The organism is Pseudomonas sp. MWU12-2029 (assembly GCF_023242425.1).
GTDB classification, from domain to species: domain Bacteria; phylum Pseudomonadota; class Gammaproteobacteria; order Pseudomonadales; family Pseudomonadaceae; genus Aquipseudomonas; species Aquipseudomonas kribbensis.
The window spans coordinates 343,758-454,379 of sequence record NZ_JALJDY010000001.1; the positions used below are offsets into that span (position 1 = coordinate 343,758).

Genomic DNA, 110,622 nt, shown 5'->3' on the forward strand with positions numbered 1-110,622 from the left:
GAACTACCCATTTCAACACCACCCCCTTATGATGTGCCCCAGTCTATTTACCCTGCGATGACCCATGGCCGATTCTGCTTTTTTCTGCACCCTGTCTCATGAAGGCGTTCTCGCGGTTCGCGGCGCGGATGCCGGCAAATTCCTGCAAGGCCAGTTGACCTGCAATATCAATTACCTGAGTGACGACCGGGCCAGCCTCGGCGCCCGCTGCACGCAGAAAGGCCGGATGCAGTCGAGTTTCCGCATCGTGCTTGAAGGCGACGGCGTGCTGCTGGCCATGGCCGGCGAACTGCTGGAGCCACAACTGGCGGATCTGAAAAAATACGCAGTGTTTTCCAAATCGAAACTGACCGACGAAAGTGCCTCATGGGTGCGCTTCGGTCTGGAGCATGGGGACGCAGCCCTGAGCAACCTGGGTCTGGAACTGCCGGCGGACACCGACAGCGTGGTTCGCCACGAAGGGCTGATCGCGATTCGCGTCTCCCCCGACCGTGCCGAACTCTGGACGCCGGCCGATCAGGCCGACGCCATCAAAGGCAAGCTGTCTGCGCAATTGACCGAAGCCGAACTCAATCAATGGCTGCTGGGCCAGATCCGTGCCGGTATCGGCCAGGTCATGCCGAGCACCCGCGAACTGTTCATCCCGCAGATGCTCAATCTGCAAGCGGTCGGCGGCGTGAGCTTCAAGAAAGGCTGCTACACCGGCCAGGAAATCGTTGCGCGCATGCAGTACCTGGGCAAGCTCAAGCGTCGCCTGTACCGCGTGCAACTGGACGCCAGTGAATTGCCGGAGCCGGGCACCCCGCTGTTCGCCCCGAGCCACGGCAGTTCCATCGGCGAAGTGGTGCTGGCCGCCCGCGCCGAGAAAAATATTGAACTGCTGGCGGTGTTGCAGGCCGAAGCTGCCGACGCAGGCGATTTGCATCTGGGCACGGCCGAAGGTCCGGCGCTGCACTTGCTCGACCTGCCTTACGAACTGGATCGCGACCGCGAAATCCAGCGTTGATCGCAGCATTTGTTGCAACACCCTAGAGAAATGACATGAGTGATCTGGCGGATAAGGTCCAACAGGATTTGGTTGAGGCCATCGATAACGATGACCTGGTTCTGCCAACGTTACCGGAAGTGGCCCTGCAGATTCGCAAGGCCGCCGAAGACCCGGATATCAGCGTCAGCGACCTGAGCAAAGTGATCGGCCGTGACACGGCGCTGTCGGCGCGCCTGATCAAAGTGGTCAACAGCCCGCTGCTGCGCGCCACCCAGGAAGTCACCGACCTGCACACCGCGATCACCCGGCTGGGCGTCAACTACAGCAGTAACCTGGCGATCGGTCTGGTGATGGAACAGATCTTCCACGCCCGCTCCGAGGTGGTGGAACAGAAAATGCGCGAAGTCTGGCGCAAGAGTCTGGAAATCGCCGGGGTCAGCTACGCCCTGTGCCGCCGCTACACCCAGCTCAAGCCCGATCAGGCGGCACTGGGTGGACTGGTGCATCAGATCGGCGTGCTGCCGATCCTGACCTATGCCGAAGACCATTACGAACTGCTGTCCGACCCCGTCAGCCTCAATCATGTGATCGACCACATTCATCCGCTGATCGGCGACAAGTTGCTGCGGGTCTGGGAATTCCCGGAGCGCCTCGTGGAGTTGCCGGGGCTGTATCAGGACCTGAAACGCGAATCGCCCCAGGTCGATTACGTGGATCTGGTGCAAGTGGCCAGCCTGTATTGCCACAAGGACAGCGATCATCCCCTCGCCCGGATCGACCCGCTCAGCGTTCCGGCCTTTCGCAAGCTCGGGATCGACATCGACAACAAGGTGTTGTGCGCGGATCTGGAAGAATCGCGGTCGATGTTTTACTGAGTCTCAACCCGCAATAAAACTCACCCGCACCTTCAACCCCGCCTGCTCGCCATCATGCAGTGTGATCTGCGCCAGATGCGCGCGGCAGATTTCCCCGACAATTGCCAGACCCAGCCCGGAACCGGCGACCTGCTGATTGCGCCGGTAGAAGCGCTCGAACACCCGGTCACGCTCATCCTGGGGAATGCCCGGGCCGTCGTCTTCAACCTCCAGCACCGCCGGTGACTTCACTCGCAGAATCACGTTGCCCCCCGACGGCGTGTGGGCCAGCGCGTTGTCTACCAGATTGCTCAGCAGTTCGTTGAGCAACGTCGGCTCGCCGCGCAGCCAGACCGGTTCGTCCGCTTCCAGTGCCAACGCCACGCCGCGCGCATGAGCCAGCGGCGCCATGGCCATGCCCAGTTCCCGGGCCAATTGACTCAGATCCAGCAACTGCGCACCGCCCTCGGCAATCGCCCGGGCGCCGTTTTCCACCCGTGCCAGCGACAGCAACTGGTTGGCCAGATGGGTCAGGCGATCGGTGCTTTGCGCCGATGATTCCAGCGTGTCGCGCCAGGTCTGCGGCTCACTTGAGCGCAAGCCCAACTCAAGACGCGCCTTGAGCGCCGCCAGCGGCGTACGCAGTTCGTGGGCCGCATCGGCGATGAATTGCGCCTGCCGTTCGAACTGCCCGCGCAGACGTTCGGTGAAGTGATTGAGCGCCCGCACCAGCGGCCACAATTCGTGCTGCACTTCCACCAGCGGCAAGGGCCGCAGATCGTCGGGCTGACGCTCCTCGACCGCCGTGCGCAGACGCTCGATCGGCCGCAATGCCGCGCTGACGGCGAACCACACCAGCAGCAATGCGCCGATTGCCAACATGCCCAGCCGCAACAAAGTGTCGGCCGCCAGACTGCGGGCCATGCTGACGCGTGCTTCGTCGGTTTCGGCGACGCGAATTTCCGCCATGCCGTTCATGTTCGGTTCGGTCACCGCTTTCAACAGACTGACGACGCGCACGTTCTGCCCCTGATACGTGGCGTTGTAAAAGCGCGCGAGTGCCGGATAGCTGTCGGTTCTCGGCGTTCCCGGCGGCGGGCCCGGCAGGTTTTCGTAGCCGGAAATCAGCTTCTGGTGAATGTCGTTGACCTGGTAATAGATGCGGCCGGCGCTGTCGTAGGCGAAGGTATCGAGGGCCACGTAAGGCACGTCGGCACTGAGGCTGCCGTCCCGCTGCGAAAGGCCGGCAGCGATGGTTCGCGCCGACGCCAGCAAGGTGCGGTCATAAGCGGTGTCGGCGGCTTCGCGACCGTTCCAGTAAGCGCTCAGGCCGCTGGCCAGCATCAACACTACCAGCAGCAGCGCGAGGTTCCACAGTAACCGCCAGCGCAGACTGCTGGGCCTATGCATCGCGGCTTTCCAGCAGATAACCCAGGCCACGGAAGGTCACAATGGCCACTGCATGACCGTCGAGTTTCTTGCGCAGGCGATGCACGTAGATTTCGATGGCGTCGGGGCTGGCCTCCTCGTCGAGGCCGAATACTTGCGACGCCAGTTGCTCCTTGCTCATCACCCGGCCCGGTCGGGCAATCAGAGCTTCAAGCACCGCTTGCTCACGGGACGTCAGTGTCAGGAGTTCTTCGCCGAGGGTGAAGCGCCGGGTCTCCAGGTCATAGGCCAATACGCCACAGCGCTGGATGCGTTCGCCGCCGAGCACGCTGCGACGCAACAGGGCTTTGACCCGAGCCTCCAGCTCCGTCAATTCAAAAGGCTTGGCCAGATAATCGTCGGCGCCGAGGTTGAGCCCGTGGACCCGATCCTTGACGTCACTGCGAGCGGTCAACATCAGTACCGGCAGGTTCTTGCCCCGGGCTCGCAGACGCGCCAGCACTTCGAATCCGTCCATGCGCGGCAGGCCGACATCGAGGATCGCCATCGCGTATTCCTCGCTGCCCAGCGCCAGGTCGGCGGCCACGCCGTCGTGCAGCACGTCCACGGTCAGACCGGTGCTCTTGAGCGCTTGGGCGACGCTTTCGGCCAGTTGCAGATGGTCTTCGACGAGCAGAACACGCATGGATCTCTACCTCATTCAGGAATGGCCGGCGCCATTCTTTGCCGCGGAGTTTACAGCCGCAACCGCCGCTGTGAAGCCCGAAAACGCGTTAAAACCCGCTGAAAGGTTAGCGAAAGGTTTGGCCGATAGAGTCGGGTTACGGAATGTTTCGGCTTCCGTCGCTGCTGCCACACAGCGATACGAAAAACGCCTCGAAGCGTTTTCGACCAATAAGAACAATAAACGGAGTACACCCCGCATGCCGTCCTTGCAGACCAAGGCTCCTACGCCTGTCCGTCCTTCCCGTTTCAGCCACACCGCCCTTGCCAGTGCCGCCGCCCTCGCCGGTTTTGCACCGATGAGCTACGCCGACTTCATCGAAGACAGCTCCGCCACCTTCGAAACCCGCAACATGTATTTCAACCGCGACTTCCGCGACGGCACCAGTGCCCAGCAGTCCAAGCGCGACGAGTGGGCCCAGGGTTTCATGCTCAATCTGCAATCGGGTTATACCGACGGCACCGTGGGGTTCGGTGTCGATGCGCTGGGGATGTTGGGGGTCAAGCTTGATTCGAGCCCGGACCGCACCGGCACCGGCCTGCTGCCGACCCACGATGACGGGCGCGCGGCAAACGAATACTCCAAGGTCGGCCTGACAGGCAAAGTGAAGATCTCCGCCACCGAACTGAAAATCGGTAGCCTGATTCCGGAACTGCCGATCCTCAAGCCGAACGACGGGCGCATCCTGCCGCAGACTTTCGAAGGCGGCTTGCTGACCTCCAAAGAGATCAAGAACCTGACCTTCACCGGCGGGCGCCTGGACAAGGCCAAGGACCGCGACAGCACCGATTTCGAGGACATCGCCCTCAACAACAAGAACGGCCGTTTCGCCGGCACCGTCGCCGGCAAGCACTTCGACTTTGCCGGCGTGGACTACAAGTTCACCGACAAGATCACCGGCAGCTACCACTTCGCCCAACTCGACGACGTCTACAACCAGCACTTCTTCGGACTGGTCGCGTCGCGGCCGATGGGCCCGGGCACTTTCGCCACCGACCTGCGCTTCGCCGTCAGTGACGATCAGGGCGCAGCCCGTGGCGGCAAGATCGACAACCGCTCGCTCAACGGTCTGGTCAGTTACGCCCTGAGCGGTCACAAGTTCACTGCCGGTTATCAGCACATGTCCGGCGACAGCGCGTTCCCGTATGTCGATGGCAGCGACCCGTACCTGGTCAACTTCGTGCAGATCAACGACTTCGCCGGCGCCGAAGAACGCTCCTGGCAGGCACGCTACGACTTCGACTTCGCCAGACTCGGCATCCCCGGCCTGAGCTTCATGAGCCGCTACTTGAGCGGTGACAACATCAAGCTCAAGAACGGTGACGAAGGCAAAGAGTGGGAGCGCAACACCGAGATCAAATATGTAGTACAAAGCGGCGCCCTGAAGGACGTTGCCGTGCGTTTGCGTAATGCCACTTACCGTTCCAACTACTCCGCTCGCGATGCCGATGAAGTGCGTCTGCTGGTGAGCTATAGCGTTGCCCTTTGGTAATTCAGTACGTCCATAACAACAACTCCCAAGGAGACATAGATGAACTTATCACTGCGTAAAGTCGCTCTGGCCGCTGGCGTCATGCTGTTCGCCGGTCAACTGATGGCTGAACCGAAACGTCCGGAATGCATCGCTCCGGCCTCCCCCGGCGGCGGTTTCGACCTGACCTGCAAACTGGCGCAAAGCGCGCTGGTCAACGAAAAACTGCTGACCAAACCGATGCGCGTGACCTACATGCCTGGCGGCGTCGGCGCTGTTGCATACAACGCCGTTGTAGCCCAGCGTCCGGCGGACGCCGGTACGCTGGTGGCGTGGTCCAGCGGTTCGCTGCTGAACCTGGCGCAAGGCAAGTTCGGACGTTTCGATGAAACCAATGTGCGCTGGCTGGCGGCGGTCGGCACCAGCTATGGTGCCATCGCAGTGAAAAGCGATTCGCCCTACAAAACTCTTGATGATCTCGTTCAGGCACTGAAGAAAGATCCGAGCGCCGTGGTCATCGGCTCCGGCGGCACCGTCGGCAGCCAGGACTGGATGCAGACCGCACTGATCGCCAAGGCCGCCGGGATCAACCCGCGCGACCTGCGTTACGTTGCCCTCGAAGGTGGCGGCGAGATCGCCACCGCCCTGCTCGGCGGCCACATTCAGGTCGGCAGCACCGACATCTCCGACTCCATGCCGCACATCCAGAGCGGTGACATGCGTCTGCTGGCCGTGTTCGCTGAAAACCGTCTGGACGAGCCGGAAATGAAAGGCATCCCGACCGCTCGCGAGCAAGGCTACGACATCGTCTGGCCGGTGGTTCGCGGTTTCTACCTCGGGCCGAAAGTCAGCGATGAAGACTACGCCTGGTGGAAAGGTGCCTTCGACAAACTGCTGGCCTCCGACGAGTTCGCCAAGCTGCGCGATCAGCGTGAACTGTTCCCGTTCGCCATGACCGGCCCGGAGCTGGACACCTACGTGAAGAAGCAAGTCGCGGATTACAAAGTGCTGGCCAAAGAGTTCGGCCTGATCCAGTGATCGTCTCTGTCTAACGGCCATGGCCTCGCGCATCGAGGCCGTGGCCCAGGAGTTCCTCATGCTGATTCAACGCATTTTTGCCTCGGTGTTGCTGCTGGCCTGTGCCGGCCTGGCACTGATGGCGTGGCCCTATCAGGCTGCGTTTTCCTACGAGCCGGTCGGCCCGCGGGCATTTCCCCTGCTGATGCTCGGCCTGATGAGCCTGGCGCTGCTGTACATGGTGTTACGCCCGGCACCGATCAAACACAGTGAAGACGAGCCGCCGCTGGACCGCGAAACCCTGACCAAGATCAGCATCTGCGTGCTGTTGCTGCTGGTGTTCGCCGGTCTGTTCGAGCCGCTGGGTTTCATCCTCAGCAGTTGCCTGATCGGCATCCCGATGGCGCGCCTGTACGGCGGCCGCTGGTTGCCCAGCGTCGTGGTGACCACGCTGATGGCCATCGGTCTGTACCTGCTGTTCGACCGTCTGATGGACGTACCGCTGCCCCTCGGCCTGCTCGACGTTCTGGAGAACTGATATGGATACGCTCGGATATTTGGGACAGGGCTTCGGCGTCGCGCTGAGCCCGTACAACCTGGTCACGGCGCTGACCGGTACGCTGATCGGCACCGTGGTTGGCCTGTTGCCGGGCCTGGGCCCGATCAATGGTGTGGCACTGCTGATTCCGATCGCCTTCGCCCTTGGCCTGCCGCCGGAGTCGGCGCTGATCCTGCTCGCGGCGGTGTACCTGGGCTGCGAATACGGCGGCCGGATCAGTTCGATCCTGCTGAACATTCCCGGCGAAGCCTCCACCGTGATGACCACTCTCGACGGCTACCCGATGGCCCGCCAGGGTCTGGCCGGGGTTGCGTTGTCGCTGTCGGCATGGAGCTCGTTCATCGGTGCGTTCATCGCCACCTGCGGTATGGTGCTGTTCGCCCCACTGCTGGCGAAATGGGCGATTGCCTTCGGGCCCGCGGAATATTTCGTACTGATGGTGTTCGCGATTGTCTGCCTCGGCGGCATGGCCGGTGACCGACCGCTGAAGACGTTCATTGCGGCGCTGATCGGCTTGTTCCTGTCCAGCGTCGGCATCGACGCCAACAGCGGCGTGTACCGTTTTACCGGCGACAACATTCACCTGACCGACGGCATTCAGTTCGTGGTGCTGGTGCTGGGCCTGTTCTCGATCAGCGAAATCCTTCTGTTGCTGGAGAAAACCCATCGCGGCCAGGAAGCGGTGAAAGCCACCGGGCGGATGATGTTCAACTTCAAGGAAGCGGCGTCGGTGTTCGTGGTGAACATCCGTTGTGGCCTGCTCGGTTTCATCATGGGCGTATTGCCGGGTGCCGGCGCGACCCTGGCCAGTGCCGTGGCCTACATGACCGAGAAACGCATCGCCGGTGCCGACGGCAAATTCGGTGAAGGTGACAAACGCGGCCTCGCCGCCCCGGAAACCGCCATCGGCGCATCCGCCTGCGGCGCGCTGGTGCCGATGCTGACCCTCGGCGTACCGGGCTCGGGTACCACGGCGGTTATGATCGGCGCGCTGTCGCTGTACAACATCACCCCGGGCCCGCTGCTGTTCCAGCAACAACCGGACATCGTCTGGGGCCTGATCGCCTCGCTGTTCATCGCCAACATCATGCTGGTGATCCTGAACATCCCGATGATCCGTATCTTCACCCGCATCCTCGCCGTGCCGAACTGGGCACTGGTGCCGGTGATCGCGATCATTACCGGGATCGGCGTGTACGCCGTGCATGCCACCACGTTCGACCTGTTCCTGATGGTCGGCATCGGCATCTTCGGTTACATCCTGCGCAAACTGGACTTCCCGCTGTCGCCGGTCCTGCTGGGGTTCATCCTCGGTGGTCTGATGGAGCAGAACCTGCGACGTGCACTGTCGATCTCCAACGGTGCGCTGGAAATCCTCTGGTCGAGCCCGATCACTTTCGGCGTCTGGGTGCTGACCGCGATCATGTTGCTGATGCCGCTGCTGCGGATCTGGCGCAAACGTTCGGTCGCCCGACGCGCCATCGCCGATGTTTGATCGATCCTCCCTCAAAACCTGGTGGGGAACCCCGCTGGTCGGTCTGCTTGGCGGTTTCATCGCCAGCCAGATCGGCTGGCCGCTGCCGTGGATGGTCGGCTCGTTGCTGGCGATCATCCTGGTGCGCTGCCTGACCCCGTGGCAACTCACCGAAATCCCTGGCGGCCGCAAGTGCGGCCAGTGGATCGTCGGGATCGGCATCGGCCTGCACTTCACCCCTCTGGTGATGGAGCAGGTGCTGAGCCACTTCGGCCTGATCTTCTTCGGAGCGCTGGTCACCAGCCTGTCGGCCGTAGTCGGCGTGTGGTTGATGCGCCGTACCGGGGAGGATCGCGCCACCGCATTTTTCTCCAGCATGCCCGGCGGCTCCGGCGAGATGGTCAACCTCGGCGCACGCAACGGCGCGATGCTCAGCCATGTCGCGGCCGGGCAGAGTCTGCGGGTGCTGGTGGTGGTGTTGTGTGTGCCGGCGGCATTCAAATATCTGCTGGGCGATGGCGCCCCGATGTCTCACGCCGGCAGCGTCGACTGGCGCTGGCTGGCGATTCTTTTTCCGGCGGGCGGCTTGCTCGCGTGGCTCTGGCAACGTCTGCGTCAGCCCAATCCGTGGCTGTTCGGGCCGTTGCTGGTCAGCGCGGCGGTAAGCATCGGCTGGGATCTGCATATCGGTCTGCCCAACGGCGGCAGCCAGATTGGTCAGTGGCTGATCGGCAGCGGACTGGGCTGTCACTTCAACCGGCAGTTCTTCCGCCGCGCGCCGTCATTCATGGGGCGTACGTTGATCGGCACGGCGCTGACCATGCTGATCGCGACACTCGCCGCGCTGGGACTGAGCGCAATGACCCATCTGGACCTGCGATCGCTGACCCTGGGCATGATGCCCGGCGGGATCGCAGAGATGAGCCTGACGGCGGAAACCCTGCAACTGTCGGTGCCGCTGGTGACGGCGATGCAGGTGATGCGGCTGTTGTTCGTGTTGTTTCTGGCGGAACCGTTGTTCAAATACTGGAACCGTAATCCCGAAGCCTGATCCGGTTACTGATCGTTCCCACGCGGAGCGTGGGAACGAGATTAGCTGCCAGCCCTGAGTTTCAGACCACCGACGGCAGGCGCCACTCGATCGGCGCTTCGCCGTTCTGCTCCAGGAACTTGTTGGTGCGGCTGAAGTGCCCGCAGCCGAGGAAGCCGCGATAGGCCGACAGCGGCGACGGATGCACCGAGGTCAGTACCAGATGCTTGGTGGCGTCGATCAGCTTCTGCTTGCTCTGAGCATGGGAGCCCCAGAGCATGAACACCAGATGCGGCTGCCGCTGGCTGACCACTTCGATGATCCGGTCAGTGAAAAACTGCCAGCCCTTGTCCTTGTGCGCGTTGGCATTGGCGCGTTCGACGGTCATGGTGGTGTTGAGCATCAGCACGCCCTGATCGGCCCAGCTCTGCAGATAGCCATGGTTGGGAATATCGATGTTCAGGTCGCGCTTCAACTCTTTGTAGATGTTGACCAGCGACGGCGGCGCCGGCACGCCAGGTTGCACCGAGAAGCACAAGCCGTGGGCCTGGCCCGGGCCGTGGTACGGGTCCTGGCCGAGAATGACCACTTTTATCTTGTCCAGCGGCGTCGAGTTCAGTGCATTGAAAATCAGCGGTCCCGGCGGATAGATTTCCTTGCCGGCCGCCCGCTCCTGCTGCAGAAAATTGCGCAACTCTGCCATGTAAGGCTGGTCGAATTCGGCACGCAGTGCCTCCTTCCAGCTCGGTTCGAGTTTGATACGGTCGTCAGCAGTCATGGTCATACCCGGCAAAAACAATGGGGCGAACCCTAGGAAAGCCGACCACGCTTGTCAATTGATCTGACGTAGATCCGGCACTTTCCCACACAGCGATCATACTGATCGTTCAAATTCCCGATCGAGGTCACGATGAATCTGCACTTCGAAGAACTGACCGGCACCGACGGCGCGCGTATCGGCGTGGCCACTCTGGATGCCGAAAAGTCGCTCAATGCGCTGTCCCTGCCGATGATTCACGCCCTGAGCGACAAACTGAACGCCTGGGCCAAGGATCCGCAAATCGTCTGCGTGTTGCTGCGCGGCAACGGCGCCAAGGCCTTCTGTGCCGGTGGAGAGGTGCGCAGCCTGGTGGAAGCCTGCCGCGCCCATCCCGGCGAGGTGCCGCCGCTGGCCGCGCAGTTTTTCAGCGCGGAATACCGTCTCGACTACAGCCTGCACACCTACCCGAAACCGTTGATCTGCTGGGGTCATGGTTATGTGCTCGGCGGCGGCATGGGTCTCTTGCAAGGTGCGCACATCCGGATCGTCACGCCGAGCAGTCGACTGGCGATGCCGGAAATCAGCATCGGCCTGTACCCGGATGTCGGTGCCAGTTGGTTCCTGTCGCGCCTGCCGGGCAAGCTCGGTTTGTTCCTGGGCCTGACCGGCGCGCACATGAACGGTCGTGACGCGCTGGACCTGGATCTGGCCGACCGCTTCCTGCTCGACGAACAGCAACAGGAACTGATCGATGGCCTGTTGCAATTGAACTGGCAGGAACAGACCGCCATGCAGCTCAACAGCCTGCTGAAGGCGTTGCAGCAGGAAGCCGTGGCGCAAATGCCTGAGGCGCAATGGCTGCCGCGTCGTCAGGCAATCGATGATCTGCTGGATGTCAGCGACGTGACCTGTGCCTGGAAAGCCATCAGCCTGCAACGGGACAGCAACGACCTGTTGATTGCCCGGGCGGCGAAAACCATGAGCGAAGGTTCACCACTGACCGCGCATCTGGTCTGGGAACAGATCGTCCGCGCCCGCCACTTGTCACTGGCCGAAGTCTTTCAGATGGAATACACCCTGAGCCTCAATTGCTGCCGGCATCCGGAGTTCAGCGAAGGTGTTCGGGCGCGATTGATCGACAAGGATCACAAACCGCACTGGCATTGGCCGGACATCACCCGGGTGCCGGACGCGGTGGTCGAGGCGCACTTTCACAAGGTCTGGGAGGGAAGGCATCCGTTGGCGGATCTCTCCAGTTACTGAAATCCGGGCATAAAAAAAGCGGCGCTCAATGCGCCGCTTTTTTGCGAAGGGTTACCAGCGGTTACCGCGCCAGTGATCGCCACGGTCATGGTTACCACGACCGCGGTGGTCGTCCCAGCCACCACGACGATGGCCATCCCAGCGTCCGCGATCATCGCCGTGCCAGCGGCGGCTCTCGTAGTAGCGCGGTGCCGGTTGGTAGTACCGGGGCGCCGAGTAATAACGTGGGGCCGGTTGGTAGTAGCGTGGTGCTGGCTGGTAATAACGCGGGGCCGAGTAATAGGTGCTGCCACCGCTGTAATAAGTGCCGCCACCTGTGTAGTAAGCCGGCGCGGGGGATGTGTAGACCTCTGACCTGTAATAGCTGTCTCCGTAGGAATAAGGGACGCAACCGGCAACGGAAAAAAGCAACGCGGCAAGCAGAAGAATTCGGCGATACATGGCGGCCTCCTGGACCGCGGGTAGCCACACCAGCGACGCTGGCAGGCGTCAGTCTTTCATTCGGCGACTGACGAAATATCTGACAGCGTTTTCTGAATCTGGTGCGTTTCAGTAACAACTTGAAACAAGTGATTCATGAAATCTTGTTCATCCGCAAACGCCGCCATTCAGCCGCTGATTAGTGATGACCACCATGGTATCCACCGCCGTGATAACCCCTTCCGTAGCCGCGATAGCCATAGCCGCCGTAGTAATAGCGGCCGCCACCGTAGTAGCGCGGGCCGTAATATCCACCGTAGTAATAGGGCGAGTAGTAGCCGGGATAGTAGTAAGGCGGGGAGTAAACATCGTAGCCGCCACCATAGTAGTAACAACCGGACAGCCCAAGCCCGAGCACTGCTCCCAGCAGCACCCGACGCAGCAATTTTGCAGTACTCATGACGGCCTCCTGGAAGACCTGTGACAGCAGTCGGCACAGACCGGCTGACAACAGATTTGACTGGCTAACCGCTACCGAGTGCCAACTTCCAGCGCCAGTCGGATCAGCGGCGCAACAGGCTGCTCATTTCAGGCAAATATGCCGCAACCTTTTCCCCGTCACTGCCACTAGAATGCTGCCATCGGGCCACCGTCAACGGAATTGCCAATGCCGCTCAGATCTGCGTTTTACTCCCAACGTTCGCTGGTATTGACGCTGGTCGCCCTCCTCGGCGCAGGCTTCCTCGCCACCTCGCTGCTCAGCTACTACGCCTCGCGGGCCTCGATCCGCGACAACATCGTCAACACCGAACTGCCGCTGACCTCCGACACGGTGTACTCGGAAATCCAGAAGGATCTCGTCAGACCGATCCTGATTTCCTCGATGATGTCTCGCGACACCTTCATGCGCGACTGGGTGGTGAACGGCGAGAAAGACAGTGACCAGATGACCCGCTACCTCGACGAGGTCATGACCCATTACGGTGCCTACACGGCGTTCTTCGTCTCCAACAGCAGTCACACCTACTACCACGCCAAGGGTGTGCTCAAGCAGGTGAAGATCGACGAGCCGCGCGATGCCTGGTACTTCCGTGTGCGCGACATGAAAGATCCCTACGAGATCAACGTCGACCCGGATCTGGCCAACAAAGACAACATGACCTTCTTCATCAACTACAAGGTCTACGACTACAGCGATCGCTTCATCGGCGCCGCTGGCGTGGGACTGACCGTGGACGCGGTGATTAAGCTGATCGACAAGTATCAGCAGCGTTATCAACGCAGCGTTTATTTCGTCGACACTTTCGGCCGACTGGTACTGACCGGCGCCGAAGGCGGGCCGGAAGGTGCGAGGGTCGGGAAAAGCCTGACGGATCTCGACAGCATGAAAGGTCTGGTCAGCCAGTTACCCAAGCCCCACAGCGGCAGCTACGAATATTCCGCCCACGGCCAGGGACATTTCCTCAACGTACGGTTTATTCCGGAACTGAACTGGTACCTGTTCGTCGACAAACGCGAAGACGGTGCACTGAGCGAGATTCGCCAGTCGCTGTACCTCAACCTGCTGATCTGCCTGCTGGTGACGTTGATCGTGCTGGCGCTGGTCAATCGTTTGATCAAACGCTATCAGGACAAGATCCACGCCCAGGCCACCCTCGACAGCCTCACCGAACTGCCCAACCGCCGGGGCTTCGATCTGCTTGCCGGGCAGGCCTTGCAGGAAGCCCATCGCGAGCCTAAACCGCTGACGGCGCTGTTGCTGGATCTGGACCACTTCAAAGTGTTGAACGACACCTACGGGCACATGGCCGGCGATCAGGTTTTGATCGGTTTTGCCCGGGACCTGCAAAGCTGCCTGCGCCATTCCGACATCGTCTGTCGTTGGGGCGGTGAGGAATTTATCGTTCTGCTGAAGGACACCGACGGCGAGACCGGTCAGAAGATTGCCGAGAAGATCCGCCAGCATGTCGAACAGCATGAATATGCCTACAACGGTCACACCCTGAATCTGACGGTCAGCATCGGCGCTACCACCCTGCAACGGGATGACACCTTGCACAGCCTGCTGTCCCGGGCCGATCATGCGATGTACCGGGCGAAACAGACCGGCCGCAATCGCATCTGCGTGGAAATGCATCAATCGACCTATGCCTGAGCCCCATGAAGAAACCTGACCTCTGCCCGGCCTGCGGTGCCCGCAACGACTGCACCCTGGCCGACCCGCGCACCGCCGCCCGCGCCTGCTGGTGCTACGGCGTGTCCATCGACCCGGCAGTGCTCGAAGCCCTGCCGCCGGAACTGCGCGACAAGTCCTGTCTGTGCCCGCGTTGCGCCCGGGTCGAGGCGCAACTGCAAGCGGCAAAGCCATCGATCCCGTAAGATGCGCGCCCCGCTCCCTGCCGATTCCTGATCATGCGTGTCGACCGTTTCCTCAGTAACCTGCCCCACTACAACCGTAAGCAGGTTCGCCTGTTGCTGGTGGAAAAACGCGTGCGTATTGACGGAAAAGTCGTCAGCGATCCCCACAGCGAAGTCCTGGAATTCAGCCGCGTCGAAGTCGACGACGAAGTGCTGCAAACGGGGAAACCGGCGCGCTACTTCATGCTGCACAAACCCCAGGGCTGCGTCAGCGCGACGCGCGATCCCGAGCATCCGACCGTACTCGACCTGATCCATGAGCCGGACAAGGACGACCTGCACATCGCCGGACGTCTGGACTTCAACACCACCGGGCTGATGCTGATCACCAACGATGGCAGCTGGTCGCGACGCCTGACCCAGCCGCAGACCAAACTGCCAAAGGTCTATTACATCGAGACCGAGCAGGACATCGGCCCGGAATATGCGATCAAGTTCGCCGAGGGGATGTACTTCGCCTTCGAGGACCTGACCACGCAACCGGCGCAGCTGGAAGTGCTTGGGCCGCGAACGGCACGGCTGAGCATCGTCGAGGGTCGCTACCATCAGGTGAAGCGCATGTTCGGTCACTTCAACAACAAAGTGCTGCGCCTGCACCGCGAATCCATGGGCCTGCTGCACCTGGATAACGCGCTAAAACCGGGCGAATACCGCGCCCTGCGCACCGAAGAGATCCATTTGTTCTAAGCCGCCGACCGCTCAGCAGAAGTTGTCGAACAATTTACCAACGGCACTTGCGCGATCCGGATCCCCCTGCTTGAATCAGGACGTCGGCCAAATTGTGACCGATGAGTCACACATAACTTCTAAGAAACCTTTTGCCGGTAGAGAGCCCTCAGGGCTCCGCCTCAGCCGGCAGATTGCCCGCCAATAACAATACCCGTCGACCTGCCGTTCCGGATCGACATGGGCTCCAAAATTCCAGGCGTATGCCTACCTGTCACAAAGCTCGTGCAATCTCTATTTGCGCGCATACCCGCTTGCCAGGAGTCTTATGACATGAGGCCAGAAATCGCTGTGCTGGATATACAGGGTCAGTATCGGGTTTACACGGAGTTCTATCGCGCAGACGCCGCGGAAAAGACCATTATTCTGGTCAACGGCTCGATGGCCACGACTGCGTCGTTTGCACAGACCGTGAAAAATCTGCACCCGCAATTCAACGTGGTTTGCTACGACCAGCCCTACGCGGGCAGGTCGAAAATCCACAATCGTCACGAGAAACATCTGACGAAAGAAGTCGAAGGTCTGATCCTGCTGGAACTGATCGACCACTTCGCCGCCGAACATGTGCTGTCGTTTTCCTGGGGTGGCGCCGCGACCATGGTCGCTCTCGCGCACCAGCCCCGGCGCATCGAAAAAGCCGTGATCAGCTCGTTCTCTCCGGTGGTCAACGCGCACATGCTCGACTACCTGGAGCGCGGCGTCGAATGCCTCGGCAAACGCGACGGCGACCGGGTCGGCCATCTGGTCAACAACACCATCGGCAAGCACCTGCCGTCACTGTTCAAGCGCTTCAACTATCGCCACGTCAGCAGCCTCGCCGAGCACGAATACGGGCAGATGCACTTTCACATCAGCAACGTGCTGAACAGTGATCGCCAGTGCTATCTGAACGCGGCGAAAAAGATCAACGTGCCGGTGCTGTTCATGAACGGCGAATGGGACGAATACACCGCCGCCGAAGATGCCCGGCTGTTCGGCAACCACGTGGCGCAAAGCACCTTCACCACCCTGCAGGCCACCGGGCACTTCCTCGACATGGAACACAAGTCCGCTTGCCGGGACAGCCAGAACGCCCTGCTCGGCTTCCTGAAACCTGCACAGCAGCCTATCAGCCGAACGCGTCACCCGTTTACTCAGGATCACCATGCATTGGCCGTTTGAAACAGCGTCGTCGCGAGCAAGCCTGCGGGTCTGAGATAAAGCAGTCCTCCAGCCCGCAGCGCTTGCCCGCGATTGACCGATCCGGCTCTGATTCAGGCTTTTCCACTCGCCACACGCAAAGAAAACTTCAAATCCGTGGCCGAGTCTGGTACAAAGTCAGCCGCTCTGAGCGGGTGTCGTATAATGGCATTACTCCAGCTTCCCAAGCTGATAACGAGGGTTCGATTCCCTTCACCCGCTCCAATCGAATTCATGTCCTGCGTCGAGGTTTGACGGGGGATGCGCAAACAGAAAAAACCGGCCTTGATGGCCGGTTTTTTTGTGTCTGGGGTTTGAGTTTTCATCGGTAAATCCAAAGATCGTTACCGTCGGCGCCATCGTGATCAGCTTATCGCTGCAAATTCCGCATACGTATGATCCTTCTCCGACGGCGAAGTCAGGTTTAAACCCTCATAAGCAACGCTCCGTATTCAGGCCAAAGAAGCTGGTAACCAACCGGCACAGGGATTGACCATGAACGACACTGCTATTCCCGAGGGCTTCACTCCGCTGACCCGCAGCAGCCCGCTGCTCGACTTGCTTGGCCCGATCTATACCAGAGGCAGCGGCTTGCAACTTGAAATAGGTCTGCGCACAGACTCACGACATGCCAATGGACGGGGCACGTTGCATGGCGGGGTCCTGGCGACATTGGCGGACGTCGGCATGGGTTACGCCATGGCATTCTCCAGCGACCCTCCCCTGCCATTGATCACGGCGAGCATGACCCTGGACTATCTCAGCGCGGTGCAGATCAATGAGTGGCTCGAGGTACGCGTTGAGCACTCCAAGAAAGGACGGCAACTTGCGTTTGCCACTGTCGGGTTGCATGTCGGTGATCGAATGGTTGCCCGTGCCAGCGCAGTGTTCGCTGTGCCGCAGTAGTACCCCACCCGAATCCAACCGGTCTTGATGACCGGTTTTTTGTTTCTGGGATTTGGAGTCAGCCGAATGAATCAGAACACACTCAACAACGGTGCACGCGTAACCTCAACTGCAGCTAACTCCATTTAATTGTGAGTTATCACGACTAAACCGAGATAAGACCCAAACTGTTGGAGTTAGAAGCAGCCAGCGGTTTCCACTTTCACGCGGGATCAGTCGCGCGTTCTGGCCTCAGTCTCGCGTCTGAGACCGGTTCATCCTTGTCGACGCATATATTCCGCAAAAAGTGGGACGGTGAAATTCAAGTAGCCGTGATCTGTGCTGTAGATCATTCCTTTAGAGATTATGTTGGCCCGAGTCGGACCAAGCGATGACTGTGTACGCCCCATCGCTTTCGCAATATCGGCCATTGCATAGGGCCCATCACCGAGCTCCGACATCGTCTTCACGAACTGCACTTCCGACTTTGTCAGTCGATCGATACGCACCCTGAAAAAGCCCGCATCAAGAGAAGCCAACGTCTCCGCGTATGAATGGTCCACATCTTCGACTGTTATTTCAGGCCCTTCAGCGTTGTTCCAAGCAGTGGATGCCCACTCCTGGAGGAAGAAAGGATATCCTCTCGTCCGATCAACAATATTGCCAAGTGCTGCGAGTTCGATCGAAGCCTCCTCATCCGAGATAGGCTTCTGAACTGCTTGAATTGCAGATACTTGATCAAGCGCATCAACCGCAGGGTATAGAAAAAGCCGTTCTGCATAGGATTTTGCTTCACCTGCCAAACGAGCAACTTGAGGAAGGCCAGCGCCGACAAGAAGTACGGGCAGCCCTTCTTGCGACATGTGGTGAATCGACACTATAAGCGCGGATAAATCTGCTTCGGAAAGGTACTGAACTTCATCAATCAGAAGAATCCAGCCTTTACCTGCAGCTTGTGCAGCTTGACCTATCACGGCAAAAAGGTCTGGAAGATCGTATTGAAGATCCCCGCTGTCAGCGAATCCTGGCTCAGGCTCGACTCCAATCTCCACGCCTGCGATATCGATCTTGAAAATAGAGGCGAAACCGCGCAAACCATTCAGTCCACGAGCCGCAATTTGCTTGGCAGCTTCCACAGCAGAAAGTGAGCGCATGACTTTCCGCATTTCAGGAAAGAGAAGGCGTGCAAGGCTTTCACGCTCCGGAGCCTCTACCTTTGAAACGAGAAGCCCCTCTTCCCTCGCAATTTTTCCAATCTCGTTCAGCAGTACCGTCTTACCTGTACCCCTCAATCCAAGAAGCATGAGGGATCGGGTGCTTCGTCCGTTGATGGCTCGCCCACATGAAATCCTGGCTGCCTCAAGAATTGTGTCGCGTCCTGCCAACTCAGGCGGCCTGCTTCCTGCACCTGGAGCGAATGGGTTACGGTATGGATCCATGAAAGCCTCACAAATGCTTGTCTCTACACGAATATATCGATGTATAGCAGATATCCCTATACACCCTTAGAATTCACTATATTTTGCTATTTATTGGGCTGAACTCTGCCACTTACACAAGCATTGCGTCTGAAACACTGACTCGAAGCTTCGACAACACTCAACGCTTTGCAGCCAGGTTGAAATGAAACTAAAAACCGGTCGCTATGACCGGCTTTTTATGTCTGCCAGAACAGCTGCAATTCAGCCCTTCACCTCAATATGATCCAGCGCCTGATTCACCGCCAATTCCCCCAGCATCACGACCTGCGCAATCCCCAGCGCTGTCCTGCGATGGGACGGCTCGAGCACGGCGGCAAAGTTGCTGAGCATTTCGCTGGCCGAGCCCAGGGATTCGCAGGCGTTGGCGAGCAGGGATTCGGTGTTGTAGGCCGAGTTGGCGAGGAACATCGGTTCAGGCTGGTTGGTCGTGCCCATGACATGGGCGCCGGGGCAGAGGTAGTGATCAAGGGCGCGGTTGGCGGCGTCGTTGAGTTTTCTGGAGTCGATTGAGGTGTAGGGGGACGTTGGGTCGGTTTCGACTTCAGGTGGGTTCGGAGTTGGTTTGAACATGATTTCATCTCTCAAAGTACAAGTTTGAGCTGACCCATTCGGTTCCACGCGAAAGGAGGCAGCTGTACGCAGGTTGGAACCCGGGGAGAGACAACCCGGCAGACCCGAAGGTCTCCCGCGCACAGCCGCCATAACAGAGTGCACACATTCAAGGTGCGCAGCATACGTCATGAATAACGATTGTACGTTCCAACTCTCCGCGGGGTTCCAATCCCGATCGCCGATTCATCAGCGACCCTCACAGGCTAGAGCCCGCACTTCCGACGGACAACCTGAAAAACTTGTGGGAAGGATCAGTAAACAGGCCCCACTCTTTAAACATCCCGAATCGAAAAACCGCACTTACAGATCCCCAACACTCGTTCGGTTCTCACGCTTGCTCCGACCCGCTAGCATTTCCCCATCACCCACCACCCTCCCCCTGCGCGGCCATCGACGAATACGCGCCATCACGTTTCGAGGGACTTCAAATCGTGGCCGTTGAGCCACCCGAATCAAATTCAGATGAGCACCAAACCATGACCCAGAACATCTACGACGACCCCGAATTTTTCCAGGGCTACAGCCAGATGAACCGCTCCATCGGCGGCCTCGATGCCGCGCCGGAATGGCCGGCGCTGAAAGCCTTGTTGCCTTCCCTGCACGGTTTGCAGGTGGTGGATCTGGGCTGCGGCTACGGCTGGTTCTGCCGCTGGGCCAGCGAACAGGGTGCAGCCGACGTGCTGGGGCTGGATGTCTCGGAGAAAATGCTCGAACGGGCGAAGGACACCACCTCGGCCGCGAACATCCGCTACGAACGTGCCGACCTGGAACAGCTCGACTTGCCTGCGTGTACTTTCGAACTGGCCTACAGCTCGCTGGCCCTGCACTACATCAAGGATCTCTCGGGGCTGTTCGCCAAGCTGCATGCCGCGTTGAAACCCGGTGCGCATTTCGTGTTCTCCATCGAACACCCGATCTTCATGGCGCCGCGCAATCCGGGCTGGCTGGTCGACAGCGAGGGCCACAAGCGCTGGCCGCTGGACAGCTATCAGATGGAAGGCGAGCGGGTCACGAACTGGCTGGCGGACGGCGTGATCAAGCAACATCGCACGGTCGGGACACTGCTCAACGCGTTGATTGGCGCCGGATTCACGATTCAACACGTCAACGAATGGGGCCCGAGCGATGCAGAAGTGGCCGCACAACCGGCGCTCGCCGAGGAACGCGAACGGCCGATGATGATGCTGGTCGCCGTACAGCGCTGACCGCAAAAAGAAAGGGCCGATCCAATCGGCCCTTTTTCGTATCAGCGTGTGGCGACGATGAACAACCGCGGAAACGGCAACAACACCGAACCATCCGCCAGCGCCGGATAAGCCTTCGCAACCTCCGCCAGATAGTGCGCCAGATACTCCGCCCGCTCCGCTTCCGTCAGCGGGCTGAGGAACGGAATCAAACCACTGCCCTTGAACCACTCGACAACACCTGAAGCGCCGCCCGCCAACTGATGGTGATAGGTGGTGCGCCACACATCGACCCGCGAGCAATACGGACGCAGCATCGAGAAATAGGCACTGGCATCCGCCATCTCGGTCCGCTGCCCCGCCGCGCCTGCCAGTTTGCTGGCCCAGGGCCCGTTGGCAGCAACCTCGCGCATCAACCGATGGGACGGCTCGTTGAGATTGTCCGGCATCTGAATCGCCAGACTGCCACCCTGCGCCAACTTGCCCGCCAGCGCCGGCAACAACGTCCCGTGATCCGGCACCCACTGCAACACCGCGTTGGCGAAGATCACATCGAATGGCCCTGCATCCGCCCATTTATCAATGTCCGCCACCTCGAACTGCAACTGCGGCAGACGCTTGCGCGCGGCATCGATCATGTCCGGCGAACTGTCGAGCCCCTGCACTTTCGCCCCCGGAAAACGCTCCACCAGCAGCTCGGTCGAGTTGCCGGGGCCACAACCGATATCGACCACGGAGCGCGCCTCCTCCGTGGGAATCGCCGCCAGCAGGTCACGGGCCGGGCGGGTGCGTTCATCTTCAAAAGCGACGTATTGCTTGGCGGACCAGGTCATTGCGTTCTCCTGTCAGGACTTTTGCAGTGGTTCGCTACGATACATCGACTCCCTGTGCATTCCCTATCCGACTTAAGACGTGGCGGCATTGAGTATTTATTTTCGAGGACCTCGCTTCCATAAAAAAACCGGCCGATGGCCGGTTTTTTGAAAGACTCCGCACTAGTCGTAATAGCCAACTGTCTTCTTCAACTGCTCCGAATACTCGTAGATATCGTCTACCGAGCTAATGGGATGGCGAGTTTCGTTTTTCTCTTCGTCGAAAATGCCAATGTACTTTTGCGAACGATTGAAGTGCAGGCGACAAATCGGTTTCCGATTGTTGTCATCGAGCAAGATTCCGAAATAGCTCTGTGTGTCACGTTGTACGATTCGTTTGGCATCGACAATCGATCGAACGACGGCCCGAACGATGTGATACCCCTCAAGCTCTTCCAGAGTAGTCATGATCTTATCGTCTGACTCATCACGAGGCTCGACCGGATCCGTTCCACTGGTTACCGTCGGAATAGATGCCAACGCCGGCTGGATCGCCCCACTCATGGCGGACTTGAGACGATCATTGATCTGATCATTCAGGAACTGTACGACTGCCTTTCTCGTCAGCTCATGAAATTGATCTCGCACCTTCTGCGTAATAACCCCGTCGTAGACTCGGGAAGCAAAGACTTTAACGAAGTCGTCATCCGGTTTGCTGACCTGCGAGGCGATGACCTTCTTGATCTGGCTGACGTACTTCAACTCACCTGCGGCATTGATGATCGACTCGACGTCGAATGCGGACTTGGTGAGCTTGATGAGTTCTGGCACCGAATACTCATCGATATCCAGAAGATCCAGTTCAAGAAAGGGCTTCTCATCCATCTTGTTAGGCGCATCCAAATCAGTGAAGAACTTGTAGACTTGGCCGTTGGTGAGGATGGAAATCCTGGCACTGGTGACGTGGAAATAACGGAACAGCTGCGAGGCGTGATTGATGTGCAGGGGCTCGCCGATCTTCTTGCACTCAATGAGGATCTGTACTTCTCCCTCTTTCATGATCGCGTAATCGATTTTTTCGCCTTTCTTCGTGCCGATATCGCAGACAAACTCCGGCGTCACCTCTGTCGGGTCGAATACGTCGTAACCCAGAACCGTGCTGATGAAGGGCATGACAAACGCATTTTTTGTCGCCTCTTCAGTCTGGATTGCAGCGCTCTGCAACCGGACTTTGGCGGCAAGACTGGCTAACTTTTCGAAGAATTCCATGAGCGGCCTCTGACTGGGTTTCTATCCGTGCACTCGAATGCTGGCAAATTGATTGCCATTTGATCGTAGACGCAAACCCAGACAATGAAAGTCTTCCCGCTAAAACCCTGATGCAGGGCAATCATTTCCCATCGACCTCAAACATCGGCAAGCAGAATTTTCCTCCCTCCCCCGCTGTCTGAATTTCAAGCTCCCCCCACAAGGAACACCGCCATGAAATTCGCAAAGATCTCCCAGACGCTCGCACTCTGGGCCGGCAGTCCGAAGACGTTCATGGGGGCTTTGATTCTGATCGGGTTGTGGGGGTTGAGTGGGCCGATTTTTCATTTCAATGACACCTGGCAGCTGATCATCAACACCTCGACCACGATCATCACGTTCCTGATGGTGTTCCTGATCCAGAACACCCAGAACCGCGATACCGACATCCTGCATTTGAAGATCGACGAGTTGTTGCTGGTAACCAAAGAAGCGCAGAACGCGATGCTGGGGCTTGAAGCGCTGGATCTCAAACAACTTGAAGCGTTGCGCAAACACTACCGGGCATTGGGTGAAGGCGAGGTTTTCAATCTTGACGGGTTGGGTGAAAAGAGCAAACCGAAGCAGGACCTGAATGACTGCTGAGCAAAAAAACGGCGCCTTGAGCGCCGTTTTTGTTTGACCCGGTTTCAGCGACTGGCTTGCAGCGCCCGCGCCATTTCCAGGTGGCTTTGCAGCTTCGGCAGGGTCTCGTCGGCGAAAGCCTTGATCTCCGGCACGTCGGTTGTCTGGGCTTCCTGCTGGATCTGTTCGATGGCTTCTTCCGTGGCTTTGACCTGGCTCGCGGCATATGCCTGATCGAAAGATGCACCGTCTTTCACTTCCGGAATCAGCGTCTTGGCCTTGTCGGCGAGTTCTTCGCGCGGTGCCACAGGAAGATCCAGCTTCTTGGCGATTTTCGCCAGATGCTGGTTGGCCGTGGTGCGATCGTTGATGACCACGATGGTGTAATCCTTGACCTCTTTGGATTCGGCCTTGCTGTGGGCCTGGCGGCTGGCCTCGATGTCGGCCATGCCTTTGGCCGAGGCTTCGTTGATGAAGTCGGCGGGCGACTGGGCAAATGCGCTGCCGGCACTCAGGCCCAGCAGGGTGACAAAACTGATGTTGCGTACTCGGGTGGCCATCCGGCTCATGGTCGCGCCCTCCTTCTCGGCAAATTCAAGCGGGAGCTTGCGCCCCCGCCTCTCAATCAAAACAACCTTCGCCGACTACTTCGATTTCTGAGCGGGCTTGCGGCCCATTTCAGTTTTAGGCTCTTTGTCGACAGTCGTGGTGGTGGTTTTCCCACCCTTGCGACCGGCTTCAGAAGCCTTCGTTCGATCGTTGGCAAAGTTTCCCGAGTTCGAGTTTCTTGAGTTAGGCATGATTCTCTTCCTCTTGGTATTGATCGTCAGCGAGCAGATGCCCGCCTGGATTGAGAATTCGCCAGCCCCCAAAGGTTTAGAAAAGTTGCCGCTGCTGCGACGAACGGCGGCCGCCAGTCAGATATCCCGCGCCCGATGATTTTCCCGTTTGGCGGCGTACATGGCCTGATCGGCGTGGCGAAACAGTTGCTGCTCGTGATGGCCATGCTCGGGAAAACGCGCGACACCGATGCTCGGTTCGATGTGCAGGTTGTGCCCGTCCAGACGCATGGGTTGCACCAGCACCTGTCGGATTTTTTCCGCCACGCTGTCGGCATCGTCGGGGGCGTGGACGCTGTGCAGCAGCACCACGAACTCGTCGCCACCGATCCGCGCCACGGTGTCGGTTTCACGCACGCAGCCCTTGAGGCGGTTGGCCACGGTCTGCAGCAGCATGTCGCCGACGCCGTGACCGAAGGTGTCGTTGACCTGTTTGAAGCGGTCCAGATCGACATACAGCAGCGCCATGTGCCCTGATGTTTCCCGAGCGCTGGCCAGCGCCGCCTTCAGTCGATCACGCAACAATTCGCGATTGGGCAATTGGGTCAATTGATCGTATTGCGCCATGCGTCGCAGGCGAGCGTGCAACTGCTGGCGTTCGATGGCGGTGGCGACCTGGGCGCAGACGTATTGCAGCAGTTCCTTGTCGCGCTCGGTGTAGCGTTCGCCGCCGGGCAGGCTTTTGACGATCAGGGCGCCGATGGTGCCGTTCTTCGAGTTCAACGGCACGCCGAGCCAGCACGGTGATTGCTGCCCTGCCACCAGCGCTTCGAAGCCTGCCGGGGCCTGAGGACAATCCGGAGTCAGCAGGATCGGCTGGCCGCTGCGTATCACTTCGGCGCACAGGCGTCCGGTCACGGTGCCGGGTTGCTCCGGTTGCAACTCGTCATCGTCGACGTGATAGGGGAAATTCAGTTTTGCACAGTGTTCGTCATACAGCGCCACGGAGAAATTCAGCGCCGGTAGCCACTCGCCGATGATCGTGTGAATGCGCTTGAACAGCGCCAGCAGATCCTCCGCCGCATGAGCCGCCTCGGAGATCGCATACAACGCGGCCTGACGGGACTCGGCCAGTTTGCGCTCGGTGATGTCCCTGGCCACGGCGATGCGCAGTTGATCGACTTCCGACCAGCGTGCCGACCAGAGGATATGCACAAGGCTGCCGTCCTTGCGCACGTAGCGGTTTTCGAAATTGTGCTTGGGCTCGCCGCCCATGATGTCGCTGGCGGCGGCCAGGGTGCGTTCACGGTCGGCGGGATAGACGTAGTCGATCATCGACTGGCCGATCAACTCGTCAGGGGTGTAGCCGAGAATCCGCTCGCAGGCTGCGCTGACAAAAACGAAGCGACCTTGTTTGTCGACCGCACAAACGGCGTCCAGCAACAGATCGATGTAACTCGCCAAGGGCGCAGAATTTCGGCTTTCCATGGTTCAGCGTGGGTGTCCGGGCAATGCAGCACTGATCAACCGTCCCTGACCTCGACCTCGCGTCCCAGCGATTTTTTTCAAGTCTTGTTCGGCATCAACCCCGGCAACGCGTGCACCAGAGCATTGATGGCGAAACCGATGAACATTACCCCGCACAACCGGGTGATGGCCAGTTCATGGCGCTGATACAGCGTGCGCACCTGACGGGCGCCGACAACGCCAATGAGAATAGCGTATGCGAGCAATCCGCCGAGGAAGCTCAAGGCGATCAGCATCGGCAGCATCGACCAGTTGAGCAGTTCGGCACGGCTCGACAGCAGCGCGGTGAACGTCGCCACCGCCACCGGGTAGGCCTTGGGGTTGGTCAGGCCGAACAGGATGCCGTGCCAGAACGGCTGACGCGCCGCGCCTTGGGGCTGGTCGCCGTTGCTGCGTTTGGCCCGCACCGCGCGCCAGCCGAGCCAGAACAGGTACAGACCGCTGAGTACACCGAGCACATCGAACGCGGTGCTGCCGATTTCCCGGGCACCGACAATCGCGATCAGCGCGGTGCTGCACCAGATCACATCGCCCAGCAGATGCCCGCACAGGAAACCCGCCCCGGCCCGACGCCCCCGCGCGGCGCCAATGCCGAACACCGCCAGCACACCCGGCCCCGGCGTGATGCCGTAGATGAAACCCGAGGCCAGCACGGCCATAAGCAACGATGGAGTCATGGAATACCTGCAAGCGCCGGAAAACGTGGCCGCCAGTCTATCCCAGCGGTTTGTGAATATTCACGACTCGTTGAAAAAACGCATCCCCGCGTAGGGCTTTTGCCGACACGCGGCCAGTCGCGAGGCCAGATCGCCGACATGGGCTTCGAGCTTGTGACCGTCCGGATCGAGGAAGTAGAACGACGCACCTTCGCTGCGGTTGTCGCGCCATTCCTGCACGTTCGCAGCGCGAAGCTGCTGCACGAACAGCGGGAAATCCGCAGCGCCGAGGCTGAAGGCGTAGTGGGTGTAGTCGGCGGCAGGCTCGGGTTGGCGTTGCGCATCGAGGGACAGGCACAACCACAGGCCCGGGAGCGAGAGATAGGCACCGGCGTCCCACGTGGCCTCGACTCGCAGCTTGAGGACGTCGCGGTAAAACACGAGGCTGTGATCCAGGTCGCTGACGGCGAGAGTCAGGTGGTTGAGGCCGGTGAGCATTGGTCAGTAACCTCGCAGGTCTTCGGGGATGGTGTATTGCTTGCCGTCGTAGGTCAGGGTGATTTGGGTTTTCTTCAGTGGGGAATCCTGGGAAACGCATTCCTTGCCGGATTTGAAGGTTTTCATCGCCGTGCCGTTTGAGGTGACGATCAGGTCGGCCAAGCCATTGTGGCTGGTCGGGCCTACTTCGATGGTTCTGCGTACTTGCTGCCCTTCACCTTCGCAATCATCCATCCACTCACCATGATTTTTGTAGACCACCAAACCTTCCAATACCGGGCGCAGTTTGCCGCCTTCACGCACATACAGCGCCAGATCGGTTTTTTCGTATGGATTGGCGTGGGAGCTGTGCTCGAACTTCGACCGCAGACCAAAGGCACGGACATCCGGAGCCAGCCTGTATCGGGCCGTGTCGATCACCAGATCGTCGAACCGGATGGCATCGGAGTTGTAAGCGCCGGGTTTGGTGTAAGTGGCAATCGGCTTGGCGTTGGTGCTGTTCAGCACCGCCAGATCCAGATCAAACACACCCGCATCGTCACTACCGGCGTCCGGTACATACGTGGACTTGAGAGCAATCACCTGCTCCTTGAACGCCGGCCATGGCTTGCAGCGAGAGAGCGATTGGTCATCGTGATTCTTTGTCACGCAGGCCGGTTGCGCCTGGGCGGTGATCGCAAAAAAGCTGAGGGCAATGAAAAGTCGGGTCGGGGTGAGCATTGTTCTTCCTTGATAAGAGTCGCGTTGGTTCTGTATCACTCGATCGCCTGAAAACCTTTAGGCAAGACGTATGATTTTCCGTCGTAGCGAAGGGTTGTCAGCACAGGTTTAGCGGTTGTGGTTTTCTCATCACAAGTGCCTGGATCACCTTTGCCAACAATTCCCGTCGTTACCGATTTGACGATCAGATCGGCGTAACCATGAGAACTGGTCTTTCCAATTTCGATAGTGCGCAGGGTACTGGCGCGTTCGCCCGCACAATTTCCATCCCACTCTCCGTTGTAGCGATACATCACAAGCCGATCCAGAACAGGCCGTAACGTGTCGCCCTCTTTCACGTAAAGGGACAGCGAAGTCTCATCCATGGGATTGACGCGGGAAGAGCCTTTGAAAACGACCCGTACACCAAAAGCCCGAATTTCAGGGGTCAATTTGTAGCGCGCGGTATCGAACTCCACACTTTCCAGCGCGAAGGCATCGGACAAGAATGCAGAAGGCTTGTAATAGGTGGCCAGAGGTTCTGAAACTTCGGCCGAAACGACAGAAAGAGCAAGGTCGTAACTACCGACATCACCGGTTTTGCCATACACCGGATCCGGCTCAAACTTCGAAACCGCATTCAGCGTTAGTCCGGGATACGCCGGCCACTCCTTGCAAACGGAAAAATCCCGCGGGTTCGTCACTGGCGCAGGCACACAATCAGCCAAAACCTGCCCCGCCATCAACGCCCCGCAAAGCGCCAGACACCCCATCACCCCAGACTTCACTGTCACGCCCCACTCCTTGATGTTTTTCAGCCGCGCACTATCCCCTCCCCGATCCGCCGATTCAACCAGTTCAACGCCTGATCCCCGCCCCGCCGCTTGTGCCATGCCGAGACAAAGGTAAATGGTGCGATCTCGAACGGCGGCGGCACGATGATCAACGAGTCGTCATCCACATCATTCAACGCTCGCGAAGCTACGGTCAGGATCAGATCCGTGCCGCTGATGAACTGCGGCGCAACGCTCCAGTGCGGCAGGCTGACGGCGACGCGGCGGCGCTCGCGCAGGGCGGTCAGGGTACGTTCGATTTCCGGCGTGCCGCTGCCGCGCATTTCCAGCAGAACGTGGGGTCGGGAAAGGTAGGTTGGCATGTCGAGAACACCTTCGGCGGGAAGGCTTTGACGATCCAGCAGGCAGACATAGCGCTCCTCGAAAAGCGGCGTGCTGCACAATTCACCGGGGAGTTCCGGGAGCACACCGGCAGCAAGATCGATATCGCCGTTGAGCAAACCTTCAACCATCCCTTCGCGACTGGCGTGGCTGATTTGCAGATCAATGCCCGGAGCTTCCGCGCGCAACGTACGAATCAAACCAGGCAGGATGATCGCCGCGCCGTAATCCGACATCGCAAGCCGAAAGGTCCGGCGGGCGCTGGCCGGGTCGAAGGTGTTCGGCGCCAGCAGCGATTGCACCTGAGCCAGGGCCTCGGCCAGCGGCGCAACCAGCTCCAGCGCCCGGGCGGTGGGTACCAGACCCGCACCGGCGCGCACCAGCAGTGGGTCACCCAGCAAGTCGCGCAGTCGGGCCAAAGCATGGCTGACCGCCGGTTGACTCAAGTGCAGACGCTCCGCAGCGCGGGTGACGTGCTGCTCGCCGAGCAAGGCGTCGAGGATTACCAGCAGGTTGAGATCGATGCGCCGAAGATCATTCATCTGATGCATGTTCCGCATGACAAAACAGAATTTAAATCTGCGCGACGAATACCCTAGAGTCCAGCAAAACCTTGCTGGAGAACGATCATGAGTACGTTGCATTGGGCCGGTCTGTTGCTACTGGCGGCAGTGGCCGGGGCTGTCGTCCCGTTTCAAAGTGCAATCAATACCAATCTGGCCCGAGGGTTGGGCCATCCCTTGTGGGCGACGTTGGCGTCATTGCTGGTCAGCGTGCTGGTGTTGTTGCCGGTGATTGCCGCGCTGCGTTTGCCGTTGCCATCGCTGGTTTTCATCGGCAAGGCGCCGCTGTGGATGTGGGCCGGTGGCGCGTTCGGGGTGTGTTTTGTGGCACTGGCGGTGGTGCTGGTGCCGAAACTCGGGGCATCGGGTTTTGTCGCGCTGGCACTGGCCGGACAGGTGCTGGCTTCGATGGTGCTGGATCACTTCGGGTTATTCGGACTGCTGGAGAAGCAACTCACATTGCCCCGGGTATTCGGCGCGGTGTTGCTGATGGCGGGCGTGGTGCTGATCCAGTTTTCCCCGGCGCTGGAAAAGAGCGCCACCACCGTTGGATAACAGGGCAAAGGTAAGCCCTTCACTACCAGGGTTGTCGGGCATTTCACCGCCTTACAACCCAGCGAGGTATCGCCCTACAAGCAAAACTCCAACAGCCCTCAGCGCTATCGGATATGGCCGATTCTGACCCCGCATCGCTCTCTGTAAAGTCTGGCAACACACACAAATTGAAACACCCCATGGATTGCCATGCTCAAGGAGAGCTGCCTTTGAATCATCTGACGGATTCCCTCAACACTTTCTCCAACTACCGCAAAGTCATCGCGCTGGCCGACCACGACTGGGAGGCCGCCGAAGCCGGAAAAATCGCCGCCCTCAACGTTGAAGTCAAAGGTTGCAACCATTTACTCGATCAGCACGGGCGCCGGTTCCATCATTTCTGTACCACGTCCTATCTGGGTCTCGATCACCACCCCGCCCTGCTGGAAGGCGCCATCGCGGCGTTACGTGAAACCGGCACACTGCGCGTAGCCAACTCGAAAAACCGCTGCAAACTGGCGCTGCTCGACCGATACGAAAGCGAGCTGTCGCAATTGTTTGGCTCGGTGTGTCTGAGCACTCTGTCCTGCAGCGCCGCGAGTGCCGGGATACTGCCGCTGTTGGCCAGTGGCGTGTTTACCCAGGGCCGTCCACCGGTGATGGTGTTCGATCGTCTGGCTCACTATTCGATGAATCACCTGAAGGCCAGTTGCGCCGATGAAACCCGCGTGCTGACCTGTCCCCACAACGACATGGATTTTCTTGAATCGGTGTGCCAGCGCCACACAACGGTCGCCTATATCGCCGACGGTGCCTACAGCATGGGTGGCGTGGCCAATCTGGACGGTCTGCTGTACCTGAAAGAACGTTACGGTCTGTTTCTATATCTCGATGATTCTCACGCGTTGTCGGCGGTCGGCAGCAACGGCGCCGGTCTTGTACGGCCAAGAATGCCGGCGCTGGAAGAGGATTGCCTGATCGTCGCGTCGCTGGCCAAATCGTTCGGAGCCAGCGGCGGTCTGGTGATGCTCGGCAATGAGCGGCAGCGGAAATTGATCCAGCGTTACGGCGGGCCGAGCAACTGGTCACAAAGCCTCAATTGCGCGGCCATCGGTGCGGGCCTTGCCTCGATCCAGCTGCATCGCAGTGCAGAACTGCGTGCATTGCAGATTCGGCTCCAGGCCAATATTCGCCTGTTCGACAGCCTGTTGAGCAGCGAACAGCACGGCAGCCCCATGGCCATCCGTTTGATCAACTGCGGCGAGGCCGCCCTGGCCACTCGAATTGCCATTGAACTGGCCGAACACGGCTTTTTCACCAGCGCGGTGTTCTTCCCGGTGGTGGCTCAAGGTAAAGCCGCGATCCGCGTGACCCTGCGCGCCGACATGGAATCGACACTGATCCACCAATTCTGTGATTTGATCACCGGACTGTTACTGACTCACGGCGGCCATCGCGACCGCTGAACCTTCACGGACGACTCATGAACCCCGGCCTCATCCTGCTCATCACCTGCTCCACTGTGTTCCTCGCCCAGTTGGGCATGAGTATTTACCTGCCGGCGTTGCCGCAGATCGCCGGGCACTTGCAGGTCGATGCAACGCAGGTGGCCTGGGGTTTGTCGCTGTACCTGATCGGCATGGCATTGCCGATGTTGCTCTGGGGCAGCCTTGCACAACGCGTCGGACGCAAACCGGTGCTGCTGGCGGCGCTGGGGATTTACGGGCTGGCGAATCTGGCGCTGCCGCTGGGTTCGACGCTGGAGTCGTTCCTGCTGCTGCGACTGCTTCAAGGGATCGGCGCCAGCGGCATTTCAGTGATGGCGCGGGTGCTGATCCGTGACAGTTTCCAGGGCGATCTGCTGGCGAAGGCGTTGTCGTGGATTTCGATTTCGTTCGTTGTCGCGCTCGGGATCGGCCAATACGCCGGCTCGCTGATTCAGGTGACGCTGGGCTGGCAGGCGATCTTCTATCTGCTGGGTGCGGTCAGCCTGTTGATGGCCGCGATTGTCTCGCGCCTGAGTTTTCCGAAACTCGTCGAGACGCCCGCAACCGCTTCACCCTGGGCGGTATACGGAAGGATTCTGAGCCATCGGGCGTTTCTTCTCCCTGCGCTCGCGGGCGGTCTGGGTTATGGCGTGATCATCGCGTTCAACAGCGCTGCGCCGTTGATTCTGCAGGGCCCGTTCGGTTGGTCGACGACCGACTACGGGCTGCTGGGCTGGCCGATCAGTGCGGCGTATTTTCTGGGGGCGCTGGCGGTCAATCGCTTTGTCCTGCGTACCGGTCAGCATCGGTTGATGGCGTTGGGTGTGGGCCTGGTAATGGCCGGAAGCGGGGTGATGCTGGCTGGCAGCCTGTTGGCCAGTTCCGTTGCCTGGCTGCTTTGGCTGCCTTACTGCGTCGCCGTGTTCGGCCAGTCGCTGAACTATCCGATCAGCCTGTCACGGGCCAACGATGGAGCGCCGATTGCCGGCGCTTACGCGATGGCCCTGAGCGGTTTCATTCATCAATTGATGGCCGCGTTGATCGGCGCGGTGGCCAGCCTGCTGGCCGGTCCCCACGCGTGGCCGCTGTCGCTGCTGTGTTGCTTTCTGGCGGCGGGCGCGGTGCTCTGCACGAGGTTCACGCCCGATCGTCAGTCCGCTTAAAACGCGCTGCGGAAAATCTCCTCGATCTGCCGCTGATCCGCCGCCCGCGGGTTGGTGAAACCGCAGGCATCTTTCAGGGCATTGGCGGCAAGAATAGGGATGTCGGTGCATTTGGCGCCGAGGTCACGCAAGCCGCCGGGGATGTCGACGTCTTTGGCCAGACAGCGGATTGCGTCAATCGCGGCTTTTGCGCCTTCCTCCGGACTGAAGCCACGAATGTCGGCGCCCATGGCGTGGGCCACATCAGTAAGGCGATCAGCGCAGACCAGCGCGTTGAACGTCTGCACATGGGGCAACAACACCGCGTTGCACACCCCGTGAGGCAGGTCGTAGAAACCGCCCAACTGGTGCGCCATCGCATGCACGTAGCCAAGGGAGGCATTGTTGAACGCCATGCCGGCGAGGAACTGCGCGTACGCCATGTTTTCCCGCGCCGCCAGATCGCTGCCGTCGCGTACCGCCAGTCGCAGGTTGTTGCTGATCAGGGTCATCGCCTTCAGCGCACAGGCGTCGGTGATCGGGTTGGCGGCGGTGGACACGTAGGCTTCGATGGCATGGGTCAGCGCATCCATGCCGGTGGCGGCGGTCAGGCTTTTCGGCATGGCGACCATCAGCGCCGGGTCGTTGACCGACAGCAGCGGCGTGACATTACGGTCGACGATGGCCATTTTCACGTGGCGGGTTTCGTCGGTGATGATGCAGAAGCGGGTCATCTCGCTGGCGGTGCCGGCCGTGGTGTTGATGGCGATCAATGGCAATTGCGGCCTGGCCGATTGATCGACGCCTTCGTAATCACGGATCTGTCCGCCGTTGGTCGCGCACAGGGCGATGCCCTTGGCACAGTCGTGGGGCGAGCCGCCGCCGAGTGACACGACGAAATCACAGCGGCTGTCCTTGAGCAGCGCCAGCCCGGCCTCGACATTGGCGATGCTCGGATTGGGTTTGGCGCCGTCGAAGATCACCGAGTCGATGTCCTGCATCGCCAGTTTTTCGGCAATCATAGTCGCCACGCCGGCCTTGGCCAGGCCCGCGTCGGTAACGATCAGCGCCTTGCGAAAACCGTAGTTGCGGATGGCATTCATGGCGTCGTCGAGGCAGCCGCTGCCCATGATGTTTACGGCGGGAATGAAAAAGGTGCTGCTCATGGCGCGTCTCCTGACAGGGGCCGGATCGACTCCTGCGATTCGGCGGATGCATACAGGATCGACCGATCGGTCACGGCGGATGTTGATCTGGCTCAATGCCCGCTCGTGATAAAGTCGCCGCCCATCTGCCCCTTGTTTTGAGACGTGCCCTGCAATGACCGATTTTCTGGATGTCGACGCCACCCTCGAAGACTGGAACGCGTTACGCGCCACCACCGACTTCAGCGGCTTGCTGGTGGGCAACGGCGCCAGCCGTGCGGTGTGGGACGATTTCGGCTACGACTCGCTGTTCGAAAACGCCCGCACGGTGGAAGAAAAGCCGCTGAGCCCGTCGGAACTGAGCGTGTTCGATGCGATGCAGACGCGCAGTTTCGAGCAGGTGCTTGGCGCGCTGAAAACCACCAGTCGGGTCAACAAGGCACTGGCCGTCAGCTCGGCCGCACCGCGCAATCGCTACTATGCGATCAAGGAGGCGCTGATCAACGCCGTCCACGATTTGCACATTCCGTGGCGACTGGTCGAAGCGTCGACCCTGACGATCCTGAACCGCGAACTGGCCAGTTATCGCACGGTGTTCACCACCAATTACGACCTGCTCAACTACTGGGCCCTGCAACACCGGGGCGAGGCCATCGACGACCTGTTCAACGGCCCCGACGCCAGCTTCGATCTGTGCGAAAGCAGCACTGACAAACCGCGTCTGCTGTACCTGCACGGCGGCCTGCATCTGGTACGCAACCAGGACGGCAGCGCCCGCAAACTGACCGCCACCGAAGGCACGCTGCTCGGCAGTTTCGCGATCAACAACACGCTCAAGACCCTCGACGACGTGCCGCTGTTCGTCAACGAAGGGCCGAGCGCGGACAAGCTCAAGACCATCCGCAGCTCCGACTATCTGTCGTTCTGCTACGACCAGTTACTCGCGCACGGCGACAGCCTGTGCATCTTCGGCCACGCCCTGGGCGAGCAGGACAGCCACATCGTGCGTGCCCTCCGGCTGGCGAAACCGAAAACCGTGGCGATCTCGATCTACCCGCGCAGCGCGGCGTTCATCCAGCACCAGAAGCGGCATTACGCGAAGGTGTTCGAGGGCACGGGCGCCGAGTTGCGGTTCTTTGATTCCAAGAGCCATGCGCTGGGGAATCCGAAGCTGTCGGTCCCCGTCGAAGTCTGATCACTCTTCGCTACTGTGCACGACCACCAGCAGTTGTGCCTGCTCCTCGCCCACCGAGCGGATCCGGTGCGGTTTCTGCGCATTGAAGTGCAGCGCGTCACCCCGCTCCAGCAGTACCCGTTCGTTCATGAAGTCCACTTCGACCCGGCCTTCATGGACGAACAGAAACTCCTCGCCCAGATGTTCCTTGAAGGTCTTGTCGGTGAATTCAGTCGGCGGATAGATGATGAACGGCAGCAGGCTGCGCTCGCTGACCTGATGGGCCAGCACCGCGTAACCGGGGCTGTGATCGTTGGCCGCCAGTGACTGGCGTTCGTGGCTGCGCACCAGGCTGTAGCTGTCGAGGCTGACGTTGTCTTCGGAGAACAATTCCTCGACCTTCACGTTCAGCGCTTTCGCCAGTTTCAACGCAGCGGCAATCGACGGCGTATTCAATCCACGCTCGACTTTCGACAGATAACTCTTGGTCATGCCGGATTTCTCGGCCAGCGCCTCAAGGGTTACGCCAAGTTTTTTTCTCAATAATTTCAAACGGATAGACATGCGAAGCGATTATTCCAGCAAAGGAAAGACGATTTGTCCTTGCCAATGACACAAAGTGTCATATAGCCTCTTAAGTGTCATCCATGGCAACCACCACAGGACACGGATATGGCGAAGACATTAGCACTACCCAAAGACGAACTGGTCAAGCAAGCGCTGACCCAGATGCAAAAAAGCCTGGCGGATAATACGTGGACGGACCGGCAAAAGCTGGCCCTGACCTGCCGGATCCTCTTCGAAAACGGCCACGATTCGGGCCTTGCCGGGCAGATTACCGCCCGTGGCCCGCAGCCGGGCACTTACTACACGCAGCAACTGGGGCTGGGGTTCGATGAAATCACCGCGAGCAATCTGCTGCTGGTCAACGAAGACCTGGAAGTGCTCGAAGGTCACGGCATGGCCAACCCGGCCAACCGTTTCCACAGTTGGGTGTACCGCGCCCGCCCGGACGTGAACTGCATCATCCACACTCACCCGACGCACATTGCCGCGCTGTCGATGCTGGAAGTACCGTTGCAGATTTCCCACATGGACCTGTGCCCGCTGTACGACGACTGCGCGTTCCTTGAAGGCTGGCCGGGCGTTCCGGTGGGTAACGAAGAAGGCGAACTGATTGCCGGGGCGTTGGGCGATAAACGGGCGATCCTGCTTTCCCACCACGGTCAGCTGTCCACCGGCACGACCATCGAGGAAGCCTGTGTCATCGCGCAACTGATCGAGCGCGCCGCCAAACTGCAATTGCTGGCGATGGCCGCCGGGACGATCAAACCGATCATTCCCGAACTGGGTCGCGAGGCCCATGACTGGGTGTCGAAACCCAAACGCCACGCCGCCGCATTCAACTACTACGCCCGGCAGAACCTGCGCCAGCACGCCGATTGCCTGAACTGAATATCTCATCCTTGCGGAGCACTCTCATGTCCAACATTCACGGCATCATCGGCTACACCATCACCCCGTTCGGCGCCAACGGCGAAGGTCTTGATCTGCCGGCCCTCGGCCGTTCGATCGACCGCCTGATCGCCGGCGGCGTCCATGCCATCGCGCCACTGGGCAGCACCGGCGAAGGCGCCTACCTGAGCGACGCGGAGTGGGACCAGGTCGCCGAATTCAGCATCAAGCACGTGGCCAAACGGGTGCCGACCGTGGTCAGCGTATCCGACCTGACCACCGCCAACGCCGTGCGCCGCGCACGTTTCGCCGAAGCACACGGCGCCGACGTGGTGATGGTGCTGCCGGCGTCCTACTGGAAGCTCACCGAAGCAGAAATCCTCGCCCATTACCGCGCCATCGGCGACAGCATCGGCGTACCGATCATGCTCTACAACAACCCGGCCACCAGCGGCACCGACATGTCGGTGGAACTGATTCTGCGCATCGTCGACGGCGTGGAAAACGTGACCATGGTCAAGGAGAGCACCGGCGACATCCAGCGCATGCACAAGCTGCAACTGCTCGGCGAAGGCCGGGTGCCGTTCTACAACGGCTGCAACCCGCTGGCGCTGGAAGCCTTCGCGGCCGGCGCCAAAGGCTGGTGCACGGCGGCGCCGAACCTGATTCCGCAGCTCAACCTGGATCTGTACGAAGCCACGCTGGCGGGGGATCTGGGCAAGGCGCGGGAACTGTTCTATCGCCAGTTGCCGCTGCTGGACTTCATCCTCAAGGGCGGTTTGCCGGCGACGATCAAGGCCGGGTTGCGTGACACCGGGCTGGAAGTCGGCGATCCACGCTTGCCGGTGTTCCCGTTGAGCGAGGCGGGTCGCACTCAGTTGCAGGCCATTCTCAAAACCCTGCGCTGATTTCACGCAGCACAAAAAAAACCTGTGGGACCAAACTCGCTCCCACAGGTTTTTGTGCTGGATTCAAAGTACCGGCAGGGTTTTGTCCTTGATCACCTTCGTCGGCCCGTTGCTCTTCACGGCAGCGATGCCTTTGGCACACGCCGCTTCCGAAGAATAGGATTCGCTGCTGCCAATGATCTGGTGATTGGCAGCTTTCAGGTTGAAGTAAGGATGGCCGTCCTTCGTCGTTTTCTTCTCGTAGCGCTCATCCAGCGGACTGTTGCCCTGCACCGCCGCGATACCGTTTTCGGCGGCACTGTGAGAGGTGTACAACTCGCTGGTCAGAATGGTTTCGGCATTCGCCGCTTTCAGCACGAACCTGAACTGGCCATTGCTGCTTTTGCTCAACTCATACCATCCGGACATGCTGCGTCTCCTTATCAATGGGTCACAGGGTGATTTTAGTCCCGAGCAACCCCAGGAACCCGGCCAGCCATTTCGGATGCGCCGGCCAGGCAGGCGCGGTGGCCAGATTGCCCTGGACATGACCGTCCGTGACCGGGATATCGATGTAAGTGCCGCCGGCCAGCCGCACTTCCGGGGCGCAGGCCGGATAGGCGCTGCACTCGCGCCCCTCGAGAATCCCCGCCGCCGCCAGCAGTTGCGCACCGTGACAGACGGCAGCAATCGGCTTGCCGGCCTTGTCGAAGGCTCGCACCAGTTCCAGGACTTTTTCGTTCAGCCGCAGGTATTCCGGCGCACGACCGCCGGGCACCAGCAGTGCGTCGTAATCCTTGGCATCGACCTTGGCGAAATCGAAGTTCAGGGCGAACTGGTGACCGGGCTTTTCGCTGTAAGTCTGATCGCCTTCAAAATCATGGATCGCGGTGCGCACGGTCTTGCCGGCGGCCTTATCGGGACACACGGCGTGCACGGTGTGCCCGACCATTTGCAGGGCCTGGAACGGCACCATCACTTCGTAGTCTTCGACGTAATCGCCGACCAGCATCAGAATCTTTTTCGCGGCCATGGACAGGACTCCTCTGGTGAATGCACAGGAGTATTCAAAGTAGTCCAAGGACCGCGATGGCGTTCGCAAACTGTATGGATAACTCTGCGCCCAGCTGTAACAGCCCGGTTGCCGTGGTTTGTGGCTAGATGAATGCACCTCCCTGCCACCTTCGAATCTGGTTGCCATCATGTCTTCGCGCGAAAACACCGGCATGGCCCTCGGCCTGCTCGGCGTGGTGATTTTCAGCCTTACCTTGCCCTTCACCCGCATCGTGGTGCAGGAACTGCATCCGCTGCTCAATGGCCTGGGCCGGGCGTTGTTCGCGGCAATTCCGGCGGCATTGCTGCTGTTGTGGCGACGGGAAAAGTGGCCGACCTGGAAACAGATCAAAGGCCTGAGCCTGGTAATCGCCGGGGTGATTCTCGGTTTCCCGGTGCTGTCGGCGTGGGCCATGCAGACCTTGCCGGCGTCCCACGGCGCGCTGGTCAACGGTTTGCAGCCGCTGTGCGTGGCGCTGTACGCCGCGTGGCTGTCCCATGAACGGCCGTCGAAAGCCTTCTGGGCCTGCGCCGCGTTGGGCAGTGCGCTTGTTCTGGGTTACGCGTTGTACACCGGCGCCGGCAGCATTCAGGCCGGTGATTTGCTGATGCTGGGTGCGATTGCGGTGGGTGGTCTGGGTTATGCCGAGGGCGGACGCCTGGCACGGGAAATGGGCGGTTGGCAGGTGATCTGCTGGGCGCTGGTGCTGTCGACGCCGTTGCTGATCGGCCCGGTGCTGTATCTGGCGTTCCAGCATCAGGGCACGGTGTCGACGAAAACCTGGTGGGCCTTTGGTTACGTCGCGCTGTTTTCGCAGTTTCTGGGATTTTTCGCCTGGTACGCCGGGCTGGCCATGGGCGGCATTGCCCGGGTCAGTCAGATCCAGCTGTTGCAGATCTTCTTCACCATCGCGTTTTCCGCACTGTTCTTCGGCGAACACGTGGAACCGATCACCTGGCTGTTCGCCTGCGGGGTGATCGCGACGGTGATGCTCGGACGCAAGACCGCGGTGCGCCCGGCTCAACCGGGCACGTTACCGGCAGGGGTTCAGCTCAAGCCTTGAGCGGCAGCAGGCCATCGGCGAGCAGCAGCGTTTCGAGGCAGTGTTCGCTGATCTGGTAGAACGCTTTCAACTCCTGAATCTTCACCAGCAACTGGGCCGGGTCCACCGGCTCGGCGCGCTTCACGGCGAGGATCATCTTGTTCTTGTTGGTGTGTTCCAGCGAGATGAACTCGAACACTTTGGTCTCGTAACCGCAGGCTTCGAGGAACAGCGCACGCAGGCTGTCGGTGACCATTTCCGCCTGCTGGCCCAGATGCAGACCGTATTGCAGCATCGGCTTGAGCAGCGCCGGGCTCTGGATCTGCAGGCGAATCTGTTTGTGGCAGCACGGCGAGCACATGATGATCGCTGCGCCAGAACGGATGCCGGTGTGGATCGCGTAGTCGGTGGCGATATCGCAGGCATGCAGGGCGATCATCACTTCCAGCTCGCTAGGCGCCACGCTGCGCACATCACCGCATTTGAACACCAGCCCCGGGTGTTCGAGTTTCTGCGCGGCGGTGTTGCACAGGTTGACCATCTCTTCGCGCAGTTCGACGCCGGTGACTTCGCCCTCAGCCTTCAGGGTGTTGCGCAAGTAGTCATGGATGGCGAACGTCAGGTAACCCTTGCCCGAACCGAAATCCGCCACCCGTACCGGTTTGTCCAGAGCCAGCGGCGACGACGTCAGGGCATGGCTGAAGACTTCGATGAACTTGTTGATCTGCTTCCACTTGCGCGACATCGCCGGGATCAGCTCGTGTTGCGCATTGGTCACGCCCAGATCCTTGAGGAACGGGCGGCTCAACTCGAGGAAGCGGTTTTTCTCTCGGTTATGCTCGGCGGACGGCACTTCACGCAATTGCTGGGGTTTGCTCATGAACAGCGAGCTCTTGCCCTTTTTGCTGTATTCGAGCTGGGCTTCGTCGGTCAACGTGAGCAAATGCGCATTTTTGAACGCTGCCGGAAGCAGCCCGGCGATCGTCGCTACAGCTTCATCCAACGGCAGGTTCTTGGTGATGTCACGGGTCTTGTAGCGATAAACGAACGACAGGTTCGGCTGCGCCTTGACCGTCACCGGTTTGATGATGACACGTTGCAAGTCCGCTTCTTCGCCAACGTACTTGGCCAGCACCAGTTTGATGAAACCGTTCTGCTCGAGGCTGGTTTGCAGCAGCTCGATGAACCGGGCGTGGTGATCGGGGGTGGAAACGGCGGTGGCAGACATGCAGGAAACGGCCTCGGACGGGCAAATCGGGAATGGCCGCTAGTTTAGGGGGGATGGCGTTCGAGGGCACGGCTAATTTCCCGAACGGCTTATCCCAGCACCACCAGGCGATTGGGCAACTCATTCCTCACCTGCGTCACCGGCACATGCACCTTGAGCAACTCGCCGCACGCCTCGATGCAGGTCACGAACCCCTGTAACGTCTGGCCCTGGCGCACCTGCTCGGTAAACGCCGCGACAATCGCGTCCCAGCTCTTGTCGTCCAGCCGTCTGGAAATCCCTTCGTCCACCAGAATCTCCACATAGCGCTCGGCCTCGCAGACAAAAATCAGCATGCCGGTGCTACCGACCGTGTGGTGCAGGTTCTGTTCGAGAAACTGCCGCCGCGCCAGGTTCGAAGCGCGCCAGTGGCGGACATGGCGCGGAATAAGATGAGTGGTGACCCTGGGCAGACGAAACACCAGGCACAGCACGACAAAACTGATCCATTGCACCAGCAACAGGCTGTGCATGGTCAGCCAGCCGGTCAGGTAGTGCAGGACTCCCGGCACCACCAGCGCCAGCAGGCTGGCCCACAGCAACGGAATGTACGCGTAGTCATCGGCGCGGGCCGCGAGCACCGTCACCAGTTCGGCGTCGGTGTCGCGCTCGACCCGGGCGATGGCCTCGGCGACCTTGCGTTGTTCGTGTTCAGTCAGTAATGCCATGTCGTGAAGTGCCTGCTCATTATTGTTATCACCAGCCGCCGGAGGAACCGCCCCCGCCGAAACTGCCACCGCCGCCGCTGAAGCCCCCGCCTCCACCGCCGCCGCCAAAACCACCGCCACCGAAGCCGCCACCTCCTCCGGAGCCGCCCCGGCCGACGGGAAGGATACCGAGCATCTGGCAGACAAAAACAGTCAGGATGAACAACATCACCAGAAATACGAAAATTCCCGGATGCCGCGAGACAAAGTCGTCCGAAGGATCGCCGGACGATTCGTACACCGTGGACGGCTCGTCCAGCGGATTGCCGCCCAGTACCACCAGCATCGCCGCCACGCCGTCACTGATGCCCTTGCTGTAATTGCCGGCCTTGAACGCCGGCGTGATCACCTGATGGATGATCACTGAACTCTGGGCGTCGGTCAGGCGATCCTCCAGCCCATAGCCGACTTCAATGCGCAACTTGCGCTCGTCACGGGCGACGATCAGCAAGGCACCATTGTTCTTGTCCTTCTGGCCGATGCCCCAGTGCCGGCCGAGTTCAACGCCGTAGTCCTCGATGGTGGCGCCTTGCAGATTCGGCAAGGTCACGACCACCAGCTGCTCGCCAGTCGCCTGCTCATGGGCCTGCAGCTGCTGGCTCAATTGCGCGCGCACCGCCGGCTCAATCATCTGCGCATCGTCCACCACCCGCCCGGTCAGTGCAGGGAAGGTCAACTCGGCCCGGGCGCTGACGGCGAACAGCCACAGCATCAGCACCAGGCCCATCTTCAACACGCGCATGGGCATCCCCGGCTCAGAACTTCACTTCCGGCGCCTTGTCCGCGCCGGGGCTGGTGGCTTCGAAGGTCTCGCGGATCGGCAGGTCGCTGTACATCACGCTGTGCCACAGGCGACCGGGGAAGGTGCGGATTTCGGTGTTGTACTTCTGCACCGCCAGAATGAAATCCCGGCGGGCCACGGCGATACGGTTTTCGGTGCCCTCAAGTTGCGATTGCAAGGCGAGGAAGTTCTGGTTGGCCTTGAGGTCCGGATATCGTTCGGACACCACCATCAACCGACTCAAGGCACCGGTCAGCTGATCCTGGGCCTGCTGGAACTGCTTGAGTTTTTCCGGGTTGTCGAGGGTGCTGGCATCGACCTGGATCGACGTCGCCTTGGCCCGGGCCTCGACCACCGCCGTCAGCGTGGCCTCTTCATGCTTGGCATAGCCCTTCACGGTTTCCACCAGGTTGGGGATCAGGTCGGCGCGGCGCTGGTACTGGTTCTGCACCTGGCCCCAGGCGGCCTTGGCCTGCTCATCCAGGGTGGGAATGTTGTTGATGCCGCAGGCGGTCAACAACGCAGCCAGCACCAGCAAAGTGGCGACCTGCAAACGCGAGCGGTAGACGGGACTGACATTCATCGGACGGGTGCTCCCTTGCACATGACATGAAAGATCAAGCGTGAAACCTTCTGGACCGGCTCTTGGGGCATAATCGCCCGCGCTACTGGATTGCAGCGGGCCGATGGGCTAAAAAGAGGCCCTGCGCGATCACGTCGCCGAAACTGTCGACGTACATTCGGCTGTCGTTTTTGAATCAGCACCCGAACAACAATAGTCGCTCCCTAAATTTTGGCTGGCCGGCGTTGTAACGCCGTTTAGGCCCTTGAGAAAACTATTCATGAAGAAGCTGTGTTTGCTGGGCCTGTTCGTCAGCCTGGCCAGTCATCAGGTACTGGCCGCCACGACCCCGGTACCCCTGGAAAACAAGGACGCGTTCATCAGTAACCTGATGAAACAAATGACCCTCGACGAGAAGATCGGCCAGTTGCGCCTGATCAGCATCGGCCCGGAAATGCCCCGCGAGCTGATCCGCAAAGAGATCGCCGCCGGCAACATCGGTGGCACGTTCAACTCGATCACCCGCCCGGAAAACCGTCCGATGCAGGACGCTGCCATGCGCAGCCGCCTGAAGATCCCGATGTTTTTCGCGTACGACGTGATCCACGGTCACCGTACGATTTTCCCGATTCCATTGGCCCTCGCATCGAGCTGGGACATGGACGCCATCGGCCAGTCCGGGCGCATCGCCGCCAAAGAGGCGGCGTCCGACAGCCTCGACATCACCTTCGCGCCGATGGTCGACATCTCCCGCGACCCGCGCTGGGGCCGCAGCTCCGAAGGTTTCGGTGAAGACACCTACCTGACCTCGCGCATCGCCAAAGTCATGGTCAAGGCCTATCAGGGCGACACGCCGAGCGCGGCCGACAGCATCATGGCCAGCGTCAAGCACTTCGCCCTGTACGGCGCGGTCGAGGGTGGTCGCGACTACAACACCGTGGACATGAGCCCGGTGAAGATGTACCAGGATTACCTGCCGCCGTACCGTGCCGCCATCGATGCCGGCGCCGGCGGCGTGATGGTCGCGCTGAACTCGATCAACGGCATCCCGGCCACCGCCAACACCTGGCTGATGAACGACCTGTTGCGCAAGGAATGGGGCTTCAAGGGCCTGGCGGTCAGCGACCACGGCGCGATCTTCGAACTGATCAAGCACGGCGTCGCCGCCGACGGTCGCGAAGCGGCGAAGCTGGCGATCAAGGCCGGCATCGACATGAGCATGAACGACACCCTGTACGGCAAAGAGCTGCCGGGGCTGCTCAAGTCCGGCGAAATCGAACAGAAAGACATCGACAACGCCGTACGTGAAGTCCTCGCCGCCAAGTACGACATGGGCCTGTTCAAGGATCCGTACCTGCGCATCGGCAAGGCTGAAGACGATCCGGCGGACACCTACGCCGACAGCCGACTGCACCGCGCCGACGCCCGCGAAGTGGCGCGTCGCAGCCTGGTGCTGCTGAAGAATCAGAACGAAACCCTGCCGCTGAAGAAAACCGCGAAAGTCGCGCTGGTCGGCCCGCTGGCCAAGGCCCCGATCGACATGATGGGCAGCTGGGCCGCTGCCGGCCGTCCGGCGCAATCGGTGACCCTGTTCGACGGCATGAGCAACGTGATCGGCGACAAGGCGAACCTGATCTACGCCCGTGGTGCCAACATCACCAGCGACAAGAAAGTCCTCGACTACCTGAACTTCCTCAACTTCGATGCGCCGGAAGTGGTCGATGACCCGCGTCCGGCCAACGTGTTGATCGACGAAGCGGTGAAAGCCGCCAAGGATGCAGACGTAGTGGTCGCAGCCGTGGGCGAATCCCGTGGCATGTCCCACGAATCGTCGAGCCGTACCGACCTGAACATCCCGGAAAACCAGCGTGAGCTGATCCGCGCCCTGAAAGCCACCGGCAAGCCGCTGGTGCTGGTGCTGATGAACGGCCGTCCGCTGACGATCCTTCAGGAGAAAGAACAGGCTGACGCGATCCTGGAAACCTGGTTCAGCGGCACCGAAGGCGGCAACGCCATCGCTGATGTGCTGTTCGGCGACTACAACCCGTCGGGCAAACTGCCGGTGACCTTCCCGCGTTCCGTGGGCCAGATCCCGACCTACTACAATCACCTGAGCATTGGCCGGCCGTTCACGCCAGGCAAACCAGGCAACTACACCTCGCAGTATTTCGATGACACCACCGGGCCGCTGTTCCCGTTCGGTTTCGGTCTGAGCTACACCGATTTCGCCCTGAGCGACATGGCGCTGTCGTCGACCACCCTGAACGCCACCGGCAAGCTCGACGCCAGTGTCACGGTGAAAAACACCGGCAAGCGTGACGGCGAAACCGTGGTGCAGCTGTATATCCAGGACGTCACCGGTTCGATGATCCGTCCGGTCAAGGAACTGAAGAACTTCCAGAAAATCATGCTCAAGGCCGGCGAGCAGAAAGTCGTGCACTTCACCATCAGCGAAGATGACCTGAAGTTCTACAACGCCCAGCTCAAGTACGCGGCCGAGCCTGGCAAGTTCAACGTGCAGATCGGCCTGGACTCCCAGGACGTGACGCAGCAGAGTTTTGAGTTGCTGTAACTATCAGGCAACGCACATACCCTTTGTGGGAGCGAGCCTGCTCGCGAATGCTGTTCATCAGTCACATCAACGCTGACTGGTACACCGCTTTCGCGAGCAGGCTCGCTCCCACATTGTTTTTTGGGGACGGCTGCTAACCGCGTCTATCCAGGATATTGACCACCACCCGATCCACCCAGCCCCAGATCCGCTGCTTCACCCGCCGCCACAACGGCCGGCGCTGCCATTCCTCCAGACTCACCTGCTGACTCAGGCCGAAGTCCTTCTCGAAACTCGCCACCACCGCTGCCGTCAGTGACGGATCCAGTGCCTCCAGATTCGCCTCAAGATTGAAGCGCAAATTCCAGTGGTCGAAGTTGCACGAACCGATGCTCACCCAATCGTCCACCAGCACCATTTTCAGGTGCAGGAAACACGGCTGGTATTCGAAGATCTTCACCCCGGCCTTGAGCAGGCGCGGGTAGTAGCGATGCCCGGCGTAACGCACCGACGGGTGATCGGTGCGCGGCCCGGTCAGCAGCAGCCGCACGTCGAGGCCACGGGCGGCGGCCTTGCGCAGGGAGCGGCGGATTTTCCAGGTTGGCAGAAAGTACGGCGTGGCCAGCCAGATGCGCTTCTGGCCACTGTTCAGAGCACGGAACAGTGATTGCAGAATGTCGCGATGCTGGCGCGCATCGGCATAGGCCACGCGGCCCATGCCCTCGCCCGTGTCGGGTACGCGCGGCAGTCGTGGCAGGCCGAAATTCGCATGGGGTTTCCAGGCCCGGCGATGGCGGTTGGCAATCCATTGGCGGTCAAACAGCAACTGCCAGTCGAGCACCAGGGGGCCGGTGATGTGCACCATCACTTCGTGCCATTCGCTGGTGTCGTGGCCCGGCTGCCAGAATTCGTCGGTGAGCCCGGTGCCGCCGACCACCGCCAGACGCTGGTCGACCAGCAACAGTTTGCGGTGATCGCGATAGAAATTGCCGACCCAGCGCCGCCAGCTCAAGCGATTGTAGAAACGCAGCTCGACCCCGGCGAGGGTCAGGCGCTGACGCAGGGTCAGAGTGAGCGCGAGACTGCCGTAATCATCGAACAGGCAACGCACCCGCACGCCCCGCTCGGCAGCCAGCACCAGCGCCTGAATCACGGTTTCGGCGCAGGCGCCGGCCTCCACCAGATACAGCTCAAGTTCGATCTGCTCACGAGCGCTGGCGATTTCCTCCAATATGCGCGGGAAGAATTGCGGACCGTCGATCAACAGTTCGAAGCGATTGCCATCCCGCCACGGGAACACTGCGCCGCGCATGTCAGCGCGCCGTGAAGATCAGCACCGCACCCACCGGCACCGACAGACTGATGGCCGACAAGCCGGCCATTTTGCGCAGGTTTTCCAGGCCCGGCAGCAGATCGAAATCCTCGGCGCTGATCACCAGCGGCTCCAGGGTCACCACTTGAAAGCGTCGGTCATCGAGGCGCGTGGCGAGCAGTTCGGCGGGGTATTCGTGCTGTTTGCCGTGCAGGTTGACGGTCAGCGGCAGGCGCAATTCAAGCTGCGCGCCGGGGGCCAGATCGTTGATCGGGCGCAGGTCGATTTGCGTGGTGATGGTCGCTTCGGGGAATTGCTCGATCTGGAACAGTTCCTTGCGCATGCGCTCGTCGCGCAGCGGGATGCCGCTGTTGATCGAATCCAGCTCGACCTCGACTTCGGCGCGGCCATCGGGATCGACCTTGCCGTGCAGCACCAGAAAGCGCTGCACTTCAGAAATATTGGCGTTTTTCGTGCTGACGAACGACAGCCGCGATGACTCACCGTCCAGATACCAGTTGGCCTGGGCCGGCAGCGCAGCGGCGCCCAGCAGCAGGCCGGCGAAGGCGTTGCACAGAGAACGGTTGAACATTGAAGACTCGTGGGGCCGATAAACCTGCACGAACCTTAACTGCCTGAAGCCGGGATGCAAACCGGTAGTTGATTTTGCGGATCAGGGCTTGAGGCGACAGCCCTGACGCTCGCCCTGCCATTGGGCGCTGTTGGTACGGCCCATGCCACTGGCGCTGACGAGTTTTTGTGCGCTGTCATCGGTCAGTTCACCGGGCAACCACTGCTTCACGTAGCCTCGGCAATACTCCGCGTCATTGTTCATCACGTAGCGGCACGAACAGTATTCCTTGGCGGTGTAGGCACTGATGATGTCGGGGAAGGCCCACAGGTTCTCGCGCTCGTGCCAGCACCAGCCCAGCAGCACGACCAGCAACACCAACAGGATGCGTCTGAACAGTTTCATGGCCGCACCGCCGCGAGCACGCGCTTGAGCAATTCGTTGTGGCGATAGCTGCCGTCGCGATCATCGCCGTAGCGCACGATCACCAGTTTTTCACTCGGGATCACGTACAACGCCTGGCCCCAATGGCCGAGGGCGGCGAAGGTGTCGGGCGGTGCGTCGGGCCACGGCGAGGCGGCGCCATCCGCCGGGCGATTGAGCCACCAGTGGCCGCCGGGCACGGCTTCGTCCTGGTGAGCCTTGTAGCCGGTGAAGGACTGGCGGTTGAACGCGACCCAGTCCTTGGGCAACAACTGCCGGTCGTTCCAGCGTCCGTCCCGTTCCATCAGCAGGCCGATTCGCGCCAGATCCCGGGCCGTCAGATAGGCATAGGAAGACGCGACGAAAGTGCCCGTGGCATCGGTTTCCCAGGTGGCGTGGCGGATGCCCAACGGATCGAAAAGCGCTGTCCACGGATAGTCCGGATAGCGCTGCGGGCCGACGATGGTTTTCAGCGCGGCGGCCAACAGATTGCTGTCGCCGCTGGAATAGCGGAACGCCTGCCCCGCTGGCGCGTAGCTGTCGTGATAGGCGGTGAAAGCGGCCATGTCACGGTGGCCACGGGTGTAGAGCATCGCCACCACCGAAGATTTCAGTGGGGCGTATTCGTAGTCTTCCTGCCAGTCGATGCCCGAGGCCCAGTGCAGCAGATCCTTGATCGTGATGGCCGGGTGTTTTTCCAGCACCGGATAATATTTTGCGGCCGGGTCATCGAGTTTGAACAAGCCTTCGCCATAGGCCACGCCGAACACCGTGGCCATCAGGCTTTTGCTGATCGACCAGGTCAGGTGTGGGGTGTCGGCGGTGGTCGAGGCGGCGTAGCGTTCGTAGATGAGCTGACCGTCGCGGATCACCAGCAAGGCATCGGTGCGGATGCCTTTACGGGTGTTGTCATCGCGGGTCGGGAAGGCATAGGCCTCCAATGCCTCGACGGCCGGGCCGGTGAGTTTCGGGCCGGTCGGCCACTGCTCGCCCGGCCATTGTTCGGCCTGAACCGTGAAGCTGATCAGCAGCAGAAACAGGGACAGGCCTTTGAACATGGTGAGGGCTCTGGGGATGAACCTGCCAAGACTAGCCGGCGTTCATGACAGATGTGTTTTGGCTTGCTGCCAGCGCCTTGGCCAGCCGTTTGGCCCGTGCGCCCGCTGCCAGTTGCATCAGTGCCTGGTCGCGCTGCCACATCGCCGCCCACTCCGGATGACTGTCGCGCAATGCCTGATCGACCTCCGGTTTAAGTCCGTCGAACTGGGCAAACAAGCCACCGAGCAACACATGCCCCGCCGGATTGTTCGGCGGCTGGCGACTGACTTCCGCGCACCCGGCCAACAGCGCCAGCAAGCGCAATTGCAGCGGCTGCGGCCAGCCGCTGTCCTGACCGACGCCGTACAGCCATGCGGTCATTGCGCTCAACACGTAAACGTCTTCAAGGGTGCGGAACGGTTTGACGTAAGCGTCCCAACCGTCCCCGGCGAGAAGTTCGCACAGAGCGTCGTCGAGGTACAAGCGGCCATGGCTGATGTCCGGCATCAACGGCAGCGCCGGGAGTTTTTCCACGCGCACGCCGGATTCGCCGGGGTACACCACCGCCAGGCTCAGGCGCGGTGATTCACCGGGTTGCTCACTGCGGGCGGCGATCAGCAGCCAGTCCGCCGCGTCGCCGGCGGTGACGAAATCCTTTTGCCCGTTGAGGCGCAAATCCGTGAGCCGGGTCTGCATGTCCGCCGGTCGCAGACTGCGCTGTTCGGTCGCGCACAACGCGCCGAGGCTCGGCGGCGCGCTCGGCCAGAGCATGCGCAACGCCGCCTGATACCCCACCAGAAACGCCAGCCCCGGCGTCGCCATCCGCCGCCCTCCCGCCACCGCCAGTTCGAACGGCGTAACGCTGCCCAGTTGATGCAGCAGCGTGGCGAAACCCTCCGCCAGATCGGCAACGGCGGGCAGGCGTTCGCGACATTCAAGCAGGGTCGACCAGGTCATCAGAGGCTCCTCGTGGGCTGTCATATAAGCATCACCAAACATTCATGGCGATGACACCGGGGCTACATAGCCTGACTTTGCACAACACAGCTGCATAAAGAAAGTCGATCGGCTGTAACCCACGACGGGTTAAAGGCCCGTACGGAGATTCAAATGACTCAGATCGCCCGCATCAGCGACACCGGCAATGAACGCCGCCTGCAAGCCGAACGCCTGATCGGCGCCGAGGCCTTGCAGCAAGCCCAGGCCTTGCGTTTCAACGTGTTCAGCGGCGAGTTCAACGCCAAGCTGAAAGGCGCGGAACTGGGTCTGGACATGGATGACTATGATGTTCACTGCAGCCACATCGGCGTGCGTGACCTGAACACCGGCCGCCTGGTGGCGACCACCCGCTTGCTCGATCACACCGCCGCCAGCAGCCTGGGCAAGTTCTACAGTGAAGAAGAATTCAGCCTGCACGGCCTCGCCGGTCTGCAAGGCCCGATCCTGGAAATCGGTCGCACCTGCGTCGACCCGGCCTACCGCAACGGCGGCACCATCGCCGTGCTTTGGGGTGAACTGGCCGAAGTCCTCAATCAGGGCGGCTATAGCTATCTGATGGGTTGCGCGAGCATTCCGATGCAGGACGGCGGCGTGCAGGCCCACGCGATCATGCAGCGCCTGCGCGAACGTTACCTGTGCACCGAACACCTGCGCGCCGAGCCGAAGAATCCGCTGCCAACGCTGGATCTTCCTTCGAACGTGATCGCCGAAATGCCACCGCTGCTCAAGGCCTACATGCGCCTGGGCGCAAAGATCTGCGGCGAGCCGTGCTGGGACGAAGACTTCCAGGTCGCCGACGTGTTCATCCTGCTCAAGCGCGACGAACTCTGCCCGCGCTACGCCAAGCACTTCAAGGCGGCCGTGTGATGTGCCGGCTGCGGGTGTACGCGCGGATTGCGCGGGTGCTGCTGGTGGTGACGCTGGGCTTGAGCATGGCCAGTGTCTTCGGGGTTTTCGAACGTCTGGGGCTGGCCCACTCGATGCAACGCCGGCAGCGCTGGTCGCGGTTTTTCATGGCGCGCCTGAGCAATGCCCTGCCCTTTCGCGTGACCGTCCACGGTGAGCTGCCGAAGCAGCCGATGCTATGGGTGAGCAACCATGTGTCGTGGACTGACATTCCGCTGCTCGGCATGCTCACGCCGCTGTCGTTTCTGTCCAAGGCCGAAGTGCGCACCTGGCCGGTGGCCGGCTGGCTGGCGGCGAAGGCCGGCAGCCTGTTCATCCGTCGCGGTTCGGGCGACAGCCAGTTGATCCGCAAGCAGATGACCCGTCACCTGCAAACCGATCATCCGCTGCTGATGTTCCCGGAAGGCACCACCACCGACGGTCGCTCGCTGCGTACCTTTCATGGTCGTCTGCTGTCGGCGGCGATTGATTCCGAAGTGATGCTGCAACCGGTGGCGATCCGTTATCTGCGCGATGGCGAGATCGATTCGCTGGCACCGTTCATTGGTGACGATGATCTGCTGTCGCACCTGATGCGTCTGTTCAGCAACGATTGCGGCGATGTGGAAGTTCACCTGCTCAAGCCGATTGCCTGTCAGGGTCGGGAGCGCGCTGCACTGGCGTACGAAGCCCAGCAGGCGGTGCAGAAAGCGTTGTTCGGCGAGGTGGCCAAACCGGCCGAACCGCGTCGTGCAGGCGAGCTGATCGCTGCCTGATCGTCATCCTCTGCCTACAACTGCCGGCCTGCGAAGTCCTGCAGTTGTGGGTAGAACAAGCGAAAGTCGTCACTGAGCGGTTCATACAACCGCCGCAATTCCTGCATCGCTCCCGCCAGTTCTTCAGGTTTGCTCAGGCGCCGGGAAATCCCGCGCAGCACCTGTTCCAGCACTTCGAATTCCTGATACGAACCCAACCAGTCATTGGCCACCATGTGCGGGGCGATCTTCGCCAGGCGCTCGGGCAATTGCCGCTCGCTGGAGAGCACGCGGTAAACGTCGGTGGTGAATTGCCCCAGCGGCCGGTCGGCATAGAGCGTCCAGTCTCGGGCCAGGCAATGGTCAAAAAACACGTCGAGAACGATGCCGGCGTAACGGCGGCGGGTCGTGGAAAAACGCGCCAGTGAAGCGTCCACCAACGGGTGGCGATCGGTGAACACGTCAATCTGACGATGCAGGGCAATCGCCGCTTCGATCTCCGGATCGAACTGCCCTTGCAGCCGTCCCTTGACGAAATCGCCATACAGACTGCCGAGCAGTTGACCGGGGCGCTGGCCACCGAGGTGCAAATGTGCGAGATAGTTCATGGGCGCAGCTTAGCACCGCGCCCGCGTTTGTTTACACCTCACATATCGTTATAACCCGATATACCGATTTATGCGGTCGTCAGATCGAATTCATATTGGTATATCGCGAAATACCGATTTAAAGTTCGCCTCATCGCGATATAGCGCTACACACATCACGAGCAACCAGCCATGAACATTGACCTCGACGAAATAATAAAAGCCCTGGCACACCCAGTACGGCGAGACATCCTCAACTGGCTGAAAGACCCGAAAGCCCAGTTTCCGGAACAGATCCACAACCACGAGTACGGCATCTGCGCCGGGCAGATCGACCAACGCTGCGGCCTGTCGCAATCGACCGTTTCCGCCCACCTGGCCACCCTGCAACGGGCAGGACTGATCAGTAGCCAGAAAGCCGGCCAGTGGCATTTTTTCAAACGCAACGAGGACGTGATCCAGGCGTTCCTCAGCACCCTCAGTAAAGAGCTCTGACCCTTAACGTCAGCCAGCCGAAAAGGACTAAATGATGCCCCTCTCGCTCCTCATACTCGCCCTGAGCGCCTTCGCCATCGGCACCACGGAATTCGTCATCATGGGCCTGTTGCCCGATGTGGCGGCGGATCTCGGCGTGTCGATCCCCGGCGCCGGCTGGCTGGTGACCGGTTACGCTCTGGGCGTGGCCATCGGTGCACCGTTCATGGCGATGGCCACCGCCAAACTGCCGCGCAAGGCTGCATTGGTGGCGTTGATGGGCATCTTCATTATCGGCAACCTGCTCTGCGCCATCGCCACTGACTATGAGGTGCTGATGTTCGCCCGAGTGGTCACCGCCCTGTGCCACGGTGCGTTCTTCGGCATCGGTTCGGTGGTCGCGGCCAACCTGGTGGCACCGAACAAACGTGCTTCGGCCGTGGCCCTGATGTTCACCGGCCTGACCCTGGCCAACGTGTTGGGCGTACCGCTGGGCACCGCGCTCGGTCAGGAAGCCGGCTGGCGCTCGACCTTCTGGGCAGTGACCGTGATCGGTGTGATCGCGCTGATCGGCCTGATCCGCTTCCTGCCGGCCAAGCGCGACGAAGAGAAACTCGACATGCGCGCCGAACTGGCCGCACTCAAGGGCGCCGGGATCTGGCTGTCCTTGAGCATGACTGCACTGTTCGCCGCCTCGGTGTTCACCCTGTTCACTTACGTCGCGCCGCTGCTGGGCGATGTCACCGGCGTCTCGCCCCGTGGCGTGACCTGGACCCTGATGCTGATCGGCCTGGGCCTGACCGTCGGCAACATCATCGGCGGCAAGATGGCCGACAAAGGCCTGGCCGCGACGCTGATCGGCGTGTTTATCGCCATGGCCGTGACCTCCACCGTCCTGACCTGGACCAGCATTGCGCTGATCCCGACCGAAATCACCCTGTTCCTCTGGGCCACCGCATGTTTCGCCGCCGTGCCTGCCCTGCAAGTGAACGTCGTGACCTACGGCCAGGCCGCACCGAACCTGGTGTCGACCTTGAACATCGGCGCCTTCAACGTCGGCAACGCTCTGGGCGCCTGGGTCGGCGGCAGCGTCATCGCCCACGGCTACGGCCTGACCAGCGTGCCTCTGGCTGCCGCAGTACTCGCGATCCTGGCCCTGCTGGTCACCCTGATCACATTCCGCCGGAACGGTAATCCCGAACTGGCCACCGCTAACTGATTCACTCACTTACTTCACGAGGGTTGTATCTCATGGCAACAATTTTCGATCCGATCAAACTGGGCGACCTCGAGCTGTCCAACCGCATCATCATGGCGCCGCTGACCCGCTGCCGCGCCGACGAAGGCCGCGTACCGAACGCGCTGATGGCCGAGTACTACGTACAACGCGCCTCGGCCGGCCTGATCCTCAGCGAAGCCACTTCGGTGACCCCGATGGGCGTCGGCTACCCGGACACCCCGGGCATCTGGTCCAACGATCAGGTGCGTGGCTGGACCAACGTGACCAAGGCTGTCCACGCCGCCGGTGGCAAGATCGTCCTGCAACTGTGGCACGTCGGGCGGATTTCCCACCCGTCGTACCTGAACGGCGAAACCCCGGTCGCCCCGAGCGCCATCCAGCCTAAAGGCCATGTCAGCCTGGTTCGCCCTCTGGCCGACTTCCCGACGCCACGCGCGCTGGAAACCGCTGAAATCGCCGACATTGTCGACGCCTACCGCGTCGGTGCGGAAAACGCCAAGGCCGCCGGTTTCGACGGCGTGGAAATCCACGGCGCCAACGGCTACCTGCTCGACCAGTTCCTGCAAAGCAGCACCAACCAGCGCACCGACAACTACGGCGGTTCCCTGGAAAACCGTGCCCGCCTGCTGCTGGAAGTGACCGACGCGGCCATCGAAGTCTGGGGCGCCGGCCGTGTCGGCGTACACCTGGCTCCGCGTGCCGACTCCCATGACATGGGCGACGACAACCTGGCCGAAACCTTCACCTACGTCGCTCGCGAACTGGGCAAGCGTGGCATCGCCTTCATCTGCTCCCGCGAAAAAGAAGGTGCCGACAGCCTCGGCCCGCAACTGAAAGAAGCCTTCGGCGGCGCGTACATCGCCAACGAGCGCTTCACCAAGGACAGCGCCAACGCGTGGCTGGCCGAAGGCAAGGCTGACGCCGTGGCGTTCGGCATCCCGTTCATCGCCAACCCGGACCTGCCGGCCCGTCTGAAGTCCGACGCGCCGCTGAACCAGCCGCACCCGGAAACCTTCTACGGCAAAGGCGCAGTCGGTTACCTCGACTACCCGACGCTGTAAATCGCACCGCAGAAACGCAAAAAGCCCCCGACTCGTGAGAATCGGGGGCTTTTTATTGGGCGCGGGGTTCGCGAATCGCTCACAGGTTTGACACAAAATCCCTACAAAATACGTAGTTCGCTACGTATCAACTCGATGGGTTGAGGTATATAAAAGCAATCCACTGCGGCGAGGCGAACGAACAGGGATCTTCATCCGCCTCCTTCATTGACACAACCAGATCCAATTACGCATTTTGTTTCATTTGCGCAGGCTTGGGCTCAGGCGCAGCATATCCAGCCCTGTATCGACCCAGCGCTCGGCTTCGGCGTACAGCTCGAAGCTGTCCGGGGCCAGCAGCCACTGATACAGGATGCCATCGATAAAGGCGTGAATGCTGATGGCAGCGCGGGCGGTGTCGAGGTCCGCCGGCAGTTGCCCACGATTGACCGCATTACTCAATGTCAGCGCGATCCGCACATTGCAATCGAGGCTGGCGGTCCGGCGCTGTTGGCGCAGGTCGCACATTTCATCGGTGAACTCGCACTTATGAAACAGAATTTCGTTGATACGCCGGGTCTTCGGGTCCAGCGCAACTTGATGAAACAAATGAATCAGCAGCTTGCGCATGCAGCCCAGCGGGTGGGGTTCGTCCTCGCTTTCGCTGGCCTTGGCCAGTTCATCCAGCGGCTCGTGCAGCGTATCGAGCATCGCCTGCAGCAAATCGGCCTTGTTGCTGAAGTGCCAGTAGATGGCACCCCGCGTCACGCCGGCCAGGCTCGCGATATCGGAGAGCGTGGTGCGGGCCACTCCCCTCTCGAAGAAAGCTTTTTCGGCGGCTTCCAGAATCTGGCTTCGCGTTTCCTGAGCTTCCTCTTTGGTACGACGAACCATGGCAGTAAAACCTCAAACAGGATGTTTCAGGGATGGCTGAATATCCGCTGAATAAAAAGGGGTGGATCTCTCGCGGATCGACTCCCCCGGCCTACAATTTCAGACCTTGCCACGACCTTTGTAACCGGTTGGGTACGCAGCCAAGGTGTTTACAAACAACCATGAACGTAAGTATATTCCTTAGCAAGCTACTTATCCACCCGGTAACCTTTTTTTACCCTTCCACACTTCTTGTGCGCTTTTCGCGCGCCTGACCCGAGGATCTTCATGCAATTCAAGCCAGCTGTTACCGCTCTGGTCACTGCCGTCGCCCTGGCATCGCTGCTCAGCGGATGTAAAAAGGAAGAGGCGGCTCCCGCCGCACCACCTCCTCAGGTCGGCGTCGTCACCCTGCAACCACAAGCCTTTACCCTGACATCGGAACTTCCGGGCCGCACCAGTGCGTTCCGCATCGCTGAAGTCCGTCCGCAGGTCAACGGCATCATTCTCAAGCGTCTCTTCAAGGAAGGCGGCGATGTCAAAGCCGGCCAGCAGCTGTATCAGATCGATCCGTCGGTCTATGAAGCGACCCTGAAAAGCGCCGAAGCCAACCTGCGTTCGACCAAGTCGATCTCCGATCGCTACAAGCAGCTGGTCGACGAGCAGGCCGTGAGCCGTCAGGAATACGACACGGCCGTGTCCAACCGCCTGCAATCGGAAGCTTCGCTGCAGAGCGCGCAGATCAACGTGCGTTACACCAAGGTCTACGCGCCGATCTCCGGTCGTATCGGCCGTTCTTCGGTCACCGAAGGCGCGCTGGTCAGCAGCGGTCAGGCCGATGCGATGGCGACCATCCAGCAACTGGACCCGATCTATGTCGACGTGACGCAGTCCTCGGTCGAACTGCTGGAGCTGCGCCGTGAACTGGAAAGCGGTCGCCTGCAGAAGGCTGGTGACAACGCCGCTGCGGTCAAGCTGACCCTGGAAGACGGCAGCCAGTACAAGCTCGACGGTAAGCTGGAATTCTCCGAAGTGTCGGTCGACCCGACCACCGGCTCCGTGACCCTGCGCGCCGTGTTCCCGAACCCGGATCACACCCTGTTGCCCGGCATGTTCGTCCGCGCCCAACTGCAGGCCGGTGTCAACGCCGCCGCTATCCTGGCGCCGCAACAAGGCGTGACCCGTGACCTCAAGGGCACCCCGACCGCTCTGGTCGTCGGTGCGGACAACAAGGTCGAACTGCGTCAACTCAAGGCCAGCCGCACCGTCGGCAGCCAGTGGCTGATCGAAGACGGCCTGAAAGCCGGCGATCGCCTGATCACCGAAGGGCTGCAGTTCGTGCGTCCGGGTGTTCAGGTCAATCCGACCGAAGCGACCAACGTAGCCAAGAACCCGGCACCCGCCAAGGCAGCTGACAAGGCCTACGGCGGCAAAGGGGAGTAACTCATGTCGAAATTTTTTATCGACCGTCCGATTTTCGCCTGGGTAATTGCCCTGGTGATCATGCTGGTCGGGGCTCTATCGATCCTCAAGTTGCCGATCAACCAGTACCCGAGCATTGCGCCTCCGGCCATTGCGATTTCCGTGACCTACCCGGGTGCTTCGGCACAGACGGTCCAGGACACCGTGGTGCAGGTGATCGAGCAACAGCTCAACGGTATCGACAACCTGCGTTATGTGTCTTCGGAAAGTAACTCCGACGGCAGCATGACCATCACCGCGACCTTCGAGCAAGGCACCAACTCCGACACCGCGCAGGTCCAGGTGCAGAACAAGCTGAACCTGGCCACCCCGCTGTTGCCGCAGGAAGTGCAGCAACAGGGTATCCGCGTGACCAAGGCAGTGAAGAACTTCCTGCTGGTGATCGGCGTGGTATCGCGTGACGGCAGCATGTCCAAGGACGACCTGTCCAACTACATCGTGTCGAACATGCAGGACCCGATCTCGCGGACCGCCGGTGTCGGTGACTTCCAGGTCTTCGGTGCCCAGTACGCGATGCGCATCTGGCTCGACCCGGCCAAGCTGAACAAGTACAACCTGACCCCGGCCGATGTCAGCGCCGCGATCTCGGCGCAGAACGTGCAGATTTCCTCCGGTCAGCTCGGCGGTCTGCCGGCGCTGCCAGGCCAGCAACTGAACGCCACGATCATCGGCAAGACCCGTCTGCAGACCGCCGAGCAGTTCAAGGCGATTCTGCTGAAGGTCAACCAGGATGGCTCGCAAGTACGTGTCGGCGATGTCGCCGACGTCGGTCTGGGCGGTGAAAACTCCAGCATCGCGGCGCAGTTCAACGGCAAGCCGGCTTCCGGTCTGGCGGTGAAACTGGCCAACGGCGCCAACGCCCTCGACACCGCAAAAGCCCTGCGCAAGACGATTGACGACCTCAAGCCGTTCTTCCCGCAAGGCATGGAAGTAGTGTTCCCGTACGACACCACGCCGGTGGTGACCGAGTCGATCAAGGGTGTGGTTGAAACCCTGGTCGAAGCGATCGCGCTGGTGTTCCTGGTGATGTTCCTGTTCCTGCAGAACTTCCGCGCCACCGTCATCACCACGATGACCGTGCCGGTGGTACTGCTCGGTACGTTCGGCATCCTCGCGGCCGCCGGTTTCAGCATCAACACCCTGACCATGTTCGGTATGGTATTGGCCATCGGCTTGCTGGTGGACGATGCCATCGTCGTGGTGGAAAACGTCGAGCGGGTGATGGCCGAAGAAGGCCTGTCACCGAAGGAAGCGACCAAGAAGTCCATGGGCCAGATCCAGGGCGCCCTGGTCGGTATCGCCCTCGTACTGTCGGCGGTACTGCTGCCGATGGCGTTCTTCAGCGGCTCCACTGGTGTGATCTACCGTCAGTTCTCGATCACCATCGTCTCGGCCATGGCCCTGTCGGTAATGGTTGCGCTGATCTTCACCCCGGCGCTTTGCGCCACCATGCTCAAGGCGATTCCGAAAGGCGAGCACGGCACGCCGAAAAAAGGTTTCTTCGGCTGGTTCAACCGCAACTTCGACCGCAGCGTGCGCAGCTACGAGCGCGGTGTCGGCAACATTCTGCAGCGCAAGGCGCCGTACCTGTTGGCCTACATCCTGATCGTGGTCGGCATGATCTGGCTGTTCACCCGCATTCCGACGGCGTTCCTGCCGGAAGAAGACCAGGGCGTACTGTTCGCCCAGGTGCAGACTCCGGCCGGCTCCAGTGCCGAGCGTACCCAGGTGGTGATCGATGAAATGCGTACCTACCTGCTGGATAAAGAATCCAGCTCGGTAGCCTCGGTGTTCACCGTGAACGGCTTCAACTTCGCCGGTCGCGGCCAGAGTTCCGGTCTGGCGTTCATCATGCTCAAGCCTTGGCACGAGCGTGACGCGAGCAACAGCGTGTTCGCCCTGGCCCAGCGTGCCCAGCAGCACTTCTTCAGCTTCCGCGATGCGATGGTGTTTGCTTTCGCCCCGCCAGCCGTACTGGAGTTGGGTAACGCCACCGGTTTCGACGTGTTCCTGCAGGACCGCGCCGGTATCGGTCACGACAAGCTGATGGAAGCCCGTAACCAGTTCCTCGGCATGGCCGCGCAGAGCAAGGTGCTCTACCAGGTGCGTCCGAACGGTCTGAACGACGAGCCGCAATACCACCTGGAAATCGACGACGAGAAGGCCCGTGCCCTGGGCTTGAGCCTGTCCGACATCAACAGCACCCTGTCGATCTCCTTCGGTAGTAGCTACGTCAACGACTTCATCGACCGTGGTCGTGTGAAGAAGGTTTACGTGCAAGGCCAGGCCGGCGCTCGCATGAGCCCTGAAGACCTGAAGAAGTGGTACGTGCGCAACAGCGCCGGCACCATGGTTCCGTTCTCCGCGTTCGCCAAGGGCGAGTGGATCTACGGTTCGCCGAAACTGGCACGTTACAACGGTGTAGAAGCGATGGAGATCCTCGGTTCTCCGGCGCCGGGTTACTCCACCGGTGAAGCGATGGCCGAAGTCGAAGCGATTGCTGCCAAGCTGCCGCCGGGTGTCGGTATTTCCTGGACCGGTCTGTCCTACGAGGAACGTCTGTCCGGCTCGCAAGCGCCAGCGCTGTACGCCCTGTCGCTGCTGATGGTGTTCCTGTGTCTGGCGGCGCTGTATGAAAGCTGGTCGATTCCGATCGCGGTCATGCTCGTGGTGCCGCTGGGGATCATCGGTGCGCTGATGGCTACCAGCCTGCGCGGTCTGTCGAACGACGTGTACTTCCAGGTGGGTCTGTTGACGACCATCGGTCTGGCGGCTAAAAACGCCATTCTGATCGTCGAATTCGCCAAGGAGCTGCACGAGCAAGGGCGCAGTCTGCGCGATGCGGCGATCGAAGCCTGCCGCATGCGTCTGCGACCGATCATCATGACCTCGCTGGCGTTTGTCCTCGGTGTAGTACCGTTGGCCATCTCCACCGGCGCCGGCTCGGGCAGTCAACACGCGATCGGTACGGGCGTGATTGGCGGTATGCTCACGGCCACGATCCTGGCGATCTTCTGGGTCCCACTGTTCTTCGTCACTGTGTCGTCCATGGGTCAGCGCAAAATCGCTGGCGAGGATGACACCAAAGAAACTCCTAAAGAGGCTGGCCAATGAGCAAGTCGCTACTCTCCATCGCAGTCGCCGCCTTCGTGCTGAGCGGTTGCTCGCTGATACCGGATTATCAGCAGCCTGAAGCACCGGTGGCCGCGCAATTCCCGCAGGGGCCTGCGTACTCGCCGGCCCAGGCACCGGCGCAGGCCGCTGCCGAACAGGGCTGGAAGCAGTTTTTCCATGACCCTGCCCTGCAACAGCTGATCCAGGTTGCCCTGGAAAACAACCGCGACCTGCGTGTCGCGGCGCTGAACATCGACGCCTACGCGGCTCAATACCGCATCCAGCGTGCCGACCTGTTCCCGGCGGTTTCGGCCAATGCCAGCGGCAGCCGTCAGCGGGTTCCGGCCCGTGCGTCGCAGACCGGTGAAGCGAACATCACCAGTTCGTACACCGCCACCGTCGGCATCAGCGCCTACGAGCTCGACCTGTTTGGTCGGGTTCGCAGCCTGAGCGAGCAAGCGCTGCAACAATACTTCGCCACCGAAGAAGCGCGCCGCAGCACCCAGATCAGCCTGGTGGCCAGCGTGGCCAACGCCTACCTGACCTGGCAGGCCGACAAGGAACTGCTGAAGCTGACTCAAGACACCCTCGGTGCCTTCGAGGAAAGCTACAAGCTGACCAGCCGCAGCAACGAAGTCGGTGTGGCCTCGGCGCTGGATCTGGCGCAGTCGCGTACCTCGGTCGAGAACGCCCGTGCACAACTGGCGCGCTACACCCGCCAGGTGGCCCAGGACGAAAACAGCCTGACCCTGCTGCTCGGCACCGGCGTGCCGGCCAACCTGCAAGCGGCCAAACCGCTGTCGGATGACCTGCTCAGCGATGTGCCGGCCGGTCTGCCGTCGGATCTGTTGCAACGCCGTCCGGACATCCTTCAGGCCGAGTACAACCTGAAGGCCGCCAACGCCAACATCGGCGCTGCCCGCGCAGCGTTCTTCCCGAGCATCAGCCTGACCGCCAATGCGGGCAGCCTGAGCCCGGACCTGTCCGGCCTGTTCAAGGGCGGTTCGGGCACGTGGCTGTTCCAGCCGCAGATCAACCTGCCGATCTTCAACGCCGGCAGCCTGCGCGCCAGTCTCGACTACGCCAAGATCCAGAAGGACATCGGCGTGGCGAACTACGAGAAGTCCATTCAAACGGCCTTCCAGGAAGTCGCCGATGGCCTGGCCGCGCGCCAGACCTACACCGAGCAGCTGCAGGCCCAGCGTGATTTCGTCGCCGCGAACCAGGACTACTACCGTCTGGCCGAGCGTCGCTACCGCATCGGCGTCGACAGCAACCTGACCTTCCTCGATGCCCAGCGTCAGCTGTTCAGCGCCCAACAGGCCCTGATCACCGACCGCCTCGCGCAGCTGACCAGTGCGGTCAACCTGTACAAGGCACTGGGTGGCGGCTGGAATGCGCAAACCGCGCAGAACGAGCCGTTGAAAGAAGAAGCGCCGAAGATGAAGTTGTTCTGATCGTCTCGCGATAAACAAAAAGCCCACCATCCGGTGGGCTTTTTGTTGCCCGCTCATCTTGCGTTCGATAATCGCCCGGAACCCGCTTTCAGCGATTGAACCGCGCCACTCACGCCCCGCACCATTCGAGCCACAAAACCAATAACAACAGGTTCGACACCATGTATCCGCGCCCTGCCCCGTCCGGCTGACACCAGCCGAAATCTCCCGATGTTGCAACCTCGTGTCAGCCCCTGAAACGGCTGCAACGGATCCCGTTCGTCTTCAAAAAAATAAAAAAGAGACCCTGCGATGACCCATCCCACTGCGCCCTACGCACTCCCCGGCCTGTTTGCCCTGGCTCTGGTCGGCACCGCCCTGCCCGCGGCCGCCGAAGAGACGGGCTTTATCGACGGTGCCAAGGCCGACCTCAACCTGCGCAACTTCTACATCAACCGCAACTTCACCAACCCGACCAAAACCCAGGGCATGGCGCAGGAATGGACGCAGAGTTTCATCCTCGACGCCAGATCCGGTTTCACCCAGGGCACCGTCGGTTTCGGCATGGACGTATTGGGGTTGTACTCGGTGAAGCTCGATGGCGGCAAAGGCACGGGGGGCACGCAACTGTTACCGTTGGATCATGACGGTCGCCCGGCGGACAATTTCGGCCGCACCAACGTGGCCTTCAAGGCCAAACTGTCGCAGACCGAAATCAAGGTCGGCGAGTGGATGCCGGTGCTGCCGATCCTGCGCTCGGACGACGGTCGCTCGCTGCCGCAGACCTTTCGCGGCGGGCAGATCACCTCGAAGGAAATCGACGGCCTGACCCTCTACGGCGGCCAGTTCCGCGCCAACAGCCCGCGCGACGACAGCAGCATGAGCGACATGTCGATGTTCGGCAAACCGGCGTTCACCTCGGATCGCTTCAACTTCCAGGGCGGTGAATACGCGTTCAACGGCAAGCGCACGCAGATCGGCCTGTGGAACGCCGAACTCAAGGACATCTACAGCCAGCAATACGTCAACCTGATCCACAGCCAGCCGCTCGGCGACTGGACCCTGGGCGCCAACCTCGGTTTCTTCTACGGCAAGGACGACGGCAGCGCCCGGGCCGGCAAGCTCGACAACAAGACCTGGTCGGGGCTGTTCTCCGCGCGCTACGGCGGCAACACCTTTTACGTCGGCCTGCAAAAACTCACCGGCGACAGCAACTGGATGCGGGTCAATGGCACCAGCGGCGGGACCCTGGCCAACGACAGCTACAACTCAAGCTATGACAACGCTCAGGAACGCTCCTGGCAAATCCGCCACGACTACAATTTCGCTGCCCTCGGCGTCCCCGGCCTGACCCTGATGAACCGCTACCTCAGCGGCGACAACGTGCACACCGGCACCATCACCGACGGCAAGGAATGGGGCCGCGAATCGGAACTGGGCTACACCGTGCAGAGCGGCACGCTGAAGAACCTGAACGTCAGATGGCGCAACTCGACCATGCGCCGTGACTACAGCAATAACGAGTTCGACGAAAACCGGGTGATCGTCAGCTACCCGATCAATCTGCTATAGGTCGCTGTGCCATCCGTCAGGATTCATGGATCGTCACGAATCGTTGAGTAGAGTGGATGCACCTGAAGGACTCAGGCGCTCCACCCTTCCCGCTTCCGTTATCTGTTGATGTTGGTCCCCCGGGACTTGAGCCAGGCTGTCACCGGAAGACACTGCCGATCATCGGAGGACCACCTCATGATCACTCGAGTCAAACCGGCTCCCGATTGGGATGCCAGGGCGTATCAGCAGTTTTCCCGTCTCAGACAACAACCGGTCGATGAATTGCTCGGCCGCGTCGATCTGCACAATCCTCAACGCATTTATGACCTCGGTTGCGGCACCGGGATCGCCACGAAGGTTCTGGCCGATCGCTGGCCCCGGGCAGATCTCAAGGGCATCGACAGTTCGCAAGACATGCTGCAGGTCGCCCGCTGTCTGCCGATCAAGGCGCGCTGGCAACACGCCGAGCTGCAACACTGGAAACCCCGCAAACCAGCTGACCTGCTGTTCGCCGCTGCCGTGCTGCATTTCATCGATGACCATCAAACGCTGTTGCCGGGATTGCTCCGCCACCTCAACCCCGGCGGCTGCCTGGCCGCGCATATGCCGGACTGGCGCGATGCGCTGTGGTATCGCCTGATGCTCGATACCCTCGAGGATGCCGGCCCCGGTGGCCAACCGCTGGGCAGCCCGCAACTGCGCCAGCGCATGGCGGCGCGGCCGTTGTTGTCACTGGAGGATTACTATCGTTTGCTCGCGCCGCTGACCCGGTCGCTGGATATCTGGGAAACCGAGCAATTGCAGGTGGTCGATGGCAACTCACCGGTTTATGACTGGGTGAAGGTGTCGGCGCTGCGGCCGGTGATGCAGGGGCTGACGCCGGAGGAACAGGCGCGCTTCATCTATCACTACCTTATGCGGGTGCATGCGCATTATCCGCAGGAGGACGACGGGCATACGTTGTTTCCGTTCAAGCGGATTTTCATTGTGGCCAAGGTGTGAAACTCACAGGATCGCAGCCTTCCACAGGCTGCGATCCCTCGAATTCAACGATTACTCGCGTGATTCGGTACCCAGTTCGTCCCACACCGATTCGGCCAGATGGAAGGTCGCATTCGCCGCCGGAATCCCGCAGTAGATCGCGCTCTGCATGATCACTTCCTTGATCTCGCCACGGCTCACGCCATTGTTGGCCGCTGCGCGCAGGTGCAACTTGAGTTCACCCTCGCGGTTCATGCCGATCAGCATGGCGATGGTGATCAGGCTGCGCGTGTGGCGCGGCAGGCCCGGACGGGTCCAGATGTCGCCCCAGGCGTGCCGGGTGATCATCTCCTGGAACTCCGAGTTGAACTCGGTCAGCGTGGTCAGGCTGCGATCGACGTGGGCATCGCCGAGTACCGCACGGCGCACTTGCATGCCGTCGTCATAACGTTGTTTCTCGTCCACAAAAGTCCCCTCAAGCGGCCAGCAGGAATGTCAGCACGCGGTCGCTGAACGCGTTGCCGGCCTGAACGTTGGAAAGGTGCGCCGCATGGAACTCGGCGTACTCGGCGCCGCGCACATGCTCCTGAATGAAGTGCCCGCCGGACGGTGGCGTCACCGCATCTTCGGTACCGGCGATCACCAGCAACGGAGCCGTGATCGACGCCAGTTGATCGCGGAAATCCGCATCGCGCACCGCCGCGCAGTTGGCGGCGTAACCTTCAGGATTAGTGGCCGCGAGCATGTCGGTGATCTGCTTGGCCGCTGCCGGATTGGCCGCCGAAAAATCGGGCGTAAACCAGCGGGCAATCGACGCATCGCGCAACGCGACCATCGCCGCCGGGCCGTCGCGCAGCACGGTTTCGATGCGCGGATTCCATATCGACGGATCGCCGATTTTCGCCGCCGTGTTGCAGACGATCAGTTTGTTCAGACGCTGGCCGGCATTGATCCCCAGCCACTGCCCGATCAGGCCGCCCATGGACAGACCGCAGAAATGCGCACGTTCGATGTGCAGCGCATCCAGCAGCGCCAGCACGTCGCGGCCCAGTTGCTCGATGCTGTAGGGGCCCGATGTCACCAGCGACTGGCCGTGACCGCGAGTATCGAAACGCAGCACCCGAAAGTGCTCGGTGAACGCCGGCATCTGGACGTCCCACATATGCAGGTCGGTGCCCAGCGAATTGGACAGCACCAGCACCGGCGCATCGACCGGGCCTTCCAATGAGTAATGCAGTTCGCCATCGGCGAGTTGAACGAAAGCCACAGCCCTCTCCTTTCAATCAGACAATGCGTTGTGTTCGGCCAGCGCCCGCTCGACCCAGACCTGCGCCTGACCGAGGTAACGGGCGGGATCGAGCAGGTGATCCAGTTCGGTTGCGCTGAGCTCGGCGGTCACTTGCGGCTCGTCGCCGAGCACCGCACGCAGATGGCGTTGTTCGGCCACTGCCCGTTTGCAGCATTGTTCGAGCAGATGATGCGCGGTGTCGCGTCCGACCCGTTGCGCGAGCACGATGCTCACCGCTTCGGCCAGCACCAGACCTTGGGTCAGTTCCAGGTTGCGGCCCATGCGCGCGGCATCGACTTCCAGACCATCAGCCAGCAATCGCGCCTGTTGCAGCGCGCCCGACACCAGGCAGCAGATTTCCGGCAAGGTTTCCCACTCGGCGTGCCACAGACCGAGGCTGCGTTCGTGTTCCTGAGGCATGGCGCTGAACAGCGTCGAGACCAGACCCGGCACACGGGTCGCCGCACCAATCAGCACGGCCGCGCCCACCGGATTGCGCTTGTGCGGCATGGTCGAGGAACCGCCCTTGCCCGGCGCCGAAGGCTCGAACACTTCCGCCGCTTCGGTCTGCATCAACAGGCTGATGTCGCGGCCGAGTTTGCCGAGGCTGCCGGCGATCAGACCGAGCACCGCGCCGAACTCGACAATGCGATCGCGCTGGGTGTGCCAGGGTTGTTCCGGCAGGGTCAGATTCAGTTCTTCGGCCAGCGCACGGGCAATCGGCAACGCCTGTTCACCCAGCGCCGCGAGGGTGCCGGACGCACCGCCGAATTGCAGCACCAGCAGCCGTGGTTTGAGTTCGCGCAGACGCTGACGGCTGCGGGTCACGGCGCCGAGCCAGCCGGCGATCTTCATGCCGAGGGTCACCGGCGTTGCGTGTTGCAGCCAGGTGCGCCCGGCCAGCGGCGTCGCGGCGTGGCGCTGAGCCTGAGTGGCGAGGGAGCCGGCCAGTTGCGCCAGCTCCCCTTCAATCAATTCCAGCGCCTGACGCAATTGCAGCACCAGCCCGGAATCCATCACGTCCTGGCTGGTGGCGCCCAGATGCACATAACGTTCGGCTTCAGCATCGGATGCCGCGATCCGTTTGCCCAACGCCTTGACCAGCGGGATCGCCGAGTTGCCCGCCGTGGCGATGGCTTCGCCCAACGCTGCGAAATCAAACGACTCGGCGCGGCAGGCGTTTTCGATGGCTGCCACAGCACTGGCCGGAATCACCCCGACCCGTGCTTCGGCCCGGGCCAGCGCCGCTTCGAAGTCGAGCATCGCCTGCACCCGGCCCTGATCGCAGAACACCTCGCGCATTTCGCGGGCAGTGAAGTAGGCATCGAACAATTGATTGCCCGGTCGCTGAGTCATAAACAGTCCTTGCCGGCGCGGGCCATCGCGGCCCGCGCACTTCGGTTTAGAGATCGTGGTGCAAATACGCGGCCTGTTTCGGCAGGCGCAGGCTGAACAGGAACGCCACCGCCATCATCACCGTGACGTACCAGTAGAAGGCGTTTTCCATGCCTCCGGCCTTGAGGCTCAGAGCCACATATTCCGCCGAACCGCCGAAGATCGCGTTGGCCACCGCATAGGCCAGGCCGACGCCAAGGGCGCGCACTTCCGGCGGGAACATTTCGGCTTTCACCAGGCCGCTGATCGAGGTGTAGAAACTGACGATCGCCAGCGCCACGGTGATCAGCACAAAAGCCAGGAACGGGCTGCTGACGCTTTTCAGGCTCAGCAGGATCGGCACGGTGAACAGCGTACCGAGAGCGCCGAACCAGAGCATCGAATTACGCCGGCCGATCTTGTCGGCGAGCATGCCGAACAGCGGCTGCATGCACATATATAAGAAGAGCGCGCCGGTCATGATGAAACTGGCGGTCTTGGCGTGCATGCCGGCGGTGTTCACCAGGTACTTCTGCATGTACGTGGTGAAGGTGTAGAAAATCAGCGAGCCACCGGCGGTGTAACCCAGCACGGTGATAAACGCGGCTTTATGATCGCGGAACAGCGCAGCGATGCTGCCGGCGTCCTTGTGCTCACGGGTTTCCTTGTTGGTGGTTTCTTTCAGGGTGCGACGCAGGAACAACGAAATCAGCGCCGCCACCGCCCCGACCACGAATGGAATCCGCCAGCCGTAGGCCCGCAGTTCGTCTTCAGAAAGAAACTGTTGCAGGATCACCACCACCAGCACCGCCAGCAGTTGCCCGCCGATCAGCGTCACGTACTGGAACGAGGCAAAGAATCCGCGCTGGCCCTTGAGCGCGACTTCGCTCATGTACGTCGCCGTGGCGCCGTATTCGCCGCCCACCGACAAGCCTTGCAGCAGACGCGCGAACAGCAACAGCACCGGCGCCCAGACGCCGATGCTGTTGTAGGTCGGCAGACAGGCGATGAGCAACGAGCCGAAGCACATCATCAGGATCGAGATCAGCATCGAATTCTTGCGCCCGTGCTTGTCCGCCACCCGGCCGAAGATCCAGCCGCCGATCGGTCGCATCAGGAACCCGGCCGCGAACACGCCAGCGGTGTTGACCAGCTGCACCGTGGGGTTGTCGGAGGGGAAGAACGCCGGGGCGAAATAGATCGCGCAGAAGGCGTAGACATAGAAGTCGAACCATTCGACGAGGTTGCCGGACGAGGCGCCGACAATCGCGAAGATGCGCTTGCTGCGCTCTTCGCCGGTGTAATGGGTGGTGGTGGTTGTCATTGTTTTTCACTCGATAGGGACAGTGAGAGTCTAGACACACTTCGCAACAGTCCCGTTCCACAGATACTCAAGCGCTGCAAATCCCTGTGGGAGCGGGCTTGCCCGCGATGCGGTGTATCATTCAGCACATAGGTCACTGATCTACCGCCATCGCGAGCAAGCTCGCTCCCACAGGGTTAAGTGGTGTTCTAGTAATCGAAGAACACGGTTTCCGCGTCAGTGCCCTGCAGGATCACATTCCACTGATAGACACCCTCTGCATCCGGCTTCGCCAGCAACGTGCTACGGCGCTCGGCCGGTACGCATTCGAGCAGCGGATCATTGACGTTCGCCGGATCGCCCTCGAAATAAATCCGCGTCAGCAAGTGCTTCACCAGACCGCGCGCAAACACCAGCACCACCAGGTGCGGCGCCTGCGTCGAGCCCTTCAGGCCTTCGACCGTGCCCGGTTTGATCGTGGTGAAACGGAAGCGCCCTTCGGCATCCACCGGCACCCGGCCGAAACCTTCGAAATTCGGGTCCAGCGGTTTGGCCTGCTCGTCTTCCGGGTGATCGTATTTGCCGGCGGCGTTGGCCTGCCAGACTTCAAGCATGGCGTCGTTGACGACATCGCCGTTGCCGTCCACCACTTGCCCGCTGATCGCCACGCGCTGGCCGAGGGTCAGTTCATTGGCGAGGTTTTCGCGGTTCAGCCAGGTCAGGCCGATGTGGTAATACGGCCCGACGGTGTGGGACGTGGTCGCAGTCAGGGTCATCTCATTTCTCCATCGGCGTGGCTTCGCGGCCGCGCAGCACGATGTCCCAGCGATAAGCGAGGGCGTAGGACGGAATGGTTTTTTCCAGATCGAAAGCGGCGATCAGGCGTTCCTTGGCCGAGGTGTCCGGCACGCAGTTGTAGATCGGGTCGTAGGGCAGCAGCGGGTCGCCCGGGAAATACATCTGCGTGACCAGACGCGTCAGGATGCTCGGCCCGAACAGCGAAAAATGCACGTGGGCCGGGCGCCAGGCGTTGTGGTGGTTGCCCCATGGATAGGCGCCGGGCTTGATGGTCTGGAACTGATACCAGCCGTCGGTGTCGGTCACGGTGCGGCCGGTGCCGGTGAAATTCGGGTCCAGCGGCGCGTCGTGCAGGTCGCGGGCGTGGTTGTAGCGGCCGGCGGCGTTGGCCTGCCAAATCTCCACCAGAATTCCCGGCACCGGCAGACCGTCTTCATCGAGCACACGCCCGTGAATGATGATCCGCTCGCCGAGCGGCTCACCCTGATGCTGGGCGGTCAGATCGTTATCGGTGTCGGCCACTCGTTCGGCGCCGATGGTCGGGCCGGTGATTTCCGACAGCGAGTGAGGCAGAAACACCAACGGCTTGGACGGTGAGCGCAGATTGGTGGATTGATAATTCGGGTGCAGGTACGGCGGCTGGGTGCCTTCCTGTGGGCGGCGGTAACCAGGCTTGTCAGTCATTTCGCTTTCCTCTGTTCTTGTTCGTCACGGCTTGCGTCAGACGCGTTCGATGGCCAATGCCAGACCCTGGCCGACACCGACGCACATGGTCGCCAGACCTTTCTTGCCACCGGTCTTTTCCAGTTGATGCAGGGCAGTCAGCACCAGACGTGCGCCGCTCATGCCCAACGGATGGCCGAGGGCAATCGCGCCGCCGTTCGGGTTGACCTGGGCCGCGTCATCCGCCAGCCCCAGTTCGCGCAGCACCGCCAGACCCTGGCTGGCAAACGCTTCGTTGAGTTCGATCACATCGAAATCGCTGACCGCCACGCCGAGGCGCTCGGTGAGTTTGCGCACCGCCGGCACCGGGCCGATGCCCATCACCCGTGGCGCCACCCCGGCGCTGGCCATACCCAGCACTTTGGCGCGGGCGGTCAGACCGTGTTTTTTCACCGCGTCGGCCGAGGCCAGAATCAGCGCCGCCGCACCGTCATTCACACCCGACGCGTTGCCGGCGGTGACAGTCTTGTCCGGGCCATTGACCGGTTTCAGTCTGGTCAGGGCTTCAAGGGTGGTGTCGGCCCGAGGATGTTCGTCCTGGCTGACCACGGTTTCGCCTTTCTTGTGGGCGATCCGCACTTCGACGATTTCTTCGGCGAAGTAGCCGGCAGCCTGGGCGGCGGCCGTCCGTTGCTGACTGCGCAGGGCGAAAGCGTCCTGATCCTCGCGGGAAATTTCGTAATCGTCGGCGACGTTGTCGGCGGTCTGTGGCATTGCGTCGACGCCGTACTGCGCCTTCATCAACGGGTTGATGAAACGCCAGCCGATGGTGGTGTCTTCCAGTTTCATGTTGCGCGAAAACGCCGCATCGGCCTTGCCCATCACGAACGGCGCGCGGGACATCGACTCGACGCCGCCGGCAATCGCCAGCTCCATTTCGCCGCTGGCAATGGCGCGGAACGCCGTGCCGATGGCATCCATGCCCGACGCGCAAAGGCGATTGAGGGTGACGCCAGGAACGCTCTCCGGCAGACCGGCCAGCAACAGCGCCATGCGCGCCACGTTGCGGTTGTCTTCGCCGGCCTGGTTGGCGCAGCCGAGGAACACTTCGTCGATCGCGCTCCAGTCCACCGAGGGGTTGCGCTCCATCAGGGCCTTGATCGGCACGGCGGCCAGGTCGTCGGCGCGAACCGCCGCCAGACCACCACCGAATCGGCCGATGGGGGTACGAATCGCATCGCAGATATAAACGTCGCGCATCATGCTTCTCCCGGTGCCTGGCCGTGGGCCGCTGCGGTACGGGCTTCGAGATCGCGCAAAGCGCTCAGCTCGACCTCGGTCGGTTCGGCGGTGGTGGCTACACTGTCGGCAAAACGGATGGCCCAGCCGGTGGCGGCGATCACTTGCTCGCGGGTCACGCCCGGGTGCAGTGCGGTGACCACGAACTCATTGGTGTCCTCTTCCGGTTCCATGATGCACAGGTCAGTGATGATGCCGACGGGACCTGCGCCCGGCAGGCCCAGACGTTTGCGCGAATCGCCGCCCTCGCCATGGCCGACCGAGGTGATGAAATCGAGCTTGTCGACAAACGAACGCGCCGACTGTTTAAGGATGATCAGCACGCTTTTGGCGGAGCCGGCGATCTCCGGCGCGCCACCGGCACCCGGCAGACGGACTTTCGGCTGGTGATAGTCGCCGACCACGGTGGTGTTGATGTTGCCGAAACGGTCGACCTGGGCTGCGCCGAGGAAACCGACGTCGATACGCCCGCCCTGCAGCCAGTAGCGAAAAATCTCACCGGTCGGGACGACGGTGTCGGCGGTTTCCGCCAGTTCGCCGTCACCGATGGACAGTGGCAATACGCTGGGTTTGGCGCCGATCGGGCCCGACTCGTAGATCAGCACGACGTCCGGCGAAGAGGTCAGCCGCGCCAGGTTGGCGGCTTTCGACGGCAGGCCGATGCCGACGAAGCACACCGAGCCGTTTTTCAGGCGACGAGCCGCAGCGACGGTCATCATTTCATTGGTGGTGTAAGTCATTACTTGGCCTCCGAAGCAGCGGCCAATTTGGCCTGAAACTCGCTGAAGTCAGCGCAGCCATGGATGTATTCGTTGATCCACGCGGTAAACGTCTCACGGTCGCGGGCGATCGGGTCCCACGCCTGATAGAAGCGGTTGTCACGCTCAGTGTAACCATGGGCGTAGGACGGATGCGCGCCACCGGGTACATGGCAGACCGCGCTCAGGGCCCAGGTCGGCAGCACGCAGGCGTTCATCGGGGCGTTGAGGTTGTCGACGATTTCTTCGACGGTGACGATGCAACGCTTGGCGGCCAGCGCGGCTTCTTTCTGCACACCGAGAATGCCCCACAGCAACACGTTGCCCTGACGGTCGGCTTTCTGGGCGTGGATCACGGTCACGTCCGGGCGCACCGACGGCACCGCCGCCAGCACTTCACCGGTGAACGGGCACGTCACGGATTTGATCAGCGGGTTGACCTTCGGCAGGTCGGAACCGGCGTAGGCCCGCAGCACCGCGAACGGCAGGCCGGAGGCGCCGGCGACGTAGGCATTGGCCAGGTCGGCGTGGCTGTGTTCTTCGATTTCCAGCGCATGCGGCCATTGCTTCTCGACCGCATCGCGCAGACGGTGCAGCGAACCCACGCCAGGGTTGCCGCCCCAGGAGAAGATCAGCTTGCGTGCACAGCCGGCGCCGATCAGTTGGTCGTAGATCAGGTCAGGCGTCATCCGCACCAGGGTCAGATCTTTCTTGCCCTGACGAATGATTTCATGACCCGCCGCCGTAGGGATCAGGTGAGTGAAGCCTTCGAGCGCGACGGTGTCGCCGTCATTGACGAATTGCTTCACCGCGTCGTGCAGCGAAAGGATCTCAGCCATGGAGCGGGCTCCCGTTTTTGTAGTGGATCGCCAGTGATAAAAAGGCGCGAGGTTGTGCGCCGGAGTCACTGAAGATTAAGCCGCTGATTTTCGCCAAACAATCCGATAATCGACTGAGTGTTCGTTTATCGAACAGATTGTTACCAACCTAATGATCGCCCCGAGTGCGGGGCGATCAACCCCGGTATCAGGTCGCGTCCGCGTGACTGACCAAGCCTTTGATCACCACCGCAGCCGTGGCCAGCCCGGCCGGGATCACCAGCGCTGTCAGCACCTGTTCGAAATTCCACCCCAAGCCCAGCAGGGTCGCGCCCATCCATGCGCCGAGGATGGCGCCGAAGCGGCCGATCCCGAGCATCCACGACACACCGGTCGCCCGGCCCTGGGTCGGATAAAACCGCGCCGCCAGTGACGGCATCGCCGATTGCGCACCGTTGACGCACATGCCCGCCACCAGCACCAGCGTCGCCAGCAGCGTGATGTTGCCCAGGCTCTGCCCGACCGCGTAGGCAAACACCCCGGCCAGCAGGTAGAAAATGCCGATGACCTTGTGCGGATTGAACCGGTCCATCGCCCAGCCTACGCCGACCGCGCTCAATACCCCGCCGAACTGGAACAACGCGCCGATGAAGGCCGCCTGCTCCATGCTCGCGCCGCTGTCACGCATCAGGGTCGGCAGCCAGCTGGTCAGCAGGTACACGATCACCAGGCCCATGAAGTAGGTCAGCCACAGCAGCAACGTGCCGACGCTGTAGGTGCCGGAGAAAATCACTGCGAACACGTTGCGTGCCTTGACGGTTTTCTGCTCCGGCACGCTGAAACTTGCTGCCTGGGCGACGGTGGCCGGGTCGATCGGCGCGAGGGTCTTGCGCACTTTGTCGGTGCCACGGTTACGCACCACCAGATAACGCGCCGATTCCGGCAGCCAGAGCAGCAACACCACGGCGAGGATCAGCGGCAGAATCCCGCCAATCAGCAACAGGCTGTGCCAGCCGAACGCCGGAATCAGCTTGGCCGAGATAAATCCGCCACCGGCCATGCCGAGGTTGAAGCCACAGAACATGCTGGTCACCAGCAGCGACTTCTTGCGCTCAGGGGTGTATTCCGACAGCAGCGTGGTGGCGTTCGGCATGCCGGCGCCCAACCCCAGACCGGTGAGGAAACGCAGCACCAGCAATTGCTCGACGTTGGTGGCGTAGGCCGACGCCAGGCTGAAAGCGCCGAACAGAAATACCGCGCCGACCAGTACGACTTTTCGCCCGAAGCGGTCAGCCAACGGCCCGGAGCCGAGGGCGCCGAAGACCATGCCGATCAGCGCGGCGCTCATCACCGGGCCGAGACTGGCGCGATCAATGCCCCAGTCCTGGGACAGGGCCGGCGCGATAAAACCCATGGCCGCCGTGTCGAGGCCATCGAGAAAGACAATCAGGAAACACAGAATCACCACCCGCCACTGATAGCGCGAGATGGGTTGAGCGTTGATGAAGGACTGCACGTCGAGGCAGTGACCTACAGCGGACTGAGGCTGGTTCATTATTTTTATTCCACGCAAAAAACGCAGTCGAACGGCGACCGGCCAAAGACTGGCACGGACACAAGCATATAAGGAGGGAATCGGGCGTTGCGCTAAAACCGGCAACAGGAACGGGAGCGGCGACAGTCGGGGAACGTGCGCATGGGAAGTTGCCTCTTGTCATTATTATGGGAGTCGACGATCCGGCGAGCTTATTCACAACAGCGCCGGATGACGCTGCCGCGACATTAATGATCCGGGGGTTTTAGCGTCAATTCGATAAACGCAACTCTGTGCGTTTATCGAACAGCTTCATCAGGCGAACAACTGCGCGCTGAGGTCGCGGCTGGCGCTCAGCAGACCCGGCAGAAAGCGTTGTTCCAGTTCGGTACGGCTGACGCGACCGGCATGGGTGCTGACGTTGAGCGCGGCCACCACCTGGCCGGAAGCGTCATACACCGGCACCGCAATCGAACGCAGGCCTTGTTCCAGTTCCTGATCGACGATGCACCAGCCCTGCTGCCGCACTTCCTGCAAACACTCGAGCAAGGTGTCGGGGGTGTGAAGCGTGCGGCTGGTCTTGGCCACCAGTTCAGCGTGGTCGAGGTATTCGCGCAGCGACGTGTCGTCCAGTGCCGCCAGCAGGATCCGCCCCATGGACGTGCAATACGCCGGCAGGCGCCCGCCCACCGACAGGTCCACCGAAATCAGGCGCTGGGTGGTGGCCGAGCGAGCGATGTAAAGAATGTCGTCGCCTTCCAGGGTAGCCATGTTGCAGGCTTCGTGCAGTTGTTCGCTCATGCGGTCGAGGTACGGCTGGGCGGAGACCGCCAGCGGCGTCGAAGACAGATAGGCGTGACCGAGGGTCAGCACTTTGGGCAACAGAGAGTAAGTACGCCCATCGGTGGTGGCGTAACCGAGTTTGATCAGCGTATGCAGGCAACGTCGCACGGCGGCGCGGGGGATTTCCGTACGGTGGCTGATCTGGGCGATGGTCAGGTGGCGCTTGCGCTCCTGAAACGCCTGGACCACGGCCAGGCCTCGGGCCAGGGAAGTCATGAAGTCCGGATCGCCGGTCAGGGCCTGGATGCGTTTGGCCGGCGAGGCGACGATCGGCGGCGCTACCGAGGTGAAGGAATTGCGCATTTGATCGTTCATGTCAGGTCCTTTTTTCTTGTTCGGATCAACGGCTATACAAGCGGCTCGCAGACAGATGCACAAGCGCCAGATCGCCAACACCGGGCGATTATCGAACCGTCGACCGATAATCGCAAACGCTCCTACCGACCCGAATGAAGCGACTCTGTAAAGTTTCCAACGCGATATCACTCATGCGCCCGGCCCCTTAGTTGATCGACTAAATGACGCCAGAAACGCAACACCCGGCAACAACGACGCAACTACCGGAAAAAGTTGCGAGTCACAAAACAATCACACATCCGGTACCGTTTTTAACTTGGCAAAGATAGTCAATCCCGAATCGGCCGCTATAATGCACCTCAATGGCGTCGCACTTTTATTGGCCGTCGACGTCATTCGCTGAGGTAATGTCCATTGCCTTCAGCCCCGGCCAGCGCCTGATGATCATCACCCATGCACCGCCAGCGCGCTCGCTGAAACAGGAAACTGATGCTGCGTCAGTTTTAATCTGGTGCCGTAGCCGCCTGTAACATGGAAGTCTTGACCGCCCTGCCGATAACACCGCTGCCTGTTAAGGCCGCGTCTTGTTGGCGAACCGGTTCAATCGATTCGTTGCAGTGCGTTTCACCAGACATTTATCTCAACTCATACAGGTAGCACTGTGACGAAAGACGAACTGCGCGCGGAACTTGAGCGCCAGGAACAACGTTACAAGGAAGTTTACGGCGGGGAAGTCACCACCTACGCCGCTCAGCCGGAACCGGAACGCAAAGCATGGCGTAAACGCCCCACCGTTCAGGATCAGGTCTTCCAGCAAGAACTGAAAAAAATGGAAGAGGAACTCAAAGCCGAAGAGCCTTGATGCCTTCCTTTGAGACTTTCGAGGGTAAACGTACTCACCGGGTTACAAGCACGGTGGACTGACGATGCCTTGCGCGCCCGCTACCCGCGGGCAGCGGCCAACTCCCCTGTATTGCACAGGTCTGGAGCATGTCAGACACGTTTCTCAGATATTTCATACACGCTTCTGCCCCCTCCCGCCCCCCGGTCGATCCGCCGGCTATTCGCATTTTTATCAATCGAATCAATGCCTTGCAAAACCCTGTAAAAAGCTTGGGTAATGCACCTTGATACAAATTAATTTGGCGAAGAAGGTTACCGATGAGCAGGTAGGGGATCGATTTCCAGTCTTTTCTGGCATAATCGCGCCCCCTTATGACCGGGTCAGAAAACCTTCATGATCGATTTATTCAGCGGACTGGATGCCTGGGTGCTTGTGAGCCTCCTGCTCGCCCTGACATTTGTCCTCGCCTTCGAGTTCATCAATGGATTTCATGACACCGCTAACGCGGTAGCCACTGTTATCTACACCAAAGCGATGCCGCCTCACCTGGCGGTGTTCTTCTCGGGCGTGTTCAACTTCCTCGGCGTATTGCTGGGCGGCGTCGGCGTGGCGTATGCCATCGTCCACCTGCTGCCGGTAGAACTGTTGATCAACGTGAACACCGGCCATGGTCTGGCAATGGTGTTCTCGCTGCTCGCCGCCGCCATCGCCTGGAACCTGGGCACCTGGTACTTCGGTATCCCGGCCTCCAGTTCCCACACCCTGATCGGTTCGATCCTCGGTGTCGGCCTGGCCAACGCCCTGATCAACGACATTCCGCTGGGTGATGGCGTGAACTGGCAGAAAGCGATCGATATCGGCGCTTCGCTGGTGTTCTCGCCGATGGCTGGCTTCCTGGTGGCCGCCCTGGTGCTGATCGGCCTCAAGTGGTGGCGCCCGCTGTCGAAAATGCACAAGACCCCGGAACAACGCCGCAAGATCGACGACAAGAAGCATCCACCGTTCTGGAATCGCCTGGTTCTGGTGATGTCCGCCATGGCCATGAGCTTCGTGCACGGCTCCAACGATGGTCAGAAAGGCATCGGCCTGATCATGCTGGTCCTGATCGGTATCGTGCCAGCGCAGTTCGTGCTCGACCTGAACAGCACCACCTACCAGATCGAACGTACTCGCGACGCAACCCTGCACCTGAGCCAGTTCTACCAGCGCAACGCCGCCACCCTTGGCGAATTCCTGGCCCTGGGCAAAAGCGTAGAAGGCGACCTGCCGGAGAAATTCCGCTGCAACCCGCAGCAGACCGAACCGACCATTTCCGCCCTGCTCCACACCCTCAAAGGTGTATCGGACTACCACTCGCTGCCGGCGGAAAGCCGCATCGAAGTGCGCCGCTACCTGCTCTGCCTGGACGACACCGCGAAGAAAGTCGCCAAACTCCCGGGCCTTGAGGCTCGTGAAAAGGCCGACCTGGACAAGCTGCGCAAAGACCTGACCACCACCACCGAATACGCCCCGTTCTGGGTGATTCTGGCGGTCGCCCTGGCCCTGGGCCTCGGCACCATGATCGGCTGGAAACGCGTGGTCCTGACCATCGGCGAGAAAATCGGCAAGCAAGGCATGACCTATGCCCAGGGCATGTCGGCACAGATCACCGCAGCGAGCATGATCGGCCTGGCCAACATCTTCAGCCTGCCGGTGTCCACCACCCACGTCCTGTCCTCGGGCGTGGCCGGCACCATGGTCGCCAACAAAAGCGGCCTGCAAGGCGGCACGGTGAAAACCATCCTGCTGGCCTGGGTCCTGACCCTGCCGGCCACCGTGGCCCTGTCGGCCGGCTTGTTCTGGCTGGCGTCGAAGGCGCTGGGTAGCTGATAGATCGTGGTAATGAAAAAGGCGTGATTCGAGAGAATCACGCCTTTTTTGTTGGCCGCGGTAAAGAGGTGCGGAAGATCAAGAGCGCCCTCACCCTAGCCCTCCCGAAACGTCGGACCGCCCGTAGGAAGAGGGGACTGACCGAGGTGTTTTGGAGAAATACGCCGACGTGAGATACCGAGGTGAACTCCGGACCTCAAAAGCCCACATCCCGCACCTGCTTTGGCTTCCCACCACTCAACACGATGAGCGTTAGCTCGAGTAAAGCTTTTGACGTGTCGGCCCCTTCGGCAGGCTGAGTGGAGGGATTTATCCGGGGGTGGGCGCGCAGCGCCGTTCGACGAAGTCGAACACATCGAGAGGAGGTGCAGCGAAGCAAACCGGAGGCGATGCCCCCGGATGAATCCCGGAACGAAGGAACGCCGAGCCTCAGCGAGGTGCCGAACGCCGGGGCCAAGCCTTTTGGTTACTTTTTGGCGTTTGAAAAAGTGACCCGCTGTAAGAGCGGAACCGCCAGTCGCAACACCCGAAAAAACGGATATTCACAAAGAACACCCAAAGCATGGTCGGCCCAAAGGCCGCCAAAACACAAAAAAAAAGGGCAACCGAAGTTGCCCAAAATGCCTTGCGTGCTCATCAAACCCGGAAGAACTAAGGCTTCTTGCGCTTATTCGCATCCTTCCAGATAAAAAATCCAAACCCTGCAAAAAACAGAACCATGAGCCCCACCGTCAGAACCCCGGCAAACACCACGTTATCGAAAAACATGACTGGCCTCCTGGCCCCTGCTTTGCTGCGATGGAGCTAAGTTAACCAATCAGGCAGGCGCAGGAATTGACCGGGATCAATACCGGTCAAGGTGCGGAGCAAAGGAAGGGAAATAACTGACCTGCATCAACGGATACAGGGGGGAGATCAACGCTTTTTCGGTTTGTTTTTCGACTTTTTCTTCGGTTTTCCCAACGGCATGGCCTGTTCGAAGGCCTTGCGCACTTCATTCAGGCGTTTTTCGTTGAGGTCGTGAACCCGCTTGGCGCGTTCGGTGCTGAGGTCGATCAGTTTGTCGTCTTGGCTCATGGCGTTCGATGCATCGCTTGGACTGAATCACAACTGCCGGACCACCGACAGGACTGCGCCAATAATGCGGCCTCGGGCCGGCGCTGACCAGTCATCGACGTACAACAAATCGTGTATGCAAGACGCGGTGGTCAGGCGGCCTCAGATCTCGATGTCGACCCACAGGCCCTGACGCGGCTGATCTTCCATCAGCGGCACCACCGGCACGGTGTTGTCGGCATTGAGTTCTGTGCCCGGCACGGCGAGGTGTTCTTCCGGATCTTCGTCGGCTTCGCGCTTGCGACGCTCACGCTCCTGCTGGCGGCGTTGCTCTTCGCGCAGCAGATAACCATCCTCTTCCGGATCGCGCTTTTGCAGGTCGATCGTGCTTTCGTTGGAGCTTTCCTGCACCGGCACCACCGGGGGAATGTCCGGCCGCTGGCGGATCGGGTCCTGCTGGGATGTGATCGGCACGGCGCTCAGGGGGAGCATCGGTGGCAGCATATGAAGGGTCTCCTGTCAGCAGGCTATCGGCTGCGGCATCGGGGCCTTGAGCCATCGGTCGAAAACTTGTGACCGGGTTGGCACTCAATCGTGCCGCCAGCGCTCCTGAAACCGACGCATGACCTAATCTTCCCTCAGTTGGCCGTCGGCATTTAATAGCCGTACGCGACGCCTAATCCTTTGGCCTCAGGGCCTCATTCCGTTAAGATAGCCCGCTTTTTCAAGGTGGGAGTCAGGCAGCATGGCGCAGCAGTATCAACCGGGGCAACGCTGGATCAGTGACAGCGAAGCAGAGCTTGGTTTAGGCACCGTTCTGGCACAGGACGGCCGCTTGTTGACCGTGCTTTACCCGGCCACTGGCGAAACCCGCCAGTACGCGCTAAGGAATGCGCCTTTGACCCGCGTGCGATTCTCGCCGGGCGACTCCATCACTCACTTCGAAGGCTGGAAGATGACCGTGCGCGAAGTCGAGGATGCCGATGGCCTGCTCGTCTACCACGGTCTGAACGCCGAGAACGAAGCCGTCACCCTGCCGGAAACCCAGCTGTCGAACTTCATCCAGTTCCGTCTGGCCAGTGACCGTCTGTTCGCCGGGCAGATCGACCCGCTGTCGTGGTTCTCCCTGCGCTACCACACCCTGGAACACACCAGCCGCCAGTTGCAGTCCTCCCTGTGGGGCCTGGGCGGCGTGCGTGCGCAGCCGATCGCGCACCAGTTGCACATTGCCCGTGAAGTCGCCGACCGCATCGCGCCACGGGTATTGCTGGCGGACGAAGTGGGCCTGGGCAAGACCATCGAAGCCGGCCTGGTGATCCATCGCCAGTTGCTCTCCGGCCGCGCCAATCGCGTGCTGATCCTGGTGCCGGAAAACCTCCAGCACCAATGGCTGGTGGAAATGCGCCGGCGCTTCAACCTGCAGGTTGCGCTGTTCGACGAAGAACGCTTCATCGAAAGCGATGCCAGCAACCCGTTCGAAGACACCCAGCTGGCCCTGGTGGCCCTGGAGTGGCTGGTCGAAGACGAAAAGGCCCAGGACGCGCTGTTCGCCGCCGGCTGGGACCTGATGGTGGTCGACGAAGCGCACCACCTGGTGTGGCACGAAGACAAGGTCAGCCCGGAATACTCCTTGGTCGAGCAGCTTGCCGAGACGATCCCGGGCGTGCTGCTGCTCACCGCGACTCCGGAACAACTGGGTCAGGACAGCCACTTCGCCCGTCTGCGCCTGCTCGACCCGAACCGTTTCCACGACCTGGCCGCCTTCCGCGCCGAAAGCGAGAACTATCGCCCGGTGGCCGAAGCCGTTCAGGAGCTGCTGGACAAGGGCCGTCTCTCGGCCGAAGCGCACAAGACCATTCACGGCTTCCTCGGCAACGAAGGCGAAGCCCTGCTGACCGCCGTCAACGATGGCGACACCGAAGCCAGCGCCCGCCTCGTTCGCGAACTGCTCGATCGCCACGGCACCGGCCGCGTGCTGTTCCGCAACACCCGCGCCGCCGTGCAGGGTTTCCCGGAGCGCAAACTGCATCCGTACCCGCTGCCGTGCCCGGACGAATACCTCGAACTGCCACTGGACGATCACGCCGAGCTGTATCCGGAAGTCAGCTTCCAGGCCCAGCCGGACGCCAGCGAAGAAGAACGCTGGTGGAAATTCGACCCGCGCGTCGAATGGCTGATCGATCAGCTGAAAATGCTCAAGCGCACCAAAGTGCTGGTGATCTGCGCCCACGCCGAAACCGCGATGGACCTGGAAGACGCCCTGCGCGTACGTTCCGGCATCCCGGCCACGGTGTTCCATGAAGGCATGAACATCCTCGAGCGTGACCGCGCCGCCGCCTACTTCGCCGACGAAGAGTTCGGCGCACAGGTGCTGATCTGCTCGGAAATCGGCAGTGAAGGTCGCAACTTCCAGTTCGCTCACCACCTGGTGCTGTTCGATCTGCCGTCGCACCCGGACCTGCTGGAGCAGCGGATCGGTCGTCTGGACCGGATCGGCCAGAAACACATCATCGAACTGCACGTGCCGTACCTGGAAACCAGCCCGCAAGAGCGCCTGTTCCAGTGGTATCACGAAGCGCTGAACGCATTCCTCAATACCTGCCCGACCGGCAACGCCTTGCAGCATCAGTTCGGCCCGCGCCTGCTGCCGCTGCTGGAAGAGGCTGACGACGGCGAGTGGCAGACGCTGATCGACGAAGCGCGCACCGAGCGCGAGCGTCTGGAAGCCGAGCTGCACACCGGTCGCGACCGCCTGCTGGAGCTGAACTCCGGCGGCGCCGGCGAAGGTGAAGCACTGGTCGAGGCGATTCTGGAACAGGACGATCAGTTCGCCCTGCCGATCTACATGGAAACCCTGTTCGACGCGTTCGGCATCGACAGCGAAGACCATTCGGAAAACGCCCTGATCCTCAAGCCGAGCGAGAAGATGCTCGACGCCAGTTTCCCGCTGGGCGACGACGAAGGTGTGACCATCACCTACGACCGCAACCAGGCGCTGTCGCGCGAAGACATGCAGTTCATCACCTGGGAACACCCGATGGTGCAGGGCGGCATGGACCTGGTGCTGTCCGGTTCGATGGGCAACACCGCCGTCGCGCTGATCAAGAACAAGGCGTTGAAGCCAGGCACCGTACTGCTGGAACTGCTGTACGTCAGCGAAGTGGTTGCGCCGCGCTCGCTGCAACTGGGCCGTTACCTGCCGCCGGCCGCCCTGCGCTGCCTGCTCGATGCCAACGGCAACGACCTGTCGGCCCGTGTGGCGTTTGAAACCCTGAACGATCAGCTGGAAAGCGTACCTCGCGCCAGCGCCAACAAGTTCATCCAGGCCCAGCGCGATCAGCTGACGCCACGGATCAACGCCGGTGAAGACAAGGTCACCCCGCGTCACGCCGAGCGCGTGGCCGAGGCCCGCCGTCGTCTGGCAGCCGATACCGACGAAGAACTGGCACGCCTGACCGCGTTGCAGGCGGTCAACCCGACCGTACGCGACAGCGAACTGGTGGCCCTGCGCAAACAGCGCGAACAAGGTCTGGCCATGCTCGACAAGGCTGCGCTGCGACTGGAAGCGATCCGGGTGCTGGTCGCAGGCTAAACCGCCCTGCTCCATCGCCAAAAACGAAAAGGCCCGCAGCGATGCGGGCCTTTTTGTTTGTCTGAGGTTACGCAGTCACCGCTGCGCCATCCGTCTCCACCACTGCCGACAACCCCTCCTTCATCCGCTTGGCATCCCGCACAAAACACCGCGACGCCAGAAACAGAAACACCATCGTAAAGAACAGCGCCACCGGGATCAGGTACATCGCGTCATGCAGGCCGACAGCCTTGAACGCCTCGGTCATCTGCTCGGCCCCCGCCGAAATCATGGCCGACTTGGCGAAGTGATCGGACAAACCACCGACCACCACCGGCCCCAGACCGCCACCGAGCAGATACAGCCCGGCAAAAAAAAGCGCCATCGCCGTGGCCCGCAGGCGCGGTTCGACCACGTCCTGAATCGCCGTGTAGACGCAGGTGTAGAAGTTATAGGCAAACAGCCAACCGACACTGAACACCGCGACGAACACACCGATCTCGATCCGCCCGGCATGCAGTGCCCAAGCTGTGCACACCGTCGAGATGATCAGACTGAACGCCGCAAACAACAGTCGGCCGCTGGCCACCCGCTGGTGAATCTTGTCGGCGATCCAGCCGCCCAGGGTCAGGCCGATCAAGCCGGTCACCCCGACGATCAAACCCGTGGCCACCGCCGCCTCCTGCAACGGCATCAGGAAATAGCGCTGCAGCATCGGCACCAGAAACGAGTTGCAGGCGTAGGTCGCAAAGTTGAAGCACAACCCCGCCAGCACCAGCCACAGGAACGTCGGCACCGCCAGCACCCGGCGGATCGGCTTGTCGACTTTCTCCTGCGACACTTGCACGGTTTCCGCCGCGCCACGCTTGGGTTCCTTGATGAAGAACATGAACACCGCCAGCAGCAACCCCGGCACGGCAGCGATGAAGAACGGCGCACGCCAGCTGTCGAACGCCTTGACCATCGCGCCGATGGTGAAAAACGCCAGCAGCAGCCCCAACGGCAAGCCCAGCATGAAAATCCCCATGGCCCGCGCCCGACGGTGGGCCGGGAACAGATCGCCGATCAGAGAGTTGGCGGCCGGCGCGTAACTGGCCTCACCGATGCCGATGCCCATGCGCACCAGCAGGAAACTCCAGAAACTGCCGACCAGGCCGTTGACCGCTGTCAGCGCGCTCCAGGTCGCCAGGCCCCAGCCCATCAGTTTGCTGCGCGAGCCGGTGTCGGCCATGCGCCCCAATGGCAGGCCGGCAATGGCATAGACGATAGTGAACGCGGTGCCGACAATCCCCAGCTGAAAGTCGCTGAGGTGCCATTCCATGCGGATCGGCTCGATGATGATCGCCGGGATGGTGCGATCGAAGAAATTGAACAGGTTGGCGAGGAACAACAGGAACAGAATGCGCCAGGCATTCGCCGCTTGGGTCGAGTTCTGCATGGGTCCGTCTCTTTTATTGTTATAGGGCTTCACTGCCGACGCATCCGAGCCCGGAACCTGCAATCTAGTCACGGCCTTCGAAGCTGTCTGTGATCATTCGCCAGCCTGATAGGGAGCCATCGCACTGTAACGAAACGTAAGCCCTTGAAAAGGCTCGAATCCCCCGAAAACCGGGGGTTTTGCGGAAAAATCCGGCAATGAAAAAATACTTTCGCGCCCCCCTTCCCAACGCCGTGGCAAAGCCTAGAATGGCCGCCGGATCCGTCCGGATCCAGCCGATCAATCCCTTTGATGCCCCTCCCATGTCCGATGTCAGTCCGTGTCTGAATTGCGGTGCCTGCTGTTCCCATTTTCGTGTGTCATTTTTCTGGGGTGAATGCGCATCCTCCGGCGGGACCGTGCCTGATGAACTGGTCACCCAGATCACGCCCAGCCGGGTCGCCATGATCGGTACCGACCGCAAGGCGCCGCGCTGCACCGCGCTGGAAGGCGAGGTCGGAAAGGCCGTGAGTTGCACGATCTATGACAAGCGCTCCAGCCCCTGCCGCGAGTTCGAGGCGTCGTGGGAAAACGGTGAACAGAACGTTGACTGTGACAAGGCCCGTGCCCGCTTCGGCCTGCCACCGTTGCAACCGCACTGGAACGAGGTCGCCTGAGCCTTAGCGCCAATCGCTATGGCGCTCATGCCAAAATCATTAGAACCAATGTGCCACCACGGCTTGCGCCCCGAAATCGGCCTCTATACTGCATTCATTCGCCTGCGTTGATGACGCAGTAAGGAAGCACTCAGAGACGGGGCATGCTATGGAGTGGCTTGGTTTGCAGTTTGTTGCCGAGCTGCCGGAGAGCGGGCAGGTCATTCTCAATTGCACACACAATCCCTTGCTGGTGCTGGTCGCCTATCTGGTGGCGTGCGCCGCGAGTTTCGCCACCCTCGACATGGCGGAACGCGTCGGCCATGCCGAAGACCCCGGATCGCGCAGGCTCTGGCGCTGGATCGGCGCCACTTGCCTGGCCGGCGGCATCTGGGCCATGCATTTCATCAGCATGCTGGCGTTCCAGACGCCGATCGACATCCAGTACGACCTGGCCATTACCCTGTTCTCCCTGGTGATCGCCCTGCTGGCCTCCTGGCTGGCGATGCACACCCTCAGCGAACCGCAGCCCAGTCTGCTGCAATACTTCAAGACCGCCATCGTCATCGGCCTGGGCATTGCCGGCATGCATTACGTCGGCATGGCCGCCATGCAGTCCGCCGCCACCGCTTACTACGAACCGACCCTGTTCGGCCTGTCGATCCTGATTGCCATCGGTGCCAGTTTCGCCGCGCTGTGGGTGGCCGGGAATTTGCGTGAAGGCAGCGGCCTGCACAACCAGATGCTCAAATACGTGGCCACCCTGATTCTCGGGGCCGGCATCATCAGCATGCACTTCACTGGCATGGCGGCGTTGCATCTGGTCCTGCCGGAGGGAAGCATTCCCACACTGAGGGCCGAAACCAGCCACCTGCAGCTGGGGCTCACCGTCGCCTTCATCACCCTGCTGATCCTCGGCAGCGCCATCAGCGCCGCACTCGCCGACAAGAAACTGCAGAACAAGGAGCAAGACCTGCGCCGGGTCAACATGTTGCTCAGCCAGCTCGATCAGGCGCGGATGTCGCTGCAACAGGCGGCCAATTACGACGCCCTGACCAACTTGATCAACCGTCGCGGTTTCAACCAGATCTTTGCCGAAAAACTCAGCCAGAAATCCACCGAGGGCGGCATGCTCGCGGTGATGTTTCTCGACATCGACCACTTCAAACGCATCAATGACAGCCTCGGTCATGACGCCGGCGACCAGTTGCTGAAAGTCATCGCCCAGCACATCAAAGGCTCGGTACGTGGTCACGAAGACGTGGTTGCGCGTTTCGGCGGCGATGAATTCTGCATCCTCATCGGCCTGCGTGACCGCGAAGAAGCACGCAACCTGGCCCAGCGCATCATGCTCAAGATGAAGGAGCCGATCGAACTGGCCGGGCGGCGCATGGTGATGACCACCAGCATCGGTATCAGCCTGTTTCCCGAAGACGGCACCACCTGCGAAGAACTGCTCAAGCACGCGGACCTGGCGCTGTATCAATCCAAGGGCGCCGGGCGCAACGGCGTGCACTTTTTCGATTCCAACCTGAAAAACCGCGCCAGCCTGGAACTGCAACTGGAGGAAGAACTGCGTCATGCCCTGCGCGAAGAGAACGGGTTGATGCTGTATTACCAGCCGATCTTCGAACTGAAGACCGGCAAGGTCACCAAGCTCGAAGCGCTGATTCGCTGGCAGCATCCGGTACATGGCCTGCTGACTCCGGATCGTTTTATTGCGATCGCCGAAAACAACGGCCTGATTGCCGAACTCGACAACTGGGTGCTGCGCAAGGCCTGTGAAGACCTTGGCGAACTGTCGCGCCATGGCTGTGACGAATTGAAGATCGCCTGGAACTGTTCACCGCTGAATCTGGCCCGGGAAGAACTGGCCAATGAAATCGAACGCGCCTTGCGCAGCGCCGGCGTCGCCCCCGAACGCCTTGAACTGGAGGTGACCGAAAACGCCCTGATGGGCAACATCGCCAATACGCTGGTGCTGTTGCGGCAGATCCGCGCCCTGGGTGTGTCGCTGTCAATCGATGACTTCGGCACCGGTTATTCGTCCCTGGCCTATCTCAAGCGTCTGCCGCTCAACACCTTGAAGGTCGACCGCTCGTTCATTCTCGATATTCCCAAGGCCACCGCCGACATGGAAATCGTCCAGGCGATCATCGTCATGGCCCACACCCTGCACTTGCAGGTGGTCACCGAAGGCGTGGAAAGCCTGGAGCAATACGAATTCCTCGAGCGTTCCGGCTGTGACTTCATTCAGGGTTACCTGCTCAGCCGTCCGGTGCCGCTGCACGAACTGCGCCCGGTCCTCGAAGAGATCAATCAGCGCAAACACGCCCACTCGGTCAATCCGCTGACGCTGGCTCGCGGTACATTTTCACCAGTGTCGATGGATCTTTCTCCAAAAAGCCCTGGGCCCCATGCAGGCGCATCAGTTGTGCGGCCAATCCGCTGATCGGCGTGGCCGAGCCGACTTCACGGGAAAACTTCACTGCCGTATCGAGATCCTTGAGCAGCGTGCGCACATGCCATTTCACCGGTTCGAAACGGCTTTCGGCCATTTGCGGGGCGAGGATCTGCAGCGGCTTTGAATCGGCAAAACCACCGGCCAGCGCCTCGGCAATCAGGCTGGCGTCGACCCCGGACTGCTCGGCCAGCGCGACCACTTCGGCGATCACCAGCGCATTGCAGGCAACGATCATCTGGTTGCAGGCCTTGGTCACCTGGCCGGCGCCGATGCCGCCCATGTGCGTGACGCGCTGACCGAGGGTGAGCAACACCGGGCGAACCCGATCAAGATCTGCGGCATCACCACCGACCATGATCGCCAGGCTGCCGGCCTCCGCGCCGACGACGCCGCCGGACACCGGTGAGTCGAGCCACGTCATGCCGGTCTTTTGCGCCAGTTCTGCTGCCATCTCGCGAGTCGCCGTCGGCTCAAGGCTGGAAAAGTCCACCAGCAACTGACCGTTTCTTGCGCCTTCAGCAACACCGGCCGGGCCAAACACCACCTCACGCACTACCGCCGTATCGGCCAGGCAGAGCATCACCACGTCGGCCTGCCCGCACAATTCGGCCGGGGTCGCGACTTGCCGGGCACCCGCCTCGACCAGCGGCGCGCACTTGTCCGGGTTGCGGTTCCACACCGTCAGCGGATAACCCGCCGCCAGCAGACGCCGGCACATCGGCAGCCCCATCAGTCCGATTCCGGCAAACCCCAACGAAGGTAGCGTTGACATCATTTAGCCTCCTTTTGATTAAAGATCGCCGAATAATGGCCGATCCATCATCAATCAGGAAAGGATTCCCCCGTGCGACACACAGGCAAAGCACCTGACGCACGGGCCAAATACGCGCAGCAAAAAGACGCGAGATTCCCATTCCGTGAGGCTCGACGACAGTGGTCGCCGAGCCAACCAGTCCAGGTAAATGGCGCACAATGACTTCTAAAAACAATCCGGCCACCGCGGTATCCGATCTGACCCTGAGCCCTGCGGCGAACAGCCCTGCCCCGATGAAGCCATTGCCTCCTTCGCGCCCTCTGGGCACCCAGCAATACCTGTACTTCACCGAAACCAACACTGACCGCATCCTCGACAACCTCGACGGCCTGCGTGACCTGGTGTTCCCGCGCCCGCCGCACCTGGAAGGCGACAACGAGCAGCACAACGACCAGGAATTCCCGTCGGTGTGCCTGATCGGCCTCGGTCGCTGCGGCTCCAACATCGCCCTCGACGTGGCGGAGCTGGTGTACAACGCGCGCAAGTTCTACCTCAACGAATTCAACAACGAAGACCGCGTGGCTGATCGTCGCCTGGCCTCCGACAAAGGCTACAGCCCGGCCCAGTGGATCAAGCAGAACCTGCGGATCGGCCCGAACAAGTCGACCAAACCGGTATTCCTGGTCGAGCCGCTGGTCATGCTCGGCGACCTGGACAAGGACATTGCCGGTCGTATCCGCTTCTCGCGCAAGGGCGAAAAAAGCGGCTTCCTGCGCGACTACAGCAAAATGAAGATCATGGACTTGTCCGAAGTCCACGCCGGTGGTGCCGGTAACGCGCCGATCCTCGGCCAGTACCTGGCGAAGATCATCCTCAACAAGGACACCCAGCGCTTCTCCAGCCCCGACTGGAAAATGATTCACTCGTACCTGATCGACAGCTGCGGCATCAAGGCCAACCAGTCGCGCCTGTATTTCTCGATCTTCAGTGCCGGCGGCGGTACCGGTTCGGGCATGGCCTCGGAATTCGGCCTGGCCCAGCAGCACTCGTACATGAACAAGACGTTCGACACCAAGCCGATGGACGAACATGACGGCAAGAGCGGTCATTCGTTCGTGTTCGAGCCGATCTTCACCAGCGGCATCTGCGTGCTGCCGAACATTTCCGACCACCGCAGCGAAATGTCCGAGGCGCTGCACATCAACGCCGGTCGCCTGCTGTGCAAATACCTGTCGGAAGAATGGGATTTCTCGTACAACTTCGCCAACGAAGACAGCAGCGAAGCCAGCGTCATGGGCCGTATCCGCCCATGGAACGCGATGATGCTGATCTCCAACGACATCATGCGTTACGCCGAAGAGAGCGATGACGGCAACATCCAGAACATTGATGTCAATGCGATGGAGAAGCACGCCAACCAATACATCTCGCAGCAGATCTTCAACATTCTGACGGCCCAAGCCGTCACGACCGACTACGACCAGAACTATTTCCGTCGCGCCGGCATCGACATCGGCGAGACTATTCGCCTGGACGCCAACGACCTGTTCATGAGCCTGGCCGGTCCGGTGGCGATTGCCTACGCAGAATCGGTGGTGCCGGAAACGCCGCCACCAAGCAGCGACAAGTTCAAGGTGTTCGACAAAGAGCCACAGCGCCTGAACATCGACGACCTGTTCTTCCGCTCGATCGACCTGCCGCACTTCAACAAGGTGACCCAGGCCATCGAAGGCATCAGCCTGCTGCCGATCGAATCCAAGCGTTATCGCGCGTCGCTGGAGCAGTACAAGAATTCCGGCTACGACGCCGCCGCGCTGCATGACCTGCACTTCTTCAAGAACTGCTCGTCGGTGGTCTCGATCGTTTCGCTGCCGAAAGACTACAAACTGTCGTACATGGACCTGAACCGGTTGAAGACCCACCTCAACAGCCTGTTCCCCAACACCACGCTCAAGCGCTACGCACTGGTGATCGGTGCTTCGGCCAACCTGTCGCTGACCACCCTGATCGCCAAGAGCCCGTGCCTGTCGGACGACTTCCTGACCCTGATCGTGGCGTTCATCAAGCGTTGCTTCGCGAAGAACCCGTACCGTTTCGACGAGACCCTCGACAACTCGATCCTCGACTTCATCATCAATGAAGAATTCGACGAAGAACGTATCGATGACCTGCTCAACGAATTCGAGAACCCGGCGAAGATCCTCGATACCAACTGGTACGCGATCAAGCCGATGTACGAGAAGAAATACCGCGAGCTGATCAACGACAAAGAGAAATTTGTCTCGATCAACGACATTCGCTTGTCGCGCGATTGCGTGAAGAAGTCGATCAAGTACTTGCGCGAGATTTACCGCCACCGGATCGGCAAGACCAAGGTCATTTCGCTCAATAATCACACCGGCAAGACTTACTCGGTCTGATCCAAGACCGCGTCGCCGCCATTCGCGAGCAAGCCCGCTCCCACATTTGACCGTATGTCTACTGACACAACGCGGTTGAATGTGGGAGCGGGCTTGCTCGCGAAGAGGCCTTTAAATTCGATGAAAATTTCAGCCTTTCCAACATCCCGAAACAATTAAGCAGCCGTTAGGCTGCTTACTAAACTGTGCCCGTTACGTTTACGTCACCGTTATGCCACCCGCGCTTGTGGCATTTCTCTACGGCAACGTGCCATCACGCTACTCGGCTACACACTTTTCCTCGGCCATCATGTGCACCAACGAGGTGCAACCCCTCAGGCCGACGCCCTTTCCTGGACCAGAATCCACGGCCGGACCACCACCGCCCACATCTCGGGATCACGTTCGAAAATATCCAGCGCCCGCGTTTCAGACAGCTTGGCGACCTTGTCTTCGGCCAGCCAGGCAGCGACTTTCTCGCCTTGATCCGATGCCACGGCCTCGGCCACGGCGATCAAATCCAGGTCAGCGTCGACCCACAATAGGGCACCCTGGGCGTAGAAGCGCTCCAGCTCTTTCCAGGTAATAGATGCGGTTTCACCAAGCAGCTTGGCATAGAGGGTGCTAGGTTCTTGATTCATGGGACTGTCCGGAAAAGAAATCGGCGCGAATGATAACGTCGGTGGTCCGGCAGAAAAACCCGGTAGCAAAAGGCTGTACCGAACGAAAAGCGCAGGAAAGCCAAGGAATGCTGATGATTGGGGCATAAGCCCTCTGAAAGCCCCGCCGCAATTCTGTCTTTTTCTTTCATTAAAGCGACATCTCCAGAATTTGCCCCTGGGCGCCAGCTTCCCAGGCCAACAACCGGCGCTCTACACTGTACCGGTACAGTTGCCGGGGGCATTTCCGGAAGGTATCGCGAAGATATCCAGCCCGGTTCTGCTGCTACGGCGTCAGGACTCTAAAAAAATACAACAGTAAGAGTGGAGCACTATGACTAAGGCTACTAAGCAGATTTCCAAACTGTTTGCCGCTATGGTACTGGCCGGGGTTGCCAGCCATTCGTTCGCAGCTGACACCATCAAGATCGGTATCGCCGGCCCTAAAACCGGCCCGGTAGCCCAGTACGGCGACATGCAGTTCAGTGGCGCCAAAATGGCCATCGAACAGATCAACGCCAAGGGCGGCGTCGACGGCAAGAAGCTCGAAGCCGTTGAATACGATGACGCTTGCGACCCGAAACAAGCGGTAGCCGTTGCGAACAAGGTCGTCAACGACGGCGTCAAGTTCGTGGTCGGTCACCTGTGCTCCAGCTCCACTCAGCCTGCTTCGGACGTTTACGAAGACGAAGGCGTGATCATGATCACCCCGGCTGCCACCAGCCCGGACATCACCAGCCGCGGTTACAAAATGGTGTTCCGCACCATCGGTCTGGACAGCGCCCAGGGCCCTGCCGCCGGTAACTACATTGCCGATCACGTGAAACCGAAAATCGTTGCTGTCCTGCACGACAAACAGCAATACGGTGAAGGCATCGCCACCGCCGTGAAGAAAACCCTGGAAGGCAAAGGCGTCAAGGTTGCCGTGTTCGAAGGCGTGAACGCCGGCGACAAAGACTTCTCCTCGATGATCTCCAAGCTCAAGCAAGCCAACGTCGACTTCGTCTACTACGGCGGCTACCACCCTGAGCTGGGCCTGATCCTGCGTCAGTCCCAGGAAAAAGGCCTGAAAGCCAAGTTCATGGGTCCGGAAGGCGTGGGTAACGACTCCATCTCGCAGATCGCCAAGGACGCGTCCGAAGGCCTGCTGGTGACCCTGCCGAAGTCCTTCGACCAGGATCCGGCCAACCAGAAACTGGCTGAAGACTTCAAGGCGAAGAAAGAAGACCCGAGCGGCCCGTTCGTGTTCCCGTCCTACTCGGCGGTTGAAGTGATTGCCCAAGGTATCACTGCTGCCAAATCCGAAGACCCTGCGAAAGTGGCGGCCGCCATTCACGCCGGCACCTTCAAGACCCCTACCGGCGACCTGAGCTTCGACGCCAAGGGCGACCTGAAGGACTTCAAATTCGTGGTCTACGAGTGGCACTTCGGCAAACCTAAAACCGAAGTTTCGCCTCAGTAAGGCGCTGCCTGACTGACTGCCAATAAAGCCCACGGCGTGCCGTGGGCTTTGTTTTACGAATGTATTGGGCCGCGCTGGCGTGATCCGCCAGTCTCCCCACCTGAAAATCTCAAAACCGTCATCAGCGGTTCGCTGGCAAAACCCGGATTCGAAGTGGATAAAGATCCACGGGGCCGGGCGGGAAAATGACTCCACCAGTGAAATGCGTATCAGGTTTTTAGGAGCGCTGTAATGCCTGACATCTATCACTTCTTCCAACAGCTGGTTAATGGCATGACCATTGGCAGCACGTATGCCCTGATCGCCATCGGCTATACGATGGTCTACGGCATCATTGGAATGATCAACTTCGCCCATGGCGAGGTGTACATGATCGGCTCCTACGTGGCATTCATCGCCATCGCCGGGCTGTCCATGATGGGACTCGACAGCGTTCCGCTGTTGATGACCGCCGCTTTTCTCGCAACCATCGTCGTGACCAGTGCCTACGGTTACAGCATCGAACGGGTCGCCTACCGCCCCTTGCGCGGCAGCAACCGTCTGATCCCGCTGATTTCCGCCATCGGTATGTCGATCTTCCTGCAGAACACGGTTCTGCTGGCGCAAGACTCCAAGGACAAATCCATCCCCAACCTGATCCCCGGCAACTTCTCCATCGGGCCAGGTGGCGCACATGAAGTGCTGATTTCCTACATGCAAATCGTGGTGTTCGTGGTGACCCTGGTCGCCATGCTCGGCCTGACGCTGTTCATCTCCCGCTCTCGCCTGGGCCGCGCCTGCCGCGCCTGTGCCGAAGACATCAAGATGGCCAACCTGCTGGGCATCAACACCAACAACATCATCGCCCTGACCTTCGTCATCGGTGCTGCGCTGGCGGCCATCGCGGCCGTGCTGCTGAGCATGCAATACGGCGTGATCAACCCGAACGCCGGCTTCCTCGTCGGCCTCAAGGCCTTCACCGCTGCGGTACTGGGCGGCATCGGCAGCATCCCCGGCGCCATGCTCGGCGGGCTTGTGCTCGGTGTGGCGGAAGCCTTTGGTGCCGATATCTTCGGCGACCAGTACAAGGACGTCGTGGCGTTCGGCCTGCTGGTTCTGGTGCTGTTGTTCCGGCCAACCGGCCTGTTGGGTCGTCCGGAGGTTGAGAAAGTATGACTAGGAATCTTAAACAGGCGCTGTTCAGCGCCTTGCTGGTGTGGGCGGTGGCCTACCCGGTACTCGGTCTGAAGCTGACCATCGTCGGCATCAACCTCGAAGTGCATGGCACCAGTACCTCGACACTGATCACCATCGCCGTCTGCTCGGTATTGATGTTCCTGCGCGTGCTGTTCGACCAGCAGATCGGCGCGGCGTGGAAATCCTCGCCGAGCCTGCCGAAGATGCCGGCCAAGGCCAGCAGTTTCCTGACCCTGCCGACCACCCAGCGCTGGATCATCATTGCGTTGATCATCGGTGCGCTGGTCTGGCCGTTCTTCGGTTCTCGCGGCGCGGTGGATATCGCCACGCTGGTGCTGATCTACGTGATGCTCGGCCTGGGCCTGAACATCGTGGTCGGCCTGGCAGGCCTGCTCGACCTCGGTTACGTCGGTTTCTATGCCGTCGGCGCCTACAGTTATGCGCTGCTGTCGCACTACTACGGCCTGAGCTTCTGGATCTGCCTGCCGATCGCCGGACTGATGGCGGCCACCTTCGGCTTCCTGCTCGGTTTCCCGGTCCTGCGTCTGCGCGGTGACTATCTGGCGATCGTGACGCTGGGCTTCGGTGAAATCATCCGTCTGTTCCTGCGTAACCTCACCGACATCACCGGCGGCCCGAACGGTATCAGCAACATCGAGAAGCCAACGTTCTTCGGTCTGACCTTCGAACGTAAAGCCGCCGAGGGTTTGCAGACGTTCCACGAATACTTCGGCCTGGAATACAACTCGATCAACAAGGTGATCTTCCTTTATCTGGTGGCGTTGTTCCTGGCGCTGTTCGCGCTGTTCGTCATCAACCGCTTGCTGCGCATGCCTCTGGGCCGTGCCTGGGAAGCGTTGCGCGAAGACGAGATCGCTTGCCGCGCTTTGGGCCTGAACCCGACGCTCATCAAGCTCTCGGCGTTCACCCTGGGTGCCTGCTTCGCCGGTTTCGCCGGCAGCTTCTTCGCCGCCCGTCAGGGTCTGGTGACACCGGAGTCCTTCACCTTCATCGAGTCGGCGACCATTCTCGCCATCGTGGTGCTGGGCGGCATGGGTTCGCAGCTGGGCGTGGTACTGGCCGCGGTCGTGATGATCCTGTTGCCGGAAATGATGCGTGAGTTCAGTGAGTACCGCATGCTGATGTTCGGCGCCCTGATGGTGCTGATGATGATCTGGCGACCTCAAGGTCTGCTGCCCATGCAACGTCCTCACATGGAGCTGCGCAAATGAGCCGCGAGATCCTGAAAGTCGAAAATCTGAGCATGCGCTTCGGCGGCCTGCTGGCGGTCAACGGCGTGGCCCTGACCGTGAAAGAGAAACAAGTGGTGGCGCTGATCGGGCCTAACGGCGCGGGCAAGACCACCGTGTTCAACTGCCTGACCGGTTTCTACAAGCCGAGCGGCGGCAGCATCAAGCTCGATGGCGAGCCGATCGAAGACCTGCCTGGCCACAAGATCGCCCTCAAGGGCGTGGTGCGTACCTTTCAGAACGTGCGGTTGTTCAAGGACATGACGGCGGTCGAGAATCTGTTGATCGCCCAACACCGTCACCTGAACACCAATTTCCTGGCCGGTCTGTTCAAGACCCCGGCGTTCCGCAAAAGCGAGCGCGAGGCCATGGAGTACGCCGAGTACTGGCTGGACAAGGTCAACCTCAAGGAATTCGCCAACCGCCCGGCCGGGACCCTGGCCTACGGTCAGCAGCGTCGCCTGGAAATCGCCCGCTGCATGATGACCCGTCCGCGGATCCTCATGCTCGACGAACCGGCCGCCGGTCTGAACCCGAAGGAAACCGAAGACCTGAAGGCGCTGATCAGCGTGCTGCGTGAAGAGCACAACGTGACCGTGCTGCTGATCGAACACGACATGAAACTGGTCATGAGCATTTCCGACCACATCGTCGTGATCAACCAGGGCACGCCTCTGGCCGACGGCACGCCGGAACAGATCCGCGACAATCCTGAAGTGATCAAAGCCTACCTGGGGGAAGCGTAAATGCTGCAGTTCGAAAACGTTTCCACCTTCTACGGCAAGATCCAGGCTCTGCACAGCGTCAACGTCGAAGTCCGCCAGGGCGAGATCGTGACGCTGATCGGCGCCAACGGTGCCGGCAAGTCCACGCTGCTGATGACGCTCTGCGGTTCGCCGCAAGCCCACAGCGGCAGCATCCGCTATATGGGTGAGGAACTGGTCGGCCAGGATTCGTCGCAGATCATGCGCAAGAGCATCGCCGTGGTGCCGGAAGGCCGCCGGGTGTTTGCCCGACTGACTGTCGAAGAGAACCTGTCCATGGGCGGATTCTTCACCGACAAGGGCGACTATCAGGAACAGATGGATAAGGTTCTCGGACTTTTCCCGCGCCTGAAAGAACGCTTCAACCAGCGCGGCGGCACCATGTCCGGCGGCGAACAGCAAATGCTCGCCATCGGCCGGGCGCTGATGAGCAAGCCGAAACTGCTGCTGCTCGACGAGCCGTCGCTGGGCCTGGCACCGATCATCATCCAGCAGATCTTCGACATCATCGAACAGCTGCGCAAGGACGGTGTAACGGTGTTCCTGGTCGAGCAGAACGCCAACCAGGCGCTGAAAATCGCTGACCGCGCCTACGTGCTGGAGAACGGCCGGGTGGTGATGCAAGGCACCGGTGAAGCGCTGCTGACCGACCCGAAAGTGCGCGAGGCGTACCTCGGCGGTTGATCGATCGCTTCAAACAAAAAAACGGCCTTCGGGCCGTTTTTTTTTGCGCTTTGAAAATTATTTTCGCGATCGCTGTAACGCATCACCAGGTCGTTTCTCTAGTGGGGTAAGCAAGCGCACATCGCTTGTTCCAACCCAAGTTGAAACCGGAGAAACATCATGACTGCTACCACCCGCACCCTGTCCGCCGCCGCCCTGGTTCTGGCCCTTGGTTCTGCACTGAGCATGGCCGCCGTTTCGACCGTCCAGGCGGCCGATAACACCAACATGGAAAAATGCTTCGGCGTGGCCATGAAAGGTCATAACGACTGCGCCGCCGGCGCCGGCACCACCTGTGCAGGCACGGCGAAAATGGATTACCAGGCCAATTCCTGGAAGTTCGTTCCGAAAGGCACCTGCACCACCACCGAAAGCAAGACTTCGCCGACCGGTTTCGGTCAGATGGAAGCCTTCAAGGCCAAGTCCTGATCCACGGCCTGCCCGAGTGACGAACATGATCACCTCCCGCGACCATGCCTTCCCCCGCACTCGGGCAGCCCTCACCGGGCTCCCGCCCCGTGCCGGGCTGGGGCTCAAGACCGGGCACTTTCGTGAAGTGCTCGGCTCTCTACCGGACATCGGCTTCTTCGAAGTCCACGCCGAAAACTACATGGTGGCCGGCGGCCCGTTTCATCATTTTCTGGGTTTGGTCCGCGAGGCGTATCCGCTGTCGCTGCATGGCGTCGGCCTGTCCATCGGCGCCGAAGGCCCGCTGGATGTGCAACACCTCAAACGTCTGAGCGCGCTGATCGAGCGTTATCAACCCCACTCCTTTTCCGAACACCTGGCCTGGTCGACTCACGGCCCGGTGTTTCTCAATGATCTATTGCCCCTGGCCTACGACACGCCGACGCTGAATCGCGTCTGCGATCACATCGACCAGGTGCAGAACACCCTCAAGCGTCCGATGCTGCTGGAAAACCCGGCGACCTATCTGGCGTTCGAGCGCTCGACGATCGACGAAGCGGATTTCATCCGTGAAGTCATCCGGCGCAGCGGCTGCGGTCTGTTGCTGGACGTGAACAACATTTATGTCTCGTGCATCAACCATCAGCGCGATCCCCTGGCCTACCTCGACGCACTGCCGCTGCACGCGGTTGGCGAGATTCATCTGGCGGGGTTTGCCGAAGATTCCGATAGCCTCGGTGATCGCTTGCTGATCGACGATCACGGCGCACCGGTCGATCAGGCCGTCTGGTCGCTGTACCGGCAGGCACTGGAACGCGTCGGCCCGGTGGCGACGCTGATCGAACGGGACAATCAGGTGCCAGCCTTCGACGTACTGATGGCCGAGGCGCAACAGGCCGACGAGCTTCTGCTTTGCGCGGGAGGTCGGCCATGAGTACCCAAGCCGTGTTCAGCGCCGCACTGCTCGATGTCGGCCTGCCCTGCCCCGACGGATTGTGCAGCGCCAACGGGGCCGATCCGGCCAGTCGGTTCGCCGTGTACCGCAACAACGTGCAGGGCTCGTTGAGCAATGCACTGGCCGACAGTTATCCCGTAGTGATGCAGTTGGTGGGAGAGGAATTCTTCCGCGCCATGGCCGGAGTCTTTATTCAAAACCACCCACCACGAAGCCCGTTGATGAGCGACTACGGCAGTGATCTGGCGGACTTCATCAGCGGATTCGAACCGGCGTCGAGCGTGCCTTACCTAGCCGATGTCGCGCGGCTGGAACGCTTGCGCACGCAGGCCTACCACTCCGCCGATATCGCGCCGCTCAGCCAGGACCGGATTGCTGCGGCCTTCGCGGATCAGGAGGGCCTGAGTCGCTTGCAAATTGGCCTGCACCCTTCATTGCACTTGCTCGACTCAGTCTTTGCCGTGGTGGATATCTGGGCTGCGCATCAGCAAGACGCCACGTTGGCCGGCATCGTTCTGAATCAGGCCCAGCACGCGCTGATCCTGCGCAACGGCCTGGAGGTCGAGGTGTTCGCCGTGGATCCCGGCGCCAGCCAGTTCATCGGCCAGCTAAAGGCCGGCCTGTCACTGACCGAGGCGCTGGAGTCCGCAGAAGCCTTCGATCTCGGCCAGACCTTGGCCCTGTTGATCAGCCGCCACGCCATCACTCACTTACATCACAAGGTTTCGCCATGAACAGTCTCATTGCCCGCGCCATCGCGCTGCTGGAAAAAATCCCGCACAGCCTGATCGCCTTCATTGCGCGTTTTTCCATCGCGGCGGTGTTCTGGAAATCCGGGCAGACCAAGGTCGAGGGACTGGCCATCGACCTGATCGACGGCACGTTCCAGATCGGCTGGCCGCACCTGGCGGACTCGACGATTCCGCTGTTCCAGAGCGAATACCACGTGCCGCTGCTGTCACCGGAAATCGCCGCGCACATGGCGGCGTTCGCCGAACACTTTTTCCCGATCCTGATCCTCATCGGCTTCGCCACAAGGTTTTCAGCGCTGGCACTGCTGGGCATGACGCTGGTCATCGAGCTGTTCGTCTACCCCGACGCCTACCCGACCCACGGAACCTGGGCAGCAGTGTTGCTGTACCTGATGACCACCGGTCCGGGAAAGCTGTCGATCGATCATCTCATCGCCCGACGTTACCGCTGAAGCCGGTCCAGGGCCTCGCCGCTGCGCTTGAACCAGTCGATCAGGTAATCCGCCAGCACTTGGGTGCGCTTCGGCAGCCCGCCCTGATACGGATGCACCAGGTACATCGGCATGCGCCGGGTCTGAAAATCGCGCAGGAGCCAGCGCAATCGGCCGTCAGCCAATTCCGTCTGCAACAGATAGGACGGCAGGCGGGCGATGCCGGCGCCAGCAAGTGCGGCTTTTTTCAGCAGGCTGTAGTGATTGCTGGCGAACGGCCCCGATACCCGCACCCGCAACAGCTCGTGCTGCTGGTGATAGAGCCATTCTTCGCGACCACCGTAGTGACTGTTGAGTAAGCAACGATGTTCGGCCAGTGCCTGCGGAGTCTGCGGCTCGCCAAAACGTTCCAGATACGCCGGACTGGCGCAGGTCATTTCCTGCCAGGCCAGCAAAGGCTTGGCCACCAGACGCTCGTCGTTGGCGACGTCGGTGCGGATCGCCAGATCAAAGCCATCGCGGGAGAGATCGCGATAGCTGTTGTTCAGCTCCAGCTCGATCTGCACTTCGGGGTATTTCTGCGAAAACTCCAGCACCAGGCCGTCGAAGAAGGTTTCCCCCAGCGACACCGGCACCGTCATACGCACCGGGCCTGCCATGTCGTCCTTCAAACGCGCCAATGCCTGACGCGCTCTTTCCACCTGAACGACAAGCGCCTGGGCCTGGGGCAGCAGCGCCGCACCGGCCGCCGTCAGGCTGAGCCGACGTGTGGTGCGTTGCAGCAGCACCACGGAAAACTGCGCCTCCAGCTGACTGATGCGCTTGGACAGCTGTCCCTTGCTGCACCCCAGTTGCTGCGCCGCCAGGGTAAAACTGCCGGCCTCGATCAATACCGCGAACGCCGCCAGATCATCCATCTCGCTCATGGATTGTTTCCATTTGAAAACCAAAGGTTGCCCATTAGCGCGCTTATCAGCGGAAAAAACCACTCTAGACTGAAAGCTCGTTCAATCACTTGAGGCAAGCACGATGAAAATTCTGTTGATCGGCGCCGGCGGCACCATCGGTTCGGCCGTGGACAAAGAGCTGTCGCAGCGTCACGAAGTCATTCGCATCGGCCGCAGCAGCGGCGATTTCCAGGTGGACATCAGCGACAGCGCGTCGATTCGCAAACTGTTCGAAAAGACCGGCAAGTTCGACGCACTGGTCTGCGCCGCCGGCAACGTGACCTTCGCCCCGCTGGGCGACATGAACGAAGACAGCTTCGCCCTCGGCCTGAAAGACAAGCTGATGGGCCAGGTCAATCTGCTGCTGATCGGCCGCGAATTCGCCAACGACGGCGCATCGTTCACCTTCACCACCGGCGTACTCAGTCACGACCCGATCCGCAGCGGTGCTTCGGCGGCCCTGGTCAACGGCGCGCTGGACAGCTTCGTCCGTGCCGCAGCCATCGAACTGCCACGGGGCTTGCGCGTGAACTCGATCAGCCCGACCGTGCTGGTGGAAGCCATGGGCAGCTACGCCCCGTACTTCCGCGGCTACAAGCCGGTTCCTGCGGCGGATGTGGCGTTGGCCTACGCCAAAAGTGTCGAAGGCTTGCAGACAGGTCAGACATTTCACGTGGGCTAAACCCTTGTGATGAACGGTCAGCCTGCGTAACGTGGCGGCACTTGTCTGGAGAGCCGAAGATGCGTGTTGCCCGTTCCTTGATCGTTGTTGCCCTGCTCCCTCTGTTTGCCGCGTGCCAGTTGTTCGATGGCGCGCGGGAAAGCGCCTCCCACGTCGGCCAGACGCGGATGCAGGGGCAACTGACCGCTGCCGACGGCAAACTGGTGTTCCAGTCGTGCGGCGAACAGCGTCAGTACGTGGTCAACGACATTGGCGGCACCAGCATTCTGCAAGAGGCCGCCACCCTGGCCGATCAACAGGGCAAGCTGTTCGCCGACGTGCGCGGGAAGATCGCCGGTGACCGTCTCGACCTGACCCAGTTGTACCGCGTCGAACGCTCCGGCACCGCTTGCGATGATCCGAACTTCAAGCAACTGATCCTGCGCGCCGCCGGCCATGGCCCGGAATGGAACGTCAAGGTCAGCGGCAAAGGCATGGTCATCGACCGCGAAGGCCAGCCACCGCTCGCTGTGCCCTATGTCGAAGAGCAACTGGGCGACGGCCGTTTCAACCTCAGCAGTGAAGCCAACAACCAGCGCATCGAGCTGTGGGTGGCGCCGCAACGCTGTGTCGACAGCAACACCGGCAGCGTGCAGCACATGAGTGCCGAGTTGCGTATCGACGGCAAGGTGCAGCGCGGTTGCGGGTATTTCGGCGGTTCGCGCAACGACTGATCGTTTTACCCTCACGGGATCCGGCCGTTGCGGCTTATAATCGCCGCCTTCAAACGCCCTGGCGCAGTTGTGCGCCCCGCGAACCGGATCCTGTCATGTTACGAATCACTGAACTCAAGCTGCCGATCGACCATCCCGACGAAGACCTGCGCGCTGCAATCGTGCAACGCCTGGGCATCGCCAGCGATGACCTGCTCGACTTCACCTTGTTCAAGCGCAGCTACGATGCGCGCAAAAAGTCTTCCGAACTGTGCTTCATCTACACCATCGACCTCGAAGTGCGCGACGAGGCCAAGGTGCTGGGCAAGTTCGCCGATGACCGCAACGTCAACGTGGCGCCGGATGTCAGCTACAAATTCGTCGGCCAGGCACCAAGCGACCTGAGCCAGCGCCCGATCGTGGTCGGTTTCGGCCCCTGCGGGATCTTCGCCGGCCTGTTGCTGGCGCAGATGGGCTTCAAGCCGATCATCCTCGAACGCGGCACCGAAGTGCGTCAGCGCACCAAGGACACCTGGGGCCTGTGGCGCAAAAGCGTGCTCAACCCCGAGTCCAACGTGCAGTTCGGCGAAGGCGGTGCGGGCACGTTCTCCGACGGCAAGCTGTACAGCCAGATCAAGGATCCGAAGTTCCTCGGCCGCAAAGTCTTGCACGAGTTCGTCAAGGCCGGCGCGCCGGAAGAAATCCTCTACGTCAGCAAGCCGCACATCGGTACGTTCCGTCTGACCGGCATGGTCGAGACCATGCGTGAAGAGATCCGTGCCCTGGGTGGCGAAGTACGCTTCCAGGAGCGCGTCACCGACGTGCTGATCGAAGACGGCCAACTGGTCGGCGTCGAGCTGGCCAGCGGCGAAACCCTGCATTCGAAACATGTGATTCTGGCGCTGGGCCACAGTGCCCGCGACACCTTCCGCATGCTCCACAGCCGTGGCGTGTTCATGGAAGCCAAGCCGTTCTCGGTGGGTTTCCGTATCGAGCACCCGCAATCGCTGATCGACCGTGCACGACTGGGCAAGTACGCCGGTCACCCCAAGTTGGGAGCCGCCGACTACAAACTGGTGCACCACGCCAAGAACGGCCGTTCGGTCTACAGCTTCTGCATGTGCCCGGGCGGCACCGTGGTGGCGGCGACTTCCGAGCCGAACCGCGTGGTCACCAACGGCATGAGCCAGTACTCGCGTAACGAGCGCAACGCCAACTCCGGCATCGTCGTCGGCATCACCCCGGAAGTCGATTATCCGGGCGGTCCGCTGGCCGGGATCGAGTTGCAGGAGCGTCTGGAGTCCCACGCCTTCATCCTCGGCGGCAGCGATTACAAGGCACCGGCGCAACTGGTCGGCGACTTCATCAACGGCACGCCGTCCACCGAGCTGGGCGAGGTTGAGCCTTCGTACAAGCCAGGCGTGGCGCTAGGGGATCTGGCCCTGGCCTTGCCGGACTTCGCCATTGAAGCGATTCGTGAGGCGTTGCCTGCGTTCGAGAAGCAGATTCGCGGTTATTCGCTGCACGATGCGGTGCTGACCGGGATCGAGACGCGGACTTCGTCGCCGCTGCGTATCACGCGCAACGAGTCGCTGCAGAGCATGAACGTCAAAGGTCTGTTCCCGGCCGGTGAAGGCGCGGGTTATGCGGGCGGGATTCTGTCGGCGGGTGTTGACGGGATTCGGATTGCGGAAGCTGTAGCGCGTGACATTCTCGGTCTGAAAGACTGATCCGCGCGACCTGAAACACTGCAAAAACCTGTGGGAGCGAATTCGCTCCCACAGTCGTTTTCGGCGTCAGATATTGGCGCGCAGCACCGAGGCCGGCAGCGCTTCACCCTTCTCGGCACTCGCCGCCACGGCCGCCATCAATCCTTCCAGCTCATAGCCCTGCGCCTTGAGCCACGCCGGATCGTAATAGGTGTCCGCGTAGCGCTCGCCGCCATCGCACAGGATCGCCACGATCGACCCCGACTCCCCCGCCGCTTTCATCTGCTGCGCCGCCATCAGCGCGCCGATCAGGTTGGTGCCGCTCGACCCGCCCACATGCCGGCCCAGACGCTGCGCCAGGTAATGCATGGCCGCCAGCGACAAGGCATCCGGCACCTTGACCATCGCATCGATCACCTTCGGCAGGAACGACGCTTCCACCCGTGGCCGGCCGATGCCTTCGATCCGCGAACCGTGGTCCAGACGCAGGCTGGCATCACCGGTCTGGTAAAAGTCGAAGAACACCGAACGCTCGGCATCAGCACACAGCACCCGGGTGCAATGCTGGCGAAAGCGCACGTAACGGCCGAGGGTCGCGGTGGTGCCGCCGGTGCCGGGGCTGGAAATCAGCCACGCCGGGCACGGGTGCTGCTCGTAGCGCATCTGCTGGAAGATCGACTCGGCGATGTTGTTGTTCGCCCGCCAGTCGGTGGCGCGTTCGGCATAGGTGAACTGGTCGATGAAGTGCCCATCGTGTTCGCGGGCCAGACGTTCGGATTCGGCGTAGATCTGGGTCGGATCGTCCACCAGATGACTTTTGCCGCCATAGAAGGCGATCTGCGCGATCTTCTCCTTGGAGGTAGTCGCCGGCATCACCGCAATGAACGGCAGCCCGAGCATCCGCGCAAAGTACGCTTCGGAAATCGCCGTCGAACCGCTGGACGCCTCGATCACCGGCGCGCCGGGCTTGAGCCAGCCGTTACACAAGGCGTAGAGAAACAGCGAACGGGCCAGCCGATGCTTGAGGCTGCCGGTGGGGTGGCTTGATTCGTCCTTGAAGTACAACTCGATGCCCGGAAACCCCGGCAGCGGCAAGGGGATCAGGTGCGTGTCGGCGCTGCGCTGGAAGTCCGCTTCGATGATCCGGATGGCTTCGCGGGCCCACTGTCGGTTGTCGCTCATGGCTGTTGTTCTCGTTGAATCGGGCAGAAGTGCCTTCACAGGCTTAGCCCCCAAGCTTAGGAAAAATCCTGCAGCACCGACAGATACAGCTGAGCTTCAATACCTTTGGCAACTGCTAGGCTTTGCTGCAGGTCTGGCAGGCGCCTTGTAACCATATATAACAAAAAAGAATATAACTTTTGTTTTAACAACTAACAGTACGGGTTAGGGTGTCCCACCTTTTGACTTTATCGATGGAGAGCGACCTTGCCTCTGCGTAGCACTTTCACGCGTTTCTTTCAGTTGGAAGCTGCCAGCGGTCTGTTACTGATCGCCGCGGCCATCCTGGCTCTAATCATCAACAACTCGCCGCTGTCGTGGCTGTACACCGGCCTGCTCGACACCCCGGTGGTCGCGCAAATCGGCGCATTGAAAATCGCCAAACCCCTGCTGTTGTGGATCAACGACGGCCTGATGGCGCTGTTCTTCCTGCTGATCGGCCTGGAAGTGAAGCGCGAAGTGCTCGACGGCCAGCTGTCGAAGCCGTCGCAGATCGTGCTGCCCGGTGCGGCGGCCATCGGCGGCATGCTGGTGCCGGCGCTGATCTACTGGTTCCTCAACCGTGACAACCCGGCCGCCCTCGATGGCTGGGCGATTCCGACCGCCACCGACATCGCCTTCGCCCTCGGCGTGCTGGCCTTGCTCGGCAAGCGGGTGCCGGTGTCGCTGAAGCTGTTCCTGATGACCCTGGCGATCATCGACGACCTTGGCGCCATCGTGATCATCGCGATCTTCTATTCCGGCGAACTCTCGACCCTGTCGCTGGGCCTCGCGGCGGCGTGCATTGCGGCGCTGGTGGCGATGAACCGGCTCGGGGTGGTCAAGCTCGGGCCGTACATGATCATCGGGTTGATCCTGTGGGTCTGTGTGCTCAAGAGCGGTGTCCACGCGACGCTGGCCGGCGTGACCCTGGCGTTCTGCATTCCGCTGCGCACGAAAAACGCCGAACCTTCGCCGCTGCTGACTCTGGAGCATGCGCTGCACCCGTGGGTGGCTTACGGCATTCTGCCGCTGTTCGCCTTCGCCAACGCCGGTTTGTCGCTGGCCGGTGTGACCGCCGAAAGCTTCACCCACCACGTACCGATGGGCATCGCCGTCGGCCTGCTGCTGGGCAAGACCATCGGCGTGTTCGGCCTGACCTGGCTTGCCGTGAAAACCGGCATCGCGGCCCTGCCCCAGAACGCCAATTGGGGCCAGGTGCTGGGCGTGGCGATCCTCTGCGGGATCGGCTTCACCATGAGCCTGTTTGTCGGCTCCCTCGCCTTCGTGCCGGGTGCCAGTGAATACGCCGGAATGGACCGGATGGGCATTCTCACCGGCTCGGTGTTCGCCGCATTGATCGGTTATGCGGTGACCTTGGCGGCGAGCAAAAAGAACACCGCGCTGCCTTCCTGATGCCATAGCGAACAATCCCCACGTCTTTAGAGACGCGTCCTACAGCCACGATTTTCCTGCTTCGTTAACGTCGTGCAGCCCCTTTCGAGGGGGCTGCCGATGCATGAACGAAAGGACAATCAGTGGCTGGTCAAAAGGACATTCCCCGGGTTCCCAACCCACCGGCAGGCGACGGGCATCACGTCACCTACCGCTACCTGACGGCTACCGAGCTGGCCGATCAGGACGAGCGACAAAACAAGTACGACGCCATGCTGGCGCGGCAGGACGCCTTCGAACGCGGCCGTGAGGTCGCGTCGAACAAGCCTGAGCCGGTACGCGCCGGATGTGTGTTTGCCAAGTCCTGCAAGTTGCCGGACGCGATCATCGATTACTCGAATCCCTCGGGGATGGTGCCGACGGACAGCCTGAAAGATTACGGCGATCTGATCCTGCTCGGCGGACGTGAAGCCGATGACAGCGGCGGCGTTGCACTCAAGAAAATCAGCGGCACCGCCATTCCTGCTGGCCTGGGCACCTTTGCTCTCGCCGGTGAGGCGTTCAAGGCTTTGCCCGCGATGGCCTCCGCCGCCGTCGTGGCCCCGCTGGTCGGGTTGGTGGCGCTGTTCATGCCATCGAACCTGAGCGACAGCGCCCTCTACACCGAAGACCAGTTGCGCGCCCTCAAACAGGCTCGAACCCGCGTGCGCCTGCACGTCGAACAGCAGGCCGACGGCAGCCTCAAGGGTTACGGCTTCTACACCGGCAAGAACCGCGACTGGGAAATGGTCGATGTCGCGCAGTTCACCGCACGCGGTAACCGGTTTGTCGCAGACCTCGGCGAAGGCATCGAACTGATCTGGACGCCCGCCGTGGACGGCTCCGACATCCTCGGCATCCCCGCGCTGGAAGCCGCTCCGCAGGCACCGCATATCTGGGTGTATCCGCCGACGAAAGCGGCGGACGGGATTCTGGTGAACCCGGTTTATCCGCCGGAGTATCGGGATTTCATATTGGTGTTTCCGGCAAGTTCGGGGGTAAAACCGTTATACGTTGTACTGAACACATCCCGCAAAGGCTTGGCACCCGCAGGCCATAGCTACCATAAACCGCCGAAGACCGACCAAATCACCGCACTTCCAGACCTGAAAAAAGTTAAAGACATGAATCCGGTTCAGGGTGGAGGAGGACTTCGCAAGCGCTGGACTGATGCTAAAGGAAAGAAAATTTACGAATGGGACTCAAGACATGGGGAGTTAGAAATGTACCGAAGCGATGGAACTCACCTGGGAGCCTTCGATCCCTACACAGGTGAGCAACGCGAAGGGCCTATAAAAGAAAGAAGCATCAAAAAAAGATATCTGTGAGGAAGAGATGGGACTGGAACTAAGACTGGAGTGGTACAACACAGCAACCCAGCAATTCCAAGGCGAGGAGTCGTCGAAAGATCTGGGGGATGATGAATCAGTACTGAATGCCTTAGGCATTCCTGTGGAGGGCAACATCAATAATGGCAGCTTCAACGTCGTCGAAAAGTGGGTTGCGACTATTCAGCCGTACTTTCAACATCAAATCGCTCTAAGTATCAACGACTATCAAATTTCGTTTGACTACAGTTAATACCGACAGACAGGCTGATTGTCCTTAATGCGCTACCTTTCGATCACCGGCTTCTTCCCTGATGAAGTTCAAGACGACTCTTTGCAATTCGAGCTGGATATCACGGGTAATGAGATGAATGAAAAAGTTGCCCAACTCTCAGAATCCAAGCCTCTTAGCGAGGTTGAGCCAGGCGAGTTGTTGTTGAATCAAGATCAGATAATCGCTCTAGAGAACCTTTTAAACGTCAGGCTCCCAAAGGATTTGGAATATTTTGTGGGCACCCGTGCCGAATATTGACTCGTCAATTCGAAGGCAAACAAAAAACCCCGACCAGTCACCTGATCGGGGTTTTCCTTTACCGCTCGTTCCCGCTTAGTGCGAAACGCGGCTGGTCCCGCCGACAGTCGAAATCCGTACGCGCTCACCGACACGGAACACTTCATTCTCCTGCACTTGCTGCACGTAGGCGCGCATGCTGCCGTCGTCTTCGCGCACGGTGATTTCAACACCCTGGGTACGGGTCAGGCCTTCTTCGGTGGCGGAACCGATCAGGCCGCCGGCCACGGCACCGATAACGGCTGCAACGATGCTGCCTTTACCGCCGCCGATGGCGCTGCCGCCGACACCGCCGACCACTGCACCGGCTGCGCCGCCGATCGGGGTCTTGGTGCCTTCGATTTTCACCGGACGCAGGGATTCGATGGTGCCCATGCGAATCGTCTGCACGCGACGCGCTTCGTCACGGGAGTAGGAGTCACCGGTCAGGCTCGATTGGCAGCCGGCAAGCAACATCGCCATCGTGGAAAAGGAAGCAACCAGCAGAACAGACTTACGCATAGGATCAACTCCAAAGGACAGGTATTCATTAAACTCCGCAGCTTGACGCCTGTCACGGCGCCGCCCGGATAAATTTGGTTTCATTCAGGCCCGGTACAGGGCCTCCACGAACTCACCCAACAGTAGCGCCAAAATACAGAGCTTGCGCCGCCGACCCCAAGGATTTTCATGGATTACTTCATCATTGTCGTCACAACCGTTGCCGGTTTGTACTTCCACTGGTGGTTGTACGTGCGGATCAAACGCTGGATGGACCGCGATCTGGCATTGTCACTGGCCGGCAAGGATGAAGGCAAACGCGCCTACATGCTCGAACGGCTGGCGCAAGCCCGATCACAGAAGATCAGGCGTCGGGACCTGCCGAAGTGGCTTGAGGCCGCTGCGGCAGGCTATCCCGCTCGGTAGACTGCTTAAGGTGCCAGACGTTCAAGAATCCAGTCGGCGCCCTGCAAACGGTAGTTGAGGCGATCGTGCAAGCGGCTGGCGCGGCCCTGCCAGAACTCGATGCGCTCCGGCAGCAAACGGTAACCGCCCCAGTGTTCCGGGCAGTCGGGCTGGGTGTCGGTGAAGCGTTGCTCGGTAGCCTTGAGCAAGTCTTCCAGTTCACCCCGGCCGTTGATCACCCGGCTCTGAGGGGAAGCCCAGGCACCCAGTCGGCTGCCCAACGGACGCACCTGATAGTAGGCGTTGGACTCCTGCGGCGTGACCTTCACCACCCGCCCTTCGATGCGCACCTGGCGCTCCAGGGTCGGCCAGAAGAACGTCATGGCCGCGAACGGATTCGCGGCCAGATGCTGGCCCTTGGCACTTTCGTAGTTGGTGAAGAAGGTGAAGCCCTGCTCGTCCAGGCCCTTGAGCAGCAGAATGCGGCAGTGCGGACGCCCGTCCGCATCGACCGTGGCCAGGGTCATGGCGTTGGCTTCCACGGGCGCCTGCTCGGTTTTCACCGCGTCGGCGAACCACTGGTGGAACAGCGCAAAAGGCTCGGCCGGGGCTTGCGCCTCGGTCAGGCCGTCCCGGGTGTAATCACGACGCATATCTGCCAGAGCCTGGGTCATGGCGCATTCCTTTTCGTTAGCGGATCACTGTTTTGCCGCGTCGGTCGCCGCGACTTTCTTGTCGCTGGCGGCCGCTTTGGCTGGAGCGGTTTTCTTCGCCGGGGCCTTCTTCGCAGGAGCCTTGGCTGCGGCCTTCTTGGCCGGTGCCTTTTTGGTGGCCGGGACAGCGGCTTTCTTCGCCGCAGGTGCCGGAGTCACAGGCTTGGCGACTGGCTTGACGTCCTGGGCAGCGACCATGGTCACCGGCTTCGGTGCCGGCATGTTGTACTTGCTCAGCAGCGCAACCATGGTGTTCTGCGGGGTCACCAGCAGTTCGACACGACGGTTCAGAGCACGGCCTTCAACGCTGTCGTTGGCCGCACGCGGGGCATCGGCGCCCATGCCGCGCAGCATCAGGCGATCACGCTGCAAGCCGCTGAGACGGAAGATTGCCGCCACCGACTGAGCACGTTCCTGGCTCAGTTTGGTGTTGTCGGCTGCGACACCGGCGTTGTCGCTGTGGCCCAGTACCAGGACCGCGGTTTTCGGGTCGGCTTCGAGGATCTTGGCGATATTGGTGAACGGGCTCAAGGTCACCGGCAACAGCATGGCCGGGCGTTTCGGGTTGAACGAACCTTCAACCGGCGCGGTTACCACGAGGACGTTTTCACGGCGTTCGAATTGCAGGTTGCTGCCCTTGATCGCCTCACGCAGGCGCGGCTCGTAGTCGTCGAGCCAGGCCTGGGTGACTTTCGGGTCAGGCATCGGCACGGCTTTGGCGGTGTCCTGAGACTTGCCGCCGAACGGCCACCACCACTTGCTGCCGGTATCGGCATCAGCCTTGGCGACAACGGCAGGCGCGGCTTGCGGTTTGACTTCGGGCTTCACGTCGGCCTTGGCCTTGTCGGCCGAATCGTCGGAGCCGAACGGCCAGTACCAGTGGCTGCTGCTCTCGGTCTTGGCGACAGGGGCGGTAGCGGCGGGTTTCACCGGTGCTGGCGCTGGAGCCGGCTCCTTGGCCGCGACCTTGTCGGAGGAACCGAACGGCCACCAGCTGCCGCCATCGGCGTCATTCTTGGGAGTCTGAGCGCAACCGGTGATCGCGAAACACAGGGCCAGAGCGAGAGTTTGTTTGGACGACATTGGAAACCCACAAAAATTAGTAATGGACTATCAGAGGACTTTCGCCCGGATAAACAGACGCTTTGAATCGAAAAACCGCATGAGGTTCCGGCCCTGGATCCTCGTGTAACGCTTTACAGACAAGTGGCAAGTACCCGCGCCAGCTTCTGCGCGCGCGGATCCATCAAGACGTACGGCCCCAGGGTATTTGTCACAAATCCGAAGGCCACATCGTGCTCCGGATCAGCAAAACCGATGGAACCGCCCGCCCCCGGATGCCCGAACGCCCTTGGGCCGAGGCCATAGGTGGCATTCGGCACATCAGGTTGATCAAGCATGCAACCGAGACCGAAACGGGTACGGGTCAGCAAAGTCTTGTCCTCGCCGAGGCTGTGTTCCCGGGTCAGCTCGTCGAGCATTTCGCTTTCCAGCAGGCTGCCGTCGAGCAGACCGGCGTAGAACCCGGCCAGGCTGCGCGCATTGCCGTGGCCGTTGGCCGCCGGTTGCTGCATGCGCCGCCATTCCGGCTTGTTGGTGCTGGTGAGCACCGACGGCGGATTGGTGAAGGCTCGGGTGGTCATGGCGGTGGGTTCACGCATGGTCACTTGCAGCAGGCGCTGGGCGGCGGCATCGCCGACATTGCCTTTGCCACGGGCGATATGCGCGACGCGGTAAAACTCTTCGTCGGCCAGGCCGACATGGAAATCCAGCCCCAACGGTTTGGCGACTCGGGCCACGATGGATTCACCCGGCCCGCGACCGTCGGCTCGGCGCAGCAACTCGCCGATCAGCCAGCCGTAAGTGATCGCGGCATAACCGTGACCGGTGCCCGGCGTCCACCACGGTGCTTCCGCCGCGAGGGCGTCGACCATGGTTTGCCAGTCATACAAGGCTTCGGGGGCCAGCAATTCGCGCAGGGCCGGCAGACCGGCCTGATGGCAAAGCAGTTGGCGCAGGGTCACGGACTCCTTGCCGGCAGCGGCGAATTCCGGCCAGTAACGGGCGACCGGCGCATCGAGTTGCAACTTGCCTTCGGCCACCAGCTGCAACGCGGTGACGGCGGTGAAGGTCTTGGTGCAGGAGAACAGGTTGGCGATGGTATCGCTGTGCCAGGCTTCGCTGCCGTCCTTGTCGGCGGTACCGGCCCAGAGGTCGAGGACGGTTTCCCCGCCGACCCGGATGCACAACGCGGCGCCACGTTCCTGGGGATCGTCGAACAGTGCCGCGAAGGCTTCGCGCACCGCTTC

At 60.8% G+C, this 110,622-nt stretch carries 111 protein-coding genes and 1 tRNA gene (1 of these 112 cut by a window edge); 57 read left to right on the top strand and 55 right to left on the bottom strand.

What is annotated here, in order from left to right:
- Positions 1-64: 64 nt before the first annotated feature.
- The gene (locus M5B44_RS01640; RefSeq protein ID WP_248738040.1) at positions 65-1,006 is read left to right on the top strand and encodes a YgfZ/GcvT domain-containing protein; all 942 of its coding nucleotides are present in this window, start codon (positions 65-67) and stop codon (positions 1,004-1,006) included.
- 35 nt (positions 1,007-1,041) lie between these two features.
- Entirely contained in the window at positions 1,042-1,863 is an 822-nt protein-coding gene (locus tag M5B44_RS01645) for an HDOD domain-containing protein (protein WP_114881789.1), read from the top strand.
- Between the two features lie 3 nt (positions 1,864-1,866).
- Here the strand turns inward: M5B44_RS01645 and M5B44_RS01650 are convergent, their stop codons facing one another.
- Together M5B44_RS01650 and M5B44_RS01655 are read right to left on the bottom strand one after the other, a co-directional pair.
- Positions 1,867-3,252 (bottom strand): sensor histidine kinase, encoded by a 1,386-nt coding sequence (locus M5B44_RS01650; protein WP_114881788.1) that lies wholly within the window; start codon positions 3,250-3,252, stop codon positions 1,867-1,869.
- Positions 3,245-3,916 (bottom strand): response regulator, encoded by a 672-nt coding sequence (locus M5B44_RS01655; RefSeq protein ID WP_085710230.1) that lies wholly within the window; start codon positions 3,914-3,916, stop codon positions 3,245-3,247. Before M5B44_RS01655 ends, M5B44_RS01650 begins: the two co-directional genes overlap by 8 nt.
- Positions 3,917-4,154: 238 nt before the next feature.
- On the opposite strand from M5B44_RS01655, the gene M5B44_RS01660 reads away from it, so the two are divergent.
- The 5 genes from M5B44_RS01660 to M5B44_RS01680 are packed head-to-tail and all read left to right on the top strand — an operon-like array spanning position 4,155 to position 9,527.
- Entirely contained in the window at positions 4,155-5,447 is a 1,293-nt protein-coding gene (locus M5B44_RS01660) for an OprD family porin (RefSeq protein WP_085710229.1), read from the top strand.
- Between the two features lie 39 nt (positions 5,448-5,486).
- Positions 5,487-6,464: a Bug family tripartite tricarboxylate transporter substrate binding protein gene (locus M5B44_RS01665; protein WP_119428757.1), complete on the top strand. Its 978-nt coding sequence runs from the start codon at positions 5,487-5,489 to the stop codon at positions 6,462-6,464.
- Positions 6,465-6,522: 58 nt separating this feature from the next.
- The gene (locus M5B44_RS01670; RefSeq protein WP_248738041.1) at positions 6,523-6,981 is read left to right on the top strand and encodes a tripartite tricarboxylate transporter TctB family protein; all 459 of its coding nucleotides are present in this window, start codon (positions 6,523-6,525) and stop codon (positions 6,979-6,981) included.
- Between the two features lies 1 nt (position 6,982).
- Complete coding sequence (locus M5B44_RS01675; RefSeq protein ID WP_085710226.1) at positions 6,983-8,497, top strand: tripartite tricarboxylate transporter permease; 1,515 nt, start codon at positions 6,983-6,985, stop codon at positions 8,495-8,497.
- Positions 8,490-9,527: an AbrB family transcriptional regulator gene (locus M5B44_RS01680; protein ID WP_248738042.1), complete on the top strand. Its 1,038-nt coding sequence runs from the start codon at positions 8,490-8,492 to the stop codon at positions 9,525-9,527. Before M5B44_RS01675 ends, M5B44_RS01680 begins: the two co-directional genes overlap by 8 nt.
- A 61-nt stretch (positions 9,528-9,588) precedes the next feature.
- On the opposite strand, the gene ung is transcribed toward M5B44_RS01680, so the two are convergent.
- Positions 9,589-10,284, bottom strand: a complete 696-nt coding sequence (ung, locus tag M5B44_RS01685; protein WP_248738043.1) for a uracil-DNA glycosylase — start codon at positions 10,282-10,284, stop codon at positions 9,589-9,591.
- A gap of 132 nt (positions 10,285-10,416) precedes the next feature.
- Here ung and M5B44_RS01690 point away from each other — a divergent pair, with 132 nt between their 5' ends.
- Positions 10,417-11,529: an enoyl-CoA hydratase/isomerase family protein gene (locus M5B44_RS01690; protein WP_248738044.1), complete on the top strand. Its 1,113-nt coding sequence runs from the start codon at positions 10,417-10,419 to the stop codon at positions 11,527-11,529.
- Positions 11,530-11,580: 51 nt separating this feature from the next.
- Here M5B44_RS01690 and M5B44_RS01695 read toward each other — a convergent pair whose 3' ends face one another.
- Together M5B44_RS01695 and M5B44_RS01700 are read right to left on the bottom strand one after the other, a co-directional pair.
- Entirely contained in the window at positions 11,581-11,970 is a 390-nt protein-coding gene (locus tag M5B44_RS01695) for a hypothetical protein (RefSeq protein WP_085710220.1), read from the bottom strand.
- 178 nt (positions 11,971-12,148) lie between these two features.
- A complete protein-coding gene (locus tag M5B44_RS01700; RefSeq protein WP_248738045.1) occupies positions 12,149-12,409 on the bottom strand; it encodes a hypothetical protein in 261 nt (86 codons plus the stop codon).
- A gap of 207 nt (positions 12,410-12,616) precedes the next feature.
- Between M5B44_RS01700 and M5B44_RS01705 the strand changes: the two genes are divergently transcribed.
- From M5B44_RS01705 to M5B44_RS01730, 6 genes are all read left to right on the top strand, one after another.
- The gene (locus M5B44_RS01705; RefSeq protein WP_248738046.1) at positions 12,617-14,104 is read left to right on the top strand and encodes a sensor domain-containing diguanylate cyclase; all 1,488 of its coding nucleotides are present in this window, start codon (positions 12,617-12,619) and stop codon (positions 14,102-14,104) included.
- A 5-nt stretch (positions 14,105-14,109) separates the two neighbouring features.
- Positions 14,110-14,328, top strand: coding sequence for a cysteine-rich CWC family protein (locus tag M5B44_RS01710; protein ID WP_248738047.1), 219 nt, complete (start codon positions 14,110-14,112; stop codon positions 14,326-14,328).
- A 33-nt stretch (positions 14,329-14,361) separates the two neighbouring features.
- Positions 14,362-15,054: a pseudouridine synthase gene (locus M5B44_RS01715; protein WP_248738048.1), complete on the top strand. Its 693-nt coding sequence runs from the start codon at positions 14,362-14,364 to the stop codon at positions 15,052-15,054.
- A gap of 312 nt (positions 15,055-15,366) precedes the next feature.
- Positions 15,367-16,254: an alpha/beta fold hydrolase gene (locus M5B44_RS01720; RefSeq protein WP_085710215.1), complete on the top strand. Its 888-nt coding sequence runs from the start codon at positions 15,367-15,369 to the stop codon at positions 16,252-16,254.
- A 169-nt stretch (positions 16,255-16,423) separates the two neighbouring features.
- Positions 16,424-16,497, top strand: a tRNA-Gly gene (locus tag M5B44_RS01725).
- Between the two features lie 270 nt (positions 16,498-16,767).
- Positions 16,768-17,178, top strand: a complete 411-nt coding sequence (locus M5B44_RS01730; protein ID WP_039772722.1) for a PaaI family thioesterase — start codon at positions 16,768-16,770, stop codon at positions 17,176-17,178.
- 254 nt (positions 17,179-17,432) lie between these two features.
- Here the strand turns inward: M5B44_RS01730 and M5B44_RS01735 are convergent, their stop codons facing one another.
- Positions 17,433-18,596, bottom strand: a complete 1,164-nt coding sequence (locus M5B44_RS01735) for an ATP-binding protein (protein WP_248738049.1) — start codon at positions 18,594-18,596, stop codon at positions 17,433-17,435.
- A gap of 243 nt (positions 18,597-18,839) precedes the next feature.
- Entirely contained in the window at positions 18,840-19,208 is a 369-nt protein-coding gene (locus M5B44_RS01740; RefSeq protein ID WP_248738050.1) for a DUF6124 family protein, read from the bottom strand.
- 518 nt (positions 19,209-19,726) lie between these two features.
- Between M5B44_RS01740 and M5B44_RS01745 the strand changes: the two genes are divergently transcribed.
- Entirely contained in the window at positions 19,727-20,455 is a 729-nt protein-coding gene (locus tag M5B44_RS01745; RefSeq protein WP_248738051.1) for a class I SAM-dependent methyltransferase, read from the top strand.
- A 41-nt stretch (positions 20,456-20,496) separates the two neighbouring features.
- On the opposite strand, the gene tam is transcribed toward M5B44_RS01745, so the two are convergent.
- A complete protein-coding gene (tam, locus tag M5B44_RS01750) occupies positions 20,497-21,267 on the bottom strand; it encodes a trans-aconitate 2-methyltransferase (protein ID WP_248738052.1) in 771 nt (256 codons plus the stop codon).
- Positions 21,268-21,429: 162 nt separating this feature from the next.
- A complete protein-coding gene (locus M5B44_RS01755) occupies positions 21,430-22,515 on the bottom strand; it encodes a type I restriction endonuclease (RefSeq protein WP_248738053.1) in 1,086 nt (361 codons plus the stop codon).
- 213 nt (positions 22,516-22,728) lie between these two features.
- On the opposite strand from M5B44_RS01755, the gene M5B44_RS01760 reads away from it, so the two are divergent.
- Positions 22,729-23,139: a low affinity iron permease family protein gene (locus M5B44_RS01760; protein WP_085710209.1), complete on the top strand. Its 411-nt coding sequence runs from the start codon at positions 22,729-22,731 to the stop codon at positions 23,137-23,139.
- Positions 23,140-23,183: 44 nt separating this feature from the next.
- Here M5B44_RS01760 and M5B44_RS01765 read toward each other — a convergent pair whose 3' ends face one another.
- The 8 genes from M5B44_RS01765 to M5B44_RS01800 form a co-directional block, all read right to left on the bottom strand.
- Entirely contained in the window at positions 23,184-23,687 is a 504-nt protein-coding gene (locus M5B44_RS01765) for a DUF4142 domain-containing protein (protein ID WP_248738054.1), read from the bottom strand.
- A gap of 75 nt (positions 23,688-23,762) precedes the next feature.
- Positions 23,763-23,918, bottom strand: coding sequence for a KGG domain-containing protein (locus tag M5B44_RS01770; RefSeq protein WP_082302357.1), 156 nt, complete (start codon positions 23,916-23,918; stop codon positions 23,763-23,765).
- A gap of 117 nt (positions 23,919-24,035) precedes the next feature.
- Positions 24,036-25,385 (bottom strand): bifunctional diguanylate cyclase/phosphodiesterase, encoded by a 1,350-nt coding sequence (locus M5B44_RS01775; RefSeq protein WP_085710207.1) that lies wholly within the window; start codon positions 25,383-25,385, stop codon positions 24,036-24,038.
- A 77-nt stretch (positions 25,386-25,462) separates the two neighbouring features.
- Positions 25,463-26,101, bottom strand: a complete 639-nt coding sequence (locus tag M5B44_RS01780; protein ID WP_248738055.1) for a LysE family translocator — start codon at positions 26,099-26,101, stop codon at positions 25,463-25,465.
- Between the two features lie 60 nt (positions 26,102-26,161).
- A complete protein-coding gene (gene fos, locus M5B44_RS01785) occupies positions 26,162-26,578 on the bottom strand; it encodes a fosfomycin resistance glutathione transferase (protein ID WP_248738056.1) in 417 nt (138 codons plus the stop codon).
- A 3-nt stretch (positions 26,579-26,581) separates the two neighbouring features.
- A complete protein-coding gene (locus tag M5B44_RS01790) occupies positions 26,582-27,298 on the bottom strand; it encodes a hypothetical protein (RefSeq protein ID WP_248738057.1) in 717 nt (238 codons plus the stop codon).
- Positions 27,299-27,333: 35 nt separating this feature from the next.
- Positions 27,334-28,071 carry a hypothetical protein gene (locus M5B44_RS01795; protein ID WP_248738058.1) on the bottom strand — a complete coding sequence of 246 codons (738 nt, stop codon included), beginning with the start codon at positions 28,069-28,071 and terminating at the stop codon, positions 27,334-27,336.
- A 20-nt stretch (positions 28,072-28,091) separates the two neighbouring features.
- Positions 28,092-29,003 carry a LysR family transcriptional regulator gene (locus M5B44_RS01800; RefSeq protein WP_248738059.1) on the bottom strand — a complete coding sequence of 304 codons (912 nt, stop codon included), beginning with the start codon at positions 29,001-29,003 and terminating at the stop codon, positions 28,092-28,094.
- Positions 29,004-29,081: 78 nt separating this feature from the next.
- On the opposite strand from M5B44_RS01800, the gene M5B44_RS01805 reads away from it, so the two are divergent.
- From M5B44_RS01805 to M5B44_RS01815, 3 genes are all read left to right on the top strand, one after another.
- Entirely contained in the window at positions 29,082-29,570 is a 489-nt protein-coding gene (locus tag M5B44_RS01805; protein ID WP_248738060.1) for a DMT family transporter, read from the top strand.
- A gap of 209 nt (positions 29,571-29,779) precedes the next feature.
- A complete protein-coding gene (locus M5B44_RS01810; protein WP_248738061.1) occupies positions 29,780-31,015 on the top strand; it encodes an aminotransferase class I/II-fold pyridoxal phosphate-dependent enzyme in 1,236 nt (411 codons plus the stop codon).
- Between the two features lie 17 nt (positions 31,016-31,032).
- A complete protein-coding gene (locus M5B44_RS01815) occupies positions 31,033-32,199 on the top strand; it encodes an MFS transporter (RefSeq protein WP_248738062.1) in 1,167 nt (388 codons plus the stop codon).
- Here the strand turns inward: M5B44_RS01815 and yiaY are convergent.
- Positions 32,196-33,344 (bottom strand): L-threonine dehydrogenase, encoded by a 1,149-nt coding sequence (gene yiaY / locus M5B44_RS01820; protein WP_248738063.1) that lies wholly within the window; start codon positions 33,342-33,344, stop codon positions 32,196-32,198. The genes M5B44_RS01815 and yiaY overlap by 4 nt on opposite strands.
- 154 nt (positions 33,345-33,498) lie before the next feature.
- Here yiaY and M5B44_RS01825 point away from each other — a divergent pair, with 154 nt between their 5' ends.
- Positions 33,499-34,518: a DUF4917 family protein gene (locus M5B44_RS01825; protein WP_248738064.1), complete on the top strand. Its 1,020-nt coding sequence runs from the start codon at positions 33,499-33,501 to the stop codon at positions 34,516-34,518.
- On the opposite strand, the gene M5B44_RS01830 is transcribed toward M5B44_RS01825, so the two are convergent.
- Positions 34,519-35,061 (bottom strand): helix-turn-helix domain-containing protein, encoded by a 543-nt coding sequence (locus M5B44_RS01830; protein WP_085710196.1) that lies wholly within the window; start codon positions 35,059-35,061, stop codon positions 34,519-34,521.
- Positions 35,062-35,169: 108 nt separating this feature from the next.
- Here M5B44_RS01830 and M5B44_RS01835 point away from each other — a divergent pair, with 108 nt between their 5' ends.
- Together M5B44_RS01835 and M5B44_RS01840 are read left to right on the top strand one after the other, a co-directional pair.
- The gene (locus M5B44_RS01835) at positions 35,170-35,952 is read left to right on the top strand and encodes an aldolase (RefSeq protein ID WP_007957912.1); all 783 of its coding nucleotides are present in this window, start codon (positions 35,170-35,172) and stop codon (positions 35,950-35,952) included.
- Between the two features lie 26 nt (positions 35,953-35,978).
- Positions 35,979-36,860, top strand: a complete 882-nt coding sequence (locus M5B44_RS01840) for a dihydrodipicolinate synthase family protein (RefSeq protein ID WP_248738065.1) — start codon at positions 35,979-35,981, stop codon at positions 36,858-36,860.
- Positions 36,861-36,923: 63 nt separating this feature from the next.
- Here M5B44_RS01840 and M5B44_RS01845 read toward each other — a convergent pair whose 3' ends face one another.
- Both M5B44_RS01845 and M5B44_RS01850 read right to left on the bottom strand, forming a co-directional pair.
- Complete coding sequence (locus M5B44_RS01845; protein WP_248738066.1) at positions 36,924-37,268, bottom strand: YegP family protein; 345 nt, start codon at positions 37,266-37,268, stop codon at positions 36,924-36,926.
- A gap of 22 nt (positions 37,269-37,290) precedes the next feature.
- Positions 37,291-37,872 carry a DJ-1/PfpI family protein gene (locus M5B44_RS01850; RefSeq protein ID WP_007957909.1) on the bottom strand — a complete coding sequence of 194 codons (582 nt, stop codon included), beginning with the start codon at positions 37,870-37,872 and terminating at the stop codon, positions 37,291-37,293.
- Between the two features lie 169 nt (positions 37,873-38,041).
- On the opposite strand from M5B44_RS01850, the gene M5B44_RS01855 reads away from it, so the two are divergent.
- Complete coding sequence (locus M5B44_RS01855) at positions 38,042-38,956, top strand: DMT family transporter (RefSeq protein ID WP_248738067.1); 915 nt, start codon at positions 38,042-38,044, stop codon at positions 38,954-38,956.
- On the opposite strand, the gene M5B44_RS01860 is transcribed toward M5B44_RS01855, so the two are convergent.
- The 4 genes from M5B44_RS01860 to M5B44_RS01875 all read right to left on the bottom strand — a co-directional run bounded on the left by M5B44_RS01860 (position 38,946) and on the right by M5B44_RS01875 (position 42,273).
- Entirely contained in the window at positions 38,946-40,163 is a 1,218-nt protein-coding gene (locus M5B44_RS01860) for a class I SAM-dependent methyltransferase (protein ID WP_248738068.1), read from the bottom strand. The genes M5B44_RS01855 and M5B44_RS01860 overlap by 11 nt on opposite strands.
- 89 nt (positions 40,164-40,252) lie before the next feature.
- Positions 40,253-40,870, bottom strand: a complete 618-nt coding sequence (locus tag M5B44_RS01865; protein WP_248738069.1) for a TPM domain-containing protein — start codon at positions 40,868-40,870, stop codon at positions 40,253-40,255.
- A 28-nt stretch (positions 40,871-40,898) separates the two neighbouring features.
- Positions 40,899-41,651, bottom strand: coding sequence for a TPM domain-containing protein (locus tag M5B44_RS01870; protein ID WP_248738070.1), 753 nt, complete (start codon positions 41,649-41,651; stop codon positions 40,899-40,901).
- 13 nt (positions 41,652-41,664) lie between these two features.
- Entirely contained in the window at positions 41,665-42,273 is a 609-nt protein-coding gene (locus M5B44_RS01875) for a LemA family protein (RefSeq protein WP_085712991.1), read from the bottom strand.
- A gap of 259 nt (positions 42,274-42,532) precedes the next feature.
- Here M5B44_RS01875 and bglX point away from each other — a divergent pair, with 259 nt between their 5' ends.
- Positions 42,533-44,824 carry a beta-glucosidase BglX gene (bglX, locus tag M5B44_RS01880; RefSeq protein ID WP_248738071.1) on the top strand — a complete coding sequence of 764 codons (2,292 nt, stop codon included), beginning with the start codon at positions 42,533-42,535 and terminating at the stop codon, positions 44,822-44,824.
- A gap of 133 nt (positions 44,825-44,957) precedes the next feature.
- Here bglX and M5B44_RS01885 read toward each other — a convergent pair whose 3' ends face one another.
- The 5 genes from M5B44_RS01885 to M5B44_RS01905 all read right to left on the bottom strand — a co-directional run bounded on the left by M5B44_RS01885 (position 44,958) and on the right by M5B44_RS01905 (position 49,104).
- Positions 44,958-46,115 carry a phospholipase D-like domain-containing protein gene (locus tag M5B44_RS01885; protein ID WP_248738072.1) on the bottom strand — a complete coding sequence of 386 codons (1,158 nt, stop codon included), beginning with the start codon at positions 46,113-46,115 and terminating at the stop codon, positions 44,958-44,960.
- Between the two features lies 1 nt (position 46,116).
- Positions 46,117-46,707: a YceI family protein gene (locus tag M5B44_RS01890; RefSeq protein ID WP_134825748.1), complete on the bottom strand. Its 591-nt coding sequence runs from the start codon at positions 46,705-46,707 to the stop codon at positions 46,117-46,119.
- 81 nt (positions 46,708-46,788) lie between these two features.
- Positions 46,789-47,091: an amidase gene (locus tag M5B44_RS01895; RefSeq protein WP_248738073.1), complete on the bottom strand. Its 303-nt coding sequence runs from the start codon at positions 47,089-47,091 to the stop codon at positions 46,789-46,791.
- Positions 47,088-48,167 carry a serine hydrolase domain-containing protein gene (locus M5B44_RS01900; protein WP_248738074.1) on the bottom strand — a complete coding sequence of 360 codons (1,080 nt, stop codon included), beginning with the start codon at positions 48,165-48,167 and terminating at the stop codon, positions 47,088-47,090. Before M5B44_RS01900 ends, M5B44_RS01895 begins: the two co-directional genes overlap by 4 nt.
- A gap of 31 nt (positions 48,168-48,198) precedes the next feature.
- On the bottom strand, positions 48,199-49,104 hold the full coding sequence (locus tag M5B44_RS01905; RefSeq protein WP_248738075.1) for an acyl-CoA dehydrogenase family protein: 906 nt from the start codon (positions 49,102-49,104) through the stop codon (positions 48,199-48,201).
- A 153-nt stretch (positions 49,105-49,257) separates the two neighbouring features.
- Between M5B44_RS01905 and olsB the strand changes: the two genes are divergently transcribed.
- On the top strand, positions 49,258-50,013 hold the full coding sequence (gene olsB, locus M5B44_RS01910) for an L-ornithine N(alpha)-acyltransferase (protein WP_085712985.1): 756 nt from the start codon (positions 49,258-49,260) through the stop codon (positions 50,011-50,013).
- Positions 50,013-50,807 carry a lysophospholipid acyltransferase family protein gene (locus M5B44_RS01915; protein ID WP_248738076.1) on the top strand — a complete coding sequence of 265 codons (795 nt, stop codon included), beginning with the start codon at positions 50,013-50,015 and terminating at the stop codon, positions 50,805-50,807. The genes olsB and M5B44_RS01915 overlap by 1 nt, the downstream gene beginning before the upstream one ends.
- A gap of 14 nt (positions 50,808-50,821) precedes the next feature.
- Here M5B44_RS01915 and M5B44_RS01920 read toward each other — a convergent pair whose 3' ends face one another.
- Entirely contained in the window at positions 50,822-51,394 is a 573-nt protein-coding gene (locus tag M5B44_RS01920) for an ACP phosphodiesterase (RefSeq protein ID WP_114881738.1), read from the bottom strand.
- Positions 51,395-51,565: 171 nt separating this feature from the next.
- Between M5B44_RS01920 and M5B44_RS01925 the strand changes: the two genes are divergently transcribed.
- Genes M5B44_RS01925 through M5B44_RS01935 form a run of 3 tightly spaced genes read left to right on the top strand, consistent with a single transcriptional unit; the run spans position 51,566 to position 54,148 of the window.
- Positions 51,566-51,868 (top strand): ArsR/SmtB family transcription factor, encoded by a 303-nt coding sequence (locus M5B44_RS01925; RefSeq protein ID WP_007957866.1) that lies wholly within the window; start codon positions 51,566-51,568, stop codon positions 51,866-51,868.
- 34 nt (positions 51,869-51,902) lie between these two features.
- Positions 51,903-53,066, top strand: coding sequence for an MFS transporter (locus M5B44_RS01930; protein WP_248738077.1), 1,164 nt, complete (start codon positions 51,903-51,905; stop codon positions 53,064-53,066).
- A gap of 32 nt (positions 53,067-53,098) precedes the next feature.
- Positions 53,099-54,148, top strand: a complete 1,050-nt coding sequence (locus M5B44_RS01935) for an alkene reductase (protein WP_248738078.1) — start codon at positions 53,099-53,101, stop codon at positions 54,146-54,148.
- A 240-nt stretch (positions 54,149-54,388) separates the two neighbouring features.
- Here the strand turns inward: M5B44_RS01935 and emhR are convergent, their stop codons facing one another.
- Positions 54,389-55,021, bottom strand: a complete 633-nt coding sequence (gene emhR, locus M5B44_RS01940; protein ID WP_248738079.1) for an efflux system transcriptional repressor EmhR — start codon at positions 55,019-55,021, stop codon at positions 54,389-54,391.
- Positions 55,022-55,288: 267 nt separating this feature from the next.
- On the opposite strand from emhR, the gene emhA reads away from it, so the two are divergent.
- The 5 genes from emhA to M5B44_RS01965 all read left to right on the top strand — a co-directional run bounded on the left by emhA (position 55,289) and on the right by M5B44_RS01965 (position 63,588).
- Positions 55,289-56,443 (top strand): efflux RND transporter periplasmic adaptor subunit EmhA, encoded by a 1,155-nt coding sequence (gene emhA, locus M5B44_RS01945; protein WP_085712979.1) that lies wholly within the window; start codon positions 55,289-55,291, stop codon positions 56,441-56,443.
- Positions 56,444-56,446: 3 nt separating this feature from the next.
- Positions 56,447-59,596 carry an efflux RND transporter permease subunit EmhB gene (gene emhB / locus M5B44_RS01950; protein WP_248738080.1) on the top strand — a complete coding sequence of 1,050 codons (3,150 nt, stop codon included), beginning with the start codon at positions 56,447-56,449 and terminating at the stop codon, positions 59,594-59,596.
- Positions 59,593-61,053, top strand: a complete 1,461-nt coding sequence (gene emhC, locus M5B44_RS01955; protein ID WP_085712977.1) for an efflux RND transporter outer membrane subunit EmhC — start codon at positions 59,593-59,595, stop codon at positions 61,051-61,053. Before emhB ends, emhC begins: the two co-directional genes overlap by 4 nt.
- A gap of 291 nt (positions 61,054-61,344) precedes the next feature.
- Positions 61,345-62,604 (top strand): OprD family porin, encoded by a 1,260-nt coding sequence (locus tag M5B44_RS01960; RefSeq protein WP_248738081.1) that lies wholly within the window; start codon positions 61,345-61,347, stop codon positions 62,602-62,604.
- 177 nt (positions 62,605-62,781) lie between these two features.
- Positions 62,782-63,588 (top strand): methyltransferase domain-containing protein, encoded by an 807-nt coding sequence (locus tag M5B44_RS01965; RefSeq protein WP_248738082.1) that lies wholly within the window; start codon positions 62,782-62,784, stop codon positions 63,586-63,588.
- A 51-nt stretch (positions 63,589-63,639) separates the two neighbouring features.
- Here M5B44_RS01965 and pcaC read toward each other — a convergent pair whose 3' ends face one another.
- The 11 genes from pcaC to pcaR all read right to left on the bottom strand — a co-directional run bounded on the left by pcaC (position 63,640) and on the right by pcaR (position 74,560).
- Positions 63,640-64,032, bottom strand: a complete 393-nt coding sequence (gene pcaC / locus M5B44_RS01970) for a 4-carboxymuconolactone decarboxylase (protein ID WP_011332825.1) — start codon at positions 64,030-64,032, stop codon at positions 63,640-63,642.
- A 10-nt stretch (positions 64,033-64,042) separates the two neighbouring features.
- Positions 64,043-64,834, bottom strand: a complete 792-nt coding sequence (gene pcaD, locus M5B44_RS01975) for a 3-oxoadipate enol-lactonase (protein ID WP_248738083.1) — start codon at positions 64,832-64,834, stop codon at positions 64,043-64,045.
- Positions 64,835-64,846: 12 nt separating this feature from the next.
- Positions 64,847-66,211: a 3-carboxy-cis,cis-muconate cycloisomerase gene (locus M5B44_RS01980; protein WP_248738084.1), complete on the bottom strand. Its 1,365-nt coding sequence runs from the start codon at positions 66,209-66,211 to the stop codon at positions 64,847-64,849.
- A 46-nt stretch (positions 66,212-66,257) separates the two neighbouring features.
- On the bottom strand, positions 66,258-67,553 hold the full coding sequence (locus M5B44_RS01985; RefSeq protein ID WP_085712972.1) for an MFS family transporter: 1,296 nt from the start codon (positions 67,551-67,553) through the stop codon (positions 66,258-66,260).
- A 188-nt stretch (positions 67,554-67,741) separates the two neighbouring features.
- Positions 67,742-68,308, bottom strand: a complete 567-nt coding sequence (pcaG, locus tag M5B44_RS01990) for a protocatechuate 3,4-dioxygenase subunit alpha (protein ID WP_248738085.1) — start codon at positions 68,306-68,308, stop codon at positions 67,742-67,744.
- Position 68,309: 1 nt separating this feature from the next.
- Positions 68,310-69,014, bottom strand: coding sequence for a protocatechuate 3,4-dioxygenase subunit beta (gene pcaH / locus M5B44_RS01995; RefSeq protein ID WP_248738086.1), 705 nt, complete (start codon positions 69,012-69,014; stop codon positions 68,310-68,312).
- A gap of 36 nt (positions 69,015-69,050) precedes the next feature.
- Positions 69,051-70,256, bottom strand: a complete 1,206-nt coding sequence (gene pcaF / locus M5B44_RS02000) for a 3-oxoadipyl-CoA thiolase (RefSeq protein ID WP_248738087.1) — start codon at positions 70,254-70,256, stop codon at positions 69,051-69,053.
- A complete protein-coding gene (locus M5B44_RS02005) occupies positions 70,253-71,032 on the bottom strand; it encodes a CoA-transferase subunit beta (protein WP_248738088.1) in 780 nt (259 codons plus the stop codon). The genes pcaF and M5B44_RS02005 overlap by 4 nt, the downstream gene beginning before the upstream one ends.
- A complete protein-coding gene (locus tag M5B44_RS02010) occupies positions 71,032-71,889 on the bottom strand; it encodes a CoA transferase subunit A (protein ID WP_003222404.1) in 858 nt (285 codons plus the stop codon). The genes M5B44_RS02005 and M5B44_RS02010 overlap by 1 nt, the downstream gene beginning before the upstream one ends.
- 187 nt (positions 71,890-72,076) lie before the next feature.
- Positions 72,077-73,423, bottom strand: a complete 1,347-nt coding sequence (locus M5B44_RS02015) for an MFS transporter (RefSeq protein ID WP_085712968.1) — start codon at positions 73,421-73,423, stop codon at positions 72,077-72,079.
- Positions 73,424-73,717: 294 nt separating this feature from the next.
- The gene (pcaR, locus tag M5B44_RS02020; RefSeq protein ID WP_096819491.1) at positions 73,718-74,560 is read right to left on the bottom strand and encodes a pca regulon transcriptional regulator PcaR; all 843 of its coding nucleotides are present in this window, start codon (positions 74,558-74,560) and stop codon (positions 73,718-73,720) included.
- Positions 74,561-75,203: 643 nt separating this feature from the next.
- On the opposite strand from pcaR, the gene M5B44_RS02025 reads away from it, so the two are divergent.
- Together M5B44_RS02025 and M5B44_RS02030 are read left to right on the top strand one after the other, a co-directional pair.
- On the top strand, positions 75,204-75,404 hold the full coding sequence (locus tag M5B44_RS02025) for a hypothetical protein (protein ID WP_007957826.1): 201 nt from the start codon (positions 75,204-75,206) through the stop codon (positions 75,402-75,404).
- A 375-nt stretch (positions 75,405-75,779) separates the two neighbouring features.
- Positions 75,780-77,255, top strand: coding sequence for an inorganic phosphate transporter (locus tag M5B44_RS02030; RefSeq protein WP_085712967.1), 1,476 nt, complete (start codon positions 75,780-75,782; stop codon positions 77,253-77,255).
- A 651-nt stretch (positions 77,256-77,906) separates the two neighbouring features.
- On the opposite strand, the gene ccoM is transcribed toward M5B44_RS02030, so the two are convergent.
- The 3 genes from ccoM to M5B44_RS02040 form a co-directional block, all read right to left on the bottom strand.
- A complete protein-coding gene (gene ccoM, locus M5B44_RS28895) occupies positions 77,907-78,023 on the bottom strand; it encodes a cytochrome c oxidase subunit CcoM (RefSeq protein WP_007959205.1) in 117 nt (38 codons plus the stop codon).
- A gap of 147 nt (positions 78,024-78,170) precedes the next feature.
- The gene (locus M5B44_RS02035) at positions 78,171-78,332 is read right to left on the bottom strand and encodes a hypothetical protein (protein ID WP_167443762.1); all 162 of its coding nucleotides are present in this window, start codon (positions 78,330-78,332) and stop codon (positions 78,171-78,173) included.
- Positions 78,333-78,473: 141 nt separating this feature from the next.
- The gene (locus M5B44_RS02040) at positions 78,474-78,815 is read right to left on the bottom strand and encodes an aspartate-semialdehyde dehydrogenase (protein WP_085712966.1); all 342 of its coding nucleotides are present in this window, start codon (positions 78,813-78,815) and stop codon (positions 78,474-78,476) included.
- 241 nt (positions 78,816-79,056) lie between these two features.
- Between M5B44_RS02040 and rapA the strand changes: the two genes are divergently transcribed.
- Complete coding sequence (gene rapA / locus M5B44_RS02045; RefSeq protein WP_248738089.1) at positions 79,057-81,903, top strand: RNA polymerase-associated protein RapA; 2,847 nt, start codon at positions 79,057-79,059, stop codon at positions 81,901-81,903.
- A 67-nt stretch (positions 81,904-81,970) separates the two neighbouring features.
- Here rapA and M5B44_RS02050 read toward each other — a convergent pair whose 3' ends face one another.
- Positions 81,971-83,320 (bottom strand): spinster family MFS transporter, encoded by a 1,350-nt coding sequence (locus M5B44_RS02050; protein WP_248738090.1) that lies wholly within the window; start codon positions 83,318-83,320, stop codon positions 81,971-81,973.
- A gap of 302 nt (positions 83,321-83,622) precedes the next feature.
- Between M5B44_RS02050 and M5B44_RS02055 the strand changes: the two genes are divergently transcribed.
- Together M5B44_RS02055 and M5B44_RS02060 are read left to right on the top strand one after the other, a co-directional pair.
- Complete coding sequence (locus M5B44_RS02055; protein ID WP_114881721.1) at positions 83,623-83,976, top strand: YkgJ family cysteine cluster protein; 354 nt, start codon at positions 83,623-83,625, stop codon at positions 83,974-83,976.
- Between the two features lie 148 nt (positions 83,977-84,124).
- Positions 84,125-86,407 carry a putative bifunctional diguanylate cyclase/phosphodiesterase gene (locus M5B44_RS02060; RefSeq protein WP_248738091.1) on the top strand — a complete coding sequence of 761 codons (2,283 nt, stop codon included), beginning with the start codon at positions 84,125-84,127 and terminating at the stop codon, positions 86,405-86,407.
- Here M5B44_RS02060 and M5B44_RS02065 read toward each other — a convergent pair.
- The gene (locus M5B44_RS02065) at positions 86,298-87,194 is read right to left on the bottom strand and encodes an NAD(P)-dependent oxidoreductase (protein WP_248738092.1); all 897 of its coding nucleotides are present in this window, start codon (positions 87,192-87,194) and stop codon (positions 86,298-86,300) included. The two genes, M5B44_RS02060 and M5B44_RS02065, sit on opposite strands and share 110 nt — an antisense overlap.
- Before the next feature lie 197 nt (positions 87,195-87,391).
- Between M5B44_RS02065 and M5B44_RS02070 the strand changes: the two genes are divergently transcribed.
- The gene (locus M5B44_RS02070; RefSeq protein WP_085712961.1) at positions 87,392-89,593 is read left to right on the top strand and encodes a hypothetical protein; all 2,202 of its coding nucleotides are present in this window, start codon (positions 87,392-87,394) and stop codon (positions 89,591-89,593) included.
- Positions 89,594-89,907: 314 nt separating this feature from the next.
- On the opposite strand, the gene M5B44_RS02075 is transcribed toward M5B44_RS02070, so the two are convergent.
- Entirely contained in the window at positions 89,908-90,213 is a 306-nt protein-coding gene (locus M5B44_RS02075) for a DUF2288 domain-containing protein (RefSeq protein WP_085712960.1), read from the bottom strand.
- Between the two features lie 352 nt (positions 90,214-90,565).
- Between M5B44_RS02075 and M5B44_RS02080 the strand changes: the two genes are divergently transcribed.
- From M5B44_RS02080 to M5B44_RS02120, 9 genes are all read left to right on the top strand, one after another.
- Positions 90,566-91,693 carry a branched-chain amino acid ABC transporter substrate-binding protein gene (locus tag M5B44_RS02080; RefSeq protein WP_085712959.1) on the top strand — a complete coding sequence of 376 codons (1,128 nt, stop codon included), beginning with the start codon at positions 90,566-90,568 and terminating at the stop codon, positions 91,691-91,693.
- A gap of 231 nt (positions 91,694-91,924) precedes the next feature.
- Positions 91,925-92,848: a high-affinity branched-chain amino acid ABC transporter permease LivH gene (gene livH, locus M5B44_RS02085; RefSeq protein WP_085729918.1), complete on the top strand. Its 924-nt coding sequence runs from the start codon at positions 91,925-91,927 to the stop codon at positions 92,846-92,848.
- Positions 92,845-94,101: a high-affinity branched-chain amino acid ABC transporter permease LivM gene (locus M5B44_RS02090; protein ID WP_085712957.1), complete on the top strand. Its 1,257-nt coding sequence runs from the start codon at positions 92,845-92,847 to the stop codon at positions 94,099-94,101. The genes livH and M5B44_RS02090 overlap by 4 nt, the downstream gene beginning before the upstream one ends.
- Positions 94,098-94,865, top strand: coding sequence for a high-affinity branched-chain amino acid ABC transporter ATP-binding protein LivG (gene livG / locus M5B44_RS02095; protein ID WP_248738093.1), 768 nt, complete (start codon positions 94,098-94,100; stop codon positions 94,863-94,865). Before M5B44_RS02090 ends, livG begins: the two co-directional genes overlap by 4 nt.
- On the top strand, positions 94,866-95,567 hold the full coding sequence (locus M5B44_RS02100; RefSeq protein ID WP_003222380.1) for an ABC transporter ATP-binding protein: 702 nt from the start codon (positions 94,866-94,868) through the stop codon (positions 95,565-95,567).
- A 159-nt stretch (positions 95,568-95,726) separates the two neighbouring features.
- On the top strand, positions 95,727-96,035 hold the full coding sequence (locus M5B44_RS02105) for a DUF2282 domain-containing protein (protein WP_248738094.1): 309 nt from the start codon (positions 95,727-95,729) through the stop codon (positions 96,033-96,035).
- Between the two features lie 25 nt (positions 96,036-96,060).
- A complete protein-coding gene (locus tag M5B44_RS02110; RefSeq protein ID WP_248738095.1) occupies positions 96,061-96,948 on the top strand; it encodes a DUF692 domain-containing protein in 888 nt (295 codons plus the stop codon).
- Positions 96,945-97,703, top strand: coding sequence for a DUF2063 domain-containing protein (locus M5B44_RS02115; protein WP_248738096.1), 759 nt, complete (start codon positions 96,945-96,947; stop codon positions 97,701-97,703). The genes M5B44_RS02110 and M5B44_RS02115 overlap by 4 nt, the downstream gene beginning before the upstream one ends.
- Positions 97,700-98,173: a DoxX family protein gene (locus M5B44_RS02120; protein ID WP_248738097.1), complete on the top strand. Its 474-nt coding sequence runs from the start codon at positions 97,700-97,702 to the stop codon at positions 98,171-98,173. Before M5B44_RS02115 ends, M5B44_RS02120 begins: the two co-directional genes overlap by 4 nt.
- On the opposite strand, the gene M5B44_RS02125 is transcribed toward M5B44_RS02120, so the two are convergent.
- Positions 98,164-99,078 (bottom strand): LysR family transcriptional regulator, encoded by a 915-nt coding sequence (locus tag M5B44_RS02125; RefSeq protein ID WP_248738098.1) that lies wholly within the window; start codon positions 99,076-99,078, stop codon positions 98,164-98,166. The genes M5B44_RS02120 and M5B44_RS02125 overlap by 10 nt on opposite strands.
- Before the next feature lie 103 nt (positions 99,079-99,181).
- Between M5B44_RS02125 and M5B44_RS02130 the strand changes: the two genes are divergently transcribed.
- The 3 genes from M5B44_RS02130 to M5B44_RS02140 all read left to right on the top strand — a co-directional run bounded on the left by M5B44_RS02130 (position 99,182) and on the right by M5B44_RS02140 (position 102,203).
- Entirely contained in the window at positions 99,182-99,781 is a 600-nt protein-coding gene (locus tag M5B44_RS02130; protein WP_085712951.1) for a short chain dehydrogenase, read from the top strand.
- Between the two features lie 59 nt (positions 99,782-99,840).
- Entirely contained in the window at positions 99,841-100,494 is a 654-nt protein-coding gene (locus M5B44_RS02135; protein ID WP_134825718.1) for a COG3650 family protein, read from the top strand.
- A 95-nt stretch (positions 100,495-100,589) separates the two neighbouring features.
- Positions 100,590-102,203, top strand: a complete 1,614-nt coding sequence (locus M5B44_RS02140; protein ID WP_085712949.1) for an NAD(P)/FAD-dependent oxidoreductase — start codon at positions 100,590-100,592, stop codon at positions 102,201-102,203.
- Positions 102,204-102,269: 66 nt separating this feature from the next.
- Here the strand turns inward: M5B44_RS02140 and M5B44_RS02145 are convergent, their stop codons facing one another.
- Positions 102,270-103,364 carry a PLP-dependent cysteine synthase family protein gene (locus tag M5B44_RS02145; protein ID WP_248738099.1) on the bottom strand — a complete coding sequence of 365 codons (1,095 nt, stop codon included), beginning with the start codon at positions 103,362-103,364 and terminating at the stop codon, positions 102,270-102,272.
- A 246-nt stretch (positions 103,365-103,610) separates the two neighbouring features.
- Between M5B44_RS02145 and nhaA the strand changes: the two genes are divergently transcribed.
- The 4 genes from nhaA to M5B44_RS02165 all read left to right on the top strand — a co-directional run bounded on the left by nhaA (position 103,611) and on the right by M5B44_RS02165 (position 106,676).
- Complete coding sequence (nhaA, locus tag M5B44_RS02150; RefSeq protein WP_248738100.1) at positions 103,611-104,798, top strand: Na+/H+ antiporter NhaA; 1,188 nt, start codon at positions 103,611-103,613, stop codon at positions 104,796-104,798.
- 122 nt (positions 104,799-104,920) lie between these two features.
- A complete protein-coding gene (locus tag M5B44_RS02155) occupies positions 104,921-106,144 on the top strand; it encodes an S-type pyocin domain-containing protein (protein ID WP_248738101.1) in 1,224 nt (407 codons plus the stop codon).
- A gap of 7 nt (positions 106,145-106,151) precedes the next feature.
- Positions 106,152-106,397, top strand: coding sequence for a colicin E3-like toxin immunity protein (locus M5B44_RS02160; protein WP_248738102.1), 246 nt, complete (start codon positions 106,152-106,154; stop codon positions 106,395-106,397).
- Between the two features lie 27 nt (positions 106,398-106,424).
- Positions 106,425-106,676 (top strand): pyocin S6 family toxin immunity protein, encoded by a 252-nt coding sequence (locus tag M5B44_RS02165; protein WP_248738103.1) that lies wholly within the window; start codon positions 106,425-106,427, stop codon positions 106,674-106,676.
- A 75-nt stretch (positions 106,677-106,751) separates the two neighbouring features.
- Here M5B44_RS02165 and M5B44_RS02170 read toward each other — a convergent pair whose 3' ends face one another.
- Positions 106,752-107,216 (bottom strand): glycine zipper 2TM domain-containing protein, encoded by a 465-nt coding sequence (locus M5B44_RS02170; protein ID WP_065261914.1) that lies wholly within the window; start codon positions 107,214-107,216, stop codon positions 106,752-106,754.
- 168 nt (positions 107,217-107,384) lie between these two features.
- Between M5B44_RS02170 and M5B44_RS02175 the strand changes: the two genes are divergently transcribed.
- Positions 107,385-107,621, top strand: a complete 237-nt coding sequence (locus M5B44_RS02175) for a hypothetical protein (protein ID WP_085712943.1) — start codon at positions 107,385-107,387, stop codon at positions 107,619-107,621.
- A 5-nt stretch (positions 107,622-107,626) separates the two neighbouring features.
- On the opposite strand, the gene pdxH is transcribed toward M5B44_RS02175, so the two are convergent.
- From pdxH to M5B44_RS02190, 3 genes are all read right to left on the bottom strand, one after another.
- The gene (gene pdxH, locus M5B44_RS02180; RefSeq protein ID WP_114881709.1) at positions 107,627-108,274 is read right to left on the bottom strand and encodes a pyridoxamine 5'-phosphate oxidase; all 648 of its coding nucleotides are present in this window, start codon (positions 108,272-108,274) and stop codon (positions 107,627-107,629) included.
- A gap of 24 nt (positions 108,275-108,298) precedes the next feature.
- Positions 108,299-109,396 (bottom strand): OmpA family protein, encoded by a 1,098-nt coding sequence (locus M5B44_RS02185; RefSeq protein ID WP_248738104.1) that lies wholly within the window; start codon positions 109,394-109,396, stop codon positions 108,299-108,301.
- Positions 109,397-109,509: 113 nt separating this feature from the next.
- Positions 109,510-110,622 carry the 3' portion of a serine hydrolase domain-containing protein gene (locus tag M5B44_RS02190; RefSeq protein ID WP_085712940.1) on the bottom strand. 33 nt of this gene lie beyond the right edge of the window, so only the last 1,113 of its 1,146 coding nucleotides appear in the window; its start codon lies off the right edge, out of view; it ends in the stop codon at positions 109,510-109,512.

What these genes read in the sequence shown, in the direction of transcription:
- pcaR (WP_096819491.1), bottom strand. Translation starts at nt 74,560, where the DNA reads ATGAACGATCAAATGCGCAATTCCTTCACCTCGGTAGCGCCGCCGATC.
- M5B44_RS01690 (WP_248738044.1), top strand. Translation starts at nt 10,417, where the DNA reads ATGAATCTGCACTTCGAAGAACTGACCGGCACCGACGGCGCGCGTATC.
- M5B44_RS01885 (WP_248738072.1), bottom strand. Translation starts at nt 46,115, where the DNA reads ATGCGCGGCGCAGTGTTCCCGTGGCGGGATGGCAATCGCTTCGAACTG.
- emhB (WP_248738080.1), top strand. Translation starts at nt 56,447, where the DNA reads ATGTCGAAATTTTTTATCGACCGTCCGATTTTCGCCTGGGTAATTGCC.
- M5B44_RS02010 (WP_003222404.1), bottom strand. Translation starts at nt 71,889, where the DNA reads ATGGCTGAGATCCTTTCGCTGCACGACGCGGTGAAGCAATTCGTCAAT.
- M5B44_RS01845 (WP_248738066.1), bottom strand. Translation starts at nt 37,268, where the DNA reads ATGTCCGGATGGTATGAGTTGAGCAAAAGCAGCAATGGCCAGTTCAGG.
- emhR (WP_248738079.1), bottom strand. Translation starts at nt 55,021, where the DNA reads ATGGTTCGTCGTACCAAAGAGGAAGCTCAGGAAACGCGAAGCCAGATT.
- M5B44_RS01905 (WP_248738075.1), bottom strand. Translation starts at nt 49,104, where the DNA reads ATGACCTGGTCGACCCTGCTTGAATGTCGCGAACGCCTGCCCGCCGTT.
- M5B44_RS02145 (WP_248738099.1), bottom strand. Translation starts at nt 103,364, where the DNA reads ATGAGCGACAACCGACAGTGGGCCCGCGAAGCCATCCGGATCATCGAA.
- M5B44_RS01770 (WP_082302357.1), bottom strand. Translation starts at nt 23,918, where the DNA reads ATGCCTAACTCAAGAAACTCGAACTCGGGAAACTTTGCCAACGATCGA.
- M5B44_RS01980 (WP_248738084.1), bottom strand. Translation starts at nt 66,211, where the DNA reads ATGACTCAGCGACCGGGCAATCAATTGTTCGATGCCTACTTCACTGCC.
- M5B44_RS02070 (WP_085712961.1), top strand. Translation starts at nt 87,392, where the DNA reads ATGACTTCTAAAAACAATCCGGCCACCGCGGTATCCGATCTGACCCTG.
- livG (WP_248738093.1), top strand. Translation starts at nt 94,098, where the DNA reads ATGAGCCGCGAGATCCTGAAAGTCGAAAATCTGAGCATGCGCTTCGGC.
- M5B44_RS02005 (WP_248738088.1), bottom strand. Translation starts at nt 71,032, where the DNA reads ATGACTTACACCACCAATGAAATGATGACCGTCGCTGCGGCTCGTCGC.
- M5B44_RS01870 (WP_248738070.1), bottom strand. Translation starts at nt 41,651, where the DNA reads ATGCGCGTGTTGAAGATGGGCCTGGTGCTGATGCTGTGGCTGTTCGCC.
- M5B44_RS01855 (WP_248738067.1), top strand. Translation starts at nt 38,042, where the DNA reads ATGTCTTCGCGCGAAAACACCGGCATGGCCCTCGGCCTGCTCGGCGTG.
- M5B44_RS01655 (WP_085710230.1), bottom strand. Translation starts at nt 3,916, where the DNA reads ATGCGTGTTCTGCTCGTCGAAGACCATCTGCAACTGGCCGAAAGCGTC.
- M5B44_RS02055 (WP_114881721.1), top strand. Translation starts at nt 83,623, where the DNA reads ATGTCCGATGTCAGTCCGTGTCTGAATTGCGGTGCCTGCTGTTCCCAT.
- M5B44_RS01755 (WP_248738053.1), bottom strand. Translation starts at nt 22,515, where the DNA reads ATGGAATTCTTCGAAAAGTTAGCCAGTCTTGCCGCCAAAGTCCGGTTG.
- M5B44_RS01840 (WP_248738065.1), top strand. Translation starts at nt 35,979, where the DNA reads ATGTCCAACATTCACGGCATCATCGGCTACACCATCACCCCGTTCGGC.
- M5B44_RS02140 (WP_085712949.1), top strand. Translation starts at nt 100,590, where the DNA reads ATGTTACGAATCACTGAACTCAAGCTGCCGATCGACCATCCCGACGAA.
- M5B44_RS01715 (WP_248738048.1), top strand. Translation starts at nt 14,362, where the DNA reads ATGCGTGTCGACCGTTTCCTCAGTAACCTGCCCCACTACAACCGTAAG.
- M5B44_RS01925 (WP_007957866.1), top strand. Translation starts at nt 51,566, where the DNA reads ATGAACATTGACCTCGACGAAATAATAAAAGCCCTGGCACACCCAGTA.
- M5B44_RS02120 (WP_248738097.1), top strand. Translation starts at nt 97,700, where the DNA reads ATGAACAGTCTCATTGCCCGCGCCATCGCGCTGCTGGAAAAAATCCCG.
- tam (WP_248738052.1), bottom strand. Translation starts at nt 21,267, where the DNA reads ATGACCTGGTCCGCCAAGCAATACGTCGCTTTTGAAGATGAACGCACC.
- M5B44_RS01720 (WP_085710215.1), top strand. Translation starts at nt 15,367, where the DNA reads ATGAGGCCAGAAATCGCTGTGCTGGATATACAGGGTCAGTATCGGGTT.
- yiaY (WP_248738063.1), bottom strand. Translation starts at nt 33,344, where the DNA reads ATGAGCAGCACCTTTTTCATTCCCGCCGTAAACATCATGGGCAGCGGC.
- M5B44_RS01680 (WP_248738042.1), top strand. Translation starts at nt 8,490, where the DNA reads ATGTTTGATCGATCCTCCCTCAAAACCTGGTGGGGAACCCCGCTGGTC.
- M5B44_RS02080 (WP_085712959.1), top strand. Translation starts at nt 90,566, where the DNA reads ATGACTAAGGCTACTAAGCAGATTTCCAAACTGTTTGCCGCTATGGTA.
- M5B44_RS02050 (WP_248738090.1), bottom strand. Translation starts at nt 83,320, where the DNA reads ATGCAGAACTCGACCCAAGCGGCGAATGCCTGGCGCATTCTGTTCCTG.
- livH (WP_085729918.1), top strand. Translation starts at nt 91,925, where the DNA reads ATGCCTGACATCTATCACTTCTTCCAACAGCTGGTTAATGGCATGACC.
- M5B44_RS02115 (WP_248738096.1), top strand. Translation starts at nt 96,945, where the DNA reads ATGAGTACCCAAGCCGTGTTCAGCGCCGCACTGCTCGATGTCGGCCTG.
- M5B44_RS01805 (WP_248738060.1), top strand. Translation starts at nt 29,082, where the DNA reads ATGAGTACGTTGCATTGGGCCGGTCTGTTGCTACTGGCGGCAGTGGCC.
- M5B44_RS01890 (WP_134825748.1), bottom strand. Translation starts at nt 46,707, where the DNA reads ATGTTCAACCGTTCTCTGTGCAACGCCTTCGCCGGCCTGCTGCTGGGC.
- M5B44_RS02170 (WP_065261914.1), bottom strand. Translation starts at nt 107,216, where the DNA reads ATGCGTAAGTCTGTTCTGCTGGTTGCTTCCTTTTCCACGATGGCGATG.
- M5B44_RS01765 (WP_248738054.1), bottom strand. Translation starts at nt 23,687, where the DNA reads ATGAGCCGGATGGCCACCCGAGTACGCAACATCAGTTTTGTCACCCTG.
- M5B44_RS02035 (WP_167443762.1), bottom strand. Translation starts at nt 78,332, where the DNA reads ATGAGCCAAGACGACAAACTGATCGACCTCAGCACCGAACGCGCCAAG.
- M5B44_RS01985 (WP_085712972.1), bottom strand. Translation starts at nt 67,553, where the DNA reads ATGACAACCACCACCACCCATTACACCGGCGAAGAGCGCAGCAAGCGC.
- M5B44_RS02100 (WP_003222380.1), top strand. Translation starts at nt 94,866, where the DNA reads ATGCTGCAGTTCGAAAACGTTTCCACCTTCTACGGCAAGATCCAGGCT.
- M5B44_RS01710 (WP_248738047.1), top strand. Translation starts at nt 14,110, where the DNA reads ATGAAGAAACCTGACCTCTGCCCGGCCTGCGGTGCCCGCAACGACTGC.
- M5B44_RS02130 (WP_085712951.1), top strand. Translation starts at nt 99,182, where the DNA reads ATGAAAATTCTGTTGATCGGCGCCGGCGGCACCATCGGTTCGGCCGTG.
- M5B44_RS02090 (WP_085712957.1), top strand. Translation starts at nt 92,845, where the DNA reads ATGACTAGGAATCTTAAACAGGCGCTGTTCAGCGCCTTGCTGGTGTGG.
- M5B44_RS01800 (WP_248738059.1), bottom strand. Translation starts at nt 29,003, where the DNA reads ATGCATCAGATGAATGATCTTCGGCGCATCGATCTCAACCTGCTGGTA.
- M5B44_RS01790 (WP_248738057.1), bottom strand. Translation starts at nt 27,298, where the DNA reads ATGCTCACCCCGACCCGACTTTTCATTGCCCTCAGCTTTTTTGCGATC.
- M5B44_RS01895 (WP_248738073.1), bottom strand. Translation starts at nt 47,091, where the DNA reads ATGAAACTGTTCAGACGCATCCTGTTGGTGTTGCTGGTCGTGCTGCTG.
- pcaG (WP_248738085.1), bottom strand. Translation starts at nt 68,308, where the DNA reads ATGACCCTGACTGCGACCACGTCCCACACCGTCGGGCCGTATTACCAC.
- M5B44_RS02135 (WP_134825718.1), top strand. Translation starts at nt 99,841, where the DNA reads ATGCGTGTTGCCCGTTCCTTGATCGTTGTTGCCCTGCTCCCTCTGTTT.
- M5B44_RS01930 (WP_248738077.1), top strand. Translation starts at nt 51,903, where the DNA reads ATGCCCCTCTCGCTCCTCATACTCGCCCTGAGCGCCTTCGCCATCGGC.
- M5B44_RS01900 (WP_248738074.1), bottom strand. Translation starts at nt 48,167, where the DNA reads ATGTTCAAAGGCCTGTCCCTGTTTCTGCTGCTGATCAGCTTCACGGTT.
- M5B44_RS01705 (WP_248738046.1), top strand. Translation starts at nt 12,617, where the DNA reads ATGCCGCTCAGATCTGCGTTTTACTCCCAACGTTCGCTGGTATTGACG.
- M5B44_RS01935 (WP_248738078.1), top strand. Translation starts at nt 53,099, where the DNA reads ATGGCAACAATTTTCGATCCGATCAAACTGGGCGACCTCGAGCTGTCC.
- fos (WP_248738056.1), bottom strand. Translation starts at nt 26,578, where the DNA reads ATGCTCACCGGCCTCAACCACCTGACTCTCGCCGTCAGCGACCTGGAT.
- M5B44_RS01830 (WP_085710196.1), bottom strand. Translation starts at nt 35,061, where the DNA reads ATGTCTATCCGTTTGAAATTATTGAGAAAAAAACTTGGCGTAACCCTT.
- emhA (WP_085712979.1), top strand. Translation starts at nt 55,289, where the DNA reads ATGCAATTCAAGCCAGCTGTTACCGCTCTGGTCACTGCCGTCGCCCTG.
- bglX (WP_248738071.1), top strand. Translation starts at nt 42,533, where the DNA reads ATGAAGAAGCTGTGTTTGCTGGGCCTGTTCGTCAGCCTGGCCAGTCAT.
- M5B44_RS01640 (WP_248738040.1), top strand. Translation starts at nt 65, where the DNA reads ATGGCCGATTCTGCTTTTTTCTGCACCCTGTCTCATGAAGGCGTTCTC.
- M5B44_RS02075 (WP_085712960.1), bottom strand. Translation starts at nt 90,213, where the DNA reads ATGAATCAAGAACCTAGCACCCTCTATGCCAAGCTGCTTGGTGAAACC.
- M5B44_RS02015 (WP_085712968.1), bottom strand. Translation starts at nt 73,423, where the DNA reads ATGAACCAGCCTCAGTCCGCTGTAGGTCACTGCCTCGACGTGCAGTCC.
- M5B44_RS01960 (WP_248738081.1), top strand. Translation starts at nt 61,345, where the DNA reads ATGACCCATCCCACTGCGCCCTACGCACTCCCCGGCCTGTTTGCCCTG.
- M5B44_RS01860 (WP_248738068.1), bottom strand. Translation starts at nt 40,163, where the DNA reads ATGTCTGCCACCGCCGTTTCCACCCCCGATCACCACGCCCGGTTCATC.
- ccoM (WP_007959205.1), bottom strand. Translation starts at nt 78,023, where the DNA reads ATGTTTTTCGATAACGTGGTGTTTGCCGGGGTTCTGACGGTGGGGCTC.
- M5B44_RS01965 (WP_248738082.1), top strand. Translation starts at nt 62,782, where the DNA reads ATGATCACTCGAGTCAAACCGGCTCCCGATTGGGATGCCAGGGCGTAT.
- M5B44_RS01775 (WP_085710207.1), bottom strand. Translation starts at nt 25,385, where the DNA reads ATGGAAAGCCGAAATTCTGCGCCCTTGGCGAGTTACATCGATCTGTTG.
- M5B44_RS02065 (WP_248738092.1), bottom strand. Translation starts at nt 87,194, where the DNA reads ATGATGTCAACGCTACCTTCGTTGGGGTTTGCCGGAATCGGACTGATG.
- M5B44_RS01760 (WP_085710209.1), top strand. Translation starts at nt 22,729, where the DNA reads ATGAAATTCGCAAAGATCTCCCAGACGCTCGCACTCTGGGCCGGCAGT.
- M5B44_RS01675 (WP_085710226.1), top strand. Translation starts at nt 6,983, where the DNA reads ATGGATACGCTCGGATATTTGGGACAGGGCTTCGGCGTCGCGCTGAGC.
- M5B44_RS01670 (WP_248738041.1), top strand. Translation starts at nt 6,523, where the DNA reads ATGCTGATTCAACGCATTTTTGCCTCGGTGTTGCTGCTGGCCTGTGCC.
- M5B44_RS01665 (WP_119428757.1), top strand. Translation starts at nt 5,487, where the DNA reads ATGAACTTATCACTGCGTAAAGTCGCTCTGGCCGCTGGCGTCATGCTG.
- M5B44_RS01920 (WP_114881738.1), bottom strand. Translation starts at nt 51,394, where the DNA reads ATGAACTATCTCGCACATTTGCACCTCGGTGGCCAGCGCCCCGGTCAA.
- M5B44_RS01740 (WP_248738050.1), bottom strand. Translation starts at nt 19,208, where the DNA reads ATGTTCAAACCAACTCCGAACCCACCTGAAGTCGAAACCGACCCAACG.
- pcaH (WP_248738086.1), bottom strand. Translation starts at nt 69,014, where the DNA reads ATGACTGACAAGCCTGGTTACCGCCGCCCACAGGAAGGCACCCAGCCG.
- M5B44_RS01835 (WP_007957912.1), top strand. Translation starts at nt 35,170, where the DNA reads ATGGCGAAGACATTAGCACTACCCAAAGACGAACTGGTCAAGCAAGCG.
- M5B44_RS01660 (WP_085710229.1), top strand. Translation starts at nt 4,155, where the DNA reads ATGCCGTCCTTGCAGACCAAGGCTCCTACGCCTGTCCGTCCTTCCCGT.
- M5B44_RS02030 (WP_085712967.1), top strand. Translation starts at nt 75,780, where the DNA reads ATGATCGATTTATTCAGCGGACTGGATGCCTGGGTGCTTGTGAGCCTC.
- M5B44_RS01780 (WP_248738055.1), bottom strand. Translation starts at nt 26,101, where the DNA reads ATGACTCCATCGTTGCTTATGGCCGTGCTGGCCTCGGGTTTCATCTAC.
- M5B44_RS01695 (WP_085710220.1), bottom strand. Translation starts at nt 11,970, where the DNA reads ATGTATCGCCGAATTCTTCTGCTTGCCGCGTTGCTTTTTTCCGTTGCC.
- M5B44_RS01650 (WP_114881788.1), bottom strand. Translation starts at nt 3,252, where the DNA reads ATGCATAGGCCCAGCAGTCTGCGCTGGCGGTTACTGTGGAACCTCGCG.
- M5B44_RS01645 (WP_114881789.1), top strand. Translation starts at nt 1,042, where the DNA reads ATGAGTGATCTGGCGGATAAGGTCCAACAGGATTTGGTTGAGGCCATC.
- M5B44_RS01825 (WP_248738064.1), top strand. Translation starts at nt 33,499, where the DNA reads ATGACCGATTTTCTGGATGTCGACGCCACCCTCGAAGACTGGAACGCG.
- olsB (WP_085712985.1), top strand. Translation starts at nt 49,258, where the DNA reads ATGACTCAGATCGCCCGCATCAGCGACACCGGCAATGAACGCCGCCTG.
- M5B44_RS01700 (WP_248738045.1), bottom strand. Translation starts at nt 12,409, where the DNA reads ATGAGTACTGCAAAATTGCTGCGTCGGGTGCTGCTGGGAGCAGTGCTC.
- pcaF (WP_248738087.1), bottom strand. Translation starts at nt 70,256, where the DNA reads ATGATGCGCGACGTTTATATCTGCGATGCGATTCGTACCCCCATCGGC.
- M5B44_RS02060 (WP_248738091.1), top strand. Translation starts at nt 84,125, where the DNA reads ATGGAGTGGCTTGGTTTGCAGTTTGTTGCCGAGCTGCCGGAGAGCGGG.
- M5B44_RS01745 (WP_248738051.1), top strand. Translation starts at nt 19,727, where the DNA reads ATGACCCAGAACATCTACGACGACCCCGAATTTTTCCAGGGCTACAGC.
- M5B44_RS01865 (WP_248738069.1), bottom strand. Translation starts at nt 40,870, where the DNA reads ATGGCATTACTGACTGAACACGAACAACGCAAGGTCGCCGAGGCCATC.
- M5B44_RS01850 (WP_007957909.1), bottom strand. Translation starts at nt 37,872, where the DNA reads ATGGCCGCGAAAAAGATTCTGATGCTGGTCGGCGATTACGTCGAAGAC.
- M5B44_RS02185 (WP_248738104.1), bottom strand. Translation starts at nt 109,396, where the DNA reads ATGTCGTCCAAACAAACTCTCGCTCTGGCCCTGTGTTTCGCGATCACC.
- pdxH (WP_114881709.1), bottom strand. Translation starts at nt 108,274, where the DNA reads ATGACCCAGGCTCTGGCAGATATGCGTCGTGATTACACCCGGGACGGC.
- M5B44_RS02175 (WP_085712943.1), top strand. Translation starts at nt 107,385, where the DNA reads ATGGATTACTTCATCATTGTCGTCACAACCGTTGCCGGTTTGTACTTC.
- M5B44_RS01730 (WP_039772722.1), top strand. Translation starts at nt 16,768, where the DNA reads ATGAACGACACTGCTATTCCCGAGGGCTTCACTCCGCTGACCCGCAGC.
- M5B44_RS02110 (WP_248738095.1), top strand. Translation starts at nt 96,061, where the DNA reads ATGATCACCTCCCGCGACCATGCCTTCCCCCGCACTCGGGCAGCCCTC.
- M5B44_RS01735 (WP_248738049.1), bottom strand. Translation starts at nt 18,596, where the DNA reads ATGGATCCATACCGTAACCCATTCGCTCCAGGTGCAGGAAGCAGGCCG.
- M5B44_RS02165 (WP_248738103.1), top strand. Translation starts at nt 106,425, where the DNA reads ATGCGCTACCTTTCGATCACCGGCTTCTTCCCTGATGAAGTTCAAGAC.
- M5B44_RS01915 (WP_248738076.1), top strand. Translation starts at nt 50,013, where the DNA reads ATGTGCCGGCTGCGGGTGTACGCGCGGATTGCGCGGGTGCTGCTGGTG.
- ung (WP_248738043.1), bottom strand. Translation starts at nt 10,284, where the DNA reads ATGACTGCTGACGACCGTATCAAACTCGAACCGAGCTGGAAGGAGGCA.
- M5B44_RS02125 (WP_248738098.1), bottom strand. Translation starts at nt 99,078, where the DNA reads ATGAGCGAGATGGATGATCTGGCGGCGTTCGCGGTATTGATCGAGGCC.
- M5B44_RS02105 (WP_248738094.1), top strand. Translation starts at nt 95,727, where the DNA reads ATGACTGCTACCACCCGCACCCTGTCCGCCGCCGCCCTGGTTCTGGCC.
- M5B44_RS02160 (WP_248738102.1), top strand. Translation starts at nt 106,152, where the DNA reads ATGGGACTGGAACTAAGACTGGAGTGGTACAACACAGCAACCCAGCAA.
- M5B44_RS01815 (WP_248738062.1), top strand. Translation starts at nt 31,033, where the DNA reads ATGAACCCCGGCCTCATCCTGCTCATCACCTGCTCCACTGTGTTCCTC.
- M5B44_RS01875 (WP_085712991.1), bottom strand. Translation starts at nt 42,273, where the DNA reads ATGAATGTCAGTCCCGTCTACCGCTCGCGTTTGCAGGTCGCCACTTTG.
- emhC (WP_085712977.1), top strand. Translation starts at nt 59,593, where the DNA reads ATGAGCAAGTCGCTACTCTCCATCGCAGTCGCCGCCTTCGTGCTGAGC.
- rapA (WP_248738089.1), top strand. Translation starts at nt 79,057, where the DNA reads ATGGCGCAGCAGTATCAACCGGGGCAACGCTGGATCAGTGACAGCGAA.
- M5B44_RS02040 (WP_085712966.1), bottom strand. Translation starts at nt 78,815, where the DNA reads ATGCTGCCACCGATGCTCCCCCTGAGCGCCGTGCCGATCACATCCCAG.